General features: G+C 39.4%; 111 protein-coding genes and 1 riboswitch (2 of these 112 running past the window's edge). Of the genes, 77 read left to right on the top strand and 34 right to left on the bottom strand.

Annotated features, from left to right (window positions below; translation table 11 throughout):
* Window positions 1–8: the 3' end of a winged helix-turn-helix transcriptional regulator gene (locus tag BK583_RS11565; RefSeq protein ID WP_038479545.1), read on the top strand. Its footprint begins 328 nt before the window's first position; the window shows 8 of its 336 coding nt (coding positions 329–336); its start codon lies off the left edge, out of view; it ends in the stop codon at window positions 6–8.
* Between the two features lie 269 nt (window positions 9–277).
* Here the strand turns inward: BK583_RS11565 and BK583_RS11560 are convergent, their stop codons facing one another.
* Genes BK583_RS11560 through BK583_RS20720 form a run of 3 tightly spaced genes read right to left on the bottom strand, consistent with a single transcriptional unit; the run spans window position 278 to window position 804 of the window.
* Window positions 278–490: a hypothetical protein gene (locus BK583_RS11560; protein WP_055735778.1), complete on the bottom strand. Its 213-nt coding sequence runs from the start codon at window positions 488–490 to the stop codon at window positions 278–280.
* Window positions 487–639, bottom strand: a complete 153-nt coding sequence (locus BK583_RS20725; RefSeq protein WP_160319279.1) for a hypothetical protein — start codon at window positions 637–639, stop codon at window positions 487–489. The genes BK583_RS11560 and BK583_RS20725 overlap by 4 nt, the downstream gene beginning before the upstream one ends.
* Window positions 640–804, bottom strand: coding sequence for a hypothetical protein (locus tag BK583_RS20720; RefSeq protein WP_169836826.1), 165 nt, complete (start codon window positions 802–804; stop codon window positions 640–642).
* 229 nt (window positions 805–1033) lie between these two features.
* On the opposite strand from BK583_RS20720, the gene BK583_RS11555 reads away from it, so the two are divergent.
* From BK583_RS11555 to BK583_RS11535, 5 genes are all read left to right on the top strand, one after another.
* Window positions 1034–2764, top strand: a complete 1731-nt coding sequence (locus tag BK583_RS11555; protein ID WP_055736434.1) for an ABC transporter substrate-binding protein — start codon at window positions 1034–1036, stop codon at window positions 2762–2764.
* A gap of 63 nt (window positions 2765–2827) precedes the next feature.
* A complete protein-coding gene (locus BK583_RS11550) occupies window positions 2828–3784 on the top strand; it encodes an ABC transporter permease (RefSeq protein WP_038479554.1) in 957 nt (318 codons plus the stop codon).
* Between the two features lie 12 nt (window positions 3785–3796).
* On the top strand, window positions 3797–4726 hold the full coding sequence (gene opp4C / locus BK583_RS11545; RefSeq protein WP_055736435.1) for an oligopeptide ABC transporter permease: 930 nt from the start codon (window positions 3797–3799) through the stop codon (window positions 4724–4726).
* A 14-nt stretch (window positions 4727–4740) separates the two neighbouring features.
* The gene (locus BK583_RS11540) at window positions 4741–5721 is read left to right on the top strand and encodes an ABC transporter ATP-binding protein (RefSeq protein ID WP_055736447.1); all 981 of its coding nucleotides are present in this window, start codon (window positions 4741–4743) and stop codon (window positions 5719–5721) included.
* Window positions 5718–6686, top strand: a complete 969-nt coding sequence (locus BK583_RS11535) for an ABC transporter ATP-binding protein (protein WP_055736436.1) — start codon at window positions 5718–5720, stop codon at window positions 6684–6686. Before BK583_RS11540 ends, BK583_RS11535 begins: the two co-directional genes overlap by 4 nt.
* A gap of 386 nt (window positions 6687–7072) precedes the next feature.
* Here the strand turns inward: BK583_RS11535 and BK583_RS21070 are convergent, their stop codons facing one another.
* The 8 genes from BK583_RS21070 to BK583_RS11500 form a co-directional block, all read right to left on the bottom strand.
* A complete protein-coding gene (locus BK583_RS21070) occupies window positions 7073–7246 on the bottom strand; it encodes a VOC family protein (RefSeq protein ID WP_218970956.1) in 174 nt (57 codons plus the stop codon).
* 84 nt (window positions 7247–7330) lie between these two features.
* A complete protein-coding gene (locus BK583_RS21065) occupies window positions 7331–7483 on the bottom strand; it encodes a VOC family protein (protein ID WP_218970955.1) in 153 nt (50 codons plus the stop codon).
* Between the two features lie 114 nt (window positions 7484–7597).
* A complete protein-coding gene (locus BK583_RS11525) occupies window positions 7598–8374 on the bottom strand; it encodes a PepSY domain-containing protein (RefSeq protein ID WP_055736437.1) in 777 nt (258 codons plus the stop codon).
* 92 nt (window positions 8375–8466) lie between these two features.
* Window positions 8467–9135, bottom strand: a complete 669-nt coding sequence (locus BK583_RS11520) for a PepSY domain-containing protein (protein WP_055736438.1) — start codon at window positions 9133–9135, stop codon at window positions 8467–8469.
* Window positions 9122–10498: a sensor histidine kinase gene (locus tag BK583_RS11515; RefSeq protein WP_055736439.1), complete on the bottom strand. Its 1377-nt coding sequence runs from the start codon at window positions 10496–10498 to the stop codon at window positions 9122–9124. The genes BK583_RS11520 and BK583_RS11515 overlap by 14 nt, the downstream gene beginning before the upstream one ends.
* Entirely contained in the window at window positions 10495–11196 is a 702-nt protein-coding gene (locus tag BK583_RS11510) for a response regulator transcription factor (protein WP_055736440.1), read from the bottom strand. Before BK583_RS11510 ends, BK583_RS11515 begins: the two co-directional genes overlap by 4 nt.
* Before the next feature lie 320 nt (window positions 11197–11516).
* Window positions 11517–11861, bottom strand: coding sequence for a DMT family transporter (locus BK583_RS11505; protein WP_055736441.1), 345 nt, complete (start codon window positions 11859–11861; stop codon window positions 11517–11519).
* A gap of 21 nt (window positions 11862–11882) precedes the next feature.
* Window positions 11883–12200 carry a DMT family transporter gene (locus tag BK583_RS11500; protein ID WP_055736442.1) on the bottom strand — a complete coding sequence of 106 codons (318 nt, stop codon included), beginning with the start codon at window positions 12198–12200 and terminating at the stop codon, window positions 11883–11885.
* An 89-nt stretch (window positions 12201–12289) separates the two neighbouring features.
* Between BK583_RS11500 and BK583_RS11495 the strand changes: the two genes are divergently transcribed.
* On the top strand, window positions 12290–12868 hold the full coding sequence (locus tag BK583_RS11495; RefSeq protein ID WP_055736443.1) for a CGNR zinc finger domain-containing protein: 579 nt from the start codon (window positions 12290–12292) through the stop codon (window positions 12866–12868).
* A gap of 56 nt (window positions 12869–12924) precedes the next feature.
* On the opposite strand, the gene BK583_RS11490 is transcribed toward BK583_RS11495, so the two are convergent.
* Window positions 12925–14772, bottom strand: coding sequence for a serine hydrolase domain-containing protein (locus BK583_RS11490; protein ID WP_055736444.1), 1848 nt, complete (start codon window positions 14770–14772; stop codon window positions 12925–12927).
* A 176-nt stretch (window positions 14773–14948) separates the two neighbouring features.
* Entirely contained in the window at window positions 14949–15569 is a 621-nt protein-coding gene (locus BK583_RS11485) for a DUF4352 domain-containing protein (protein ID WP_055736445.1), read from the bottom strand.
* A 237-nt stretch (window positions 15570–15806) separates the two neighbouring features.
* Between BK583_RS11485 and BK583_RS11480 the strand changes: the two genes are divergently transcribed.
* Entirely contained in the window at window positions 15807–16670 is an 864-nt protein-coding gene (locus tag BK583_RS11480) for an AraC family transcriptional regulator (protein WP_055736446.1), read from the top strand.
* Between the two features lie 671 nt (window positions 16671–17341).
* The gene (locus tag BK583_RS11475; RefSeq protein ID WP_245804418.1) at window positions 17342–19045 is read left to right on the top strand and encodes a toll/interleukin-1 receptor domain-containing protein; all 1704 of its coding nucleotides are present in this window, start codon (window positions 17342–17344) and stop codon (window positions 19043–19045) included.
* Between the two features lie 180 nt (window positions 19046–19225).
* On the opposite strand, the gene BK583_RS11470 is transcribed toward BK583_RS11475, so the two are convergent.
* Window positions 19226–19558, bottom strand: a complete 333-nt coding sequence (locus tag BK583_RS11470; protein ID WP_055735783.1) for a helix-turn-helix domain-containing protein — start codon at window positions 19556–19558, stop codon at window positions 19226–19228.
* A 168-nt stretch (window positions 19559–19726) separates the two neighbouring features.
* Between BK583_RS11470 and BK583_RS11465 the strand changes: the two genes are divergently transcribed.
* From BK583_RS11465 to BK583_RS11420, 10 genes are all read left to right on the top strand, one after another.
* Window positions 19727–19996, top strand: a complete 270-nt coding sequence (locus tag BK583_RS11465; protein ID WP_055735784.1) for a hypothetical protein — start codon at window positions 19727–19729, stop codon at window positions 19994–19996.
* A gap of 742 nt (window positions 19997–20738) precedes the next feature.
* A complete protein-coding gene (locus BK583_RS11460) occupies window positions 20739–21017 on the top strand; it encodes a YwqI/YxiC family protein (protein WP_055735187.1) in 279 nt (92 codons plus the stop codon).
* 3 nt (window positions 21018–21020) lie between these two features.
* Window positions 21021–21890: an LXG domain-containing protein gene (locus tag BK583_RS11455; protein WP_055735188.1), complete on the top strand. Its 870-nt coding sequence runs from the start codon at window positions 21021–21023 to the stop codon at window positions 21888–21890.
* Window positions 21891–22229, top strand: coding sequence for a hypothetical protein (locus tag BK583_RS11450; protein ID WP_055735189.1), 339 nt, complete (start codon window positions 21891–21893; stop codon window positions 22227–22229).
* Window positions 22230–22340: 111 nt separating this feature from the next.
* A complete protein-coding gene (locus tag BK583_RS11445; RefSeq protein WP_055735190.1) occupies window positions 22341–22664 on the top strand; it encodes a hypothetical protein in 324 nt (107 codons plus the stop codon).
* Between the two features lie 143 nt (window positions 22665–22807).
* A complete protein-coding gene (locus tag BK583_RS11440) occupies window positions 22808–23146 on the top strand; it encodes a hypothetical protein (RefSeq protein ID WP_055735191.1) in 339 nt (112 codons plus the stop codon).
* A gap of 303 nt (window positions 23147–23449) precedes the next feature.
* Window positions 23450–23764 carry a hypothetical protein gene (locus BK583_RS11435; protein ID WP_055735192.1) on the top strand — a complete coding sequence of 105 codons (315 nt, stop codon included), beginning with the start codon at window positions 23450–23452 and terminating at the stop codon, window positions 23762–23764.
* A gap of 249 nt (window positions 23765–24013) precedes the next feature.
* Window positions 24014–24466 carry a PH domain-containing protein gene (locus tag BK583_RS11430; RefSeq protein WP_055735193.1) on the top strand — a complete coding sequence of 151 codons (453 nt, stop codon included), beginning with the start codon at window positions 24014–24016 and terminating at the stop codon, window positions 24464–24466.
* A gap of 11 nt (window positions 24467–24477) precedes the next feature.
* Entirely contained in the window at window positions 24478–24861 is a 384-nt protein-coding gene (locus BK583_RS11425) for a YwqH-like family protein (RefSeq protein ID WP_055735194.1), read from the top strand.
* A 187-nt stretch (window positions 24862–25048) separates the two neighbouring features.
* Window positions 25049–26962, top strand: a complete 1914-nt coding sequence (locus BK583_RS11420) for a serine hydrolase domain-containing protein (RefSeq protein ID WP_055735195.1) — start codon at window positions 25049–25051, stop codon at window positions 26960–26962.
* A 293-nt stretch (window positions 26963–27255) separates the two neighbouring features.
* Here BK583_RS11420 and BK583_RS11415 read toward each other — a convergent pair whose 3' ends face one another.
* Window positions 27256–27705 carry a VOC family protein gene (locus tag BK583_RS11415; RefSeq protein WP_038479595.1) on the bottom strand — a complete coding sequence of 150 codons (450 nt, stop codon included), beginning with the start codon at window positions 27703–27705 and terminating at the stop codon, window positions 27256–27258.
* Window positions 27706–27785: 80 nt separating this feature from the next.
* Between BK583_RS11415 and BK583_RS11410 the strand changes: the two genes are divergently transcribed.
* Window positions 27786–28700 (top strand): helix-turn-helix transcriptional regulator, encoded by a 915-nt coding sequence (locus tag BK583_RS11410; protein ID WP_055735196.1) that lies wholly within the window; start codon window positions 27786–27788, stop codon window positions 28698–28700.
* Between the two features lie 190 nt (window positions 28701–28890).
* Here the strand turns inward: BK583_RS11410 and BK583_RS11405 are convergent, their stop codons facing one another.
* The 4 genes from BK583_RS11405 to BK583_RS11390 all read right to left on the bottom strand — a co-directional run bounded on the left by BK583_RS11405 (window position 28891) and on the right by BK583_RS11390 (window position 32261).
* Window positions 28891–29598 (bottom strand): ABC transporter permease, encoded by a 708-nt coding sequence (locus tag BK583_RS11405; protein WP_055735197.1) that lies wholly within the window; start codon window positions 29596–29598, stop codon window positions 28891–28893.
* A 14-nt stretch (window positions 29599–29612) separates the two neighbouring features.
* Window positions 29613–30536, bottom strand: coding sequence for an ABC transporter ATP-binding protein (locus BK583_RS11400; RefSeq protein WP_055735198.1), 924 nt, complete (start codon window positions 30534–30536; stop codon window positions 29613–29615).
* Window positions 30537–30630: 94 nt separating this feature from the next.
* Window positions 30631–31566: a sensor histidine kinase gene (locus tag BK583_RS11395; protein WP_055735199.1), complete on the bottom strand. Its 936-nt coding sequence runs from the start codon at window positions 31564–31566 to the stop codon at window positions 30631–30633.
* Entirely contained in the window at window positions 31563–32261 is a 699-nt protein-coding gene (locus BK583_RS11390) for a response regulator transcription factor (protein WP_055735294.1), read from the bottom strand. Before BK583_RS11390 ends, BK583_RS11395 begins: the two co-directional genes overlap by 4 nt.
* Before the next feature lie 201 nt (window positions 32262–32462).
* Here BK583_RS11390 and BK583_RS11385 point away from each other — a divergent pair, with 201 nt between their 5' ends.
* The 18 genes from BK583_RS11385 (at window position 32463) to BK583_RS11300 (ending at window position 52497) form a co-directional block, all read left to right on the top strand.
* Window positions 32463–33788, top strand: coding sequence for a right-handed parallel beta-helix repeat-containing protein (locus BK583_RS11385; RefSeq protein WP_055735200.1), 1326 nt, complete (start codon window positions 32463–32465; stop codon window positions 33786–33788).
* A gap of 835 nt (window positions 33789–34623) precedes the next feature.
* On the top strand, window positions 34624–36153 hold the full coding sequence (nikA, locus tag BK583_RS11380) for a nickel ABC transporter substrate-binding protein (protein WP_055735201.1): 1530 nt from the start codon (window positions 34624–34626) through the stop codon (window positions 36151–36153).
* Window positions 36150–37079, top strand: coding sequence for a nickel ABC transporter permease (gene nikB, locus BK583_RS11375; protein ID WP_055735202.1), 930 nt, complete (start codon window positions 36150–36152; stop codon window positions 37077–37079). The genes nikA and nikB overlap by 4 nt, the downstream gene beginning before the upstream one ends.
* A gap of 5 nt (window positions 37080–37084) precedes the next feature.
* Entirely contained in the window at window positions 37085–37915 is an 831-nt protein-coding gene (gene nikC / locus BK583_RS11370) for a nickel transporter permease (protein ID WP_055735203.1), read from the top strand.
* A complete protein-coding gene (locus BK583_RS11365; RefSeq protein ID WP_055735204.1) occupies window positions 37912–39393 on the top strand; it encodes an ATP-binding cassette domain-containing protein in 1482 nt (493 codons plus the stop codon). The genes nikC and BK583_RS11365 overlap by 4 nt, the downstream gene beginning before the upstream one ends.
* Before the next feature lie 228 nt (window positions 39394–39621).
* Entirely contained in the window at window positions 39622–40971 is a 1350-nt protein-coding gene (locus BK583_RS11360) for a PepSY-associated TM helix domain-containing protein (protein WP_055735205.1), read from the top strand.
* A gap of 140 nt (window positions 40972–41111) precedes the next feature.
* Window positions 41112–43697, top strand: a complete 2586-nt coding sequence (locus tag BK583_RS11355) for a heavy metal translocating P-type ATPase (RefSeq protein WP_160319263.1) — start codon at window positions 41112–41114, stop codon at window positions 43695–43697.
* On the top strand, window positions 43694–45304 hold the full coding sequence (locus BK583_RS11350) for a hypothetical protein (RefSeq protein ID WP_055735207.1): 1611 nt from the start codon (window positions 43694–43696) through the stop codon (window positions 45302–45304). The genes BK583_RS11355 and BK583_RS11350 overlap by 4 nt, the downstream gene beginning before the upstream one ends.
* A gap of 60 nt (window positions 45305–45364) precedes the next feature.
* Window positions 45365–45625, top strand: a complete 261-nt coding sequence (locus tag BK583_RS11345; RefSeq protein WP_035393524.1) for a hypothetical protein — start codon at window positions 45365–45367, stop codon at window positions 45623–45625.
* A 30-nt stretch (window positions 45626–45655) separates the two neighbouring features.
* Window positions 45656–46255 carry an SCO family protein gene (locus BK583_RS11340; protein ID WP_055735208.1) on the top strand — a complete coding sequence of 200 codons (600 nt, stop codon included), beginning with the start codon at window positions 45656–45658 and terminating at the stop codon, window positions 46253–46255.
* A gap of 359 nt (window positions 46256–46614) precedes the next feature.
* The gene (locus tag BK583_RS11335) at window positions 46615–46953 is read left to right on the top strand and encodes a c-type cytochrome (protein ID WP_055735209.1); all 339 of its coding nucleotides are present in this window, start codon (window positions 46615–46617) and stop codon (window positions 46951–46953) included.
* Window positions 46954–46957: 4 nt separating this feature from the next.
* Entirely contained in the window at window positions 46958–47935 is a 978-nt protein-coding gene (locus BK583_RS11330; protein ID WP_055735210.1) for a YncE family protein, read from the top strand.
* Window positions 47936–47963: 28 nt separating this feature from the next.
* Window positions 47964–48443, top strand: coding sequence for a FixH family protein (locus BK583_RS11325; protein ID WP_055735211.1), 480 nt, complete (start codon window positions 47964–47966; stop codon window positions 48441–48443).
* 31 nt (window positions 48444–48474) lie between these two features.
* Window positions 48475–49152, top strand: coding sequence for a nitrous oxide reductase accessory protein NosL (locus BK583_RS11320; RefSeq protein WP_055735212.1), 678 nt, complete (start codon window positions 48475–48477; stop codon window positions 49150–49152).
* The gene (locus tag BK583_RS11315; RefSeq protein WP_055735213.1) at window positions 49130–50488 is read left to right on the top strand and encodes a right-handed parallel beta-helix repeat-containing protein; all 1359 of its coding nucleotides are present in this window, start codon (window positions 49130–49132) and stop codon (window positions 50486–50488) included. The genes BK583_RS11320 and BK583_RS11315 overlap by 23 nt, the downstream gene beginning before the upstream one ends.
* An 8-nt stretch (window positions 50489–50496) precedes the next feature.
* Window positions 50497–50949 carry a nitrous oxide reductase accessory protein NosL gene (locus tag BK583_RS11310; RefSeq protein ID WP_052007579.1) on the top strand — a complete coding sequence of 151 codons (453 nt, stop codon included), beginning with the start codon at window positions 50497–50499 and terminating at the stop codon, window positions 50947–50949.
* Window positions 50950–51765 carry an ABC transporter permease gene (locus BK583_RS11305; RefSeq protein ID WP_055735214.1) on the top strand — a complete coding sequence of 272 codons (816 nt, stop codon included), beginning with the start codon at window positions 50950–50952 and terminating at the stop codon, window positions 51763–51765.
* On the top strand, window positions 51766–52497 hold the full coding sequence (locus BK583_RS11300) for an ABC transporter ATP-binding protein (RefSeq protein WP_055735215.1): 732 nt from the start codon (window positions 51766–51768) through the stop codon (window positions 52495–52497). It begins immediately after the preceding gene.
* 414 nt (window positions 52498–52911) lie between these two features.
* Here the strand turns inward: BK583_RS11300 and BK583_RS11295 are convergent, their stop codons facing one another.
* Window positions 52912–53181: a hypothetical protein gene (locus BK583_RS11295; protein WP_055735216.1), complete on the bottom strand. Its 270-nt coding sequence runs from the start codon at window positions 53179–53181 to the stop codon at window positions 52912–52914.
* A 37-nt stretch (window positions 53182–53218) separates the two neighbouring features.
* Here BK583_RS11295 and BK583_RS21300 point away from each other — a divergent pair, with 37 nt between their 5' ends.
* Complete coding sequence (locus tag BK583_RS21300; protein WP_269083155.1) at window positions 53219–53350, top strand: hypothetical protein; 132 nt, start codon at window positions 53219–53221, stop codon at window positions 53348–53350.
* Window positions 53351–53613: 263 nt separating this feature from the next.
* Here the strand turns inward: BK583_RS21300 and BK583_RS11290 are convergent, their stop codons facing one another.
* Window positions 53614–55008 (bottom strand): sensor histidine kinase, encoded by a 1395-nt coding sequence (locus BK583_RS11290; RefSeq protein ID WP_055735217.1) that lies wholly within the window; start codon window positions 55006–55008, stop codon window positions 53614–53616.
* The gene (locus BK583_RS11285; protein ID WP_055735218.1) at window positions 54998–55696 is read right to left on the bottom strand and encodes a response regulator transcription factor; all 699 of its coding nucleotides are present in this window, start codon (window positions 55694–55696) and stop codon (window positions 54998–55000) included. The genes BK583_RS11290 and BK583_RS11285 overlap by 11 nt, the downstream gene beginning before the upstream one ends.
* Before the next feature lie 162 nt (window positions 55697–55858).
* Here BK583_RS11285 and BK583_RS11280 point away from each other — a divergent pair, with 162 nt between their 5' ends.
* The 8 genes from BK583_RS11280 to thiC all read left to right on the top strand — a co-directional run bounded on the left by BK583_RS11280 (window position 55859) and on the right by thiC (window position 65479).
* On the top strand, window positions 55859–56626 hold the full coding sequence (locus BK583_RS11280) for an ABC transporter ATP-binding protein (protein WP_038479623.1): 768 nt from the start codon (window positions 55859–55861) through the stop codon (window positions 56624–56626).
* Window positions 56613–58475 (top strand): FtsX-like permease family protein, encoded by a 1863-nt coding sequence (locus BK583_RS11275; RefSeq protein WP_055735219.1) that lies wholly within the window; start codon window positions 56613–56615, stop codon window positions 58473–58475. The genes BK583_RS11280 and BK583_RS11275 overlap by 14 nt, the downstream gene beginning before the upstream one ends.
* A 2-nt stretch (window positions 58476–58477) precedes the next feature.
* Window positions 58478–58846, top strand: coding sequence for a YxeA family protein (locus BK583_RS11270; RefSeq protein WP_055735220.1), 369 nt, complete (start codon window positions 58478–58480; stop codon window positions 58844–58846).
* A 259-nt stretch (window positions 58847–59105) separates the two neighbouring features.
* A complete protein-coding gene (gene gccF / locus BK583_RS11265; protein WP_038479632.1) occupies window positions 59106–59324 on the top strand; it encodes a glycocin F family RiPP peptide in 219 nt (72 codons plus the stop codon).
* Window positions 59325–59449: 125 nt separating this feature from the next.
* Complete coding sequence (locus BK583_RS11260; RefSeq protein ID WP_055735221.1) at window positions 59450–60718, top strand: glycosyltransferase; 1269 nt, start codon at window positions 59450–59452, stop codon at window positions 60716–60718.
* Entirely contained in the window at window positions 60708–62858 is a 2151-nt protein-coding gene (locus BK583_RS11255; RefSeq protein ID WP_055735222.1) for a peptidase domain-containing ABC transporter, read from the top strand. Before BK583_RS11260 ends, BK583_RS11255 begins: the two co-directional genes overlap by 11 nt.
* 5 nt (window positions 62859–62863) lie before the next feature.
* Entirely contained in the window at window positions 62864–63292 is a 429-nt protein-coding gene (locus BK583_RS11250) for a thioredoxin family protein (RefSeq protein WP_038479641.1), read from the top strand.
* 179 nt (window positions 63293–63471) lie between these two features.
* Window positions 63472–63586: riboswitch (TPP riboswitch) on the top strand.
* A 156-nt stretch (window positions 63587–63742) separates the two neighbouring features.
* Window positions 63743–65479: a phosphomethylpyrimidine synthase ThiC gene (gene thiC / locus BK583_RS11245; protein ID WP_139366239.1), complete on the top strand. Its 1737-nt coding sequence runs from the start codon at window positions 63743–63745 to the stop codon at window positions 65477–65479.
* Window positions 65480–65720: 241 nt separating this feature from the next.
* On the opposite strand, the gene BK583_RS11240 is transcribed toward thiC, so the two are convergent.
* Window positions 65721–66809 carry an exosporium glycoprotein BclB-related protein gene (locus BK583_RS11240; RefSeq protein WP_078440152.1) on the bottom strand — a complete coding sequence of 363 codons (1089 nt, stop codon included), beginning with the start codon at window positions 66807–66809 and terminating at the stop codon, window positions 65721–65723.
* A 274-nt stretch (window positions 66810–67083) separates the two neighbouring features.
* Here BK583_RS11240 and BK583_RS11235 point away from each other — a divergent pair, with 274 nt between their 5' ends.
* From BK583_RS11235 to BK583_RS11225, 3 genes are all read left to right on the top strand, one after another.
* Window positions 67084–67320: a hypothetical protein gene (locus tag BK583_RS11235; protein ID WP_139366187.1), complete on the top strand. Its 237-nt coding sequence runs from the start codon at window positions 67084–67086 to the stop codon at window positions 67318–67320.
* Between the two features lie 32 nt (window positions 67321–67352).
* On the top strand, window positions 67353–67763 hold the full coding sequence (locus BK583_RS11230; RefSeq protein WP_055735225.1) for a DUF4181 domain-containing protein: 411 nt from the start codon (window positions 67353–67355) through the stop codon (window positions 67761–67763).
* Between the two features lie 66 nt (window positions 67764–67829).
* Window positions 67830–69335 carry a hypothetical protein gene (locus tag BK583_RS11225; RefSeq protein WP_055735226.1) on the top strand — a complete coding sequence of 502 codons (1506 nt, stop codon included), beginning with the start codon at window positions 67830–67832 and terminating at the stop codon, window positions 69333–69335.
* A gap of 332 nt (window positions 69336–69667) precedes the next feature.
* On the opposite strand, the gene BK583_RS11220 is transcribed toward BK583_RS11225, so the two are convergent.
* Window positions 69668–70336 carry a TetR/AcrR family transcriptional regulator gene (locus BK583_RS11220; protein ID WP_078440151.1) on the bottom strand — a complete coding sequence of 223 codons (669 nt, stop codon included), beginning with the start codon at window positions 70334–70336 and terminating at the stop codon, window positions 69668–69670.
* 189 nt (window positions 70337–70525) lie between these two features.
* Here BK583_RS11220 and BK583_RS11215 point away from each other — a divergent pair, with 189 nt between their 5' ends.
* From BK583_RS11215 to BK583_RS11190, 6 genes are all read left to right on the top strand, one after another.
* Window positions 70526–72031: a BCCT family transporter gene (locus tag BK583_RS11215; RefSeq protein ID WP_055735227.1), complete on the top strand. Its 1506-nt coding sequence runs from the start codon at window positions 70526–70528 to the stop codon at window positions 72029–72031.
* Window positions 72032–72033: 2 nt separating this feature from the next.
* A complete protein-coding gene (locus BK583_RS11210) occupies window positions 72034–74088 on the top strand; it encodes a CocE/NonD family hydrolase (RefSeq protein WP_055735228.1) in 2055 nt (684 codons plus the stop codon).
* Between the two features lie 249 nt (window positions 74089–74337).
* Complete coding sequence (locus tag BK583_RS11205) at window positions 74338–75585, top strand: Zn-dependent hydrolase (protein ID WP_055735229.1); 1248 nt, start codon at window positions 74338–74340, stop codon at window positions 75583–75585.
* A gap of 205 nt (window positions 75586–75790) precedes the next feature.
* Window positions 75791–76816 carry an extracellular solute-binding protein gene (locus tag BK583_RS11200; protein ID WP_078440150.1) on the top strand — a complete coding sequence of 342 codons (1026 nt, stop codon included), beginning with the start codon at window positions 75791–75793 and terminating at the stop codon, window positions 76814–76816.
* 76 nt (window positions 76817–76892) lie between these two features.
* Window positions 76893–77987: an ABC transporter ATP-binding protein gene (locus tag BK583_RS11195; RefSeq protein ID WP_055735230.1), complete on the top strand. Its 1095-nt coding sequence runs from the start codon at window positions 76893–76895 to the stop codon at window positions 77985–77987.
* A 1-nt stretch (window position 77988) separates the two neighbouring features.
* Entirely contained in the window at window positions 77989–79641 is a 1653-nt protein-coding gene (locus BK583_RS11190; RefSeq protein WP_197196523.1) for an ABC transporter permease, read from the top strand.
* A gap of 289 nt (window positions 79642–79930) precedes the next feature.
* Here BK583_RS11190 and BK583_RS11185 read toward each other — a convergent pair whose 3' ends face one another.
* The gene (locus tag BK583_RS11185) at window positions 79931–80902 is read right to left on the bottom strand and encodes a LacI family DNA-binding transcriptional regulator (RefSeq protein WP_055735231.1); all 972 of its coding nucleotides are present in this window, start codon (window positions 80900–80902) and stop codon (window positions 79931–79933) included.
* Window positions 80903–81044: 142 nt separating this feature from the next.
* Here BK583_RS11185 and BK583_RS11180 point away from each other — a divergent pair, with 142 nt between their 5' ends.
* The 8 genes from BK583_RS11180 (at window position 81045) to BK583_RS11145 (ending at window position 91649) form a co-directional block, all read left to right on the top strand.
* Window positions 81045–82049 (top strand): TRAP transporter substrate-binding protein, encoded by a 1005-nt coding sequence (locus BK583_RS11180; RefSeq protein WP_055735232.1) that lies wholly within the window; start codon window positions 81045–81047, stop codon window positions 82047–82049.
* Between the two features lie 5 nt (window positions 82050–82054).
* Window positions 82055–82564, top strand: a complete 510-nt coding sequence (locus BK583_RS11175; RefSeq protein ID WP_055735233.1) for a TRAP transporter small permease — start codon at window positions 82055–82057, stop codon at window positions 82562–82564.
* Between the two features lie 18 nt (window positions 82565–82582).
* A complete protein-coding gene (locus tag BK583_RS11170) occupies window positions 82583–83881 on the top strand; it encodes a TRAP transporter large permease (RefSeq protein WP_055735234.1) in 1299 nt (432 codons plus the stop codon).
* A 25-nt stretch (window positions 83882–83906) separates the two neighbouring features.
* Window positions 83907–86303, top strand: a complete 2397-nt coding sequence (locus BK583_RS11165; RefSeq protein ID WP_055735235.1) for a glycoside hydrolase family 31 protein — start codon at window positions 83907–83909, stop codon at window positions 86301–86303.
* Entirely contained in the window at window positions 86303–87694 is a 1392-nt protein-coding gene (gene uxaC, locus BK583_RS11160; protein ID WP_055735236.1) for a glucuronate isomerase, read from the top strand. Before BK583_RS11165 ends, uxaC begins: the two co-directional genes overlap by 1 nt.
* A gap of 437 nt (window positions 87695–88131) precedes the next feature.
* A complete protein-coding gene (locus BK583_RS11155) occupies window positions 88132–89799 on the top strand; it encodes a sensor histidine kinase (RefSeq protein WP_055735237.1) in 1668 nt (555 codons plus the stop codon).
* 4 nt (window positions 89800–89803) lie between these two features.
* Window positions 89804–90562 carry a response regulator transcription factor gene (locus BK583_RS11150; RefSeq protein ID WP_055735238.1) on the top strand — a complete coding sequence of 253 codons (759 nt, stop codon included), beginning with the start codon at window positions 89804–89806 and terminating at the stop codon, window positions 90560–90562.
* A gap of 82 nt (window positions 90563–90644) precedes the next feature.
* Window positions 90645–91649 (top strand): NADP-dependent oxidoreductase, encoded by a 1005-nt coding sequence (locus tag BK583_RS11145; RefSeq protein ID WP_055735239.1) that lies wholly within the window; start codon window positions 90645–90647, stop codon window positions 91647–91649.
* Between the two features lie 41 nt (window positions 91650–91690).
* Here BK583_RS11145 and BK583_RS11140 read toward each other — a convergent pair whose 3' ends face one another.
* Both BK583_RS11140 and BK583_RS11135 read right to left on the bottom strand, forming a co-directional pair.
* Complete coding sequence (locus tag BK583_RS11140) at window positions 91691–92827, bottom strand: MFS transporter (protein WP_055735240.1); 1137 nt, start codon at window positions 92825–92827, stop codon at window positions 91691–91693.
* A gap of 165 nt (window positions 92828–92992) precedes the next feature.
* Complete coding sequence (locus BK583_RS11135; RefSeq protein WP_055735241.1) at window positions 92993–93562, bottom strand: RDD family protein; 570 nt, start codon at window positions 93560–93562, stop codon at window positions 92993–92995.
* A gap of 149 nt (window positions 93563–93711) precedes the next feature.
* Here BK583_RS11135 and BK583_RS11130 point away from each other — a divergent pair, with 149 nt between their 5' ends.
* The 4 genes from BK583_RS11130 to BK583_RS11115 all read left to right on the top strand — a co-directional run bounded on the left by BK583_RS11130 (window position 93712) and on the right by BK583_RS11115 (window position 97989).
* A complete protein-coding gene (locus BK583_RS11130; protein ID WP_038479695.1) occupies window positions 93712–95265 on the top strand; it encodes an ABC-F family ATP-binding cassette domain-containing protein in 1554 nt (517 codons plus the stop codon).
* Between the two features lie 351 nt (window positions 95266–95616).
* Window positions 95617–96192, top strand: coding sequence for a D-glycero-alpha-D-manno-heptose-1,7-bisphosphate 7-phosphatase (locus BK583_RS11125; RefSeq protein ID WP_367576376.1), 576 nt, complete (start codon window positions 95617–95619; stop codon window positions 96190–96192).
* Window positions 96193–96220: 28 nt separating this feature from the next.
* Complete coding sequence (locus BK583_RS11120) at window positions 96221–97063, top strand: MBL fold metallo-hydrolase (protein ID WP_055735243.1); 843 nt, start codon at window positions 96221–96223, stop codon at window positions 97061–97063.
* An 80-nt stretch (window positions 97064–97143) separates the two neighbouring features.
* Window positions 97144–97989, top strand: coding sequence for a PhzF family phenazine biosynthesis protein (locus BK583_RS11115; RefSeq protein ID WP_078440148.1), 846 nt, complete (start codon window positions 97144–97146; stop codon window positions 97987–97989).
* A gap of 42 nt (window positions 97990–98031) precedes the next feature.
* Here BK583_RS11115 and BK583_RS11110 read toward each other — a convergent pair whose 3' ends face one another.
* Window positions 98032–98772: a carbonic anhydrase gene (locus tag BK583_RS11110; protein ID WP_055735245.1), complete on the bottom strand. Its 741-nt coding sequence runs from the start codon at window positions 98770–98772 to the stop codon at window positions 98032–98034.
* Between the two features lie 329 nt (window positions 98773–99101).
* Between BK583_RS11110 and BK583_RS11105 the strand changes: the two genes are divergently transcribed.
* The gene (locus tag BK583_RS11105) at window positions 99102–99428 is read left to right on the top strand and encodes a hypothetical protein (protein WP_055735246.1); all 327 of its coding nucleotides are present in this window, start codon (window positions 99102–99104) and stop codon (window positions 99426–99428) included.
* Between the two features lie 94 nt (window positions 99429–99522).
* A complete protein-coding gene (locus tag BK583_RS11100; RefSeq protein WP_038479717.1) occupies window positions 99523–100332 on the top strand; it encodes an ABC transporter ATP-binding protein in 810 nt (269 codons plus the stop codon).
* Here the strand turns inward: BK583_RS11100 and BK583_RS11095 are convergent.
* Complete coding sequence (locus BK583_RS11095; protein ID WP_055735247.1) at window positions 100327–100632, bottom strand: hypothetical protein; 306 nt, start codon at window positions 100630–100632, stop codon at window positions 100327–100329. The genes BK583_RS11100 and BK583_RS11095 overlap by 6 nt on opposite strands.
* A 143-nt stretch (window positions 100633–100775) precedes the next feature.
* Between BK583_RS11095 and BK583_RS11090 the strand changes: the two genes are divergently transcribed.
* The 6 genes from BK583_RS11090 to BK583_RS11065 all read left to right on the top strand — a co-directional run bounded on the left by BK583_RS11090 (window position 100776) and on the right by BK583_RS11065 (window position 107573).
* Window positions 100776–101825 (top strand): NAD(P)/FAD-dependent oxidoreductase, encoded by a 1050-nt coding sequence (locus BK583_RS11090; protein ID WP_055735248.1) that lies wholly within the window; start codon window positions 100776–100778, stop codon window positions 101823–101825.
* A gap of 95 nt (window positions 101826–101920) precedes the next feature.
* The gene (locus BK583_RS11085) at window positions 101921–102970 is read left to right on the top strand and encodes an iron-siderophore ABC transporter substrate-binding protein (RefSeq protein ID WP_055735249.1); all 1050 of its coding nucleotides are present in this window, start codon (window positions 101921–101923) and stop codon (window positions 102968–102970) included.
* Window positions 102971–103023: 53 nt separating this feature from the next.
* Window positions 103024–104001, top strand: a complete 978-nt coding sequence (locus tag BK583_RS11080) for a FecCD family ABC transporter permease (RefSeq protein WP_078440315.1) — start codon at window positions 103024–103026, stop codon at window positions 103999–104001.
* Window positions 103998–105044 carry a FecCD family ABC transporter permease gene (locus tag BK583_RS11075; protein WP_236702329.1) on the top strand — a complete coding sequence of 349 codons (1047 nt, stop codon included), beginning with the start codon at window positions 103998–104000 and terminating at the stop codon, window positions 105042–105044. Before BK583_RS11080 ends, BK583_RS11075 begins: the two co-directional genes overlap by 4 nt.
* Complete coding sequence (locus tag BK583_RS11070) at window positions 105044–105847, top strand: ABC transporter ATP-binding protein (RefSeq protein ID WP_055735251.1); 804 nt, start codon at window positions 105044–105046, stop codon at window positions 105845–105847. Before BK583_RS11075 ends, BK583_RS11070 begins: the two co-directional genes overlap by 1 nt.
* Window positions 105848–106196: 349 nt before the next feature.
* Entirely contained in the window at window positions 106197–107573 is a 1377-nt protein-coding gene (locus BK583_RS11065; protein ID WP_055735252.1) for a sodium-dependent transporter, read from the top strand.
* Window positions 107574–107608: 35 nt separating this feature from the next.
* On the opposite strand, the gene BK583_RS11060 is transcribed toward BK583_RS11065, so the two are convergent.
* The 3 genes from BK583_RS11060 to BK583_RS11050 form a co-directional block, all read right to left on the bottom strand.
* Window positions 107609–108541, bottom strand: coding sequence for a DUF2705 family protein (locus BK583_RS11060; RefSeq protein ID WP_055735253.1), 933 nt, complete (start codon window positions 108539–108541; stop codon window positions 107609–107611).
* On the bottom strand, window positions 108538–109455 hold the full coding sequence (locus BK583_RS11055) for an ABC transporter ATP-binding protein (protein ID WP_055735254.1): 918 nt from the start codon (window positions 109453–109455) through the stop codon (window positions 108538–108540). Before BK583_RS11055 ends, BK583_RS11060 begins: the two co-directional genes overlap by 4 nt.
* A gap of 200 nt (window positions 109456–109655) precedes the next feature.
* Window positions 109656–110741: a CdaR family transcriptional regulator gene (locus BK583_RS11050; RefSeq protein ID WP_055735255.1), complete on the bottom strand. Its 1086-nt coding sequence runs from the start codon at window positions 110739–110741 to the stop codon at window positions 109656–109658.
* A 421-nt stretch (window positions 110742–111162) separates the two neighbouring features.
* Here BK583_RS11050 and BK583_RS11045 point away from each other — a divergent pair, with 421 nt between their 5' ends.
* Complete coding sequence (locus BK583_RS11045) at window positions 111163–112458, top strand: hemolysin family protein (RefSeq protein WP_055735256.1); 1296 nt, start codon at window positions 111163–111165, stop codon at window positions 112456–112458.
* Between the two features lie 371 nt (window positions 112459–112829).
* Here the strand turns inward: BK583_RS11045 and BK583_RS11040 are convergent, their stop codons facing one another.
* Both BK583_RS11040 and BK583_RS11035 read right to left on the bottom strand, forming a co-directional pair.
* Entirely contained in the window at window positions 112830–114539 is a 1710-nt protein-coding gene (locus BK583_RS11040; RefSeq protein ID WP_055735257.1) for an adenine deaminase C-terminal domain-containing protein, read from the bottom strand.
* Between the two features lie 17 nt (window positions 114540–114556).
* Window positions 114557–115343, bottom strand: partial view of an ABC transporter ATP-binding protein gene (locus BK583_RS11035; RefSeq protein WP_055735258.1) — the 3' portion only. Its footprint extends 269 nt past the window's final position; 787 of the gene's 1056 nt are visible here — the last part of the coding sequence; the start codon falls outside the window, past its right edge — the gene reads right to left on this strand; the stop codon is at window positions 114557–114559.

The raw sequence follows: 115343 nt of genomic DNA, 5'->3' as shown, positions 1-115343 counted from the left end.
GAAAGTAGCTAGAAGAATTTCGGGAAATTGGTTTACCATTTCAAGAGCGCTTAATCAGAAGAAATTTGCTAGTAAAGTATGTGCGGATACGCTTATCGTGTGCAGAAGGGGTTTACTAAAAGCGCCTTTAGCAGTAAAAACCAACCTTTATGAAAAGGTTGGTTTTTACTATTCATAGAAGCAATCCATTCGGAAGCAGGAACGATCTACTACTCATTCCAATGAAGGCATATGAATAAAAAAAGAGTTTAGAAGAGGTGGGTTGTTCTCTTGCTCATTATTCTTCTGTATTCGTTGGGTACTTACTACGACGAAAAAGAAACGTGCCTAACAATATGTAGATAATGGACATTCCAGCAAAGATAAATACCCCTGATTGTCCGTTTAAACCAATTATAGGAAAAATAAAATAACAAATAAGAGCGAATAGTAAATAAAAAAAGGAAGATATAAAATAAATAAGGTGACTTGGACGTTGTTTCCTCTTCATCGTTCTCTCTCCTCTCCTTCCAATTGATTCATTCTTTTCTCTAATTGTTCCATTCGCTTGTTTTGCCTATTCAACTTTCCTTGAAAGGAAGCTGTATAACTGAACGTGCCGACTGCAATCGAGACTGCAAGTGCAACATAAATGTCCATCTACTTACCACCCTCTATTTGCTTTTTTTCCATCATGCCAGATAGGAAATAGATAAACGCGAGGGCAAAACTTGAAAAGGTAAAAAATAAAGGTTGCTTAGAAAGAACCTTAATAATTCCAGAAACAAGAAAGATAGCCGAAGCTATAAAATGAATTTTTTTCATTTAAACCACCTCATGTTTTTTACGTTTGTCACGTACAAAAGTTTCGAATGGCTATGAATCTCTTTTGTTAAGTTTCATTAAGGATAGCATTTTTATTAATACTACTAAATAAAGAAAAAATCAGATTTATTGTAATCACATGTTGACTTATCGGAATTATATGTTTTAATAAAAAGAGAACTTTTTACATAAAGATATGAAAAATCATGGGAGAAAAAGGGGAGATAAAGTGAAAAAACGATGGACACTTTCTTTATCAGTAGCTGCATTTATTGTGGTGCTTAGTGGTTGCAACACAGAGATGGGGAGTGACGAGCCAGCGAGTCGTGACAGTGAAGAAGAACCTACAGGCATTCAACTTGTAGAAGATACGCAAATTGAAGCGAGTAATCCAGCTGCATCACCTAGGCTTGCAACAAATAGGGGAGAAACCATTGTTGTTGGCCTCCAGGAACCCGGAGGTGTGTTCACGCCATACTTTAATACAAGCGGATATGATGGGAATGTTCAAGCTGTCATGTTCCCACCATTGATTGATATTGATGAAAATGGCGAGCCTTTCGGTCGATTAGCAGAGAATTGGGATGTTTCTGACGACGAGTTGACTTTCAGTTTCACGCTAAGAGAAGGGTTAACGTTTGATGATGGTCGTCCGTTCACAACCGAGGATGTCGCCTTCACCATTACGCTTCTCTATGATCCGAGCTACCCTGGCTCAACTGACATTACAGAAACGAATTTAGTCGGCGGTTTGGATTACAAAGACGGAGATGCCGATGAGATAACGGGTATTACGATTGTGGATGAGCGTACAATCGAATTCGAGCTTGAAGAACCAAATGCACGGGCGCTAACCATGCTTGGCGGTCAAGTTCTAAGCAAAGCTTATTACGGTGAAGAATATGAAAAAGGGAATCTTGATTACATAAGCGATTTCCATCTACGACCTGTTGGAGCAGGCCCATTTAAGTTCGAAACGTATAACCCAGGTGAAGAAATTCGTTTTAGTTCAAACGAACATTACTATAAGGGAGAACCGGAGGCAGATGCGTTTATTTATCGAACGACAGAAGGGGATTCGCAGCAGTTTTTCCAAACAGGAGAGCTTGATTATGGAACATTTTCAGCAGATCAAGACAATTTTGACATGCTTCAATCGTTAGAGTTTGCTGATATTAATTTGTATACATCTTCTAACTACAGCTACATCGCCTTCAACCATGAATCTGACATTTTCAAAGATGCAAACGTCCGCAAAGCGTTTAACTACGGCTTCGATCGGCAAACATATGTGGATATTCGTTTCCAAGGGTTTGCTCAAGTTGCAAATGTTCCAGTATCACCTGTTTCTTGGGCTCATACAGATGAAATTGAAGGTTTTCCTTATGACCCTGAAGAAGCGGAACGCTTACTTGAAGAAGCTGGATGGGTCGAAGGTTCAGACGGGATTCGTGAGCGTGATGGAGAAAAACTACGTATTTACTTCTTTACAACAGAAGCAAGTGGCGCTAGCGACGTTCTCGTAACGAGACTTCAAGAGGATTACAAGCGCATCGGTATTGACTTGCAAATTGAACAAATGGATTTTAATGCTTTGCTTGCTCGTGTGGATAATGGAGATCATGATCTCGTTAGTTTCTCCACCACCATGCAGCCAGACCCTCATATTGGTATTCAAGCATTCCATTCTGCTCATACAGGAAATACATTCCGTGGCTATGAGAATGAAGAAGTGGATGCGCTCATTGACGCTGCAGTTGCTGAAAGTGATTTAGATAGAAGGGCAGAATCATACCATGATTTATATGAGGCACTTGAAGAAGATCCACCTATGATCTTACTAAATTATAATAAGGTTTTATCAGCTACAAATGCACGAGTACAAGGCTTTGAGCCAAACGGCTTCCGGGGAATTTCACTTAGTCTCGAAAACTTACAGGTTGTTGATGTTGCTGAATGATTAGGTAAGGAGGACGGATTGTCTGTCCTCCTTTTTTATTGAAAATAAAGGGGGTACCTCATCTTGCGTCATTACGTAATCAAACGCTTGCTTTATTTAATCCCAACATTAATTGGAGCATCCATCTTAATTTTTTTCCTTTACTCACTTGTTCCTGGGAACTTTATTGACGCTGACCCAAATTTAACAGCTGAACGAAAAGCAGAATTATCTGCCTTATATGGCTTCGATCAACCAACATTCATCCGCTATTTTATTTGGATGGGGAACCTCTTTCAAGGTGATTTAGGCTATTCGCTTCAATTTCAACGTCCTGTATCAGAGGTTCTTGGAAATTACATATGGAGTTCATTCATTGTTGCCGTTGCTTCCCTTTTCTTAACTTGGGGCATAGCGGTTGTTATCGGTGTGGTATCAGCTACAAAACAATATTCCTTTTTTGATGGATTTGTTACTTTCCTCGTATTTGCGGCAATGGCAACCCCATCCTTTTTTCTTGGCTTAATTGTTATTAAACTATTTGCGGTGGATCTCGGTTGGCTACCGGCTGGTGGAATGACAAGTTCAGGAATGAATTACTCTGGATGGGCACGAATAAAGGATATTTTGGAGCATATGATTTTGCCTGTTCTTGTTTTAACCATGCTAGGTATTGGTGGACTTACTAGGTATTTTCGAACAAATATGCTTGAAGTCATCAAGCAGGATTTTGTGCGAACTGCAAGGGCAAAGGGCTTAAAGGAAAAAGTAGTTATTTACAAACATGCATTGCGCAACGCGCTATTGCCAGCGATTACGTTGTTTGCGTTTGAATTACCGGCGCTCTTTAGTGGAGCAATTATCATTGAGCAAATTTTTAACTGGCCAGGGATTGGCGCCATTTACATGCAAGCATTTTCAGTTCGAGATTATCCGTTATTAATGGGCTTCACAATGTTTATTGCTCTCTTGACCGTTATTAGCAATTTACTAGCTGACTTGCTGTATGGTGTAGCTGATCCACGTGTTCGGGTGAAATAAGGGGGGAGAAGATTGGATAATCGTCCAAATGTACGCTCATCACACGTGCTTGACTTTGAAAAAGGACAAAAATCTTCTCTTTGGAGAGAAGTTGGGCGTCGCTTTATTAAAAATAAAATAGCAATGGTCGGACTCCTTTTTCTTTTGTTTATCTTTTTGTTTAGTTTTGTTGGACCACTTTTTTCACCTTATATGACAAGTGGAACGAATTCTCAGATGATTCATCAAGCGCCTAGCGCAGCGCATTGGCTTGGTACGGATCATTTGGGTCGTGATGTGTTGACCCGTTTAATGCTTGCTGGTCGCATCTCTCTAACTGTCGGAATAGGAGCGATGTTATTAGCTGTATCAATAGGTGGGATACTTGGTATTTTAGCTGGTTATTACAAAGGCATAATAGATCAGCTCGTTATGAGGCTTGCGGATATTCTAATGACCTTACCTAGCATTCCACTGCTCTTTATTATGGCAGCGGTTATGTCTGAGTGGAGAGTGCCTGCGGAACAACGCCTTTACGTCGTTATGATTATGCTAAGTCTTGTAAACTGGCCTGGACTAGCCCGGCTTGTGCGCAGCCAAGTGTTAAGTTTGCGTGAGCGCGAATTTATGCAAGCAACAGAAGCGCTAGGACTTAGGGATCGACGTAAAGTGCTAAACCATTTACTTCCAAATGTGGTTCCACTATTAATTGTAACCGCCACTTTAAGTGTTGGAGGAGCGATCCTAAGCGAGTCTGTTTTAAGTTTCTTTGGGCTAGGCGTCGTTCCACCAACTGCATCATGGGGGAATATGATCAATACGGCGAATAGTTTAATTGATTTTACCAATCGTCCTTGGCTCTGGATTCCACCTGGTGTTGCCATATTTGCTACTGTCATATCTGTTAATTTACTTGGAGACGGGCTTCGTGATGCGATTGATCCGAACATGAAAGGACGTTGATTCCGGTGGGAAAAGTGAAACCGCTATTAGAAATAGAAGATGTGCGTACTCATTTTCATACTGAAAAAGGACTTGTAAAAGCTGTTGATGGGGTAAGCTTTACAGTCCATCAAGGGGAAACCGTTTGTATCGTAGGGGAATCTGGGTGCGGGAAAAGTGTAACTGCTTTGTCTATTATGGACCTTATCTCAGGAGCAGGAAGCGTTTCTGGTTCCATGAAATTGGCTGGTACAGAATTACGGACATTGTCCAAAGGAGATATGAGACGTATACGAGGAAACGAAATGGCAATGATCTTCCAAGAACCAATGTCTTCCTTAAACCCTGTTCTCTCAATTGGAGAACAACTGGTGGAAACCATTCTTAACCATACGACGTTATCGAAGAAAGAAGCTAAGGCTAAAGCACTTGATCTTATTGAACTCGTAGGAATTGGGCGTGGGGAACATATTCTAAAATCGTATCCGCATCAAATGAGCGGTGGCATGTTACAGCGAATCATGATTGCTATTGCGCTATCGTGTAATCCAAAAATGTTGATTGCCGATGAACCAACAACAGCGCTTGATGTTACTATACAAGCTCAAATCTTAGATTTGCTGCAAACTTTAAAAGAAGAACAACAGATGTCTATGTTGTTAATAACTCACGACCTTGGTGTTGTTGCAGAAGTAGCTGACTATGTCGTTGTGATGTATGCAGGAAAAATAATTGAAAAAGGCAAAGTAGAGGATATTTTCGAGAGCCCTAAGCATCCATATACAAGAGGTTTGCTTCAAGCTAAGCCAATTCTTGGATCACGTAGACACAAACTTTATACAATACCTGGTCAAGTACCCCAGCTTTTAGATTTGCCTGAATCCTGTTATTTTGCTGACCGATGTGAACATTGTATGGATATTTGCACAAGTAAAGCACCCACTTTAACAGAGGAAGGGCAGAAGCAACATGAAGTTGCCTGCTGGCTTTATAGAGAAAAGGAGGTGGTGCAATGAGTGAGCCATTCTTAGAAGTAAATAGTCTCGAAAAAGTTTACAGTACGAAGGCATCTTTCTTTAATCGTAAACCTGAGAGGGTAGTCGCTGTTGATCAAGTGAGCTTCACTATTAATCATGGTGAAGCATTCGGTCTTGTAGGGGAATCTGGAAGCGGTAAAAGTACCATTGGGAAATCATTACTTCGTCTTCATGATATTACGTCAGGCTCCGTTACGTATAAAGGGCAAACTATTCATGAGCTATCTAAAAAAGAGATGCGTCGCTTGCGTCCGAAATTGCAGTTTGTTTTTCAAGATCCTTTTAGTTCCTTGAATCCACGTTTACGTGTTGGAGAGGCGCTCGCGGAGCCGCTACTCGATCACGGCTTAGCTACAAAAGCGAATGTCAGAGAAAAAGTGCTGAATGTAATGGAACTGTGTGGATTACCTACATACCATATCGACAAATATCCGCATGAATTTAGCGGTGGTCAACGACAACGCATTGGTATTGCACGTGCTGTTATTATGAACCCAGAATTTATTGTAGCAGACGAGCCAGTATCTGCTTTAGACGTATCAATTCAAGCACAAATCATCAACCTATTCCAAGAATTGCAAGTACAAAAAAACATGGCTTATTTGTTTATATCGCACGATTTAAGTGTAGTAGAACATTTATGTACCCGTGTCGGCGTTCTTTACCTTGGAACAATGATGGAAATGGGAAGTAGAGATCAACTTTATCAAAATCCTCTTCATCCCTACACAAAAGCACTTCTTGCCGCTGTTCCTATACCTGATCCAAAGCGCAAACGTCAGCGTGCTCTCTTAAAGGGGGATGTCCCAAATCCAGCAAATCCACCAACTGGATGTAAATTCCATACACGCTGCCCAATTGCCACAGCTGCATGTGCAGAGAAAGTACCCTCATTTCGAGAGGTTGAACCAGGTCATTTCGTAGCGTGTCATCTTGTTTCGTAGAGAGGTTCATCATCAAAGAATAACGAGGCTGGGACAAAAGTAGATAGACAGATCAAAATGACGAACATTCCTGAAAATAGGAACGTTCGTCGTTTGTTTTATATGAAAATTAGCGGAAGGAGAATCAGAAGACTCCTGGGGGATCAGCACGTGTCTGAAGACTCTGGAGTGGTGGTTTTCCACGGAGGAGGCTGAGGCCGTGTCCCCGGAAAGCGAAGGATTCTCCTGTAGCGGTGCTACTCAGCATATTTTAGACTATTCGTCTTTTCAAACACTACTTTTAGTTATGTCCTAGCCTCGTTCTATTTTGTGAATCTGTATCAACGTCACTAATAAATTGGGAACGTTTCGAACAAAAGCCTTTTCACCATCATTAAAGCCATTCGTTAGGATGATTGAGTAGGTGCCATCCACATTGGTTCTAGGGTGTTGCCATCTAGATCCGCTACTTCAAGGCCAAACATGTGCTCCTCTGGGATACCATGATCAATGCGATAATAATGACCACCGTTTTCTTTTGCTTTTTTAGCAAATTGTTTTATGGCATCTGGGCTTTCCATTTCGAATGCAATTAACGCAGCGCTTGTTTTCTGTGTGTCTGCAATTGTTTTACCTTGAAGAAACTGTTTATAGAAATTGTGTGTTCACAGCATAATCGAAAAATGATCGTCCCATAACATAGCACTTGCGTGTTCATTCGAAAACATTTCATTTTTCTTAAAGCCCAACTGCTCATAGAAATGTGTTGATTTTTCTAAATCACGAACAGGAAAGTTTACGAAAACCTTTGTTGTCATCACAGCACCTCTTTACAAGTTATACTAATAGTGTAACCTTCTTTTGTGCTCGTAACCAGATAGATGTAGTAAAAAGCTACCGCTATCTACAAGATAGGACAGTAGCTTAAACTGTTAGTCATCACGTTCTTGTTTTAAGATTTTACCAGTCTCTGCATGAAGGTCAATGTCATACTCAACGTGATCAACCATGACTTCAAGCTCATAAAGAGGGATACCATTCTCATACTCACGTTCACTTTCCAAGATTGTTACCGGTTCACCTAGCTCCGACTCGATAAAAGGAAGGAGTTCATCTAATGAAAGGAAAGACGTTGCTCCGTCCTCAGATGTGCCATTTAGGAGCTCATCATCCATTTTAACAACATCGCCTGTTTCCGCATCGATTACTAAGTCGGCATCGTCTTCATAAAGAGCGAATTCAATTTTATAAACAAGGCGTCCGTTTTCTTGTTCTAATTCAATTTCTTTTACATCTGTTAAGCCACTTTCATCAATTGCAATCGTTTCAGCATCTTTTTGCGTTAGAGCGGGCTCGGCTTGATTTTCTGTCAGAAGCAAATCACCATCAATCTCGATGAGGTCACCAGTATGAACATTGAACGTAAATTCATACGTTTCTTGAGGCGTGCGTACATCGACTTCATACACATCGACCCCATCTTCAATATCTTGCTTCGCTTTAACCATATTGCCTCCAACGTACTCTTCCGCTACCTTAACAGCTTGTTCTAATGTTAGAGAGGAAGCAGTCGTTCCGGCAACTGTGGTTGATTGCGCATTGACTTCTTTCACAGTAGACTCTTCTTTAGCATTTGCAAAACTCCAAGTTGCCCCTCCAGCTACTAGTAAAGCGCATGTCCCGGTAATCATAACGGTTTGTTTTTTCATCTTTCTGACCTCCAGTTGTTTTTGATAGCTTTACTATAGCCTCTACAAATGAAGGAACCGTGAAAGGAAAATGAGAGTTTGATGAGAAATGATTAATCCCAAATAACCGAAATAATCTCACCAGTATACGCATCAATAATGACGAGGGCATCGTCATCACGCCCTGTATCTTCCAATTCTACTTCATAGACAAGTCGATTGTTACGGGTTTCCTGTTCTACATCTTCAACTGTTCCTGGTATCTCAGAAAGAGCAATTTCGATTGCCTGATCCGGAGAGAGGATGGCTTGTTCTTCTTCAAGGCTAGTACGGATGATGTGACCTGTAAAAGCATCCACCTCGACCTCTCCAGTCCGACCATCTACGCTATAGTCCACATAATAACGGTTATCCTGTAAGTTCATATTGGATATTTCAATCCCTTGTTCTGGATAAGCCTCTAACAAAATTGCCTCGATCTCTTTTTCACTTAACGGAGTCTCCCGTTGGTTTAACAAGCGCAACGATTGAATAGAGCCTGATGTCGCATCTAGTGTTAGCTCATATTCCCCTGACCCTTTTAAAAAAGTGAGCTGGTAGACGTGTTCATCACCTTTATACGTAATGGATTCTATTTCGTTTGGATCAAATCGTTCCATGACAATGGCTGAGATTTCCGCATCACTTAAGGTCTCTTGCTGGAGCCAGCGGTACATAAACATACCTGTGACAACCAACAGGCAGCAAGCGACGAGAAGAAGCCATTTCCTAATACGTGTCATCGTCATACTCCTTTCTCACTAATGGCAGCGTCACGTAAAATGTAGAGCCATGGTTTTCGATACTTTCCAGTCGAAGCAATCCATCATGTTCTTCTACAATCTTTTTCGCAATAGATAGACCTAAACCGCTACCACCTGTTTCTCGAGAGCGTGCTTGATCAACGCGATAAAACCGTTTGAAGATTGCTGCTTGCTCTTCTTGACTGATGCCAATTCCCTGATCCTTAACGGAAATCATGCATTCCTCTTCTTTTAGTCTTTCTACAGTGACAGTGAGGGCATCATCTGAATACTTAATCCCGTTATCAAGTAATAGGAAAAAAAGTTGTTTCAATAAATGTTCGGAGCCTAGAACGTGAAGGGTCTGGCCTGTATCAGCAAACGTAATTGGCCTCCCAGAAGCGATGCTCATTCTTTCACATGTTTCTTTTACAAGCTGATTGATGTGAAGAAGTGTTCTCTCATGTGCAGGTGTTTCGCCTTTCGCAAGAAGAAGCATTTGTTCTGTTAAAGCTTTCATTCTTGTTGATTCAGACAAAATTGCATCAACGGCTTCATCAATCATAGAAGGATCGTGTTTTCCCCAGCGCTCTAACAGTTTGGCATAACTTTCCACAACCGTGAGTGGTGTCTTAAGTTCATGGGAGGCATCTGACACAAATTGCTGCTGCTGATCGGCATGTTGTTGAAGTAAATCAATCATATGGTTAAAAGAATGGCTTAAGTCAGCCAGTTCATCTTGTTTCGTTGGAACATCTGCTACTTTTCTTAATGTACCTTGTTGTCGAATCTCATTCATCGTTCCAGCTAAAGAGCGAATCGGTTTTAAAATAAATCGTCCTAGAGCTTGACTCGCTAAAAAAGTTGGAATGAAAACGACGAGGGAGGCAACCAGTAAGATCATCCCAAGTAATGGTAGTGTCTCCTCTAAATAATCAAGCTGCTGGGTAAGTTGCAAGGAAACCACTTGACCATTTGACCAGATAAGTGGAGTAGATGCGGTTGCGTATTGATCGTCATCAACCCTTAATACGTCTGCTGTTTCTTGAGGAGAAAAGGATGTAGGAAGATCAAGCAAATCGTCATTTTTTGTTACGGTTATAAGAGAAGCGCCGTTTGCATCAACAAGCCGTAGCATCCCGTTTTCAGGGGCATACGTATGGATAAATTGATTACGAGCCTCGGGGCTTGAGTTTGCTTGGTCAATACCAGTTGAAATCGATACAGCTTGATTTGCCAGCCGATCCAACTCACTCGATGTCAAGTTTTCTTTAAACAGTGCATAAACAGAAAGGTTTACTATAAGAAGCAAAATCGTCACAAGTCCAGTTGAAAAGAACGTAATACGCCTTGATAATGTCATGAGCTCGACTCCTTTAACATATAGCCCGCTCCGCGAACAGTATGAATAAAGGCTGAGCCAAACGGCTTTTCTATCTTATTGCGTAAATACCGAATGTACACATCAACAATATTTGTTTCGCCATAAAAATCATAGCCCCAGACGCGCTCCAGTAATTGCTCCCGTGATAACACCTGATGTTGATGTTCAAGCAAACAGCAAAGGAGCGTGTATTCGCGATTGGTGAGGGATACCTCATTTCCTTTAACGTGGACTTCATGGGATGCAGTATCAACACGAAGAGAGCCAGCTGTTAATAAAGAAGAAGATGAAGGTTTTGCAGCGAGATGAGCATGCCGCAAAGACACCCGAATGCGTGCTAGTAACTCTTCTATTTCAAAAGGTTTAGTCATGTAATCATTCGCGCCAAGGTCAAGACCGGTCACTTTATCAACGGTGGCATCTCTAGCTGTTAGCATAATAATTGGTGTTGAATCATCTCGACTCCGAACCCGTCGTACTAATTCGATTCCACTTAAGCCAGGAAGCATGACATCCAGTAGTAACAAATCAAACGACTGGGACTGGAGTGCTTCCCATGCATCAAAACCATTATGAAAAACAGTTGTCGTATAACCTTCATGAGTTAATTCTAATTGGAGCACGCGAGCAATCCGGTGCTCATCTTCAACAACAAGTATATGGCTTTTCCTTTCCATAGAATCGTTCCTTTCACCAAGATGTATTCATGAACGTAGCGTACACAAAAAAAGGAAGCGTGACAAGTTAAAATCAGATGAGAGAAGGGAGCGGGTGCTTAACAAAATGAAGATTTGAAAAAGGTAGTGAGAGGTAGAAAATACTGAAAATAATAAAGGAAAGAGATGATACCAACATCGTTTCCTTGCTCACTAATCGGCAATGAATAGAGAGCGGAAATACACGGTACAAACGGTTCAACAAAGATTTTCAATTTTATTAAAGAAGAAGCGTAAAGTTTGAGATCGATTTGAAGAAAGGTACATGGAAGTAAAAAAAATTAGTTTTCATTCTGGACAGGTTTTTTCTTTCTTAATTGAAGTAGAACAATCCCTATTATGATGAGAGTCGCGCCTGAAATTTTCGTGAAAGAGAGTGATTCATTAAAAAGAATTACACCAACTATAACAGACATCGCAGCACCCACCCCGCCCCAAATAGCGTAAGAGATAGATAAAGGTAGTTTCTTAACAGCAAAGGCTAGGAAACTAAATCCTAGAAAATAAGAGGCAAGGCAGCCAATGGTAAAAGAGACCTCTGTAAAGCCATTTGTATACTGAAGCAGGATTTGTCCACATAATCCGAAAAAAATCGCTAATGCCAAATACAAATAATGTTTCTGCAAAATTCATGCACCTCAATCTTTTTAAGAACTACTATTTAATAAAATAATTCCGGAAAGTAGAATCGTTAACGCTACAATAGATTGTTTATTAATTCGCTCATTTAGAAAAAAAAGGGAAAATAAAACGGTTGACGCTATACCTAAGCCTGACCATGTCGCAAAAACAATACTCATAGGTAAATAAATAAGGGATCTTGCTAGAAAAAAGAACGCTAAACCGTATCCAAGAAAAGTTAATATGCTCGGTACAATAAATTTTAGGCCGTTAGAATGTTTTAACTGAATTGAGGCATAAACCTCAATGACAATGGCAAGAAAGAGAAAAAAGTAACCGAGCACATTATAACCCCCTAAATTGTTTTTGACAGTTATATATTAACCCTTTAAACTACATTTAGCAAGCTGAAATGATGAGGAGAGCTGAAACAATGAACGAAACGAAACCTTTTCAATTAAGCAAAAGTACTGGGAATGTTGGGTTAGATTTTATCAATTCAGCAAACTTTCACCGCACTGAAAATCATCAAGAGTGGTTTAATAGTGAGATGGATGTTTTGAAGTGGGCCAATTACACCGGGATTATTGTAGAGGAAGACTCCGGCTCTGCTATGAATTTAGCTGAAATAATTGAGTTAAGAGAAGTAATGTATCGACTAGCGATTCATGCTATAAAGCGAACAATAGCGACTGCGGATGATAGTCGCACATTCAATGAATGGATCAAACATGCCCAAAAGCATACGGAAGTTACACAGAATGAGGCTGGAGTATTTGAAAAGAAGTTAATAGGAGCAGGGGGATTAACAAAAATTGCTTATATCGTCGTCCTAGCATTTGGAGACTTGATCATGTCAAAAACAATTCAGAAAGTAAAGCAATGTCAAAGTAGCCGTTGTGAGTGGCTTTTTATTGATCAAACAAAGAATCAAAGTAAACAATGGTGTTCGATGAAGGCATGTGGCAATAGAGAGAAAGCGAAACGATTTTACCATTCAACGAAAAAGTAAAGGTCACACGTTGCTGAGTGAATTAAATAGTAAAAAAAGATGGGGCTCACACCCCATCAACCGAGCATTCTCCAATAGATAAGCGAGCTAGCAAATAGTACAAACATAACAAGAGACAGTATTCTTAAAAACAGTAGCCCTTTGCTCATCTGCTCTCGTCGTATGCGTTTCATACAGAAGAAAAAGAATAGGAAAGCGAGAAGCAGTAACACATAATTGAGTCCGATTTGAACATAAAACTCACTGAAACGTCTTGCTGTGTCTGCAAGCATACGAAATGCCATGATGCCAACATTTACCACAAGAGCAAACGACAGTAGCTGCAAGCCAATAAACGGTTTCGTGCTTTTTTTGTTTGAACGGCGTATCTTTCGTAGGAGAAAGACAATCGGAATCGTTAGTACAGCCCCAATCATATAAAGACAAGAAACAACCAACAAAATAAGAAGGGCTTGATTCATCCAAGAGTTAGGGAAATAATCACCTGCTGAGCTTGATACTTTGACGAGTTCGCCGTCTTCCATTTGGGCATAAAGATAAGGCATGGTTAGAAACAGTGGGGCACCTTCATCCAATGCGTACACATAAGGTTGCACTTGCTGGTAAATGGCGGATTCACCTCCAAAGGAGACGACAATCGACTCATTGTCATGTGGTTCAATTGACATCATTAGGAGTGAATAATAAAGACGAATAAAAGAGGAATCCATCTTTCTTGACTGTTGGAAGGAACCGCTTACTTCGCTCGTGTCTGGCAAGGAACTAGTTGTTTTAGTCGTATCTAAGCCGACTAGAGTTGTCATGAGCTCCTGTGTGAAGTGCAATTCCCCACCTTGGTTCGTCAACACAATGACCCCAAATCGATCATCAGGAACAAGCTGAAAATGACTAGAGAACGCTGCCGTATTGCCGCCGTGACCGACCGTCCTTTGTGAACCTGGGAATTCCCAAAAACCATGAGCCAATCCAGGGAAATTGTCTGTAGGTGCATATGTTTGTGTGAACAGCTCCTCTAACGTCGATTCAGACTGAAACAGTGGTGATTCGCCATCTTCCGGCATAAGGGCGAGAGCAAACTGCGCTAAATCAAGGGCAGTTCCATTTAAGCCACCAGCAGGGTAAATCGACACATAAAAGGGGTTCCCCTCAATAAACTCACCTACACCGGCTGGCAAATATCCGTTTACTTTATTCGTTTCAACCGTGCTTGTCGGATCATTTGGAACAAATGCAGCCTCTACTGGCTCATCGTACGTAGAAAAGATCTGTTCCTCAACATACTCATAAAACGGTTGCCCCGTCACCTGTTCAACAATGTACCCAGCTAGCGCATTCGAGTAATTGGAATAGGCAACCACTTCACCTGGTGGATAGATCTGCTTAGGCTCACCCCGTCTCAAGCCTTCTTCCAACGATTCAACATAGGCCTTATCACTGTAACCAAGATCAAAGACATAATCCTCAAAACCCGCCTGATGGTTGATTAAATGCATGATTGTAATCGGCTCATCATAATGTAGTCTTGTTAAAAAACCTTCGGGAAGATACGTCTGAACATCCTCATTTAAATCAAGTTTTCCTTCCTCAACAAGCTGCATCACAGCCACATAAACAAACAACTTGCTAATAGATCCCCATTCAAAAACAGACGTTTCAGCATCAATAGGCACGTTGTTTTCAACATCCCCTTGACCGTAGCCTTTAGCTAACACAATCTCCCCATCTTTAATAATGACAATACTCGCTCCCACAGTTGATTGGCCAATATGCTCAGAAGCAAATTGATCAACAACGTCTTCAACCTCTTCTAAAGGTATACCTGAGGGTGTGGAGGCGGCCATTGCGAGAAAAGGATTTACCAACAGAACACAGATAAAAACAATGAAAAAAATAAATGATTTCATAAAGTCTCCTTAAGGTTTCGTCGTTTACTTGTTGTAATACGTTTGAAAAAGGGGAAAGGTTCAGAATAAATTTGCTATCCTTTTTTTATCGGAGAAGAGAGGGTAACCATTGAGCTAGAAAAACGTAGACAAACAAAGAAGGTTCCTCATATGCAGAGAAACCTTCTGTGCGAAACTTAATTTTCTAATTCATCACGGGTAAATGTAAACATCGCATCGTTGATGGCGCTAATACCGGTTAAACCAGGCTTCACGCGGAGATGATTTTCTTCATCGATATAACCTTGATAAACCGCCGTCCCAGTCATTTCATCTCCTGGAGCAATCTCTCCCTCGACCCCATCGTATTCATCGTACCACTCAGAATCATCTGGCATGCCCGACCCTTCGAGAAAATCGGTGTACTCAAACGTTCGCGATGTTTCCAAAGCGTCAATCGGCTCATCACCAACGTTCTTAATCGTAATTGATGCAATAATATAGGCGTCTAACTCCGGCATTTCGCCATCAATCTCCTCGACCATCTCAACACTATTAAGCGTAAATTCAAAAGAAGCAACGTTGCTTTCCATGATGGCTGTATCCCCAACAACAAGGTCTAGTTGATCTTCGCCTTCTTCAGCCGGAGTATCGGTATCGTCTGTCTCATTCTCACTGTCTTCATCTGTACCTGCATCATCCGTTGTAGATGATTCTTCAGCTGGAGCGCTTGAAGCGCCGTCGTCAGAATCGGAGCATGCACCTAAAATAAAGGGAATAGCAACCATTGTAGCTATCAAACTAGTTGTACGTTTCATATGTATATTCTCCTCTTATTTACTTGTTCTCTCTTCACATAACCTTTTTTTCATTTCTTAAACATTTGTTAAAAATTGCTGATGGGATTGTATAATAAATCCATATTAAACGAAACGCTGAGATTTGAATAGAGAAGATTAAGTTGTTTTTTAGATACAATATCGGTTACAACCGCGCATAAATGGACCAGATTCAGTTAAGAAATCCCTTTAAGATAAAGCTAAGGAGTTGAAGGTATGGCAATGATTGATGTATTACAAGAAACGATTGACTATATGGAGACGCATTTGCTTGAACCAATCACAATCAGCGAGATCGCAAAACAAGCCAATGTGTCCCCGTATCATTTTCAACGGTTGTTTGCCGTGTTAACGGATATGTCTGTGGGTGACTACTTACGCAAACGGCGCTTAACATTGGCAGCACAAGAATTGGTCAGCTCAGATCTGAAAATCATTGATGTTTCGTACAAATACCAGTACGAAACGCCAGAAGCATTTTCAAAATCCTTCCGTAAGCAACACGGGGTTACACCCAGTGCCATTCGGAAAGGGCTTGGCAAGGTAAATGCGTACAATCGGCTTGTCGTGCACGTACAAATGAAGGGAGCAAATCCAATGCGCTATCGAGTAGTAAAACGAGATGAATTTCAAATAATTGGAACAAGGGGGACATTTTCACTTAAGAACGATGAGAATACGAAAGACATACCGAAGATGTGGGATCGAGCTGCACAAGATGGCACCATTTCAACGTTAGCTGGGTTAAACAATGGAGAAATTAAAGGTTTGTTGGGGGTATGTGTAGACAACCAAGTGAATACAAGTCTAGAAAAGGTTGAGTATTGGATTGCGGCTGAATCATCTGCGAGTGAGTCAGAAGAATTCGAGAAGCTTGTTTTACCAGCATCGACGTGGGGGGTATTTGAAGTACACGGTCCAGCTCCAAGCGCAATTTCAAAAGTATGGAAAGAGATCTTCACAGAATGGTTTCCGTCAAATCCCTACGAGCACGCGGGCACTCCTGAGCTTGAAGTCTATGTAAACGAAGATGTGATGAAAGAAGATTCATATGCGGAGATTTGGATTCCGTTGAGGTGAAGAAGGGGAGCGGTGGTAGATTAGGGTATAATGGAAGTTCTGTTTTAATGGACTCGTTAATGGGGAAGCAATTTAGAGAATAGTATTAGAATTAGCTGTTGCTTGAGGTCTTTTATAGCCCTCAATGTGAACAGCTTTCTTGTGTATGGGCTGGTTTTTGAACATAATTTACAGACGATCCTTGGTTTCTTACTCCCAATCAATTTTATAGCTTCAACCTTGAAATAAAAACGTTTAATAATAAAATATCAAATTATCAGGTAGGTAATCTTCTAACTAAGAATAATTATATATTTTAAATAATAGTACTGGGAGATTTAATACTTATAAATTTAATTCAATTAGATTTAAAACAATGACGATTGCTGTTAAATCTTTAAATATAGGCCGTGTTGCAATATTTACAACAACAAAAGGAAGTAACAGTATTTAAGACCTTGCTATTGAATTAGAAAACTGGTTTGATATAGTTCAGCCTCATTATACTACTGATATTACAATGGGTTTATTGATATGGTCAAGTTTATAAAAAGGATTCAGCTAAAAAGAGCGCTTAATAAAGTTTTCTACATATTGAGTTAAGCAGGAAGGGAGAATAATTCCTTCTTTTTTCTTTTGTAAATATTGTATAATAGTATATTATGTCCTGTTTTGAGAGGAGTCTAGTTAAGTTGGAACTCAATGAAATCCAATCCATTTCAAGAGAATTAGAAGCAGATAGTAAGAACTTAGAAAGTGTAATAAATAGAATATCAAGAATTGCACATTCAAGGTTTGATATCAAAGAATTGCTGTTCTGTAAGTTGAACAAAATAAAATTAGTTGAAAAAAACATAAAAATTGTTCAGGTAGAGGTAAGGCAAATAGCTTTAAAAAAAGGTATATCTAAAGAATTGTATTTAAAAATTTTTAATGAAATATATTCTTTTGTTCTGAACACTAGAAAAGTTATTACGCTTGATGACCAGCATGAATTAGATGACAGGAATGTGATGATCTTGGCTGTTAGTCAAATTGTTGTAGAGTTAAAACATTATGAAGAGGTTTTAAAAAATAACACAATTCCTGATGGATTAGCGAGTCTTGATTTATATCAGGCTAATCAAAATAAACAGCGTTTAGATCATATTTTACAAAGAAATATATTAAATAAAAGAACAATTTTAAATGAGATTAAGGATTATCTACTTGATTATCTAATATCTATAGAAAATGAACACTTGCAAAAAAAGGAGCTAGAAACTATGGATGTAAGAGAACGACTTGAGGAATTGATTGCAGAAGGTTATTCAATTAGTCAGAATGATTATACTCCACTTTCTCATGATCTAACTGGAGACTATATCTCTAGCGATAATTATGTAGCTTGGTTACATAAGTGTAAAATCTTTATTAAGAAAAATGTCAGTGATATTGATATATATAATGAATTTAATGATGTTGCCAAAAATGCAAATGGGAATGGTCAATTTTATTTTGATCAAGTAATTGGTTTGTTGGTGGCACTTAAAACTTATGATTTTAAAGAGGAAACACAGTTAGAAAAAATAAGATCTAACAATAAAATTGATAAAATTTTTATTAGTCATTCTGTTAAAGATGTTGAATATGTGAAGTCTTTAGTACAGCTATTAAATGATATAGGGATTAAGAAAAGTGAGAATTACATATTTTGTAGCTCACTGAGTGGCTATGGTATTCCTTATGGTGAGAGTATTTTTGAATTCTTAAAAGAAGAATTAAATAAAAGCAACATTATGGTTCTTTTTGTGCTTTCACATAATTATTATCAGAGCCCGCCGTGTTTGAATGAAATGGGAGCAGCTTGGATTACATCAAAGAGTTACAATTCTATACTCACTCCTAATTTTGATTTTAGACACATTAGTGGAGCAATTGATTCCAGTAAGATAAGCTTTCATATGCATGATGAGAATGGTTTAAATACATTTAAAGATAAGATAGTAAAGCTCTTTGAATTAGAAGAAATTGACTATAAAATTTGGGGAGAGGATAGAAAGAGATTTATTGAAACAATAAAAGGAATTTCATATATAGAAGCAACTAACCTTAACACTCAGGTGCAAGTAGAAAAGGTAAAAAAATTAAATGATGAAGAGTTAGAACTACAACTAAGATTCATTAATGTTACTGACAAAGATATAGAATTTAAATTCATTGACTTTGAATTGGTTGATAGTTTTGGAAATGAAATACAGCTCTTAGCAGAAGATAAATATCTAGAGAATTACACATTATATAGAAAAGAAAATAAAGTGGTTAAGTGGGTATTTCAGTATGATTATAAGTCAAATTACAACCCTAGAAGAGATAATGGTAATTTATCAAAAGTAAGTTTTGAAATCTATAGCTGAAAAATAATTTTTTGAAAATACCAATAATTTATGAGGAGTAGGAGGTTTTACTTTTGGAACAGAATAATGAGCAGGAGCAACCATATTCAATGATTAATGAGATAATCTCTAAAAGTAAGAAAATTAAAGATTGCTAGAGTAAACAACAGAGAATGTCTCTCTGTTGTTTTACATTATTAACTATTTCTTTCCCTTCAACCGCCGAAACAGCTCTAGCTGTTCCTCAAGATATCTAATCTCATCATCAGTCAAATCTTGAAATTTATTTTGTTTAAGATCAACCAATTCATCTCCTTCAATATAACCGGCTTTTTGCATCAATAGCTCTGGAGGAAGTTTTAAAGCTTTACTTATTTTATTTAAGACATTCGCAGATGGAATGTCTTTTTTGCCGTTTTCTAATTGTGAAAGGTACGAATGTGAGACACCTGAATATAATTCAAGTTGTCTAATTGTCATCTGCTTTTCTTTTCTGAGTTTTCTTATATATAGTCCAAATTCTTTTGCTCTCATATGGAATCACCTACAGATAATTATATTGATCAAGATTACTAAAGTACAAAATTTTTGAACAAAAACGGTTTCTAAAGTGATATTTATTTGTTAATATGGTTATTAAAGTGAACAAAAATTGATTGTTTATTACTAAAGTAACCAAATTCACTCGAAAGGAGCCTCTTTATGCCACAAGTCCCTTACGGCGTTAGGTCATGTTTGTACACGGGGATCAGTCACAACATTGCATTCTTAACGAAACAAGCGGAAACCATTCTTCAATCAGGACAAGGTACATGGAAAAGTTACGATACGAAGCTGCATCATGAGGTGAAAGAGGCAATCGGCTGGTATCAGCAGCATGCGGTCAAAGAGTTGTTTCACGTAGAGGAAGACTTAAGAGCGTTTGAGCAACTGCTTACGAAAGTCTATCAAAAGAAAGAGTCAGCTCCATAAACCATAGTACCCATTCACAACATGCAGGTTAAACCTCCGGCATGTTATTTCTTTTTACATTCGTTAGAAAAACACGAGAGTTATGATAGAGAAAAGATAGGATGAATCCGTGTACTCATGGGTGAAAGAATCTCAAAGGGGTGAACGAATGCAGAAGTTACTTACACTAATGATCGATCATGTTTTTTCGTGATTCCTCAATAAGATATGTGGAAAGAAGTGTATCGACACATGGAGGCATTATTGAAGTCTGTTTCGATTGTGCAAAATGAGGCGATTTTTCTCAAAAAGGTAAGGCTTTGCCAATAGAGAGTATAAAAATCTGTTTACCCTAAAGTGACTTATATGGAAGTAGTCTTTGTTTTAAAGTTATTCTCCCGGACATCTATGCAAATTGTGTAGTGTACGTATTTTATTTATCCTTTATTTTCCTTTCTTTAAATGAAATGTTATTAGATATAAGAGCGGAAGTGTTTAGGTCTTACAAGATGGAGTTTATTAAAAAAAATGACATTTAGATTAGGAAAAAAGACCTTTATTTTTATTTAGTATTTTTTGGGAAAGGAGGAATGTACTGTTTTATTGTTTTCTCATTTACGTTAAAATTGATTAGTAGTGGAGAAATCTCTCAAATGGTATAAATCATTAATTACTTGGCTATATCGTGGTTTTGTATAATTAAAAATTGGGAAAATACATAATTGAATTAATAGAGATTGTAAGAATAGGAGGTAAGGGGTAAGTGAGTGAGGAAATTCGGTTAAATCCGCAGATTGTACTGGGCCAAATTAGCAATCTTCGAAATCATATCAATGAAGTAACTCTGAGCAATTCTACGTATTCAAATGAAAAAACCATTTTAGATTCAATTGAACAAGCAAAAGACAACATGGAGAAAATACAGCAGTTGATTGCCGATTATCAAGCACTAGTGCTTGATAATGCTGATCATATTGAAAAAATGATTAACGATTTTGTGGCCGCGGAAGAAGAAGTAGCAAATGCAATAAAAGGGGGTTAGGACATGGGTAAAAAAGCGCTGGATGCCGAAAGAACCATTGAAATGCTTCAGTCAATGGCTAAGGAGACGTCTGATCAAAATGGTCAATTTTCTGGCTATGCGGGTTGGCTTACCAGTCAACATATGCATTCTGGGAGGTTGAGTTCAGGCAGAACGGCGACGGCTATAGCGAATTTTTGGAAAGAAACCCACCGTCCATTTCTTAACTTACTAAGAGATGTCATGCAAGATTTTTCGGAAAAACTAAACCAACTGCAAAACGATATTTCGGATACGTTTACGAGTGAAGCGGTGGTAAAAGAATCGTTTATGATGGATCAACTTTATGATGAATTGGATCAATTGAAGACAGTTGCACGCCAACATGGCGAAGCACTTTGGGATATAAAAAGTGAATATAGCGATGTCCTCTCAATGCCTTCGTTTGATTACTCAAGAATTGAACAAAGTTTATCTAACTCACAGAATATAATTAACGAAACCACTTCCCAGTTATATGACACAGATTCAAAAATGAAAACTCCTATGGATTATGTTGCCGAAGATATCGAATTGATGCGGACGTATGTTGATCAAATTCGTACAATGATCACAAGCGGAACGCTGTCGATTGAGAATTTCTCAAGGAGCCAAATTAGGGATGAAGAGACATATAAGGACGTGAAGAGTGCTTGGAGACAAAGAGATGTGCATAATGCAATTGGATTTATGGATTCTTTTGTAGGAAAGCCATTTGGAGTGTTTCAAGATGCTTTTTCTGCAGGGACAGAATTCTTACCAGGTTTGGCAATGGGCGTTGGCTATTATGCTAATCATGGCGCAGTATTGTTTAATGGGAGTGCAAAGCTTAAATCTGCTTATGGAGCGAATTAAATGATTGTTTATGCTGGCGTTATGTTTTTATTATCAATTAGTCTTGCTTTTCAATATATAACAGCACTTGTTTTTCTTGTCCTTGGAAGAAACAATCCATATGCACGGTTTGTGGAGAAATTTTATGAGCACCATCCGAAAGACTGGTACGATAAGTTTATGAATGTTTTCTACATAATGAACTATGGGGTTGCTCATCGTGCTTATGAAAAAGTCATGACCAAACATGGTGGTATTAAAGGGAAATTGCGCTATTTGGGGTTAATTTTTATCGCGACAGTTGTTTTAGCTATTGTTGCAAATATTATTAATGTGATTGAAATTAGGCTCACAAGTTAGAAAAACTAAGATTGGCAATTTAAAAGTTAAACAGCAAGGTTTTTTATAGTTTTTGCTAAATAATGAAAAGTTGGGTAAAAGTACAAAAAAGTTAAAATCAAAGTGGGTAAAATGGAGACAATTGGTTTAATTATCTTTACTATTGTTGGTCTTTCTATCGGATTGCAGTTTATAACAGGTATGTTGTTTTTTTTATTTGGCATTTCTTCACCTATAGGTAGTTACCTATCGAACTACTATGTGAAAAAGCCTAAAGATTTTTTTGACTGGTTCACAAATGTTTTTTATATAGCTGCTCATAGTTTTGCCCATCTTTCGTTTTTAAAGTTGATTGAGAAACATGGTGGATTTAAGGGAAGGCTCATTTATCTCGGTCAATGGATTGTCATTTTCGTTCTTGTTGTTATAGCAGTCAACATTCCTTATATGTTTTAAAAACAATTGCTTTTTGACAATGTGTGGCAGTGAAACCATTGCCGTGTCATTAAGATAATTTCACAGAAAATGATACTAAATTGATTGGGCTGATAGCGCCAGGTGCTGGTTAAGTTGAAAATTAGAACTATGGAGCGAATTGAATGATTGTTTATATGGGTATTATTTATTTAGTAGGTTTGTGTTTAGCGTACCAATACATAACAGCATTTGTTTTTCTTGTGTTTGGAAAAAACAATCCATATGCACGATTTGTGGAGAACTTCTATGAGCACCATCCGAAAGACTGGTACGATAAGTTTATGAATTTTTTCTACATAATGAACTATGGGGTTGCACATTGTGTTTATGAGAAAGTCATGACCAAACATGGTGGTATTAAAGGGAAACTTCGCTATGCGGGATTGGTTTTTATGGCGACAATTGTATTAATTATTATCGGTAATATCATTAATGCTATTGAAACTAGTCTTACTAGTTAAATAAAAGGAAAAAAGCTTTAAAATAAGGTATCACACTAACATCTACAAGATAAGGAGAATACTAGATAAAACCATTTATATGTAGTACAACTGAAGAATAAATTTTACTTTTTACAATATGTGGATATGAAACAATAGCTGAGTTATTTGGATAGATAGTATTTAGGAGAAGTCAGAATAGAACTGGGGAATGTCATTTAAAGTGGCGCGCATCAGCTTATGCAGCTTAAAGGCGTTTATGAGAAAACTTTAAAAGTTGGTTGGTTTAGATAATTAAATATTTGAGATGGAGCTGTTGAAACTTTGATAGATGTTTTTGCGTTTATAATAGGTCTTGCTATAGCTTTTCAATTGATTACGGCGATGCTGCTTTTTATTCTAGGAAAGAATACGCCTTTTGTCTTCTTAGTTAATAAACTGTATGAAGAAGAACCGAAGGGTATATATGATCGGTTCATGAATGGTTTTTACTATATGTTTTTTGGAATTGCAGTTGTTTTATTTCGACGTTCGACTGAAAAACATGGAGGAATAAAGGGGCGTTTTATTTTTCTTTTAGAGTGGATTGGAATAACAGTAATGCTATTCATTCTTGTCAACATTCCCCATATGTTTTAACGCAACCATTTAAACGATAAGAATATGAATAGATGAAACCATTTATGCGTTGCACGACGGAAGAGTGGATTGTACTTTTAACCATGTGTTGGTGAAAAGTCGGACTTTCACAGCGCTAAGAGAGATGTCTACTCAAATGATGACGGTATCATTCAAAAAACTTCTTTAAACAAATGGAAAGATGTTAGTGGGAAATTGCTTAATCGTGTGCTGAAACAACCTTTGAAATAAAGGAGGGAAAACGTCTACATGAGTGTATATAAAACAACAAGAGATAAAAAAGTAATAACGGGCTACAGTAGTTTAGTGGTAGGACTAACTGCCATTATGGCGATCTTTGTAATAATGGATAATTCCATCGGACGCCTGTTGTTTTTTGGTTTTTTATTTATTGTAGGCATGATTTATTTTGTATCGGGCATGGTGTTTATTTCCTATGAGTTCAAAGAAGAAGGGTTGGTTGCCCAAGCAGGCTTTATTGGCAGGGTTTTTCCCTATGAAAGCATGACAGCCATTGAGCCAATGGGCAGCCCTTTCTCGGGTAATGAGCGAATTCTTGGCTCTTCCCATGGGTTTACGATTAAACATACAGGTCCAAAAGGGGAAGTGAAGATCTCTCCTGAGCGTATGGAAGAATTTAAACGTGAATTAGTGAAACGGGCACCTCAGTTGGATGACCGTATGGAAGCAAAGGTAAGATAGGAGGGAGTATGGTGTCGGTTGAAATCATGCGAAGTCGAGTTCAATCAACAGAAAATTTTATTGAAACAGCCAATGATAAAATTAATCGTTTACGAGCATGCCGAGCTCGTTTAATGGGTCAAGAAATCACAATGGCGCATGTGAAGCACACATTTAAAGAACCAGCACTAACAAAAGATACGTGGTACGGTAAACATGCAAATGAATTTGATGCTGAACGAGAGGCTGAAGTTGTCAATTCGTATAATGATCTTTTAAACGAAGTAGGCGAAACAATAGAAAAAGCAACTAGAGAGATTCAGTCAACGCAAGAGGTGATTAACCATCAGCATAGCCTCTTAAGTGACTACAGAATTGGACTCGAACGAGCGATCGAGCGCGAAAAAGAAAGGTAGAAAATTTACGGTTGTTCACAAAAAAGCTAGAGTACCATTCACACCATGCAGGTAAACCGTCCTGCATGGTTTTTTCTTATTTAGACTCCTTTTTTATTCGTTAGAAAAACGTGAGATTTGCGATAGAGAAAAGAAAGGTTACATCCGTATACTCATGAGTGAAAGAATTGCAAAGGAGCGAATGTAAATGAAGAAACTACTTTTACTGGTGATTGTATGGGTCATGGTTTCCCTCTATCCTTCTATAGGATATGCGGAAAGTCTATCGACACCTTCTGGTATACCGACAGCTGACATTGAAGAAACCGTTGATGCCATTATGGAGGGTTATATTGAAGAAGACGTACCAGGAGCCTCTGTTTCGATTGTGCAAAACGGAGAGATTGTTTTTCAAAAAGGGTATGGGTTAGCCAATAGAGAGAAGGAACAACCGGTTCATCCTGAAACTACTTATATGGAAGCAGGTTCGGTTTCTAAATTATTTACGTGGACTGCGATCATGCAATTGGTGGAAGAGGGGCAACTCACTCTTGATACGGATGTTCGACCGTATTTAAAGGGAGGGGAGTTAGCGCTCACCTATGATGAACCGATCACAGTGGCTCATTTGATGACCCATACAGCGGGATTTGAAGAACGAGTAGAAGATTTGACGGTTTACGATCCTGACCATCTGTTTGAATTGGAGGACTACTTAGCTCCTGATAGACAGCCGAAGCAACTGTATCCGCCTGGAGATGTGGTGGCTTACTCCAATTTTAGTACAAATCTTGCAGGTTATGTGGTAGAGGAATTGACAGGTATGGCTTTTGCTGATTATGTGGAGCAATTGATTTTAACGCCTTTAGAAATGGAGCACTCCACATTTGATGTGCGCTATGATCGTATTCCTGGTTTAATGGACGAGAAGGCAGTTGGATACACGAAGAAAGGTACGGAATGGGTCGCTAAACCAACTGCTTATATCAACGATAATCCGGCTGGTGGTTTGACGACAACGACAAATGACCTTGCTTATTTTATGCTGGCACACTTAAATAGAGAGCAATCTGGCTCGTACGTATTGTTTAACGAACCACAAACATTGGATACGATGCACCAGACATTATACACGCCTCATCCTGATATGGCAGGAAATGCCCACGGGTTTTGGGAGCGTCAAGCAGGAGATTATCGTGTCTTAGAGCATGGTGGCAATACAGATGCGTTTAGCGCACTTCTTTCCATCGTACCTGATGAACAGTTTGGCATTGCCGTTATGACAAATATGGATGGTGAGATGGCAGGAGCGAGAAGAGAACTAACGGATGTTTTAATTGGCAAGTCGACAGAAACGCCAGAAGCGACAGATGGTATGAATCATAGTGAAGCAGTAGAGGGTCGCTACCGGTCTGCACGCTCTGTTGAAACAGGGCCAATGAAAATCATGCCTTTTCTCTCTGATGGTGACTCTGTTATTTCTGCTAATCAAGAGGGTGGGATCACGTTATCCATTGCTGCTCTCGGTGTAGAACTAGACTATGTGGAAACGGCTCCATATTTGTTTGAAAAAGTGACAGAAGAATCGTCTTTACTTGATAATGCAGGCATGAATACGGATCACTTATTCTTTAAAACGAACGATGCCGGTGAGGTGGAGCAATTATCGTATGGCGTCATTGCAGATGAATTACCGATATCGTGGTTAGCGTCACCTTATGTCGCTTATGGAATAACAGGAGGCGCTGCACTGTTTTCACTTGTTGGTCTTGTATGGGGAATAGTTGGCTTTATACGAAAAAGGAGGCACCAAACCCATATGACTTCTATGCATAGAGGGGCAATAGCGTGGTCTTTCGTTGGCGTTCTGACTCTTGGTCTTTTTGGCGCCATTGTTGTTCAATTGGCAAGCAATCCGTTTCAGCCTTGGTCTAATTTCACCTTCTACGTGATCGGATTTTGGCTCCTTCTATTCGCATTTCTAGGCGTGCTTTATCTAATTGTTAAAGGGTGGCGTAAGCAAAAAGGCTTCTACTTAATAAAGGCTTTCATTGTGCTACTAGGCTGTTTATTGGCAAGTTTGTTTTACTTGTTATTCTTTCTTAACTTTCTCTATCTCTAAAGGATCAAGAGGCTTGGACAAAAGTAGATAGACAGACCAAAACGACGAACATTCCTGAAAATAGGAACGTTCGTCGTTTGTTTATATGAAAATGAGCAGAAGGAGAATCCGAAGACTCCTGGGGGATCAGCACGTGTCTGAAGACTCTGAAGTGGCGGTTTTCCACGAAAGAGGCTGAGGCCGTGTCCCCGGAAAGCGAAGGATTCTTCTGTAGCGGTGCTACTCAGCATAGTTTAGACTATTCGTCTTTTCAAATACTTCTTTTCGTTAGTCTCAGCCTCTTTTTAATGACGTTAAACGAGTCGATTCAAAAAGCTACTTGCATCGCTATTGAATTTCCACATAATACCGAACTTGTCTATCAGCATGCCGAAACTGGATGACCAAGGAACAGAAGAAATGGGCATCAGTATCTTCCCACCTTTAGAAAGTTCCTCAAAATAACGTTTATTTGTTTCCACGTCTCCATTAATCAAGCTTATGATCACGTTCGTTCCTTTTGTTACGTCGCCTATGACGCTTTGCATAGAAGGAAGTACGTCTGAGATCATCAGGATGTTTTCGGAAAACGTAATCTGAGATTCCATGATCATATCCTGTTCTTCACCACTAAGTGGAGCAGAAGGGTCTTGCGGGATAGAACCAAAGTTCACCTTCTTAACGGTTCCTTGTAATGCATGTTGATAAAAATCGAGTGCCTCTTGTGCTTGCCCACTAAATTGTAAATATGCGATTGCGTTCATTTTGTCTAACCTCCTCATTGGTCTATTCGTAGTATACTAGACAGTAGGTGACAACTGTCTGTCGTATATAGGAGGGTGTTATGCAAAAAGTTGAAAGACTTCTTTCCATCATTATGATACTGCTAAAAAAAGAGGTGGTGTCTGCATCAGAATTTAGTCAACTCTTTCAAGTGACAAAACGTACAATTCAAAGGGATGTGGAAGCGTTAAGCTATGCAAACATACCCATTTATGCAAAGCATGGCCCAAGTGGAGGGTATGCGTTAATGGAAGAATATAAATTTGATAAGCGGTTGGTGAATCAGAAAGACATTGAACATATCCTTGTGGCGTTAGATGGGTTTGAACAGCTGACAACAAACAGCGATATCCAGTTGACGATCCAGAAAATAAAGGGGATGAGCCCTACAAATCTAGCTTCAAAGATGGATGTAACGTTTTATCAATCGATTGGTAGAAGCGAAACAAATGAAGAGCTGTCTTATTGGATGAAGGCGATTGAGCACCATTGGTTACTGGCGTTTGATTATGTAGATCAACAAGGGCGAATTAGCCATAGGCTCGTTGAACCATATAAGGTTCAACTGAGGGAGATGCACTGGTATGTCGTGGGCTTTTGCCTAGAGCGTAACGATTTTCGAACATTTAAGTTGACGCGAATAACAGATATAGAAAAAAGAGGATTTTTCACACCGAGAGAACAGAAAATGACGCAACAACAAAGGACGACACAAGAACCTGTTAAACCTTCTATGAAGAGTGTGAAGATCGAGCTGGATATTCGTGTTCGAGATCAATTCATCGAACGGTTTGGGCGAGAAGCTGTAGTAAAGAAGACAGAAAGGACGTGCAGTGCAATCATCCCACTTCCTGAAAGTCCATATGCATTTCAATTTCTTGCAGGCTTTGGGAACAAGATAAAGATTATAGCTCCTAGCCATTATCGTAGTCACTACACGTCTTTTTTAAAAGAAGCGTTAGCATTGTATGAATGATGTCAGTTTATTTGTAATCAAGAAGCCGTCCATTGTCATGCCATTGGCCATATAGCTTGTTTTCTTTTGTGTTCATTAAAAATTTGCTTTTTAGTTCCAGCATTTATCAACCTCATCTTTTTGTCTGATGTATCATCTTTCTTCCCTTTACGTTGTGAAAAGCTATGGACCTATTGCCCATAGCTTTCTGTCATACAGGTTTATTCAATTCTAAACGATTAATCGTTTGTATAGATACCCATGCGATGATCAGTCCAATAACGGCTAGTGCTAATGGAATGTAAAAGATGTTAATTAAAGAGAATTGGGGCCCTAAAGAAGAACTCGTTACGATCACGATTAAAACCGCTGAAAGAATGGTAGCAGGCGTTGAGAACTGACGCAATCCAAAGTAAAGGGGAACGAGAGACGTACCAGCTGCTGCTACGTTAAAACCAATTAAACGGAGTAATTCTTGTGAAAGTTGTTCCTGAGTAACGTGTAAGTTGGCAGAAAAGCCAATGAACGCGTTAAGCCCAGTAAAGCTAGCTACAATAAACAGCGTTGATAGCGTCATCGTTAGCAAGGTTATACTAAAGATAAGAATTAGTTTGGCAGTTACTAGTTTCTTTCGACTAATTGGATAGGAAAATAAAATCAGACTGGTTCCATGTTTAAATTCATCAATGACGATCTTTGAGATGAGAACGGCACCAAAGATAATAAATGTCCCTCTTATTAACACGCCGGTAAACATAAAAAATTCATCACTTGTTTGGAAAATAATATCATTTTCAAGTTTTTCAATAACAGTGAAGAAGTAGAGCATGGCAAGAATACTTGCATTTGCAATGAGCGTTCCTTTTACATACCAACTGATTTTATGTTTTTTCAATTCAAGCTTCATTAAACGATACATTAACATATCCTCCTTTATTGGTCATTTTTACGTAAACCGATTTTTTTAATAAAATACTCTTCTAATGTCGTTTGCTTTGTTTGGATAGAATGAATCTCGATGTCTTCTAGAATTAACGCTTTTGAAATGCTGGCATGAGACACCTCTGTTGAAAAAATGCGAATCCTTTGGTTTTCTATGATTTTAAAGTTTGTTATGTTTAATTGATCATGTAAGAGAACCGCTGCTTTTTTTGGATCGTTTGTAACGAGTTCAATGTACTCTGTATTTTGTTCTTTCAGCGTTTCCATTGATGTTTCTTCTATTAATGTCCCGTCTTTAATCATACCAATCGTGTCCGCAATTTGTTCGATTTCACCAATGATATGACTGGAAATAAAAAGGGTCATGCCATATTCTTTGTTCAGTTTTTTTAACAATCTTCTCATAGATTGTATCCCCTCAGGGTCAAGTCCATTAATGGGTTCATCAAGGATGACCAATTCCGGCTTTGTGAGGATGGCTCTTGCGACACATAAGCGCTGTCTCATACCTAGTGAAAATTGATGAGGCCATTTATGAGCCTCCCTAGAAAGGTCGACCCACTCTAGTACGTCAGAAATCGTCTGTTTGTTATGGTAGCCCATGTAAGCGCAATGTAGCTCTAGGTTTTCCCGAGCAGTTAATTTCTCATAAAAGATTGGGTATTCAATCATGCTGCCAATTCGTTGTAAGTAACGAAATGAATCTTCTCTTACTGGGGAACCAAATAGCTCAATCTCGCCACTGGTTGGTTTAATCGCGTTAATAAGCATCTTCATGATTGTTGATTTGCCTGCCCCATTAGGACCAAGAAAGCCGTAAATTTCCCCTTTTTTAATCGACAACGACACATCCGATACAACGGTATGTCCATCGTATCGTTTCGTAAGACCTTTCGTTTGAACAATATAGTCCATGTTATTCCTCCTTTAGTTCCTATACTCTTACTGTAACGATTGACTGTTTCTTTTCTCTATCGTAAACCTCACAAAAATCTCAAGAAAAAAAAGACTAGCCATGTACACGTTTTAATTTGCAAATAAAGGACGTTTTCTCATGAGGGATGGACGTTACCGAAATGGTTCCTTGCATTTGTTCGATCAACTTCTTGGTAATGGTTAAGCCTAATCCACTTCCTTGAAAATCTTTATTTCTGGATTCCTCCAATGTATACATTCGTTCAAAAATCGACTGTTGATCGGATTCACGAATGCCGACCCCTTGATCATATACGGCAATCGTAACGATGGTCTCATCTGCGTATATGTGTAATCCAATAACGTTACCATCTGACCCGTAGCGAAGTGCATTTGACACTAAATTAGCTAAAACTCGATGTAACGCTTCCTCATTGCCTAGAGCAAAAATGGGTGAATCAGGTATGTCAATTTGAACGTCTAATCCTTTCGTTTCGATTAATTCGTAAAACATAAGAATCGACTGTTTGCAGATTTCTGTTAAATTAATGGTACCTAATGGTACATGCTTGTCTCCTGCTTCAAGTTTCGCTAAATCAAAAAAAGAATCGATCAACGTAGTCATTTCATCTGTTTTTTCGTGAATGTGAGAAAGAATACGCTGACGCTCTTGACTAGGCATGTCTATTTTTGCATTGAGCATTTCTGCATAACCTGAAATCACCGTTAAAGGGGTTTTCAAATCATGAGAAATATTGGAGAGCATACGCTTCATCGATTGTTCTGTTCGAATAAATTGGCGAGCATGCTCCCGGTTTTGGTCATTGAGTTTATTGATTGAAACGAGTAGGTCTGCCATTTGCTTATGGTCTGTTCCGATTAGTACAGGACCACTTGCTTGACCATTTACAATATCGGTTAGCTGCTTTTTTATGGAACGCAGCTGTTTTTGAAAGGTACGCTTAGTTTGGATCTGGACGAGGCATCCACATAAAAGAACGATGCTAAAGATGGATAGAAAGACAGTCATTTAACATCACCTAATTTATAGCCAATACCCCAAACCGTTTTAATATACATTGGTTTAGCGGGGTCATCTTCAATTTTTTCACGCAGTCGGCTTATATGAACGTTAATAACATGATCGTCTCCATAATAGTGATCCTCCCAAACGGAATAATAGATTTGTTCTTTTGTCATGACTTTTTTAGGGTTCTCAACGAACAGCTTTAAGAGTTTCCATTCTTTTGAGGTGAGATGGATCACTTGATCTTTTTTCTTGACGATAAACGAATGAAGATCCATTTCAATTTCGTGTATTCGTATAATTGCTGGAACGTCGGGTAGGGTAGCATTTTTATACTGGGTCGTTCGGCGAATGGCTGCTTTCACTCTTGCTAGTAGTTCAATCATGGAAAAAGGCTTAGTGATGTAATCATCCGCACCAAAACCTAGACCGACTGCTTTGTCGGACTCGCTGTCTTTTGCAGATAGAATAATAACAGGGACGTAACTCGTTTTCCTAAGCGTAAGTAGGAAATCCATGCCATTTAATTCAGGTAACATTAAGTCAAGTAAGACTAAATCATATGTGTCATCAGCAAATCGTTGAATGGCTTCTTGCCCAGTAAAAGCAGGCACAACTGTAAAGCCTTCGTTTGTAAAATAGGTTTGAACCATCTCACTAATGGCCACATCATCTTCTACAAGTAGTAATCTATTCATTCTGGCACCGTCTTTCTCGTTATAAAATAAAGCTCTTCTCATTAAACCACATCTTAGCAACTATTATCGTATAGCACGCGATCTTCACAATCAACTTCTTAGAATGAGAGACATTCATAAAAAAAGAATCATGAGCCTTTTCACAGCGTGGTATAATGCAAAGATCATTATTTAGATAGTAGCAGAGAGGGACGAAATGAATTGAAGTCACAAGCCTTTATTAAAGGAGCTATTCTTATAGCAGGGATGTTTTTAGCAAGTTGTCAGAATCAATCTGATGAGCGTATTCTTTATGTTGCACCAGATGGTGATGATCGAAACCCTGGTACAATGGATCAGCCATTTGTGAGCCTACAGATGGCAGCTGAGAAAGCGACAGCTGGTACAACGGTTTTCGTTCGAGAGGGGACCTATGTGGAACCTCTTCTCATCCAGCATAGCGGAACGGAACAAGAGCCAATACGTTTTGAAGCGTATCAAGGAGAAGACGTTTTTCTAAGTGGTAAGGGAATGGAAGACGATTTAGACGATGTGGCTTTAATTGAAATAGATGGTCATAGCTATATTACAGTTGATGGATTTACAATCGGAGACGTCACGACAAATCATGTTGACAAAACGGTAGTAGGTATATTCATTACCGGTGCGAGTCAGCATATTGAGATCGTGAACAATACAATCCGAGGGGTCTCAACAACCGCTGTTGGAGGAAACGCTCATGGTATTGCCGTTTACGGAAATGAAGCGATTACAGCTATTCATATTAACCATAATACGCTAACAGACCTAAAGTTAGGGTTAAGCGAGGCATTAGTTGTGAACGGGGATGTCAGTCAATTTACTATTACCAATAACCATGTTTATGAAACAGATAACATTGGAATTGACGTTATTGGCTATGAAGGCATCGCCATTGACCAATCGAAAGATTATGCGCGTCAGGGTGTTATTCAAGGGAATGTGGTTCATCATAATTCGAGCTATGAGAATCCAAGCTATGACAAGGATTATAGTGCTGGCGGAATTTATGTTGATGGCGGAAGTGACGTATTGATCCAAGGGAACACGGTTTATCAGAACGATATTGGAATAGAAGCGACGTCTGAACATAAAGGCAAGTATGCTAATCGTATTGACATCTTGAATAACGAGGTATTTAACAATCGCTATACTGGTATTGCTATAGGCGGGTATGATTCTGAACGTGGAGGGACTAGGAATACAGTTATTGCCGGAAATATCGTGTCACATAACGATAGAGTCGGTTTAGAGGGAGCGCAACTATTAGTGCAATATTATACGTTCGCAAATCGAATTGAACAAAATCATTTTAGTGCCAGTGATACAGGTCTTTTTATTAGTAGCGAATACGATGAAAATGATGGGATGTTCTTTAGTGAAAATGAATATGTCGTACAAGAAGGAGTGCAGGCTAGGTGGTTGTGGGGAAATAAGGATGCGCACTCATTGAAGGATTTCCAACGGCTGACTGGCAGTGAGCACGCTGCGGTTTTTCGTTCCTTTTAACGGTAAGATTTGGAAGGGGAAGGAATAAATAAAAAGGCTGGGACAAAAGGATCTTAGTCGATGAAAAAGCCGAACTATTATCTGAAATGCCCTAAAGGCATGCAGTTATAGTTCGGCTTTATGTTTTAAGATAAGTTAATATACCCATCTTTATTCGGCAATAAATAGGCTTAAGCTAGTTATGCCCCAACTTCTTTATCTTTGAATAATCTTAATTCGAACTATTTAACATTTATTCACAACTTAAGTTTATAAATTACATTTCAATAATAATCTATTTTAAGTGAAGGTGAAGTCGGCAAGTTAAAAAGAAATAGCTTCATTAAATGTGCTATCTAAAAGACAAAACATGCCTTTTGAGGCACATATTCTTGAATGTGTATAAACATAATGATTAATATAAAAATAAAGTCTTATGCATCAATTTTGAGTGAGTAGCCAAATGATTAACACTCTAGCAATATACTATCGTCTATTTCAGTAAACAATTTAATTCAGTACCAACTACTTTTAACATTAATAGCTCTCTTAAGATTAGAGGAGAGCAGTTAAACAAAATAAAAAGGATTTTTTTATTTATTCTGTCGGCAAATTCAAACTATCGTGACTGTTAATTAATATTTTTAATAGTATTTTTGTTAAGGAAAAAACTAGCGCCAGAAAAAGTAAAGTGAGAAAAACATTAGTATTTTCAAGAATCTTAAACTTTTTTCATGCGTTGTAACAATTTCATTATTCGTCGAATCGTCACTTTTAAAGCAAATGATTTCATTTTGTTTTCACATCTTAGTGCTAAGATAACGCAGAAGTGACATGAATGATGGAGGTCAATAAAATGGTAAAAGCATCACGAGTTACGTACGTTGTTGCATGTTCTGCTCTTTTATTATTCACAGCTTGTTCGTCTGATACGAATACGACGAATCAAACTGAACTAAAGGAAGCTACATTTTTATTTAATTTCCCTAGTCAGACAATCGATCCTAGCCTTGATTACACCCCCCTTCGGGCAGGTGTAACAGAAACGTTGGTTAAGCTTAATGACGATGATTTATCCATTGAGCCTTGGCTTGCGGAAGATTGGCAGAGCGAAGATGGTCAACATTGGACTTTTACGATAAGGAGTGAGGTTCTTTTCCATAATGGAGAGCCATTAACAGCAGAATCAGTCAAACAATCGTTAGAACGAGCGATGGAACAAAACCCGGGTGTAATGGAGGTTCTTAATATTGATTATATGGAGGCAAGCGACCAAACTTTGACAATTGTTACAAATGAACCGTTTCCTCAATTTCCTTCTGAACTTGTTCATCCGAATGCGTCAATTTTAGAGGTGGGCGCTAGTGAGCCCGAACAACGTCCTGTTGGTACCGGCCCGTTTATGGTCGATTCCTTTGTTGCGAACAGTGCGTTAGATGTCAAGCGTTTTGATGAGTATTGGGACGGGGCGGCTCGCTTGGATCAGGCTCGTTTTACATTTAACGAGGATGAAAGTGCACGACTCTCTGCGTTAAAATCAGGCGGAGCTGACATTGTTTATCGCCCCCCTGTAGATAGTCTGACCGATTTAGAGGCAGATCCACTCTATAAAACGGAATCAGTTGTTGGTCTTAGAACACATGAACTAATATTTAATACTCGAAATGAATGGTTTGAAGATGAATCGATTCGGAAAGCGTTTGATGCTCTGGTTGACCGTGAAGAACTGATGAACGAGATCATGTCTGGACAAGCCGTATTAGCCAATGGTCCGTTTCTTCCAGATTTTGAGTTTACACCAGAATATGATCAGAAGGACACTGGTAAAGAAACGGCGTTAGCCTGGTTTGAGGAAGCTGGTTTTGAGACAGAAAACGAGGTGGTTACGAAAGAGGGAGAACCGCTTCATTTTACTCTTGTCACGTACACATCACGAGCGGAATTCCCTATTCTAGCACAAGCACTTCAATCAAAAGCAAAAGAAATCGGAATTACGATTTCGATAGAAGTGGTTGACAATTATGAGGAGTATCTTTTGCAAGAAGAAAGCTGGGATATTGGCATGTACAGCCCGTTAATTGCTCCTCGAGGCGATGCGAGTTATTTTCTTAATGTTTCATTCAAGCCTGATGGAGCGCTTAATTTTAGCAAGGTCGATCATCCAGAGCTAACAAGCATCATTGATGAACTGGACAAAACAATCGATGAGAGCGAACGGAATCAATTAATTGAAGACGCTTTGTTGCTGATCGATCAGGAAACCTATTATTCCTATTTGGTCCATCCGAACATTGTGGTTGCGATGAATGATCGTGTGGAAAATTGGAATACAAGCAGAAGCGAATACTATATGCTGACCAATGAACTGGATGTTGATGGAGATTGATTCATGTAGGTCGGCGTTTACTCGAGTTCATTCTCTTTCTCTTGCTCTTATCGTTTATCAGTTTTGTCCTAATGAAGCTTGCACCAGGAGATGCTGTTCGAGATGTATTAGGTGTAGAAGATGTGGCAGTAAATCAAGACGTTATTGACGCTCAACGTGAGGAAATGGGCTTCAATCGCCCTTTGTTGACTCAGTATAGGGAATGGTTATTTGCAGCTATTCAGCTGGACTTTGGACAGTCGTTCATGACACGCCGACCTGTCACAGAAGAGATCATCACAAGGGTGCCGGCAACGCTTTTGCTAACTGGAACGTCTGTACTCGTTATGGTCTCTATTTCGATTCCAATAGGTATCCTGTCATCGTTTAAATCATTAAGCGTAATCAATCAGTTCGGACGCATCTTCGCCGTGGTAGGGACGTCAATTCCTGGTTTTTGGCTAGGTATCTTGTTAATTGAGCTATTCTCTGTTCGCTTAGGCTGGTTGCCCTCAATGGGAACCGGCTCGATCCGCCACTTAATCTTGCCATCACTCGCACTCGGTTTGACGATGGCAGCTGTTTATGTGCGGATGATTCGTTCGAGTATGACGATAAGCATGGAAAAAGAGTTTGTACGGGGAGCAAGAGCAAGGGGGCTTTCATCGTGGCGCGTCACGCTTAACCACGGTTTTCGCCATGCATTGTCTCCTCTACTTGGGTATTTTAGCGTAACATTAGGCAGTCTTCTAGGCGGAACCGTAGTCATTGAGGTGCTTTTTTCATATCCAGGTCTTGGAAAGTTCGCTATAGATGCCATCCACAATCGAGATTATCCAGTTATTCAGGGATATATGGTTGCTGTTGCATTACTGATCACACTTTTTAATGTACTAAATGATGCTTTACAAGTTTGGTTACAGCCAGAATCGCGGAGAAGAGGGTAGCGTGAATGAAACGACATCTAATTGATTGGTTAGGACTTCCTGGGCTTACTTTATTAGTGATTGTTTGCTTCTTTCCGTTTGCATCATTGGTTGCTCCGTATGATCCCTTTCATGTAACAATGTCAATGAAGCTTGAGCCAATCTCTATTGATCATTGGCTAGGAACAGATGGACTTGGCAGAGATGTTTTCTCTAGACTGTTAGTTGGTGGACAGCTAACGATTGGCGCAAGTTTGTTTGTCTTGTTGGGAACCGTGGTGATTGGCTTACCAATTGGGTTGCTGGCAGGTTATTTTGGCGGTTGGTTAGATCGTTTCTTTATGAGAATAGCGAATGCTTTGCTTGCTTTCCCTGATTTTTTGCTTGCGATCGTTTTAACAGGTTTACTTGGTCCTCACTTAGTGAATCTGATGATCTCCATTATTGCGGTAAAATGGATTGCCTACGCTCGAATTGTTCGAAATTCGGTGCAGGAAGAACGGGTTAAAGAATATGTGAATTATGCTAAAATCAGTGGCGCTCGCTCCTCGCGAATCATCCGTAGACACTTATTGCCCCACGGCTTAAGACAGATCATGGCTTTATTTCCACTGGATATTGGCAAAATTATTTTAATGATTGCCTCCCTGTCTTACATTGGTTTAGGTGTTCAACCTCCTGGGGCAGAGTGGGGAACGATGTTAAATGAAGGGAAGATGTATTTTAATCAAGCGCCGCGTTTGATGTTCCTTCCAGGTTTAGCCATTATGACAGTTGTTATCTTGGCTACGTTGACAGGAGATCGTATACAGGAACGCCTTGGGAATCGTAAGGGGAAAAGGAGAAGGTTTACATGAGTAGCACCATAAGTGTTCAAGATCTTTGCATTCAGACTGATGATCAACAACGGCTTGTCGAGGGAGTGAATTGGGAGATACCAGAAGGCAACTGTCTTGTGTTGGTCGGAGAAAGCGGCAGTGGAAAGACGCTAACGGGTCTAGCTCTAGCCGAACTTCTTCCTACTGGTGTTTACACGACAAGGGGAGCGGTTACGTTTAACGGTTCAGGTTTGAAAAGAAAAGAAAGGCAGAACATGAGAGGACAAGCCATTTCCTATGTCTTCCAAAACTATGCAGCTACGTTTAGTCCCCAAATGACGTTAGGAAGACAACTTCATGAAACACTTACAAGCCACTTGTCTATGAGCCGCACAGAACAACAAGAAGTCATAGCTAAAGCGCTTGAAGATGTTGGTCTCTCCTACGAGCACATACAAGGGCGCTATAGTTTTGAGTGTAGTGGAGGACAGTTGCAGCGCGTCTCCATCGCGGCAGCTTTAATGCTTTCGCCTGCTGTTATTGTAGCGGATGAACCGACAACGGCACTTGATTCATACCATTCAAAACAAGTGTTAGAGTTGCTCCTGCAGGCTAAAGAACAAAGAAACTGCATGATTCTTTTGATTACCCACGACTTCTCTATCGCTAGGAAATACGGTGATTTAATCGCTGTTATGCAAGCTGGAACAATTGTGGAATTCGGGAATAAACAAAATGTACTAGAACAACCTGTTCATTCCTACACAAAACAATTGGTAGAAGCTGAAAGATTGCTTTACAATGAGCCTGATCCTAAACAGGATGAACTGATTGATGAAGCAGAAACGATTCTGACGGTGAAACATCTTGAAAAAAAGTACGATGAAGCCGTGCCTGTTCTAAAAGACATCTCATTTTCGATAAAAAAAGGCGAAGCGGTAGGTTTAATCGGCTTAAGTGGTTCGGGAAAAAGTACGCTTGCCCGTTGTTTATTACAGTTGGATTCGTTTGATGCTGAACAAATGACTCTATTCAGCCAGCAACAGAACAGCCGATCAAAAAACAGAGGCAAGATCCAAGCTGTTTTTCAGCAGCCTGGTTTGTCGCTTAATCCATTGTGGTCAATCATCGATTCTCTTATGGAGCCATTAGATAATAAAAAGAGAAGTTATTCGACGAAAAAACAGTACCGAAAAAGCCGATTGCAACAGGCAAAATCGCTAATGGAGCAAGTTGGTTTAGCCTCTGAATTGTTAGATCGTTACCCAGGCGAATTAAGTGGTGGGCAAAAGCAGCGTGTCTGTATTGCTAGAGCCATTAGCACAAACCCCGATCTACTTATCTTAGATGAGCCAACCTCAAGTCTCGATATGATTGTGCAAGCACAAATCATCCAGCTTTTAAAGGACCTTCAACAAGACCATCCATTTAGTTCCTTAATTATCTCGCATAATGAACGCGCGCTTGTTCAATTGGCTGATCGATTTTTGTACTTGGAGGATGGCGTACTTGTTTAGAAAGAGTGTATTTTCCCAGCTCTTAATGGGGATTTAACATAAAACTTTTAATTGAAAGGTACACAATCAGTCCAATTTGAATAAAAAGCCTTTTATTTTTCTTGTTAAGCAACACCTATCGAGAAAATAAAAGGTTTTTTTGATCCTATTCGTTTATTTCATCACTACTACACATCTCTATTTTATACTAGAAAAAGATTGACGATTCTATTAAAAGAAAGAGTGAATGTGGTGAGCACAAATCAAAAGAAAAAACGCCAGTCCGCTTTTTATCAAACGGTTTGGCGCTGGCATTTTTATGCCGGTGTTATTTTTGCCCCATTTTTATTTATTTTGGCATTCAGTGGAGGCGTATACTTATTTAAACCGCAAATTGAGGGGTATCTTTACAGTGAGTACACAGAAATCGAACAGGTTGAGGATCAACGACTTTATTACACGAATCAAGCAGATTCCGTTAGAGAAGCGTACCCTGATTCATCTATAACTTCCGTAATCGTGCATGATGAACAGAAAGCAACGGAATTTCTCATCCAAGAAAATGGCGTGGGTTCTTCCGTTTTTGTTAATCCGTTTACCGCTGAAGTAACGGGTATCGTTAATAATGACGCTAAGCTAACAGAGATTTTCAAACGTATACATAGTGAGTTGTGGATCGCTGGAACAGTCGGAAACCGTATAGTGGAGTTAGCTGCTTGTTGGGCAGTTATTTTAATCGTAACGGGTTTATACATCTGGTGGCCAAGAAATAAAAAGGCAATCTGGGGAACAATTTTGCCACGCTTAAAAAAGAAAGGACGAATGTTTTGGCGAGAGTTACATGCTGTTCCAGCTTTTTGGCTATCAGCTGCTATTCTTCTATTAATTGTAACGGGCTTACCTTGGTCTGGGGTGCTGGGACCTCAGATTCAAAGTGTGGCAACGTCTCCTCCTTATGCGTATAGTTTTGGAGAAAAGCCTGAATCGGTTACGGTCACAGAAGATGTTGTTGACGAAGTGCCTTGGGCGAATGAGAACTTACCTGTTCCTTTCTCTATACAGTCTAGCTACCTACCATTGTCAATGGATGATAGCATTCACTTGTTTGAACAGCATGCGATTAAGAAGCCTTTCTCCGTTTCGATGCCACAAGGGGAGACGGGTGTATATACGGCTTCACATATGGATGTGCCTAAGGATTTGGCAACCCTTCATATGGATCAATATAGCGGAGCCATCCTCAGTGATGTCCGGTATGATGACTTTGGGTTCGGGGCAAAGCTAGTTGAATCTGGAATTGCACTTCATGAAGGACGACTTTTCGGTTGGGTTAACCAAGCACTAGGTTTAATAACGTGTTTGGGCCTAATGGGCTTAATAGGAACATCTTTTGTGATGTGGCGGAAGCGAGCTCCGAAAGGGACCTTTGCGGCTCCTCGTAAAGCAACAGATCCGAAAACAACGTGGGTCGTTTTTGGTATCATGGCTCTATTTGGGATACTTATGCCGTTAGTTGGTCTATCGCTTCTTGTTCTTCTCTTTATCGATTTCGTTATTCGACCACTCTTTTTTAAGAAAGAGGATCAGTTTACAATGTAACTGATTTAATCCCCCTGAATCCAGATTCAGGGGGATTAAATCTGTCTAATTCTCGAACAGATCAAAGACTTCATCTAAACTTCACAATTTCATACTATTGTTTAAATTAGATAGATATGTATACAGTCAGGGGAGTCAGTATGAAAAAAAGTCAAATGAATATTACAGGTATGACGTGCTCCGCCTGTAGTACGCGAATTGAAAAAGTCTTAGGCAAAACGGAAGGCGTGCAAGACGTTTCCGTTAATCTTGCTTTAAATACAGCTTCCGTTTCTTATGACCCTGAGTTAATGACGATCCAACAACTTGAATCAAAAATTGAATCAATTGGTTTCGGTGTTGCGTATACGACAGCCACCTTTAATGTATCTGGGATGACATGCAGTGCCTGTTCTAGTCGGATTGAAAGAGTACTTGGGAAGCAAGCAGCGGTAAAACAGGTATCTGTTAACCTAGCAACGGAGCAAGCAAGCATTACGTACAACGATACGATTCTTTCTTCAGACGATTTAAAAGAAAAAGTGAAACGAATTGGCTTTGAGCTAACGGAGAGCTTAGAGGAAAAAGGTGAAGAACATCGTTCGCTTAAACGTAACGTATGGCTAGGTGTATTGCTTTCATTTCCTTTATTTTGGGCAATGGCTGACCATTTCTCCTTTACATCATTCATTTGGGTTCCTGAATTGTTTATGAATCCTTGGTTCCAAATGTTGCTGGCTACACCGGTACAGTTTGTCATTGGTGCGCGTTTTTATAAGAGTGGGTATTTAGCCTTAAAAAATCAAAGTATGAATATGGATGTTCTCGTCGCTCTTGGAACATCGGCCGCTTATTTTTATAGTGTTTATTTAACGTTTCAGTCTTTGTCGACCTATGACGGCCATGTTCGTTTAATTGATATCGAAATTATTCTTGCGATGTTAATAATGGTAGGATTCTTTGCTGTTTATAGCACGCTACCAAAAAAGCAATTAAAAGTTGATTTACTCATATTAGTTCCTATACTCATGCTATACGCAAGTGGATATTATTTTGCCACGCAACGGCTAAACGTCCATGAGGGTATTATGCCTGATCTTTATTTTGAAACAAGCGCTGTGCTCATTACGTTAATTTTAGTCGGCAAACTGTTAGAGGATAAAGCAAAAAATCGGTCGACAAAAGCGATTACATCTCTTATTCAAGGTCAGGCAAAAATAGCCAGAAGGCAGAACGGGACAACTGAAGAAGAAATAGCCGTTGAGCAAATTAAACAAGGCGACTTATTAATTGTAAAAGCAGGAGAAAAAGTTCCGGTTGATGGCGTTGTTGTTAATGGTAGCACATCAATTGATGAATCTTTTATTACGGGAGAAAGCTTACCGGCAGATAAAGCTGTTGGCTCAAAGGTTTACGGCTCAACGCTCAATCAAATGGGTTTCATCTTAGTTGAAGCGACAACAGCAGGCAACCAGACGGTGTTAGATGACATCGTGCGCATCGTGAAAGAGGCACAGCAATCAAAAGCACCGATTCAACGATTTGCAGACAAGATATCAGGTATTTTTGTGCCGATTGTCGTTGCTTTTTCAATTCTTACATTCATTGTTTGGTACTTTTTTATTCAACCGGGTTTAACGGCCTCGGCATTTGAGGCAGCTATTGCTGTACTTGTTATTTCCTGTCCATGTGCTCTTGGACTTGCCACTCCAACATCAATCATGGCTGGTTCTGGTCGTGCTGCCGAAACAGGAATTCTATTCAAAGGCGGAGAACATCTGGAACTTGCCAACAAGGTGACGACTGTAGTGTTTGATAAAACAGGAACGATTACAGAAGGAAAGCCAAAGATTCAAGAAGTGATTTCTGTTACTCCAGATGAGCGTTGGTTAACATATGTTTATGAGCTTGAAAAGAAATCCAATCACCCGCTAGCTCAAGCGGTTGTGGACGGACTTCAGAAACCGGACGAATCATACGTACTGGATATGGTTGAAGAACTCCCAGGTCGGGGAATGAAAGGCGTTATGAACCATAAGGAAATTCTGGTTGGGAACCGTTCCCTTCTTGAAAAGCACGGTGTCTCGCTTGCTTCAATTGAAAAACAAGTGAAACAACGTGAATCGTTGGGAGAAACGGTGCTTTTCGTTGCAGTTGAATCTATCATTACGGGGGTTATTACATTAGCGGACAAGCTCAAAAGAGATTCAAAAGCTGGCATTAAACAATTACAAAACCAAGGTTTAGACATCATTATGCTAACGGGAGATAATCAAGAAACTGCCCGTTCAATTGCAGCTCAAGTTGGGATTACGACGTTCATTGCGGGTATACTGCCAGCGGAAAAACAAGCATATGTAAGAGCTTTACAAGGTAAAGGTGCTGTTGTTGCAATGGTTGGAGATGGCATTAACGATGCACCGGCGCTTGTCGCTGCTGATGTAGGGATTGCCATGGGGCAAGGTGCTGATGTTGCGGTTGAATCAGCCGATATTGCCCTGTTAGGTGGAAGTTTAACAAAAGTAGCTGGTGCATTACACATCAGTCATTTGACAATGAATAATATTAAACAAAATTTGTTCTGGGCGCTTGTCTACAATTCAATCGGCATACCCATTGCTGCAGCAGGATTGTTAGCTCCATGGCTTGCAGGTACAGCGATGGCTTTTAGCTCCGTATCGGTTGTCCTTAACGCATTACGGCTGCAAAAGAAGGTCGTTGTTAAGAAAGAAGGTGTACACCAATGATGACGCAATTAACGGTCGTTTGCTTGACCATCATTAGTATCTGGTTCATTGGTGGTTCAGCAGCAAGCTTTCTAGGCGTGTCAAACGTTAAGCGCTCGCCTTATCACAAATGGGCTGTCGTCAGCCTACCCGTTTTGGCGATGTTGCCGCTTATCCAAGGAATCGTGACGTTTTATCAAACATATAATCAAGGGGTAGTTAATTCCATCATGGCTATTTTATTTACACAAGCAGAGGGTCGAGTGTTTATGCTACTGCTGCTTTTATCAGGCTTGTTTGTTCTTCTTTTAATTAGGACAGATGGGTCTGAGAAGCGAGATGCCATTCTTTTTTTCTATGCTGGTCTATTGCTGATTTTTATGATTCAACTGCTTCAACCTGGTTTAGAATATGGCAGTTGGTTAGGGTACACCCTTTATGTCGTAAGAGCGATCAGTTTATCTCTTCTAACAGGACTGTTTTTGCATATAGGGTTTAAGCAAAGAGATGACTTAGCTTCTGAAAGTCAATCGAAACAAAAGTGGTTTGTAGGGAGTACGGTTGTACTTCTTCTTATCACTATATTGTCAGAGGGTGGACTAATCCTTTTGTTCGCTTCAGACTATCTAGCGAGCATTATGACGTATTATGGTCATTTTCTTTTTCTGACAAACTTGCTTTATCTACCGCTTATGTTTCTCATGTTAAAACATGTGATTGATTGGATACGAGGGAAGACGCATCAAGGCTGGACGTTCTCTTCTTTTAAAGCGCAAGGCTTAGTCGGTGGTGCCATTTTAGTGATTCAATCAATAATGGCTGTTTACTTACCACCACAAGATGTCCTGCGAACGCTTGAAACAGAAACACTACATCCCATCACTTCTTGGGCAGTGAACGAAAGTTTAGCAAGTTATCAAATCATTGGTATTACAGAAGGGCCTATTCGATTTGTGATTATCTATATAGCACTTCTTTTATTCCTTGCCACAATTGTTGTAACGATTTTTTCAAGAAAGGCACTGTTTACAGTATCGTTATCGATGCTTGTTGCTTTGACGCTCTACAGCGGAACACTCTTGTCAGTTGAAGCTGGGGATATTCTTGTTGATGATACGGTGTTTCCAACAATGGAAGAAGCGGTGCAAGCCAGTTACGAAGAGGGTTCTTCTATTATGCTTCTGCTTGAACAAGAAGAAGACAATGCAGTCTATTTAGTTTATGGAATTGACGAGAGGGATCTCGGAATTGAGAAACTAGACATCGTTACGGATGGCTATAAACGTGTACCGCTCAGTGGTGTCGTCATTGATAACGCCTTAAAGGGGCAACAAGAACAAGCGATGGAAACACGAAAGATGGACAGTGGAATTTGGTTAAGTGAGAACGATGATTTTGCCTATGTTTCATTTGGTTTTGTTGAACGAACAGCAGATGTTGACGCAGTTCAAATTCATTACGATGAAAAGTACGTAACAACGAATGTGAATGAAAACAATGTCTTTTTCCATATTGAAACAACCAATGCCAATTGGCCAGAACGTCATTTTATGTATTTGTTAAATGATCAGAATGAACGATTAGCTGATTATCAGTACCAGTCAATGACAGGAGGATTTCATCATTAACGGTTAAAGAAGAGGGAAACGTTGAGTTTACCCTCTTTTCTTTAAAAAAGGAGGGGAAAGATGAAACGAAAGCAGCTTGGGAAAAAAGTAATGCTAGGAAAAGGTTTATTCTTCCTAGTGATATGGCTCATTTCAATTTATTCAACTTCCACTTTTAAATTTATCCTTTTTGTCGGAGTTGTTTCGATTGTATGGTTAATAATGATGTTTTTCTGGCTCAATACGCATTTTTCAAGGATGGTTTGTGAAAAGATGAACATAGATGGGAAATGGTGTCTATTTCTTGAACATAGAAAAAGTTCACAGCGATTTGACAAATGAATAGTAAGCTAGATAGTAAAGGAGGTAGCTATGAAGAAAAGAATAGGTACAGCAATCGCGTTCGGTGCTCTTTGTTTATCAGGCTGTAGCTGGATTTACGAATTGTCACCAGGTTCATTACCAGAGGGCGTGAGCGAAGGGAATTCAACCGTTCCGTCTTTTTCCTATACGGATCAGTTTGGCCAAGCGTTTGGTACGGAAGAGTTGCAAGGGACTTACTGGCTCGCAGATATGATTTTTACAAATTGCCCATCTGTCTGTCCCATCATGACACCAAACATGCGTAATTTACAAGACTTTGCATTCGAAGAGAATTTAGCTCTGTCATTCGTTTCATTTACGGTTGATCCAGAGAATGATGATGAAGCAAGGTTGCTTTCTTACAGTGAAAACGTTGCTGCTGATAATGAAAACTGGCGCTTTTTAACAGGCTATTCTCAGGGAGAGATCGCTACTCTCTCGGAAGAAGCATTTTTATCACCGGTGGAAGAGTCTCAAGATGGACTTGACATTGTGCATAGTACACGCTTTTTTTTAGTTGATCCTGCTGGAGATGTGGTGCGCATGTACAATGGACTTGCTTTAGACCAATCATCGATTAAAGAGGATCTTAAAACGATTCTTCCGTAAAATGATACAACCATAGGAGGATGCCGATTGAATGTTCAAATTGATTTAGAAAGGTGAAAGCAGTTTTGGGCTATCCCCACGGCAATGATTTGTCGAAATGCATGAAGAGAAGAAAGTTTGCAAGCCAGCGAACAACATATGTTGGATGATTGCTTATAGAAGTGGGAGCATGCGCATCGAATCGAGTGGTACTTAAGAAAAGTCGGAACAAGAACAAGCGATGTATAAAGAATTAGATGATGGTTTCACTTGCAAAATAAAAAAATCTACCATGCTGTAAGAAATAATGGAAAAGTTCATCAGCATTTAACATTTAACGCGTACAATCTCATTATATAGCTTGAAGAAAGGAGAAAAAAATGAAGCGATTTCTTTTAATAAGTTCACTTCTTTTGCTCGTAAGCGCTTGCTCTAATGGAGATCAAGCAGAAGAGCAGGAGACTCGCGAAACGGAAAATGAGAACATAGTAATTAATGATTATAATTCAGTTGCAGCGGAGGAGTCGTATCAGCAAAGCTGTATCCACTGTCACGGTGATCAACTTCAAGGTCTTAGTGGTCCAGCTCTAGTTGACAATGGTTTGTCTCCTGAATCAATAAAAGATATTTTAGAAAATGGTCGGGGAACAATGCCGGCGCAAACAGCTTTGTCTGAAGATGAAATGGATAATCTATCAAACTGGTTAGCTGACCAATAACAAGATGGCTAAATCAAAAAAAGCTCTCCTAGTCATTTTTATTGCTTTGGGTGTCCTTTCAGGTTGTGGGTATGCAACGGTGTCGGTACCGACGACAGAAGATCCCTTTGCTGTCGTTAGTCACGCGAAAGAACCTGTCCTCTCTTTTATTGATTTAGAAACCTATGAAGTCATTGGTAGCGAAAAATTGAATCAGTCGTTTACGTATATGGCCAAGCTTGACGAGAGCACTATTCTTGGTACGAACCAGCTAGAAGAAGAGTTGTATCTATTTGATTTAGAGGCGCACACAATTCGACCGTTTTCTGAAATTGGTCAAGGCTTGACAAAAATCGTTGTGAGTGAGCAACAAAAGCGCGTGTTTGTATCCGATACACATCAAAACGCTGTTCAAGTAGTTGATGGTAAGACAGGAACAATTACTAAGTCTATTGCAATTGGTGCCTATCCTTCTGATTTATTGATTGATGAAGAAGGGCAACGAGTGTTTGTACTTAGTACCCAATCGAATGAAGTAGCGATTATTGACCTGATTAATTTAACGATCCTTTCCCGTTTTCCTGTTGAAGAAAATGCCACAGGATTACTATTTGATGGGCAACATCTATGGCTTGGTGGTCATGGCAAGGTAGGTGAATTGAATCGAGAGGTTAGTGTGTATGATCCTGAATTAGGTAAACAAATCAAGCAAGTAAAAGCTGGTCTCATGCCAATTGCGATTGAAGCGGATGAAAGAAACGAACATCTTTTTTTCCTTTCTCATGGAGACCATACACTAAAAAAGTACAGTCTTGAGAGCGAAGAAGTGATTGCAACGATCGAAGTTGGACAAAACCCCAATTATATGATGATGCAGGATGACAAACTTTTTATTACGAACCTCGACAGTGATTCTGTTTCGGTTGTGGATGCTTCTACTATGAAGGTAGAAAAAGAGATCGAAGTGTCCAAAGGACCATATGCCATTCTGTCTCAACTTTAAATAAACGTAAAAATAGGAGGTATTGATAGTGAAACAATTTGCACCGCTGCTGGTGCCCTTTAGTGCTCTAGCTCTTTTAGTTGGATGTGGGGATGAATCAGGCGAGGAGCAACACGCTGGCAATTTGCTTGAAATTGTACAAGCAGACATTCAAGCACCGGAAACGGTCGAGGTTGGCGAAGAAATGGATTTAAGCGTTTTACTAACGCAAGGAAGTGAAACCGTTGAAGACGCTTTCGAAGTCGTATTCGAGATTTGGAAAGACGGTGAGCGCAATGATGGTGTCCTGCTGGAGGCTGAACACGAGGCAGAAGGCGCTTATGACGTCGTCTATACATTTGAGGAGGACGCAATCTATCTAGTCCAAACTCATGTTAGCGCGAGAGATATGCATGTGATGCCGAAAAAAATGGTTGTTTCAGGCGAAGTAGCTGAAGAAGACATTCAAGCGTTCTTAGATTCAGATGGATCGTCAAATGATGTAGAAGAAAGCCAGCATCATCACTAATAAACGAAACGTACATATGGAGGGACAACAATTGAAAAAAACGTATGTTGCACTTTATTCGACTTTATTTATCTCTGCCTCGCTCTTGCAGGCCTGTCAATCATCAGAACCGAACGACACGTCCTCTAATCAAGTGCCGGAGGAAGAACAACAGTCGGAAAACCACGAGCATGATGAGGAAGAGCAGGACAATCTTGAAGCAGCGGTTCCAACAGAACCAACGACTAAAGACATTTGTATCTATTGTGAGATGGGAATTCCACACGGAGATGATCCAAAAGCATTGTTTACCGCACAAGCTATTACAGCAGACGGCGAACGATTGTTCTTTGACGATTCAGGCTGCCTAGAGAATGCCGAAGCGGAAGCATCTGAGCCGTTTTCAGAAGCATGGGTTAAAGATTTTACAACAAATGAGTGGATTCAAAAAAGCGAATCAACCGTCGTTTATGATGAGAATTTAGAAACACAAATGAGTTACCATTATGCCTTTTTTCAGTCCGAAGACGAGGCGACTTCATATGTAGAGGACAGCGATGGAGAATTAAGTAGCTGGGATCAGATAAAAGAAGATGCCGAAGCCCGGGCAAGTGGTGGTCACGGTGGTATGATGCACCATGGCGAAGGTGAAGAAGGCGATCATGGTCATGGTGAAGGGCACGGCGACGAAGGAGACGACCATGAGGATGAGGAAAGCCACAGTCATTAAAAACCTCCTCGTTGTGCTTACACTAATACTTGTTTTTCTCGTAAAATCCCCAAATGTCTATGGTGCTACAGACATTAATGAAAAAATAAAAAATGCGAGCCCTTATGAAACGATTCATGTTGAAGCTGGCATTTACAAAGTGCCAATCGAGGTGAATAAACCGTTAACGCTTATTGCTGAAGAGGGGACGCTCATTCAAGGAAACCAAGATGAGAGTCTACTTCGAATTACTGGGGATGAGGTAAGTGTATCTGGATTCCATTTTGATCAACAACTTGAAACCAATAGTCACATGCGCTCGAATGAGCCTGAGCCTGTCATTCAAATTGAAGACGCGGCTAATTTCACCTTTGTTGACAACCACGTTCACTTCATTGGGTCTGGTATCCGTGGTAACAGCAGTCCGTCAATGACGATTACCGGTAACGAGTTCAAAGGGAAAGGTTTGGAACAACGAGCTCATGGTCTTGGCGCAGTTGAACTATATGCTTCAGATGATGTCTTTCTAGCAGATAATCACGTTACAAATGCTGTAGATGGGTTTTATTTAGATTCATTGTCTGGTGCAGTTATTGAAGACAATGTTGTTACAAACTCCCGTTATGCGACACATCTGATGTTTAGTTCAAATGTATATGGGACAAGAAATCAATTCGAACAGAATGTAAATGGTTTGATGATTATGGACACGGAAAATGCTCATTTTGAAGAAAATGTATTTAATCATCAGTATGATTGGAATGGCTTTGGTGTAATGATTTACAATTCCAAAGGGATTACAATTAAAAAGAATGAAATTTCCCGTAACAATGTTGGAGTTTACATTGAAGATACGATTGACACATCCATTCAAAAAAATCTAATAACGGGGAATCAGATGGCTTTAACGTGGTCTAAAGAAAATAAAGGACTCGTATTCTCCGAGAATAGCGTCATTAGCAATATTCTATCAACTTATGGGAATCAGTCTGTCTCTATCTCATTGGACAATGGAGCGGTGGGGAATTATTGGGACGAGCAGTTGTTTAGGCCAACGAATGACAATATAATAAGCAGCGTTCCATTTGAAGCAAGATCCTTCTATGACCGTTTGTTAGAAGGAAATAGGGAAAATCAATTTCTGTTTGAAAGCCCAGGTATTTCACTATGGACTGCTGCAGAAAAATGGTTGCCAGCTGAACGAGGAACCATTCTCGATCGATTTCCACTTAGTGAGGCCACTAATGCTGTCCTAGCAACAAAAGAAGAGAGAGGAACGGAACCACTTCCTTACCTCATTGCCGCTATGTTCCTACTCTCCATTCCTTTAACATTACTAATTCTTGTCCGAAAGTAGGGAAAGAAATGAAAAAAAGAATGATCGCCACTGTTTTATTAGGGCTTGCTTTATCAGCATGCAACCACGTTTCAACGGATGCTCATGATATTCACGATGTTGATACATGCATCATCTGCAACATGGGTATTCATAACGTGCAAGCAGCTACTCAAATCGTGATGGAAGATGGAACCGCAGAAAAATTTGATGATATCGGTTGTCTTGTTCAATTTATGATTGAAAATCCTGACTTAGCTCCTACTTTTCATACAGCCTATGCAAACGGCTACGACACACAAGAATGGTTTGATATGACAGAAGGGGCGTTTGTTTATCATAAAGATATCGTTACACCAATGGGCAATGGAGTCATCAGTTTCTCAACAGTAGAAGCAGCCGAATCTTACGTGGAAACGTATGAACCAGGTGAAATCTTGCTTTACGGCGAATTGGAAGCACACGATTGGAACAGTTTCTAAATGAAGTGGATTCAATTTATCCGTTTCGATTTAATTCAGTATGCGAGAAATCGATTGCTCATTGGGTTTAGTTTGTTAATGGGTCTTATCGCCAGTAGTTATCTCATAACAGGTACAGATTTTGAGGGATACTATGACGGGTTTAATCGAGCAGTAATTCATTTATTAAATGTCAATCTGTACTTGCTCCCCTTACTTGTGTTATTGCTAGGCTCGATTCATAATGCCAATGAAAAGGAAAGCGGGTGGATGTCTCTTGTACTAACCTATCCGATCTCACCGCTCGTGCTTTTGTTGGCTAGGGTCTCTTCATTAAGCCTTGTACTTATTGCGGTTTTGAGCCTTGGTTATGGACTAGCCTCTCTCATTGCAGCTTTATTTGCAGCTACGTTACCTATCAAAGATTTTCTTATTCTTTATGGGCTTTCAGTTTCTTTAATTGTCTTGCTTACACCGCTCGCTACATGTATTGGTATTTTATCAAAAACGCGTTTTCAAGCGATTTCGATAGCGCTTGCGAGTTGGGCGTTCCTTGTTTTGCTTTACGATTTTTTGATTTTATTTCTAATACGCTCCATCCCTCCTCATGTATTTGAATGGGGTTTAACCTTAGTCGTCGCTTTAAATCCAATCCAGCTCGTACGGGTTCTAGTTATTATGATAATGGATGGAGGCGTTGTATTTGGACCCTCGCTTTATCAGTTTACAGCTTTTGTCCAATCTGTGTCAGGAATTATTCTTATTATTGGATGTGCGGTTGTTTGGATAAGTCTCCCAGTGCTAATTGGTTTATTTCACTTACGGAGGAGAACATAAATGAATGAACAACTTGTATTACAAGCAAACTCACTTGCATTAAAGAATCGCTTACATCCAATTAATGTCTCATTTAAGCGCGGGACAGTGAATGCTATTTGTGGTGGTAATGGTGCAGGCAAAACATCTCTATTAAGCTTACTGACGGGGATGATTTCACCTAGCGAAGGGACACTTTTGTTTAACGGGAAAGAAGTAAAAAGCATACTTGCTCTATACCAAAAAAGTATTTCTTATATGCCTGATCATCTTGCATTTCCTGATACGCTAACAGCTTGTGAAACGTTGTCTTTTCTTGGTGAACTTTCAGCTAATCAATCAGGAGAAATAGTAGAGATGTTGGAAAAAGTAGGCTTGGAGAACGAATTAAAAACGCCGATTAAACATTATTCAAAAGGAATGCAGCAACGCTTAAACCTTGCCCAATGCCTTTTACGTCAATCTTCCTTAATCTTCATGGATGAACCGACCAACGGTTTAGACCCTTATTGGGTTGTGAGAATGAAGGGTATGGTAGAAGAACTTAAAGCTCAAGGAAAAACAATTATCCTATCAACTCATACGCTCTCCTTTGTTGAAGACCTAGCTGACTCGGTTATTTTTTTACAGAAAGGTTCCCTGCTAATTCAGTCAAGTTTAAATGAATTACGATCTGAAATGAAGGGAAGGTCTTTAGAACAATTTGTCTATGAAACGATCGCAGAAAAGGAGCTAAGTTGTAAAGTTGTTTAAAAATTAGTGTAAAAAAGGAGAAGTTATATATTTATAAACTTAATAATCTTAAAGCATGGTTTCATTGCGTCCATTTCAAAGACTTTAAAGCCGATAATGAAGAAAGTGTCTTAGTGACTTCCCCTTTTTCTAGTATGATCTATCGACCAGACAGGTAGCGAGCTGCTTTTAAATCATGTGTAATAAACACCATTGTAATTAATTAAAAAAATAGATATTGTTAGCCAAGTATTTGTAAAAAAATAAGTGCATCACTTCTCTGTGAACATGAGGAAATACACCGCCGTTAGGGCGGCGGTGTCGCCTAATCTCAAACATGAGGTTTAAAAAAGATCTTCTTCATAATTTTTCAAGTGAGGGAGATCTTTTTTTGGAGTTAGAAGCTAGTTATGTCCCAGCATCTTTTACGTGTCATCATTCGTTATGACGATGCCCATCATCTAAGTGTTTGGTTTCTCGTTTTTCTTTTTTTATGAAAAAATAAGCCCAATATAGAGATCCAATAAAGCCGGGTAAGGCTGCTACAAAAAAGGCTCCTACATACGAAATAGATTCGAATAGTTGATCATGTAAAATCCATCGAGCTAAATAGAGCAGTCCAACTCCAGCAATACCAGTTAGAACGGAGCCGCCTATAGCAAATAGAATGAATACGATGGTTATGTGTCCTTTGCTTGTTTTCATGTACAATCTCTTCCTTTGCGTCAATATTCTAGGATGTATGATTGTTAAACTACATTTACCTAGTAAGCACATAGAACCGAATCAGGAATGGAACGACGACTGGATGCTGTCTACTCACATTGTTCGTTATGCGTTCCGACGGTATCCATCCATAACCGTTATGAGATAAAATAAAACTAAATAATTATTGGTAATCGTTCGTTTATTTAGCGAGTACATACCTGTTGAATAGGGTTGATGTTTATACGCCGTTTTTCAGGGAATTATAAACCTATTCCATTCAATAGGAGTGATCAATATGTTGGTTAGGAGAATCCTTGCTTCGGCTATAACAACGGTGGCAATAGCAGGTGTGAATCGGATCGTGCGCCGAGTCATTTTAAAGAAATAAAAAGATCCGGCCTTGTAATTAACAAGGCCGGATCTTTTTTTCTAGTCAAACGAAATTTTGATGCTCGTTCCTTTTCCTATTTGACTTGTTAATTCAACCGTTGCTCCGTGTGCCTCCATAATATCTCGTGCGATTGCCATACCCAAACCCGTTCCGTTAATGGTGGTTGTATTACTACCCCGGTAATACCGATCAAAAATCTGGTGCACATCGCCTTGTATGCCTTCACCGTTATCTTCAATGAAAATAAATGTAGAAGTGACAGTGACATGAACTGAAACCCCTTCCTTATTGTGAATCAAAGCATTGTACAGAAAGTTAAGTAGCCCCCGTTTTAGAAGGTGTTGATCGACCTGACGTGTGAGTTGAGGTGCTTTTCCTGTAAACGTAATGGATGCTTCTTTATAAGCTGGTTCATTTAATACATCAATGACTAGCTCACGAACAAACGGCTCCATTCGTGTTTCTTTTAGCTGTAAAGGCATTTGTTGACTACGTAAACGCATCGTCAAGTTAAAATCTTCAATTAACTGTTGAATGTAACTTGATTGACGTTCAATAACTTCCGCGTAGTCGATCCGTTCCTCCTGAGAGACATCATCGCCTTTTAACAATTCCCCGTACCCGTAAATAGAGGCAAGAGGCGTTTTTAAATCATGCGATACATTGCTAATCCATTCATTACGGAGCTTTTCAAGCTTATGTTGTTCTGCTTCATGTTTTTTTAGCGTATCTGAAACATCATTTAAATTTGAGAAAACCGAATGGTAGATTCCAGGTTTTTTAAAGTGTTGCTGTTTAAAATTTCGATTCTTCAGTTGAGAAATTCGTTCAATAATGGCTTGAATAGGCTTTGTTAATTTAGCACTAAACAAAAGGCCAATACCACAAGCAATCGCCGTATCAATAAGAATAATGGTAAGCAAAGCCTCTGATAAAAAAGAGACAACGGTTTCTGAATTTACCGTAAACACATAGCGGTGATCATCGGAATAAGGAATGCCTACAATATAACTAAACGATTCGAAAGCACCAATAAAGTACGTATTAAATTCATCATCCATATACTTGTACTTATGAACAAGATCCATTGGTGTGTACTTGTTAGAAGCAGTATCAGGTGCTAAAAAGGAATCAACAACGACGCCGTTTTCATCGAGTAGTTGAAACCAAGCTCCGTAGTTTTGTAACGCTTCTTGACCTTCTTGGGATAAAATGGGTTCTCCATCATCAAGCGCTAAATAGTGACTAAAATGTCGTGTGAACCTTTCCGCCGAGTTCTGTTCCCCTTCACCTACATTGTTCGTATGTTGATTGATTAATAAAAAGACCAATATGAGTGTATTAACGATCAGTACAATAAAAACAATGATTAAAATTGAAACCAAATAGCTACCGGTTAATTTCCATCTTGTTTTTGTTAACTTAGTTCCCATGTAAACGGTAGCCTAACCCTTTCACAGTCGTAATCCACTGCGGGTCGGAGGGCTGCTCCTCAATTTTTTCTCGTAAGCGTCTAATGTGAACCATTAACGTATTGTCTGCGCCATAGAATTCTTCTCCCCATACACGTCTAAACAACGTCTCTTTACTAAGAATTTGATTAGGATTTTGTAGAAAGCAAGCCATTAAACCTACTTCCTTGGCGGTTAACTCTAGAAGGTGACCGTCTTTTTTTACTTCGGTTTCATGCTCATTCATTGAAAAGGGTCCGACTGTGAGCTCGTTTGGCTGCTCGAATTCATTCGCGTACGTGCCAGCACGTCGGAGCTGAGCTTTTACACGGTACGCTACTTCTTTTGGACTGAAAGGTTTGGTGATGTAATCATCGCCACCGATAGCCAGCCCAAGAATTTTATCAAGTTCGTCTGATTTTGCAGATAGGAATAAGATTGGTATACGAGAAACGGTGCGAATACTTTTGCATAAATCGTAACCTTCGCCATCAGGTAACATGATATCTAAGATAGCCAAATCCGGTTTAAATTGTTGGAAACGATTCCAGCCTTCATTTATACTTCCTGCTGTTTCGATTTGTGTGAGCCCTTCTTTATTCAAGCTTGTTTTGATTAACTGACATAAATCCTGTTCATCATCCACAATTAAAATACGAGGTTGTCCCATCTTCATCATCCTTTCACTTTCAAAAAAAAGAGGAAAGTTTCCTTTATCATACCAGTGTCTGTCCATTCTTACATGAATTTAAGGTTTTTGTAAGGTTCATGTGATTCTGACTTAAGAGCAGGAAGGTAAAGTGTTAACTAGAAGAAAGAGGTGCTTAGAGAGATGGATTCTTTACTCGTTGTAAACCAAATTGAAAAAACATACGGAAAAGGCGAAACGCGTGTCCAAGCTTTAAATCAGATTTCATTTACGATTGATCATGGAGAATTTATAGGTGTAATGGGGCCGTCAGGTTCTGGGAAATCGACGTTGTTGAACGTGCTTGCCACAATCGATTCACCTACTTCAGGCGATATTTGTCTTGAAGAAGAAAATCTAGCAAAGATGAACGAGGAAAGGCTTGCTGATTTTCGGCGAACACACCTAGGTTTTATTTTTCAGGATTATTTTTTGCTTGACTCATTAACAGCTAAGGAGAATATTCTTTTACCTTTAGCAGTAGCAAAAGAGAACGCTAAAGAAATGAATCAAAAAGTAGACGCCATTGCAACAACATTTGGCATTGACTCTTTACTTAATCAGTTTCCTTATCAATTGTCTGGTGGACAGAAGCAGCGAGTGGCGACGTGTAGAGCGATGATTACAAATCCGAAGATCATCTTTGCTGACGAACCTACAGGTGCACTTGATTCGAAAGCTGCATCCGATTTACTTGAAAGCATGAGTAGGCTAAATGAAACCCACGAAACGACAATTATGATGGTGACACATGATGCGTTTGCTGCTAGCTTTTGCCGTCGAATTCTATTTATAAATGATGGTCAAGTACAGAAAGAATTGATTCGTAGAAATGAATCAAGAAAGGCATTCTTTCAAACAATTCTTGATGAACTCGCACGTTTAGGTGGTGATGGAGATGACGCTTGCTGATATCGCACGAAAGAATATGAAACGGAATGTAAAAAGCTACAGCTTATATATTGGATCGTCCATTTTTTCCATCATTGTATACTTCACTTTTGTTACGTTGCGATACAACGACGAGATTCTTGCAGCATCCGAACAGTCAAGGCAATTAAGTAGCCTTATTACGGCATCTGCTTTCATTTTAATGGTTTTCGTCGCCATTTTTATTCTGTATTCAAATTCGTTTTTTATTAAGAAACGAAAGAAAGAAATGGCTCTTTACGCTTTAGTAGGGATCCGTAAGAAAACGATTGGATGGATGCTGTTTTTAGAAAATATGACAATTGGTATTCTTTCACTTGTTATTGGGGTCGGATTAGGGTTTGTTTTATCTCAATTTTTTCTTTCTCTACTAATGGCGTTAATGGGACTGGATTTCACAATGAGCTTTTCGTTTTCTTTTGAAGCGGTTCTTCATACCGTATTGGTGTTTTTCGTCTTATTTTTAGTGACATCCTTTCAGGGATATCGTGTAATTTATCGGTTTGCACTAATTGATTTGTTTCATGCTGAAAAAAAGGGAGAGGCGCTTCCACGTGCTCGGCTACTATCGTCGATTATGGGGATTCTCCTCCTTACAACTGGATACTGGATGGCGTTGCAAGATCTTGCCACATCTATTGTTTGGAGACAATTTGGGATTGCAACGCCTCTCGTTATAATTGGGCTGACGGTATTAGGCTCGTATCTGCTTTTTCGAAGCGTGCTCGTCTACTTGCTCCATGTCATCAAAAGACAAATCCGTTGGACATGGAGTGGGTTGAATTTACTGACCGTATCGCAATTGCTTTATCGAATCAAAGGAAACGCGCTTACATTAACCATTATTGCCACATTGAGTGCCACAATCCTTACAGCAGGTGGTGCGGTCTTTAGCACGTATTACAATGTTGAAAAGGATGTTGAAAGGTATTCACCTTTTACCTTTATGTGGGAAGGTCCCACACAAGAAATGGATCGGGAACAAGTTGAGTATGAAACGTCTTTTGACAGTAAATCGGCACGGGTTATGCTGGGAGACCGGGAGATGGAATATGCCGTTATAAGCGAGTCGACTTTTCTAACCCTTGCACACCAACTTGAATGGGGAGTAATAGAAGAACTAGCAGATGACCAAATGATCATCGTTGATGCGTTTTATGATGAACGGTGGTCTGCTAATGTAGAAACAGTGCAGCTGCAGGAGAATGACTACGACGTGACAAGCATGTATGCAGATGCTCTTTTCAATATTCGAACAATGGGTGGAACTGCACTTGTTCTGTCAGACGCACAATACGATGCTTTAGAAGCAGAGGAAAAAAGCTATCAAGCGATTCAAGTAGACGATTATCAGAATAAGGTAGAGCTATCTCAGGAATTAGCCTCTTCTTCTGAAATAAATCAATTCTCAAGCGCAGTTCAAGATTATAGAGACTCAATGGAATCATCTGGATTTATGATGTTTGTTGGTAGTTTTTTGGGCTTAGTCTTTTTAGCCGCTATGGGAAGCATTATCTACTTCAAGCTCATGACAGAGGTAGAAGAAGATAAGAAAGCATTCACCATCCTTCACAAAGTAGGTGTATCTAAAAGAGATATGAAGCGAAGCATTCGGCATCAGGTTGGAATGGTGTTTGTTGCTCCTCTTCTTTTAGGATTGCTCCATGGGAGTATTGCTTTAACAGCCTTTTCGCAGCTGCTTGATCTTCAGTTGTTTGTACCGGTTCTTTTATGGATGCTTGCCTATACGCTCATTTATATTGGTTATTATGTTGTAACCGTGCAAAGTGTAAAGAAAACCATTTTTACAAATGTTAAAGGAGGAACATGAAAATGAAGAAAGTCATTGGTGTTGTGCTTGTTATCGTCCTGCTGTTTACTGGAGCGGTTGTTGCATTGGCGACAATGGATTTAAACCGTCTTGGAAAAGAGAATATGTATGTTCAAATAAGTGATTATGTGGAAGTAGAGGAGGCCCGTCTTGACTCTGGCGAAGTCGTATCCCGGTATTGGTACGAACTTCCTGCTATCGATGAAGCAGGTAAGCACACAATCGTACAGTTCTCAGCTACGAGAGAGTTACGAAAAGAAGCGTACCTGATGCTTTATGTGAAAAACGACGACGAAGTAACATCTTATGACGAAGTAAAGTGGGAAGACATTCCTGCTGAGGCACAAGACAAATTGTTACAGGTGCCATAAAGTTTGATTCTCGAAGAAAAGAAGCGGTAAAGAGTCCAGGGTGCAAAGATGCACCCTGTTTTTGTTATATGTATCTAATTAAATAGGGATGCCACTCATCACCTTTAAGAAAGAAGAAAAATAGCGTTTCATTCCCAGTATGACGGGGAAGAAGTTTAACGAAGTGCTCACTTCCGCTTTTATTATAATTTTTAGTAAACAATGGTAAACCAATATATGAGAAGATTCAATCTTATCATTATTGAAGGAGGAAGAATATATGTCAAAATTAAAAGTTGCTTTAACAGATGAAGAAATTGATTCGTATACGAGCGAAGGAAAAGGTCCATTTGATGTAGGTGGTGCGGCTTGGTGCACCTACTATATTGCACTTTGTTCTACTGGAAGAGACAGTGGCACGTGTGGTTGGATTTTTGAACAATGTGGTGTTGGCGGAGGCGGTGGAGGAGGAGGTTGTGGTACTTGCGTATGTAGATAGAGTCACCAAACCTGAATCATCCCATTAAATATATTGGTTTACCATTGTTCCTGAAAATTATAAAGAAGTTGTATGGTTCTACTCTCAAAATGATAGGTGCATAAAAAAAGAACAGGAGCTTAACGATGAAGTATGATAATGACGCAAAAGAAAAATTTTTTACTAATTTGAAGTTATACTCCTCGAACATTACTGAAAAAATTGAGTCTTTAAGATCGTATTCAATCGAACCTTTACAATTAAAACAATTTAGTCTATCCGTAATTGTTATATGTAAAGATGAAGAGAGATGTATCGAGAGATGTTTAGACGCAATTAATCGTAATATTGGGGTTAACGATGAAGTTTTAATTATTGATACTGGGTCGACGGATCATACGCTGAACATCTTGAATAAGTATCGTGCGCAGTCGAATTTTTTTATCTTTGAAAAGGAATGGAACAATGATTTTGCTGAAATAAGAAACTTCGGAATACATAAAGCTTCAAAAGATTGGATCGTCTTTATTGACGCTGATGAAACAGTTGAAAATGGCTCATTTGCTAATTTGAAGTCCCATCTTTCTATTATAGATTTATTAAATGTAGAGGCGGTTTGTTGTCCTGCCATTGTAAATACTGGTGGCCATGTGGTTCAAACGGTTAGAAGAATCATACCAAATAGTCAGTCCATTTTTTATTTCGGCGCTGTTCATGAAGAGCCTCGACCTGATGATCATTCTGAGTTATTCTATTTAGCTTTTGAAGACATTGTTTTCCATCACGATGGGTATGTGGAGGCCGTCTCTACTAGTAAAGAAAAACAAAAACGGAATATGGCTTTACTTTATCCTATGATTGATAAAGAACCAATGAGTCCTAGATGGCATTACTTGCTTTGTAGAGACGGAAAAGGTGCTTTAAATGAAGATTTTTATAGAGACACGCTCTTAAAGGTAATAACATTATGCGGCGATGACGAATTAAACAAAGAATATAAAGTAAGAGCAGTAAGCGACCTAATTGAATTTTACTTAGGTGCTGGTGATATTGATCAGGCAGCTAATAACTTAGAAATGTTAAAAGAATTAGCACCCCATATGACTGACACTTTATATTGGGATATCTTAGTACAAGTCATTATTTTTGAATACAATTACCACCAGTTTATACAGCGCATTATAGACTATAAAAAGACTCATAAAGAACTAGATTATGGAAGTCTAAATTCAAATGGATTTCATCTTGATCATCTTCTGTCTAGACTCTTCTTTAATATTAGAGAATATGGAAGTAGTTTTGCGATCTTAAAAAAACTTGAAAACGCTCAGTATGGAGAGTATAAAGCACAGTATGAGGAACTACACAAAACTTTAAAAAATTTTTTACAAGCTGGAGAGGGAAATGAAAAGTAAATACTTCACAAAACAATTAGAAGAAAATGATTGTGGCCCTGCCTCAGTGTCTATGTTACTAAAGTACATGTGGGGAACAGAGATTACACTGGCACAATTAAAGATTTTACTATTCACAAACAAAAATGGGACGACTTTTTTAGGTATGAAAAAAGGACTTGAAAAAATAGGAGTCGAATCAAATGTCTTTAAATGTGTATCTTCTATAGAAGCGCTAAATGAATTGGATTATCCATGCATTACACAGATTAGTGGGGGAGGACAAGAGAATCACTTTGTTACTTTATTTAAGTTAACAAAAAAACATGTTTATATAGGCAACCCATTAAAAAATCAAATAGAGAAAGTTAAGATAGATACATTTCTTTCTATGTGGATTCCTTTTGTTCTTGAAATTCATAAGGTAACAGACAATAAGAAGATGATGGCATATTCATCAATGGAATCAAGGAAAAACAATAGTATTTTTAAGAGCTTACATAAAATAAAAAAGCTTATTATCTTGTCATGGGTTTTATCCATCATTGTCTATTCCCTAACAGTGTACTTGGCAGGAATGTTCTCGTCTTATTTTGACGTTATTATACCAAATGCGGCTGTTGGTCTCATTGTTAGTGTTACAGTCATCTATCTTTTAGCTGTAGTCATACAATTCATTATTGGTTATTTCAATTCTATTCTTAGTATTAAATCAAACAATGCTGTAGATAAAGATTTGGTAGAGAATCTAGTATCAAACTATTTTGCACAGAGCTATACGTTTACTGAAAAGTTTGTAAGCGGAGAGTTGATAACAAGGTTTACGAATATTAGTGATATAAGAACTCGATACTTGTTCTTTTTGCAAACGTTGCCTTTAGATGCTTTAGCGATCATTATTACGTTTGTCATATTATTTAGGATTAACTTTTATTTGTCCTTGTTGGCATTTATACCGATTATCATCTTCTTTTTACTGTTATTTTTGTCGAAAAATCGATATGAAAATTTAAGCTATGATTTATTTGAACAACAAGAATACCTTAATACTGAACTGATAGAATCAGTGGATAATATCGAGAGTATCAAAAATTATAACATTGCGAAACGCATGAAAGAGAAAATGATTAAGAGGTTAGACGAACTGTATGCGATAAGAGAAAAGTTTATGTCTTTTGATCAATTTCAAAACTTAACTAAGGATTCTATCATAAAGCTTTTTAATATTTGTTTTTTTGCATTTGGTTCTTACCTAGTTATCAATGATAATTTAGCATCAGGTATGTTATTAATGTTTAACTCTTTGGTATCTAACGTTTTTAATCCGTTTGTTAACTTAACGACTATACAAGCCACTTTACACCAGGGAAGAGTAGCTACTTTAAGGTATGAGGATATAGTCAATTCTGTGGTAGAGAGCTCAGAAAATGATACGAAACTAGAAAACAAAATTGACACAATTAGGATTCGAGATTTATCTTATTCGTTTAATCCAAGTAGCCATGTTTTACATAATATCAGCTTCGAAATCAAACAAGGTGAAAAGATTGCACTAGTAGGAAGCAGTGGTTCAGGAAAATCGACGTTAGCTAAATTGCTTGCAGGTTATTACAAACCTGAAAAAGGTGAAATTTTAGTTAATCATTTGAATATTAATGAGATCAGCCAAGAGTCTCTTCTAAAGAAAATTTTATATATCCCTCAGGATATTCAGATATTTAATGACACCATATTGAACAACATCTTGCTCTATAGAGATATCGATTTTGAAGATGTTCAAAAGGTATCAAAATTGGTCGGTTTTGATGAAATCGTTGAAATGATGCCCGATGGTTATGATACAGTGATTGGCTCAAAGGGCGTTGAGTTATCTATGGGTCAACAGCAAATGTTAAATATAACGCGATATATCCTCTCGCCACCTGACGTTTTAATATTAGATGAAATAACAAATGGGCTAGATGTTGTAAGAAGAAATAAAATCAAACAAATTTTGATAAACTCTACAATAACGGTCATTTTTATAACTCATGATTTAGATTTGGCAACTTCGTGCGATAAAATTTATTCGTTAAACGAGGAAGGAATGAACGTAATAACGTCTAAATCAGACGAAAATTTGGCGCAAACGATTATGAATTCTCTTGAAAAGGGTAGGTGATTAAAGTGAAAAAAATAACGGTCATTTTGGCTGCAATCTTAACAATGGTATTTATTGGTTTCGTCTCTGTAAGTAATTTAGTAGCAACTGAAGCTTCGTTATATAAAACAGTAACCTCAGATCTACTAAAAGAAAAGCAAGAGAATCAAGATAGCTTTATAGCATATTTCTATCAGAAGAACTGTGCACCATGCCAACAAGTAAGACCAATTATTAATGATTATATTGAGGAAACACAAAATGAAGTATTAGCAGTTGATATAAATGAGGATGAAAATAAGAATCTCCTAATAGAGGGTTTTGATATTAATAGTACGCCAATAGTCATTTTTGTTGATTCAGGAAAAGAGCAAGAAAGATTTTCGTCTGTTTTTGGAGAGGAAGAGTTTAAAGAGAGAGCAAGTAAAGTTTATAGCAATGACGGGGTTAACTAAAGACTATTTCTCAATTAAGTGATCGTTGAACATGAAAGTATTGAATAAGGAATGAAAGCCAGTAGGATGTTAGGCTAAAATTCTATTGGCTATGAAAAAGTCCCTTTGCTGTAAAAGGTTTACGGATAATTGATTGACATTTCCATTTATTGCAACTACAATGATAACTGAATTCAATAATGACTAACTAGGGGAGTCCAATGAGTTGGGCTGAGAGGGAAGCGCGATGAAGCTTCTTGACTCTTTGGACCTGATCTGGATCATGCCAGCGTAGGGAAGTTAACGGTTACGCTCTTTACGTACCGTCTTCTATTTATGTATGTGATGCTAGGTTCAAAATGGAACCTAGCTTTTTGGCGTGGACAAAGGTCCGATCTTTGAATTCCATATTTGGAAAAAGGAGAGAGCGACGTGACGACATCAGAAGTAAATGAGAAACGAGTAAGCTTTATGTCCAGTTTTGAGGGAAGCGAAAAAGTGTATGTGCAAGGCTCACGACCAGATTTACGTGTACCGATGAGGGAGGTTCAACTTGAGCCTACCATTGGGATAGATGGCAAAGAAGAGTCTAATGATGCCATACGCCTTTATGATACGAGTGGGCCTTATACCGATAAGACTTATAACGTAAACTTAAAAATGGGCTTACCTCGAATCCGAGAAGAATGGATTAAGGAAAGAGGCGACACAGAGCACTATATGGGGAGAGCGGTTCAACCAAGTGACAATGGATTTCAGAACAGAGATGCTACCGATAAGATGGCGCCAAAAAGTGAACATAAGACACGAAAGTCAAAACCAGGTCATTTTGTAACACAGCTTCACTATGCGAGAAATGGAATCATTACGCCTGAAATGGAATTTGTCGCAATAAGAGAAGGTGTGGAATCAGAATTTGTGAGAGATGAGATGGCGAAAGGACGTGCCATCATCCCTGCAAACATTAACCATCCAGAATCAGAGCCAATGATTATCGGTCGGAATTTTCATGTGAAAATCAATGCGAATATCGGTAATTCGGCAGTGTCGTCATCGGTTGAAGCCGAAGTCGAAAAAATGACTTGGGCCACTCGCTGGGGAGCTGACACGATTATGGATCTATCGACTGGAAAGCATATTCATACCACTCGAGAATGGATCATTCGAAACTCCCCTGTTCCAGTAGGCACTGTTCCAATTTACCAAGCACTTGAAAAAGTAAACGGTATTGCTCAAGATTTAACATGGGCTGTTTTTCGAGATACGCTCATTGAGCAAGCAGAACAAGGTGTTGATTATGTCACCATTCATGCAGGTGTTTTACTGCGCTATATCCCGTTAACCATCACTCGAACAACAGGTATTGTTTCACGAGGTGGTTCCATTATGGCCCAGTGGTGTTTACACCATCATAAAGAGAGTTTTTTGTACACCCATTTTGATGAGATTTGCGATATTCTAAAAGCTTATGACATAAGTCTCTCACTCGGTGACGGTTTACGTCCTGGTTCCATTGCCGATGCGAATGACGAAGCTCAATTTGCAGAACTTGAAACGTTAGGGGAATTGACAAAACGTGCGTGGAAATATGATGTGCAGGTAATGGTGGAAGGACCTGGTCATGTGCCTATGCATTTAATAAAGGAAAATATGGACAAGCAGCTCGCCCTTTGTGAAGAAGCTCCTTTTTACACACTAGGTCCTCTAACAACGGATATTGCCCCTGGGTATGATCACATTACGTCTGCAATTGGAGCAGCGCTAATTGGATGGTACGGAACGGCAATGCTTTGCTATGTAACGCCAAAAGAACATCTTGGGCTACCCAATCGTGAGGATGTCCGAGAAGGGGTGATCACCTATAAAATTGCGGCTCATGCTGCAGATTTAGCGAAAGGTCATAAAGGTGCTCAGAAACGAGATGATGCATTATCGAAAGCACGCTTTGAATTTAGGTGGCGTGATCAATTTCATCTTTCCCTCGATCCGGAGCGAGCGGTGGAGTATCATGATGAAACGTTGCCAGCAGAAAGTGCAAAATCAGCTCATTTTTGCTCAATGTGTGGCCCGAAATTTTGTAGCATGAGAATTTCTCACGACATTCGTAAACACGCTACTGAAAGAGACTTACGTACGAAAGCAGAAATCGATGAAGGATTAAAAGCAAAAGCAGAGGAATTTAAACAGGCTGGAGGAAGTCTTTATTAATAAAGTAAAGGATGAGCTCGTTAAAAAGAGAATGTGCCGGGTGGAACGAGAGTTGAGTCAAGTACAACAACGATTAAGTGAACTACAGAATGAAAAACAGCTTCTGCAATCGGAATGCGACCACAAATTTTCTGGAAACACTCATTTTATTCGCTGTCACATATGCGGGAGAGTAGAAGTACTTTATTATTAATTAACCAAAATAGAAAGCGATTCGCATGAGCGAACCGCTTTTTTATCTTTACGTGATTGATAAACCTGCGCTTGTGTTACCAGTTAAGACCGTAATAAACGTAATATCTGGAGATGCTAATTGTAAGACGAGTAATAGTAAGTCTCCAGCAAGTACAGGTTCAGCTAAGCCGGTTACGGTTCCAGTGAACGTGTCACCAATTGTGATTAGACCAGTTACAGCAGGTGTTAAAGTTACTGTAGCAGTTGTTGGCAAGAATGGTGTTGATCCAAGAATAGCACCCGTTGCTTTGTAAACAGTTGCGGTTATGGCACCTGTTCCAATAGGTAAGGTTACACCTACTGTTGAGGTAAAGGACACAGATAATGAATCAATTGTGCCAGCTCGCGGTGCTCTAAAAGAGAATTCTCCTACATCTGCAACTGTGAAAGCACCAAGTGTGACGCCAGTAGAACTGCTTCCGAAGCCAACCAAGTTGACCGTCCCTACTAAGCCACCAGCAATTGTTGAAATAACAGATGGTACAATCCCTGATGCGAATGGTATGACGGCAGTAGAACCAGCGGCTCCAGTAGCGCCAGTCGGTCCGGTAGCGCCAGTAAGTCCAATTCCAGTAGCCCCAGTAGGCCCAGTCACGCCAGTAAGCCCAATTCCGGTAGCCCCAGTCGGTCCAGTCACGCCAGTAAGACCAGGATCTCCAGTAGCCCCAGTAGGCCCAGTCACGCCAGTAAGCCCAATTCCGGTAGCCCCAGTCGGTCCAGTAGCGCCAGTAAGCCCAGGATCTCCAGTGGCACCGGTAGGTCCAGTCACGCCAGTAAGCCCAATTCCGGTAGCCCCAGTCGGTCCAGTAGCGCCAGTAAGCCCAGGATCTCCAGTGGCGCCGGTCGGTCCAGTAAGCCCGATTCCAGTAGCCCCAGTCGGTCCAGTAGCGCCAGTAAGTCCAGGGTCTCCAGTGGCGCCGGTCGGTCCAGTCGGTCCAGTAGGCCCCGTAATACCAGAGCCGCCACCACCTGGTCCAGTCGGTCCAGTCGGTCCAGTCGGTCCAGTAGGTCCAGTGACACCATTTACCTGAGGTCTGTTAAATTTTTGTACAGTTGAACAAGAACAGTGAAAACGATGGCAGTGATTGCAAGACATTTTCAATCCACCTCCTTCTTTAAGATAACCTCCACGCATAAATGGCTTTTTAACGTGTATTGAATAGTGAGTTAAAAATGGAGGTGTACTATCCTATGAAACAGAAAAGTGTTTTGATTGTGCTTTTGTTGTATTTTATCATTCGAACTCAAAGCCCCATTAACGCTTTAAACTATGGGGTCATCCAGTTTTATCAGTTTTATTGTTGAATAATGAAACAACGAGAACATTGAGGACGTAAATACGGATAGAAGAAAATAATAAGAGGAAAGAGTTGAGCGTGATGTTGTGGATAATGGCACAAGACAAAGAGAGAATCAGTCAGGTTATTGAGGTTTCGATTTCTGGAAAGAAAATTATGGGTGTTGGTAGTGCTGGGTTAAATGAGTGGGGCAATTTATTAGGGAAATACGATTCTAAAGAACGGGCGATGGAAGTGCTTGAAGACATTCATCGTACAATCGCTACTAATAGTCAATTCGCTATAACGTATAAAATGCCAACAGATTAAGAGTGTTCTGAAATGAAAGGAGGGCTAGTTTAATGAATACAGAGTCTGTTTTCGGAATGGAGTTTCTTATTATTAGCCTAGCTGTAGTGGTGCTGTTACTGTGGTTCTTTCAGATTGTCATGAGAAAGTGGTTTCAAGTGGAAAAGAAACCATTTTTCTCATATAACCATGTGAACCGAAAGCATGCAAAATGGGATTATGGTATTCGAATCTCTTTTATGGTCGTACTAATTGTTAATTTGCTGCTGACTCTCAACATGCAAAACTGGTTAATTGAGCCTTGGTATCTACTTATTATTTTTTTAATTCTGTTAGCTTCGGTACGTGCTATTTTTGAAAAGAAGTATGCAGAGAATAAAAACGAATACAAATTAACAGTAAGCCAACTTCTTTTTTCCGTTTTTCTAATAGGAATATTTATTTTTATTATGATAAATTTTTAGAATAATCGTTCGCCTTCTCTTTCTAGATTATGAAGTCCATATATGAAAAGGAAGGGGAAGAAAATAATGATCCATTTAACAAGTGCGCTTCAGATTGAACAGCAGATCATTGATATTGGTGACGGAGGGGAATATGAGAGCATTACAGAAGCGATTGGAGCACTCATTACTTCTGGTGCAACTCGCAGTAATTCAAGTGTTACTCTTAATCTTTTAAAGGGTTTTGTGTTAAAAGAACAGATTCATATCGAAAATTTAAATCTCGATTGGGTGACGATTCTTAGTGAGGATTCAATTGTGCCAATTCAAGCATCAGCGATTTCAGAAACATTAATTGAATCAAGGAGACCTGCCTTTTTGGGACGAAACCAAGCTACATTGCCAACGATTGGGGTTCTGTTTGAATATGACACGCAGACTGCTCGGTGTGATGGCATTACTGTAGCTTTCGGATCGAAAGTCCGATTACTTCCAGGAGCTGGTGTGAATTATGCTGATCGAGGGCTCGGTGCTTATTACCATTCAGAGGCATTCTGCTATATGGAAGGCTTAACAGAGGGTGGCGGGGGAATCGGAGCGGGCGATGTAACAGGTGTATCCTTTCGATATTGCTCCAATCGTGCTTTTATGGCGTCTTTTGGTTCGAAAATTAATTGTGCTCGCTCTATCCTTGATTATTGTAGTGGCGACAATGCTGTTTATGCCATATGGGGATCTTTTTGCGACATCTATCAATCAAATGTGAGTCATGCAACGAATACTGCTGTTCATAGTAGAGATGGCTCGAAAGTGAATGCGCGTGAGACAAATGTATCACATTCCAATAGAGGCTTCCACGCCCTTCACAATGGCACTATAAATGCACGTTATGCCGCTAATAAGTGGGCAGGTGATGGCGCAAAGAACTGTAGAGGCTATGGTGTCATGGCAACATACAATTCACATATTGATGCTGCTGATTTACCTGTAGATGGTTCCCATAGAGGCTTCCACGCTTCTACTGGATCGACCATTAACGCTAGTACATCATCTGCAAAAAATTGTACAATTGGCTATCATGCTACAGGGGCAAGTACCATCAATGCTCAAGAAAGTGATGCAAGTGGAGCGAGTTGGGAAGGTTTTTTTGCGGAAAAAGGAAGTATAATCAACGCTGATCGCTCTCTTGCGAATGATTGTCGAGAAGGTTTTAGTGCCCGTTTTAATTCAATAATCAATGCAGACACTTCTAGTGCCCAGCGCGCGAGAAATAATGGATTCTTTGCTAACGAAACGTCTACCATTCAAGCAAGAAACAGTGTAGCCAATCAAGCGATGATAAATGGATTCCTTGCAACAAGATCTTCAACCATAAATGCTCGTGGTTCTAATGCGCGATCATGTAACGGAAATGGATTCAGAGCAGAGGAAGGATCCAGTCTAAATGCAAATTCAGGAGATGCTACAGGTAGTGGCAATGAAGGTTTGGATGTTTTTCGGGGATCCTTTATTTCGGCTCAAAATTCGATCGGTAGCCTTCGATTACCAGAAAGATTAAATCAGCTTACACGAGAAGGGGCCATCTTTCGTTAACGTATACATTGAGTTAAAGAAAGAGGCTGGGACAAAAGTAGATAGACAGATCAAAATGACGAACATTCCTGAAAATAGGAACGTTCGTCGTTTGTTTTCTATGAAAATGAGCAGAAGGAGAATCCGAACTCTGGAGTGGCGGTTTTCCACGGAGGAGGCGGGTTCCCGGAAAGCGAAGGATTCTCCTGCAGCGGTGCTACTCAGCATAGTTTAGACTATTCGTCTTTTCAAATACTACTTTTCGTTATGTCCCAGCTTCTTTCTTTGTAACTATTGCTTATATGTCCTTTAGGTCTATAAAAAAAGAACGAAAGAGTTTTGATCAAACATGATTACGTAATTGTCTCAAAGAGATGAGCGTGGTAAACAATATTTCGAATGGAAATCATTGTTTCTTGTTTCGCTTCATTCGATGTTAAGGATGTTTGACGATTTAAAATGCTAGTCAGCATACCTTGCCAAATAAGAGTGGTCATCGTGCTGATTGTTTTCACTTTTGAGTGAGGAATCTCACCTTTATCGGCCGCTGCCTTTAATAGAGATTCACCTCGAATGGCAACATTTCGTTCATATAAAGCTGGTTTTAAGCTATTGGGAAACTCGACAATATCGTCTTCGTAAAGGTCATAATACTGTTTAAACAAATCTTTAGGCTCTTCCCTAATATTCATTAAAAAGATGGTATGAAAGAGTCGGGGATTTTGATAAGAGAATTCACAAAAACATTCCCAACCGTTTAGATATTGTTCAATGATCGACTTGTTATCGTCTATTGTATTAATGAAAGCCGATGTGTAAGGTTTTAAGAATCGCATGGATGCAAAAAAGGTTAAGTGGCTTAACTCAGAAAAATAATTATAAATCGTCGCGCTATTGTATCCTGCTTTGTCGGCGATTTTTCGAATGGTAATGTGATCGTAGCCTTCTTCTTCAATAATAGCAGCGGTTGCTTCAATAAAGTATGCCCACATTCGGCGCCGTTTTACGTCTTTTTTATCCACATCAAAAACTCCTTATTAACTTAATCTATCTTTATTCTAAGCGATAGTGCTCTCATTTGTCAGTTGACCTTGTTTTAAGTAAACTATATAATCATGATTATTAATTAATCGTGATTATTTTATAATCGCATTTGTTATTTTGCAAGAACGTTTCTCTGTGAGTCGAAATTTTATGAAGAGGGTGTTCAAATGAATCGAGCTAAGATTGATCCTTTAATTTTTTGGTCTTCTGTTGTTGTTATTATTGGTGCTTCCTTGCTTCTCGTATTAAATCAAGCTGTTGCTGAGCCATTTTTAAACGATGTGATGAGTGGCATAACCACTCGAATGGATTGGGTATTTCAATTCGTTACGTTTGGCTTGTTTATCGTATTAGGTTGGCTTGCGTTTGGACCATACGGACGTGTCCGTTTAGGAGAAGGAAAGCCAGAATTTTCAACTTTTAGCTGGGGCGCAATGCTTTTCTGTGCTGGAATGGGAACAAGTATTATGTTCTGGTCTGTTCTAGAGCCGCTCTATTATTACACTGGTCCTCCTTTTGGTCTTTCACCTGAAAGCACAGATGCAGCTGATTGGGCGGTTACATATGGTTTGTTTCATTGGGGATTATCTGCTTGGGCGCTATACGCTCTTCCTACTGTAGCGATTGCGTATTCTTTCTATGTTTCTAAACGACCATCACTTAAAATTAGCACAGCATTGGAAGGTGTACTTGGAAAACATTCGTATGGTTTACTTGGTAAGCTTATCGATATTCTTGTGATCTGGAGTCTTGTAGGAGGACTAGGCACATCACTTGGCTTAGGGGTTCCAATGGTCTCGGCTGTCATTGGTGATTTAATCGGAGTGGAGCAATCTCTTGGACTAAGTATCATCATTATCCTATTTTGGACAATCATCTTCAGTGCCAGTTCGTATTTGGGTCTTTATAAAGGTATTCGTAAATTAAGTGACATTAACGTATATTTAGCTTTGGCCCTTGCCGTTTTTGTATTGATTACGGGACCAACCTTATTTATTTTATCCAACTTCACAAATAGCCTTGGATTAATGCTACAAAACTTTATATATATGAGCTTTTATACAGATCCAAATGCAAATAGTGGTTTCCCGCAAACATGGACCGTGTTTTATTGGGCGTGGTTCGCCGCGACTGCCCCATTTATTGGCTTGTTTGTTGCTCGTATTTCCCGGGGACGCTCTATACGTCAATTGATCTTATCGATATTATTATGGGGAACCGTTGGAAGCTGGCTCTATTTTGCTGTATTTGGTGGCTACGCCATTCATCTTGAAACCAACCAAACTCTCTCGCTAACAGAAATTCTAGCAACCGAGGGAGAACAAGCGGTAATCGTTGAACTACTTCGTTCTCTACCAATTAGCACGATCGTCATGGCATTCTTTGTCATTCTTGCGTTTATCTTTTTAGCAACGTCTCTTGATTCAGCAAGCTATGTGCTAGCATCGATCGCGACGAAAGAGTTGAAAGACGAACAAGAACCGGCAAGATGGCATCGTGTCATTTGGGGTTTTATTCTTTCAATACTTGCGATTTCACTCATTAGTGTTGGTGCGCTACGGGTTGTGCAAACATCGGCAGTCATTGTAGCGGTTCCTGTTGTTGTGTTATATGGCTTATTTACCGTTTCGCTTATTCGGTCATTAAAAAAAGATTTTCCTAGAGGAGGCTAACGATGGTTTTTAACGTTCGAGATTCTAAGCTTCATATGAAAGAAGACTATCCTTATGAAATTGAAGTGATCGAACATATTTGGATACCAATGTCTGACGGAACAAAGCTAGCCGCGAAAGTTTGGTTACCGAAAGGGGCTAATAAAAAGCCAGTTCCGGCTATACTTGAGTATTTACCATATCGAAAAAATGACTTTACTGCACTTCGCGATTCCATCCGTCACCCGTACTTTGCTGGTCATGGCTATGCTAGTATTCGCGTAGACATTCGCGGTACAGGAGATTCAGAGGGCATTCTCTATGATGAATATTTGCCGGAAGAACAGAAAGATGCGTTAGACATTTTACACTGGTTAGAAAAACAAGATTGGTGTACAGGTGACGTGGGAATGATCGGTAAATCATGGGGAGGGTTTAATGGCTTACAAGTAGCAAAGCATCAGCCAAAGCAGCTAAAAGCTGTGATTACGCTATGCTCAACGGATGATCGGTACGCTGATGATGTCCACTATATGGGGGGGAATATTTTAGCATCAGATATGCTGTGGTGGTCATCCACAATGTTTGCGTACAATGCGCGCCCGCAAGATCCTACCGTTGTTGGCGAGTCGTGGTTTGAGAATTGGCTGGAACGTTTAAAGAAAACACCGCCATATGTAGAAGCGTGGCTCACACACCAACATCGAAATGATTACTGGAAACAAGGGTCTGTTAATGAAGATTATGAAGCGATGACGGTTCCAGTATTCGCAGTTGGTGGCTGGGCTGACGGCTATACGAATGCAATTTTTAGAATGCTAGAACATTTCTCGGGTCCGAAAAAAGGGTTAATTGGGCCGTGGGTACATGAATACCCTGAAGTCGCAATTCCTGGACCAGCAATTGGCTTTCTTCAAGAGTGCGTGCGCTGGTGGGACCACTGGTTAAAAGGTGTCGATACAGGCATAATGGAGGAACCAATGCTAACCGCTTGGCAACAAGAAAGCGTCAAGCCTGCCGTTCATTATGAAGAACGTCCAGGTAAGTGGATTTTTGAGAACACTTGGAAAGATGTAGAAAGACAGCAGCAAACCTTTTCATTAACAAGGGATGGTGCATTGACATCTGAAAGAGCAGAGACGGCGATTGTTTCATTAGTAAGCGTTCAACAGCACGGCTTATACAGTGGCGTTTGGTGTCCGTTCGGGCAAGAAGGGGATATGCCGTCCGATCAGAGAATGGAAAAAGGCTTAAGTACAACGTTTACGACAGAACCATTGGATGATGCCCTCCATTTACTCGGTTTGCCGAAAGTGAACATTCGCTTCAAAAGTAACCAAGGAGATGCCCTCATTGCCGCAAGACTATGTGATGTTGCCCCTGATGGCGCGGAGACAATGATAAGCTTTGGCATGTTGAATTTGAACCATTTAAACGGTCATGAATTCCCTGAAGCACTAGAGCCGGGAGAAGAGTACACGGCAACTATTCAGCTCAATGCAGTTGGCATTCGTATCCCGGAAGGTCATCGCTTACAGTTAGCCCTATCGCCAACGTACTGGCCCCATGCATGGCCATCGAAAGAGGAAGCAACAATTGAGCTTGTGACTGGTACAGATACAACGCTCCACTTGCCGGTTCGCGATGATGGCGCACATGCACAAGACGGAGAATGGCCGTTTGAAAAGCCAGAAGCGGCGCCAGTTATGGGAAGAGAAATTTTAAGAAAAGAATCCCGTTATCGTCACATCAACTATGATCTTCTAAACGAACGTTGGGTGCTAGACGACTTCTCGGATGAAGGAAAACGGAAGCTACCTGATAATGGGATAGAGTATGGCAGTACAAACCGTAACGTCTATACGATACGTGAAGGCGATCCCCTTTCTGCTCAAGCTCACTGTACATGGGAACTCACCCTTGGACGAGACGACTGGCAGACAGAAGTTCATACAGATAGTAAAATGACCGCAGACAAAACAAATTTCTATTTAGAAAACACTTTAAAAGCCTACTTGCGCGACGAGTTAGTCTTCGAGAAAAAGTGGGAGAAGACGATTCCGCGCGATTTTCAATAAGAGTGTGCAAAACCCTTCCTGTAAAGATTGCAGGAGGGGTTACTTTACCTATTCACTAATAAAATAGAAAGGAAAGAATGTGTTGCATTTAAAAGCTCGAAATTCAGCAATTTTGTCTGTCTTTTCAATTAATTTTTTACTTTTGATTGAATTCTATGCTAGGATAAATGTAGCTTCTCTCGTAGAGGCTTTTTCTTTTTTAATCAATGAAATGGCTACCGTAGAAATGAACAAAAATGAGGGACAACGATGAATCAAGCTATCGATCATTTAGAAACAATTAATCGATTTACGTCAACAGCTAATGAAAAAGAGGGAATTACAAGACTAGCTTATAGCCTAGAGGAAAAAGAGGCAAAGCAATGGTTAATAAATTCTTGTGAGCAATTAGGTTTAATCGTGCGAGAAGATGCAGCTGGGAACATGATTGCGAGACGAGAGGGAAAAGTCGCAAACCTTCCAGCAGTAGCGTTCGGCTCTCATATTGATACAGTTTATCAAGCAGGGAGATATGATGGCGCATTAGGTGTCATCGCTGGTTTAGATGTTTTAAGACAATTAAATGAAGAGGGGGTTGAAACCGACCATCCTCTTGAACTAATAGCGTTCACATGTGAGGAATCAGCGCGATTTGGTGTGTCTACTGTAGGAAGTAAAGCAATGGCTCAACAGGTCGATAAAGCGGCGTTATGTTCATTAGTGGATAAAGACGGAACGACCTTTACAGATGCACTTGCCAAGGTCGATCTGTCAGTGGATGCTATTGAGTGTGCTGAAAGACAGCCAGAGGCATTGAAAGCATTTGTTGAACTACATATTGAGCAAGCAAAGCAACTGGAGCGACAAGGAAAAAATATAGGAGTTGTAACGGGTATTGCTGCACCTCATCGACTTTTTCTTGTTGTGAAAGGGGAAACCTCACATTCTGGCACGACGGCTATGGAAGACCGTCATGATGCTCTACTCGCTGCTGCTGAGTTAAGTTTAGAATTAGAACATCAATCGATTATGGAAAAAGATTGGAATACGTTTGCGACAGTAGGTACGCTTCATGTCGTTAATGGTGCCATGAATACTGTACCTGGAAGAGTGGAAATGAAAATTGATATTCGCAGTCAATATGTTCATTCACGAAATCGAATCATTACAAAGTTAAAACAGAAAATTAGTGCTGTCCAGAAACAAAGAGGTGTTGTCATTGACATTGAGCATGAAGAAAAAACACAACCTGTACAAATGAATGCGCGTATTCGCAGTCTTATTACGGCGATTTGTGACGAAAAGGGTCTTTCTCATTTGTCGCTACCTAGTGGAGCAGGTCATGATTCAATGAATATGGCAAGGCGTTGGCCAACGGCAATGATTTTTGTTCCTTCTGTAGATGGAGTGAGTCATCATCCGTCTGAATATACAAAAGAAGAGGATTGTTTAGTTGGGATAGAAGTGCTAAAAGAGACAGTTGTAAAACTAGCAAATAAAGATGTTTTCCTAAGTTAGTGGAATGGTAGTATAGAAACGCTTTCTTTAACTAGCACGTTATTGATGGACCGCAAATCTTAAATGAATTTGCGGTTTTTTAGCATAGTAAGGATTCGATTCACGAAACGAGCTTTTAAATAATGGATATATTTTAGTGATTTTAGGATTTCGGCGGTACTCTCCTTGCGATAGGATAGAGCTAGAAATAAGAGGAGGGGTTATTGTGAAAGCGCTTAAATTAGTTGGTTTTTCTCTTTGCGCCGTAGTGGCTTTAACAGCTTGTGGTGAATCCGGCTCAGGTTCAGGTGAAGGGGAACTCGTTATTTATACAACAAGAAGTGAAAACTTAAATGAAGCGGTTATTCCGAAATTTGAGGAAGAGACGGGTATTAAAGTACAAACTATCTCTGCAGGAACAGGAGAAGTGGTGACTCGAGTAGAGTCAGAACGTAATAATCCACAAGGGGACATATTATGGGCAGCTGATGTCACCATGCTTCATGACAAAACGGATTTATTTGAAGAATATGTATCTCCTGAAGATGAGTTTATGATGGAAGGATTCAAAAATACAACAGGCTTTTTCTCGCCAGCGTTTTCCGATCCCACTGTTTTTATTGTGAACACGGACTTAGTTGGTGATGTTGAAATTGATAGTTTCCAAGATTTACTTAACCCGGCATTGAAGGGGCGGATTGCGTTTGGCGATCCTGTTAACTCAAGTTCTGCTTTCCAATCATTAGTCGCGATGCTGTATGCAGCAGGTGACGGGGATCCTTTAGCTGATGAGGCTTGGACATTTGTGGAAGCGTTTCTTGAAAATCTAGACGGAAAAGTACAAGGAAGTTCAGGACAAGTGCATAGAGGGGTAGCAGACGGAGAATATACAGTTGGGTTGACATGGGAAGATCCGGTCATCCACTATATTCAGAGTGGTGCGCCAGTTGAAGTTGTGTTCCCATCTGAAGGCGTTGTGTATCCAGGTCAATCGGTTCAGATTATAAAGGGAACTGATAATTTAGAAGGTGCAAAGAAATTCATCGACTATGTTTTGTCTGAAGAAGTGCAAAGTCGTACAGGCATGGAGTTAACGGTTCGTCCTTTGCGTGAGGGTATTGAGGTCGCAGACTACATGACGCCTCAAGATGAGATTCATCTATTTGAAGAATACGATGAAGATTTTATTATCGAGCACACAGATGACATTACGGCACGTTATGTAGATGTGCTTGAACAATCGATGAATTAAAAAATAGGATATGCAGGGTGCGCGTTAGGCTCTGCATCTCTCTTTTTACTAGAGAAGATTAAGGGGGAACCATTTCATGAGTGTTGCCATTCATATAGAAAACGTTGTTAAAAAGTATGAGAACCAAACAGTTATTGATGGACTGTCATTAGAAATTAAAAAAGGAGAACTCTTTACTCTCCTCGGCCCGTCTGGTTGTGGAAAAACCACATTACTGCGCATGATTATTGGCTTTAACTCAATAGAAGGTGGCGCAATAAAGCTTGACGATGAAGTCATTAATAACATCCCAGTAAATAAACGAAAGATGGGAATGGTTTTTCAAAATTACGCTATTTTTCCTCATATGACTGTTGCAGAAAACATTGCATTCGGGTTAAAAGCACAAAATCAAGATAAATCATCTATGAAAAGCAGAATTGAAGAAATGATGAAAGTGGTCCGAATTGAAGAGCATCAGGCAAAAAAACCGGATAAGCTTTCTGGTGGACAGCAACAACGAGTTGCACTAGCTCGCGCGTTAGTCATTAACCCGAAGGTATTATTAATGGATGAGCCTTTATCAAACCTAGATGCAAAATTAAGGGTAGAGATGCGAAATGCGATTAAAGACATTCAGCAAGAAGTCGGCATAACAACAGTTTATGTAACCCACGATCAAGAAGAGGCGTTAGCGATTTCTGATCGTATTGCTGTAATGAATAAAGGTGTTATTCAACAAATCGATAAGCCTGAAACCATTTATTTGCGCCCGCGCACCCTTTTCGTAGCTCAATTTATAGGTACGTCAAACGTAATAAAAGCAACTGTTGAAAAAGTCGGGGATGATAGCTATCTTGTGTTTAATGAACAGTATAAAGAAAAGCTTACGACGTTAAGTGATGCTGCAAAAAATGGACAGGAGGTATTGGTTTCCGTTCGTCCGCAAGAATTTGTTGTAACATCTGATGTGAATACAATCGCTGGTACAGTCAATAAAACGATGTTCTTAGGAATTAACACACATTATTTTGTCACACTAACAACAGGAGAGACGGTAGAAGTTGTACAGAATATTGAAGATCATGCCATTATTCCAGAAGGAACAACGGTGCAAGTAAAGGTAAAACCAGCACTTATTAACGTGTTTGATTCTTTAACAGAAGAGACGCTCATTAAGGCAGGTGGGTGAAGTGCTTCGTAAATATGCAAATGGATGGAATCTGATTACGCTTTTTATTCTCCTCTTTTTCGCATTGTTCATTTTATTTCCGGTGGTCCTTGTTTTAAATAAAAGTGTGTACAATGCAGAAACCGGTTTTACGTTACAACACTTCGCCCATTTCTTTGATCGTAAATTTTACTGGGTGACTCTATGGAACAGTATTAAAGTAACCATTGTGGCAACAGTACTTGCTGTTTTAATTGGGCTACCACTTGCCTATATTCTAAGAAGAGTAAAAATCTTTGGTAGTAAAGCCATCCAAATTTTAATTATTGTTTCGTACATCTCTCCACCATTTATTGGTGCCTACGCGTGGATTCAATTGCTAGGTCGTGGTGGCGTTATTACAAAGTTTGTAAATGATACGTTTGGTTTGAATTATGATGGCATTTACGGGTTTGCAGGAATTGTCCTTGTGTTAACGTTGCAGTCCTTCCCGTTAATTTTTATTTACATTTCAGGTGCGTTGAAAAATGTGGATAATTCGTTAATTGAAGCTGCGGAAAGTCTTGGTTATTCTGGATTTCAACGAATGTTGAAAATTGTCGTACCACTCATTACACCAACTCTTTTAGCAAGTGCGCTTCTTGTTTTCATGCGGGTTATTGCTGACTTTGGTACACCAATGTTAATTGGTGAAGGGTACCGGACCATACCTGTGTTAATTTACACGCAGTTTATGAGTGAAGTTGGTGGGGATGCTGGTTTCGCAGCAGCCATTGCAACCATTTTTATTATCGTCACCATTGCTCTTTTCCTTGTGCAGCGCATCATCTCACGACAATACTCGTATTCCATGTCAGCGCTAAAGCCAATGGAGGTTAAGAAATCGTTTGGGATAAAGAACGTGTTAAGTCATAGCGTTGTGTATGTAATTGCACTTTTATCGATCTTGCCGCAGCTTGTTGTTATTTATACGTCCTTTTTAGAAACAACTGGTGGCCAAGTGTACACAGGTCGTTTTTCACTTCAAAATTACGAGACCATTTTATTTAACCGTGATTTATCAATGATTTTAAATACGTATAAGCTAGGATTTTTTGCGATTATTGTAATCGTTATTATTGGAATCTTTATTTCCTACCTAACGGTTCGAAAACGTAATCGTATTACGTCTACTCTTGATACCATTTCTATGCTTCCATTTGTTATTCCAGGATCAGTGCTCGGTATTGCGCTTGTATTTGCTTTTAATAATGCACCCTTTTTCTGGACTGGAACAGCCTTTATTATGGTTTTGGCTTTTGTTATTCGTCGAATGCCTTATACGATACGCTCAAGCACCGCCATTATTAGTCAGATTAGTCCGAGTATGGAAGAGGCAGCCATTAGTCTCGGTGCATCAGAAAAGCGGACATTCTTTAAAGTGGTTGTGCCGATGATGATGCCTGGCGTATTAGCCGGAGCGATTATGAGTTGGATCACCATTTTAGGTGAATTAAGTGCATCTATTATTCTCTACTCTAGTAATACCCAAACCCTTGCTGTATCTATCTATTCTGAAGTTATTAGAGGGAATTTTGGTAATGCATCAGCTTACTCAGCAATATTAACCGTCACATCTATTTTATCTCTTCTATTATTCTTTAAATTAACAGGTAAAAAAGAGATGAATTTATAATGAAAGAGGCTGGGACATAACGAAAAGTAGTAGTTGAAAAGACGAATAGTCTAAACTATGCTGAGTAGCACCGCTACAGGAGAATCCTTCGCTTTCCGGGGGCACGGCCTCAGCCTCCTCCGTGGAAAACCGCCACTCCAGAGTCTTCAGACACGTGCTGATCCCCCAGGAATCTTCGGATTCTCCTTCCGCTAATGTTCATATAAAACAAACGACGAACATTCCTGAAAATAGGAATGTTCGTCATTTTGGTCTGTCTATCTACTTTTGTCCCAGCCTCTTTTGTTTTTTATTGTTTACGTAAACGGGATGATGTTCGCACAACAAGCTCTGGTACAAGCTCTTGAACAAGTCCATCTTCTCCTGCGATTAACCGTAATAATTCTTGTACAAGGGTTTCAGCAAGTGTTTCAACCGGTACACCGACTGCACTAAGAGGAACATCTCCTTCTGCTTGTTGAGGAATATTGTCATAAGAGATTATAGCGACATCGTTTGGAATAGATAAACCAGCCTGTCGAATGGCTCGAACCGTACCGACTGCAATATCGTAGCTTGAGCAAATGAGTGAGTCGGGTAACGAACTCTTAGTGAGGAAAGCTGCTATAGCAGTAGAACCATCTATGCTGTTAAGTCCTTTCGTATCTACTAGAACAGGCTCCAACTCACGCTTTTTTAAGGCATCTAAATAGCCAGCCTGTTTAGCTAGCTGACGTCGACCAATACCGTCAACCATGCCGACATAACCGATTGAAGCGTGTCCAGATTGAACAAGTGATGATACCGCTAATTCCATCGCGTATTCGTGCTGTACACCAACGGTTGGAAATTGGTTAATTCCAGGCACGCCGTAGGACAAAAGGGGGATATCAAGTTGAGCAGGTAATTGATTTTGAGGAATATCTTCTTCAAATAAAAGAATGGCATCACTACGCATACGTGAGAAGAGAGCAATCGCCTCGATTGGATCACTAATGGATAATAAGATGTTTTTGCCTTCAGCAGCCATCATTTTGTTAACGTGTCGAGCAAGCTCTGTTAAAGCTACACGGTTTATTTCTGGCCAGACGAGCCCGACTGTGTTCGTTCGCTTCGTAACGAGATGTTTAGCAGCAAAATTTGGTGTGTAGCCAAGCTGCTTCGCTTTGTTTAAAATCGCTGTTTTCGTCTCAGGTTTAACGAGCGGGCTATCATTTAGCGCTTTTGACACCGTAGAATAGCTTACATTGGCTGCTCGAGCGATGTCTTTAATCGTAACCATGGTTCATTTAACTCCTTTATATAAGCTCATTTCTTATTATTTTACGTAGTTTCATAAAAAATAACAACGTTTTCATTGATTTTGGACGCGCTTTCATTTATATTATGAAATAACAACGTTGTTATTACGAAGGGAGAAACGAATGATGCGTCGTTTATCAATTGGAATTGTAAGCGCATTAACTTGCTTTCTTGCTGCCTGTTCAACACCAGCAGCGTTATCAAGTGACGTTACTGTTATGCGTTTACCTCACAATATGAATGAAAGTCATCCTATCCATCAATCTTTGGTTTATTTTGCTGAATTAGCGGAAGAAAAAAGTGACGGCACGTTACGGTTTGATATTTTTCCAAATGGCCAATTAGGATCTGAGAGGGAAGCCATTGAGTTGACTCAAACTGGTGCTGTAGATGCAACCAAAGTGAGCGCGACTGCTCTAGAGAGCTTTTCGCCATTTTATGCGCTATTTAGTATTCCTTACTTGTTTGCCGATCAAGATCACTATTATGAGGTAATGGAAAGCGCTATTGCGACGGATATCTATGATTCTACTTCCGACAGTGGTTTTTTTGGACTGACCTATTATGATGCAGGTACACGAAATATGTATACAATCGATCAACCTGTACGAAAACCAGAAGACTTAGCCGGGTTGAAAATTCGAGTACAACCTAGTGAAACCGCCATTCAAATGACACGTCTTATGGGTGGGGCTCCAACGCCAATGGCTTTTGGTGAAGTATACACAGCCTTACAGCAAGGTGTAATTGATGGGACTGAAAACAATGAAACCGCTTTAATTGCAAACAATCACGGTGAAGTTGCAAAGGATTATTCTTATACAGAGCATGCGATCGTACCTGACTTACTCATATTCAGTAAGTTGCGGTGGGATAGCTTCTCCGAAGAGGAACGTGCCATTATTCGAGAAGCTGCAAATGAGTCTAGTCAATTTCATAAAGAGCTTTGGGCAGAAGAAATTCAGCGCTCTGTTGAAGCAGCAGAAGAATTAGGTGTAACCTTCCATGAAGACGTGAATAAAGAAGCCTTTCGTGACCTTGTGGAACCAATGCATGAAGCCGTTCGCTCAAACGAAATGATGGCACCTTACTACGAACGTATTCGAGAGATGAAAAAGGAGGAGTGACTGAATTGATTGAAAAGGTAAACAACACAATAGGGAAAATCATCGTCTTTGTCTCAACGAGTATGTTTGGTGTAATGGTTTTAGTAGCCGTATGGCAAGTAGTTAGTCGATACGCTTTAAATGCGCCAAGCACGTTTTCAGAAGAATTTCTGCGCTACTCCTTAATCTGGGTGACGATGATTGGCGGAGCATATGCTTTTCATTTGAAAAAACATATTGCTATTGAAATGGTTGTCAATCGTCTACATGCTCGTTCACAAAGAGTTGTTCGCTTCTTGGCACAACTGTTTTTACTAGCGTTTGCGCTAGTTGTCATGGTGTATGGAGGCATCCAGCTCGTTTCGTTAACGATGACACAGCAAACCGTTTCCTTAGGTATTCCAATGGGGTACATTTATTTATCCCTTCCTATATCAGGTGTTCTCATTACATGGTTTTCGTTAACCGAACTGTTTACTAGAAAAAACGGAGCCCCACAAGAACAAAACGAAACGATTCAATTGAAAAACGATTAACTAGAGAAGGAGATTCAAATGGCCTTACTTGCAGGAATTAGCCTCGTTGTAGTGTTTTTACTTTTGCTTGTAATTGGTGTGCCGATCGCAATAAGTGTTGCAGGTGCATCGATTGTAACAATGCTACTTATTGCCCCTTTTGATGCGGCGGTCTTCACTTCTGCTCAGAAGATGGTAACAGGTATTGATAGCTTTACATTATTAGCTGTACCTTTTTTCTTATTAACTGGCATCATTATGAACCAAGGAGGCATTGCGCTGCGATTGGTTAATGTTGCTCGTCTTCTAACTGGTAAATTACCAGGATCATTAGCTCATACAAATATTGTTGGAAATATGTTATTCGGTTCCATTGCAGGCTCTTCTGTTGCATCTGCAGCGGCTATTGGTAAAGTGATGCATCCGCTTCAAGAGCAAGAGGGCTACGACCGTAAGTTCTCAGCTGCTGTCAATATTGCATCAGCACCAACAGGGTTAATTATTCCACCAACAGGATTATTTATCATTTACTCACTCGTCAGTGGTGGAACGTCTGTAGCAGCTTTGTTTTTAGCAGGTTACATACCAGGTATTTTATGGGGACTTGCTACAATGGTTGTGGCGTACATTCTCGCCAAGCGTAAAGGTTATACGGCGAAACAGAATCAGGCTGGTATTCGTCCATTAAAAGTCATTTGGGAAGCGGTACCAAGCTTATTCCTTGTCATTATCATTATTGGAGGCATAATTGGAGGATTTTTTACAGCAACGGAAGCATCAGCTATTGCCATAATTTACGCGTTGCTCTTATCGTTTGCTTATCGAAGTTTATCAGTTAAACAACTGCCAGGTATCTTTAAGGAAGCAGTTGAATTAACAGTCGTGATCATGTTCTTAATTGGGACGTCTGCTATGCTTTCTCTTGTCATGGCATTTACAGGTATTCCTAGTGCTATTAGTACTGGCATTTTATCATTAACAGATAACCCTATTTTAATTTTGTTACTGATTAATCTCATTCTTTTACTTATTGGCATCGTTATGGATGTCACACCTGCTATTTTAATCTTTACGCCTATTTTCCTACCAATTGTCATGGAATTTGGAATGGACCCGGTTCATTTTGGTGTTATTTTAATTGTCAATCTTTGTATCGGTAATATTACGCCACCTGGGGGAAGTGCTTTATTCGTAGGAAGCACAGTTGGTAAGGTGAAAATTGAAGAAGTTGTGCGACCGCTTGTCCCGTTCTACATTGGGATTATTATTGTGTTAATGATTGTAACAATGATTCCTGCGCTGAGCACATGGTTGCCAACACTCGCTGGTTTAATGTAATACGATCGAAAAAGGAGAGAAACCTATGAATATTCAAGCAACGTATCGATTTGAGCTGAAAGAAAAAGAAGGCTCTTTACTATCTTTTTATAGTACGGCAGCAAAAATGAAAGCATATGTATGTGTACTTGAACAAAGCATGTTTCGTGTTCTATTTGAGAAAGAAGAGGGATTAGAGGTACCACAAACGTGGAGCATCGCGCCAGGTTGCGATGACGTACCAGTAGAAGGTCGCCAGCGTCTGAGTACAGAAGGATTTACGTGTCCTCCATTTACAACGAAAGAGTACGATGGTCACATTGAAATCGCTACAAATGAGTTAAAAGCAGTAATTTATAAAGAAGGATTTCGCCTGATCTGGTTTCAGAAACAGCAAGGTGAGTGGGTTGAATTTGCCAGTGACCGCATGACACAAGCATACAATTTCAATGGTGAGCTAGGGAAATCGCTTAAACATTATTTAAAAAGAGACATTAGCGAACACTATTATGGTTTAGGGGAACGAACAGGGGAATTAAATCGTCACCATGGTCGTTTCCGAAATCTGACAATTGATGCAATGGGATATGACGCTCAATATTCAGATCCGCTATACAAGCATATTCCATTTTATATTACGCACAATCCTAAAACGAGTTATTCCTATGGCTTGTTTTATGATAATCTTGCACCAGGCTATATCGATCTAGGGAAAGAATTAGATAATTACCATAGCTTGTATCGTTATTTTGAAGCAGAAGCAGGAGACTTGGATTATTATATGATCGGTGGTCCAACAGTAAGAGACGTTGTGCAAACATATACGTGGCTCACAGGAAATACAATGATGCCACCAAAGTGGAGCATTGGATATTCTGGATCAACGATGAGCTATACAGATGCATCTAACGCTCAAGAACAGCTTTATCAATTTATTGATGATTGTGAAGAACACGATATCCTCTGTGATTCTTTTCAACTGTCTTCTGGCTACACCTCTATCGGTGACAAGCGATATGTCTTTCATTGGAACAAAGACAAATTCCCGGACGCCAAAAAATTAGCGGCAGATTTTCGTGAAAAAGGCTTGCGACTTGCAGCGAATATTAAGCCTGCTTTTCTAGCAGGTCATCCTGCATACGAAGAGCTGGAAGAGAACAATTATTTTATTACTGATACGCAAGGGGAAACCGAGTTAGCTCAGTTTTGGGATGGCGGTGGCGCCTATCTTGATTTTACGAACAAGCTAGCATTTAACTGGTGGAAGACACAAGTGACGAAACAATTGCTTGAATACGGTATTTCGTCCACCTGGAATGATAACAATGAATATGAAATTTGGAATGAACAAGCACAAGTGAATGGATTTGATCAGCCACTACCTTTTCAGACCATTCGCGGGTTATTTCCACTATTAATGATGAAAGCGTCATTTGAGGCACAAGAGTCCTTTGCAAAAGAAGAGCGACCATTTCTTATTTCACGTTCTGGAGGACCAGGGATGCAGCGTTACGTCCAGACTTGGACAGGTGATAATCGAACAGAATGGAAAACGATTCGTTTTAATACGAAAACCGGCCTAGGACTTAGTTTGTCAGGTGTTTATAATTATGGTCATGATGTTGGTGGGTTTGCAGGTCCGAAGCCAGATCAAGAGCTCTTTATCCGTTGGGTACAAAATGGGATCTTTCATCCACGTTTCACCATTCATTCTTGGAACGAGGATCAAACTGTAAATGAACCATGGATGTATCCAGAGGCGACACCAGCCATTCGCGCACTCATTCAGCTTCGTTCCATGTTAACACCGTATTGGTATACGGCATTTTACAAAGCGAGTACGGACCATGAACCTATTATGAAACCAACATTTTTCGATTTTGAAGAAGATTCCCGTACTTGGGAAGAGAATGATGAGTTTCTCGCTGGTCCAGCATTTCTAGTTGCATCTGTTGTAGAGCCTGGAGTAAATGAAAGGCGTGTGTACGCACCAAAAACGAAAGGAGGTTGGTTTGATTTTTATCGAGGAACGGCTGTTGCTGGAGGAACAGAGGTGACTTTACCTGCACCGGATCACGAGACGCCTTTACTTGTAAAAGCGGGCTCGATCATACCGATTAATCAAGCCGAGCGAACGTTTAAAAGGAAAGACGAGGATGAACGTGGATTTCTATTATTTCCAGAAGAAGGTGCTCATCACCACAGTTCGTATACGCTGTATGAAGACGATGGTCTAGCACGTAATTGGAAAGAAAAACATGCACTTGTTCATTTAGACATGATTACTACGGCGGATACCATTTCCATCAATGTAACGGTCGATCACCATGGGTATGTCCTACCTTATAAAGAGGCCATCTTCACCATTGCAACAAGGGATAAACGAACACTTATCGTAAATGGCAACACCATTGAATCTGGTCAAAGAGGAGTGATTTGCTAATGTTTATACACGAAAACTTTATGCTTCAAAACGAGTATGCAAAAACGCTGTATCACGAATATGCGAAGACAATGCCGATTTATGACTTTCATAGTCACTTAGACCCAGAGTCAATTGCGAATGATAAAGCCTATGAAACGATTACCGAGTTGTGGCTAGGAGATGATCATTATAAATGGCGTGCGATGAGAGCATGTGGTATAGAAGAAAGGCTCGTTACTGGTTCTGCATCAGACAAAGAGAAATTCTTCGCATGGGCAAGAACGGTTCCTCAACTTCTTGGGAACCCTCTCTATCACTGGACCCATATGGAATTAACTCATACATTTGGCATTTCCACGTTATTATCAGAAGAAACAGCGGAAAGTATATGGGAAGAAACCAATCGACAGCTACAAGAAAAGAAAGTCACAGTCCGATCCTTGCTTAAGCAAGCCAATGTCCATACACTTTGTACAACGGATCAAATTAATGATTCATTAGAACAGCATGTTCGAATTGCTCAAGATGAAACCATTGAAACGCAAGTGTTGCCAACGTTTCGTGCAGATGCTGCGTTGCAAGTAGATGGAAACAGTTTCCGTGAATTCCTTAATCAATTAGAAAATGTTACAGGGATTGACATCAACAATCTATCATCGTACCTTCAAGCTCTAACAAATCGGATTGATTACTTTCATGAACGTGGCTGTCGAGCAAGTGACCACGGAATAGGTCAATTTCGATTTGAAAAAGCAACTGTTCAACAGGGAGAAGAGATATTTAATCAATTGCTTCAACAGAAGCGTTTGAACGAACACGAAATAATACGTATTCAGTCTATTATTCTCGAACATTTAGGAAAAGCATACGCAGATAAGGGTTGGGTGATGCAGCTTCACATTGGTCCTCTGCGCAATAACAATCGTGCGGCATTTAATACAATTGGTCCAGATAGTGGGTTTGATTCCATTCGAGATGACTCGTATGCGGTATCATTAAATCGTTTTTTAAACGAACTTGAACAATCTGACAAACTACCAAAGACAATTTGTTTCAACCTTGATTGGACGAAAAATGAAATGATCGCAAGTACACTTGGAAACTTTCAGAAAGAAGGTTTGCCAGGAAAAATGCAGCTTGGATCAGGCTGGTGGTATAATGATACAAAAGAAGGCATGCGCCGCCAAATGATAAGTTTAGCATCCGTTGGGGTTTTACATCACTTTGTTGGAATGTTAACGGATTCAAGAAGTTTTCTATCTTTTGCTCGTCATGATTACTTTAGACGCATTCTATGTCAATTAATTAGTGAATGGATAGAAGATGGAGAGATTCCAGCTGAAATGCCACAAGCAGGAAAACTGATACAAGCGATTTCCTTTAAAAACGCAGAACGGTACTTTGAATAATGAGCAGAAGAGACTGGGACATAACGAAAAGTAGTAGTTGAAAAGACGAATAGTCTAAACTATGCTGAGTCGCACCGCTACAGGAGAATCCTTCGCTTTCCGGGGACACGGCCACAGCCTCCTCCGTGGAAAACCGCCATTCCAGAGTCTTCGGATTCTCCTTCTGCTCATTTTCATATAAAACAAGCGACGAACGTTCCTATTTTCAGGAATGTTCGTCATTTTGGTCTGTCTATCTACTTTTGTCCCAGCCTTTTTTATATATTAATAAAGAATTATCTGAAAATAAATTCGTTTTTCAAAAAAGCAAACTTATTCAAATAGGGCAATTATGCTATATGATGGAATGAGAACGCTTACTTTTTAGCGAAAGTGTAAATGTAGATGTTTCCAAGAAAAGCTTAATTGAAGAAAATGTTCAAAGGAGGTGAATTAATTTGAGACCAAAGAAAATGAAAGACGAGATAAAGAGATCTTTTTTCACCTATGCCATCGTTGTGGTTACTGTTATCTTTTTTGTTTATTTACTATTACTATCAATTGTGTTTCGCCTGACAATTATTGAGCCTAATGAAGCGAACCATGAACATGTCTTAAAAGACATAGAAACAGGTTTCGCAGCCTACTATAGTGGAATGGACGATCTTATTAGCGCTTCCACTATCCATTCTTTTTTAGAAACAGGAGAACAAGCAGGTGATGCCTATAAGATCTTGTATGATTTTCGCAATCATCAGTCGTTTCATGCAGATTTTTTGTTGTTAGATGGTGATGAAGAGGTAGTTGCTACAAGTTTTTATAGTGGGTCTGATGTGGAAGCAAGAAGCAGTGTTGCTTTAAATGCTCTTACCTATAAATTAGAAGGGGCTGGTGTCGTTGGGACGCGGTTAACGAGCCCATTACGAGATGTTCACCATCGCTCCTCCTATGTTTTCTCAGCCGCAATACAGGGAGAGGAAGGCCTACTTGGCTATTTGTTTTATTTTCTCGATTCACCCTCGTTTCCTGATCAGCATTATGTGTACGTAACGGATTTGTTTGATAATGTGATTTTTTCTACTTACTCGTATGGATTGACTACGCTAGGAAAACTTGATTTAGATTTAAAAGGGAACTGGATTACGTATGAGGGAGAGATGTTTTACAAAACGCAAACGACTCTTTCTAAGCAAGGAATTCAGGTTATTACTGCTACACCAATGTCTATTTATCGCTTACTCGTTTTATATGGTGTGCTCACAATGCTAATTAGTAGTATAGCCATTCTACTCGTTGTTTGGTTTGTGGCTCCAAAAATTGTCGCAAAGTCACTACAACCATTTGATGGGCTAGTAGCATTAATGGCATCTAAAAAGAAGTATAGCCATTTTGATCATGAGCCGAACTATGAAGAAGTAGAAATTATTTATGAAGAATACCGAAGTCGTGTATCTGAGGTTGAGCGATTGTTAGATGAAAATCAAATCATTATGGAAAAGAAGCGTATAAGTGAATTAAAGCATCTTGAAGCAAAATTTAATCCTCATTTTCTTTTTAACGTACTTGAAATGATTAAGTATGAACTAATGGAGGATCCGCAAAGTGCTTCTGACATGATTGTGAAAACAGCAACATTGATGCGCTATAATGCGAATTTTGGTCAAACATTAGTGCCACTTGAAGAAGATATACGCTATCTAAATGATTATTTTTCATTACAGAAAATGAGATACGGAAAAAGACTTCACTATGAGATCATTGTAAATCCACTATCTATACTAGAAGAAGCGTTTATTCCAAAATTACTCATTCAACCATTAATTGAAAACGCAATCAAACATAATATTCATAAAACCCATTCTTTATTTATTCAAGTAGTGATCAAAACAGACGGAAACGAGCTAACGATTGAGATTCGTGATAACGGAAGGGGTCTTGATGAAAAAAAAGTGGCGGAAATTAAAGCCATTTATCTTGGGGAAAAAGAAGCTTCAGAACAAACTGGTCTTCATACTGTACATCAGCTCATTCAGCTTTTATATGGCGAGGATTATGGTTTAATGATGCGTTCACATGTTGAAGATGGAACGATTATGACACTTACATTGCCACTACAAAAGGGGTGAAACCATGTTGAAAGTCATTATTGTAGAGGATGAACCAATTATTTTAAAAGGACTACTTTACCGAATTGATTGGCTTAAAACGAACTGTATTGTTATTGGAACGGCAGAAAGCGGTATTGAGGGTTGTCAGCTTATTCTCGATAAAAAGCCAGATATTGTGATTACAGATATTCGAATGCCCTTTAAAGATGGTTTGGAAATGTTGCAAGAAACAAAAGATACCTGTCAATATGAAGCCATCATCCTTTCAGGTTATGGAGAATTTCAATACGCACAACAAGCTATTCGGCTAGGTGTGCATAATTACTTATTAAAACCAGTTGATTTAAAAGATTTTGAAGCAACACTTCAAGAGTTAGCAACAAGTGTGCAAGAAAAAAGATCGACAAGTCAATCGAATAGTTATCGTCATGTTCTTGATTTAAAAGTAGAATGGACAGAAGGTTCTAGCTATGCTGCAGATGCTATTCGATACATTGAAAAGCATTATGATCAAAAAATAAGCTTAGCGATGGCTAGTAAAGCAATTGGCCTTTCCACTGTAAGCGTGAACACAAAGTTAAAAGAGCGAACAGGCTATAGTTTTAATGAATTGTTAACTCGTTATCGGTTAACAAAAGCCATTCAAAAACTACAGCACGAAAATAGTCTTGTCTATGAAGTAGCTGAACAAACGGGATTTAGTGATTACAAGTATTTCAGTTCTGTCTTTAAAAAATATATTGGCACCTCACCAAAGCAATTCCTCCAAAAGGGTATGTGATAAACGATTATGCTCAATCTGTTTAAATGAAAGACCTACGTGGAATAAACCAGTAGATGGATATAAAGGAGGAAAAAACAAGATGAAGCAACAACAGATTCAACTGCGTAAACGCCCTGACGGATGGCCTAATGAAGATACCTTTTCTTATGAAGAGGTGGACGTTCAAGAGCCTTCAACTGATGAAGTGACGTTGAAAACCCGCTATCTTTCGGTAGATCCATATATGCGAGGAAGAATGAACGATACAAAATCGTACGTAGAACCGTTTCAAATAGGAAAACCTTTGAACGGTGGGATTGTGGCTGAAGTTACGAAAACCAAATCAGAAAAGTTGAAAGTTGGCGACATTGTATCGGGAGCACTAAATTGGCAGGAGTATAATACGGTTTCTGCAGAGACTGTTCGTAAACTTGATTTACATGGAGCACCGATGTCAACAGCACTTGGGGTGTTAGGAATGCCGGGACTCACAGCGTACTTTGGTATGTATCATATCGGGGAACCAAAAGAAGGTGAAACTGTTGTTGTATCAGGCGCGGCTGGAGCCGTTGGTTCGGTTGCAGGCCAATTAGCTAAACGAAAAGGCGCATATGTTGTTGGCATTGTCGGTTCAAAGGAAAAAGCAGACTACATTCGTTCGATCGGTTTCGATGAGGCGATTAATTACAAAGAGAAGCATGTAGCGCAAGCATTAGAACGTGTATGTCCTAATGGCATTGATGTTTATTTTGAAAATGTTGGTGGCGATATTTCGGATCAAGTTTGGCCTCTTCTGAACCCGTTTGCTAGAGTTCCTGTTTGTGGTGCCATTTCCTCGTATAATCTAGAACAAGGAGAAGAAGATATAGGCAGGCGAGTTCAAGGATACCTTGTAAAAGCTCGTGTGAAAATGCAAGGCTTTCTCGTTGGAGATTTTCAAACTCATTACAAGGAAGCGTACGCCGATTTAGCACGTTTTTTACAAAACGAAGAAATACAATTCGAAGAAACGATTCATGAAGGGTTTGATAAAGTACCAGAAGCTTTTCTAGGATTATTTAAAGGGAAGAATATAGGCAAGCAGCTTGTAAAAGTAGGCGAATAAAAAGGAGCGTTCATACCAAAGGGTGTGAACGCTCTTACCTGTTATTTTATTTTTACAGCGATAATCGCAACAATCAAACCAATTACAGCAAAAAAACCGCCTACAGGGGCATTAAAATCGACTGTGTATACATCAATTGTCAATCCACCTACAACGGAGCCAATCGCCATACCTACATGGGTAGCAGAGTTGTTAATACTTTGTTGGATGTCAGACGTTTTTGGTGCAGAAGCCACGAGATGTCCTTGTATAGCTGGTGTAATTGTCCAGCTTAAAAAGTTCCACAGCATTAAAAGCGGAATGAGTAGTAGCCCGTTGGTTGAAACAAGGGGTACGATAAAGAGAACAAAGGCAAAAAAGGCTAACGCGACAACCATCGTTTGCCGATTGCCAAATCGGTCCGATGCATAGCCCCCAAACCAACTTCCACAAATAGCCGCTATACCAAATAACAAATAAAGAAAGCTTAGGGCATTTCCTGATACATGTAACGTTGACTGTAAGAATGGCGTTAAAAACGCATACAGTGTTAAATGGCCAATAAAAAACAGAATGGAAACAGAATGTACCAATAAAATAGTCGGTTTCCGTAGGGCGCGTAATTGTGTTGAGAGAGGTACATACGGCTTTGGTTTAATAGGATTTAATGTGAACTGGATCAATACCATTAAGATGAAGGTTACAGCTACAATAAAGACAAACGGAGCACGCCAACCCCATTCGTTTCCAAGAAATAGGCCTAATGGTACACCTAAAACTAATGAGGCACTCACACCCATCAATACCGTGCCAATAGCTCTAGAGCGATAAGCTTCTAAACTAATTTGCGATGCAATGGTTAAACATAATGAAACAAGGAGAGCCGCGCCTGACGCCGATAAAATACGTGATATAAGAAGTACGAGTAAACTATTGCTTACGACTGCAATACCATTTGAAAACAAAAATAACACGAGAACAATCATTATTAATTTTTTTCGTTCCATTTTTGCTGTAAGGGATAGCAAAACCGGACCAGCAATTGCAAAGCTAAGAGAAAAAGCAGAAATTAATAAGCCGGCTTGACCTAGTGAAATATTTAAATCAGCTGCAATGAAAGGTAAGATACCCCCAATAATTAATTCAACTAGACCAACAATAAAGGTAAGCGTGGTTAATAGGTAAATTCTTTTGTCCAAAACGGTTCCTCCCCAAATAAAAACAGGACCTCCTGTGAAACGGGAGGCCCTGCATTAAAGCATACATGTGCTAATTCGCTAACATAACGCCCATAGTTATGTCGCCTGAATACGTAAGTACTCATAAGTTAGCATGGCTTTAAGGAAGTGTCAATAAATCAATGTTTATTCTTCTTTGTTTATCTTTTCTGTTTCTGCTGGAGACTGCTTTGTAACATAGGTGCCCGCAATAAGATCATGTATGGAGCGTCGTGACTTCGATAAGCCAACCATAAATGCACTAACAATTAATAAAATGACAGATGAAAAAAGGCCAAGGGTTAGGATGGTGAAATCGAATCCAGATAAAATGAATTCCTCATTCAAATCAATGTCTTGTAAGAATGTTAGCCAGATTCGTGTATCAACAGTAAAAGAAAGGATGGTAACGGTAATAAGTGTAGGTAACACATAGATAAGGCCACCGATAATAGTACGTTTAATCATTGTCCAAATGCCTACGTCTGTACCGTCCATGTGAATGATGCGAATCTTGAACACCCGTTTACCGACTGTATAACCATACCAAAAAACTGGCAGTAGTAGTGCGTACAAAAACTGTGCTAATTCTGTAATACCATCTTGCCAAGCTGCTAGTAAGAATAATCCTAGAAAAAATGCCAATCCATTAAATAAAAGACCATCAAGTAAAATGGCCCCAAATCGTATCCAAAATCCTGCAGGTTTTGTTTCCATAAGATTCCTCCTTTTCCTTTTAGAATATACCATATATTCTCTATTAGGAGATAGCGTACATGAGTGTAAGCTTACACTGTAGAGATAGTTGTGGTACAATTGTTTATTGGAAAAGTAGATAACGCTTACGCATAAAGGATTGATAATAGATGAGTGTTTTAACAGTGAAGAATTTAAGCCATGGTTTCGGTGATCGTGCCATTTTTCAAGATGTTTCGTTTCGGTTATTAAAAGGCGAACACATTGGATTAATCGGTGCAAACGGTGAGGGGAAATCTACGTTTATGAATATTATTACCGGCAAGCTTATGCCGGATGAAGGAAAAGTAGAATGGTCAAAGAAAGTACGAGTTGGCTATTTAGATCAGCATACTGTTCTTGAACGTGGCATGACGATGCGGGATGTGTTAAAAGGTGCGTTTCAGTACTTGTATGACATGGAAACTGAAATGAATCAAATGTATGAGAAAATGGGAGACGTTACACCAGAAGAGTTGGAAAAGCTATTAGACGAGGTTGGTGTCATTCAAGACACGTTAACAAACAATGATTTCTATACCATTGACGCGAAAGTAGAAGAGGTTGCTCGTGGTTTAGGGCTAGATGATGTCGGTTTAGAAAAAGATGTAGAAGATTTAAGTGGTGGACAGCGAACGAAAGTATTACTAGCAAAACTTTTACTTGAAAAACCAGACATTCTTTTACTTGATGAGCCGACGAACTATTTAGACGAACAACATATTGAATGGCTAAGACGATACCTACAAGAATATGAGAATGCGTTTATTCTCATTTCCCATGATATTCCATTCTTGAACAGTGTTATTAATTTAATTTATCATATGGAAAATCAAGAGCTGAATCGTTATGTTGGTGATTATGATCACTTTTTAGAAGTGCATGAAATGAAAAAGCAACAGCTTGAAGCAGCTTATAAACGCCAGCAACAAGAAATGTCTCAGTTGAAAGATTTTGTAGCCCGGAATAAAGCCCGCGTTTCCACACGAAACATGGCTATGTCTAGGCAGAAGAAATTGGATAAAATGGACGTTATTGAACTTGCAAAAGAAAAACCAAAGCCAGAATTTCATTTCAAAGAAGCCCGTTCAACAAGTAAGCTTATTTTTGAGACAAAAGAGCTTGTCATTGGATATGATGAGCCACTATCTAGACCCCTTGATTTACGGATGGAACGTGGGCAAAAAATTGCTTTAGTTGGAGCGAACGGCATCGGCAAAACGACCCTTTTAAAAAGTTTACTTGGCATTCAAAAGCCTATTTCTGGTACAGTCGAACGGGGCGATTATCAAGAGGTTGGTTATTTTGAACAAGAAGCGAAAGCAACGAATAATACATGCATTGAAGAAATTTGGCAAGAGTTCCCTTCTCTCGGACAAGGAGAAGTTCGTTCCGCTCTTGCAAAATGTGGTCTTACTACTAAACACATTGAGAGTAAAATGATCGTCTTAAGTGGAGGAGAAAAAGCAAAAGTACGCTTATGTAAACTGATCAACCGAGAGTCGAATATTTTAGTCCTGGATGAGCCAACGAATCATTTAGATGTAGATGCAAAAGAAGAACTAAAACGCGCATTAAAAGCATATAAAGGTAGCATTATATTGATTTCCCACGAACCAGAATTTTATCAAGATATTGTTACAGAAACATGGAATTGTGAGAGCTGGACGACAAAAGTTGTTTAAGGCATGAAAGAGGCTGGGACCTAACGAAAAGTAGTAGTTGAAAAGACGAATAGTCTAAAAGATGCTGAGTAGCATCGCTACAGGAGAATCCTTCGCTTTCCGGGGACACGGCCTCAGCCTCCTCCGTGGAAAACCGCCACTCCAGAGTCTTCAGACACGTGCTGATCCCCCAGGAGTCTTCGAATTCTCCTTCCGTTCATTTTCATATAAAACAAACGACGAACGTTCCTATTTTCAGGAATGTTCGTCGTTTTGGTCTGTCTACCTACTTTTGTCCCAGCCTTTTTTCTATTTGTTAGAGGAAAAGAGTGTATATATAAATAAAAACACATAATTTAGACTCAAAAACAAATGCTAGGACAAGAAAAGTACGAAGCGGAGGATAACATGGAGCAAGCTGTGTTCTTAGACCGAGATGGTGTCATTAATGAAGTTAAAACGAGCAGAGTAACGTTTGTCAATAAACCAACTGACTTTTACTTACTTGATGGTGTTGGAGAAGCCATTCGATCTTTTAATCAATCAGGTTTCGTTGTGTTCGTCGTGACAAATCAAGGTGGTGTGGGTCTTGGCTATATGACAGAAAAGACACTGCGAACGATTCATGAAAAAATGGTTAATCTTTTAGCTCAACATGATGCAACCGTCAACGAAATTGCGTATTGTATTCATCGACCAAATGAAGGGTGTCATTGCCGTAAGCCTGGATCGCTTATGATAAAGCAATTAAGTGATAGGTACGGAGTAGATCCAACAGCAAGTATTATGGTAGGCGATCGAGAACCTGACATTAAAGCAGGTAAAAAAGCAGGCTGTAAAACGGTTTTAGTAGGGAATCGAACGAAGAATGAGAACTACGGTGCAGATGCTGTTTTTCAGAGTCTGGCTGATGCCGTCCCCTGGATCTTAAAGAAGAAAAGCCTGTAAAACACATGTATTCTTAAGGAGGATGAACATGAAGAATAAGATGTCCTATGGTGATGACTACAAATCACTCCCGTTAACAACAATTGGAAATGGTGTGACGATCCAAGTATGTGAAGATGTTTATCAATACACGAATCAATTTGTGAATATTATCTTTGTTGGTCATCCAAACACAGCTGATTACGTAGTCATTGATGCAGGTGTTCCAGGTGGTGCGAACGAGATTATATCAGCGGCTAACTCATTATATGGGTCAAAAAAACCAAAAGCCATTCTATTAACCCATGGGCATTTTGATCATGTTGGTTCCATTATTGAACTAATTGACCATTGGAAAGTAGATGTGTATGCGCATCCTTTAGAATTGCCATACCTGACTGGAGAAGAACGTTATCCAGAACCAGATCCAAGCGTTGAAGGTGGTCTTTTAGCAAAGATTTCTGCTTTATTCCCTAATGACCCTATTCAAATAAATGAACACGTCTTCCCCTTACCAGAGAATGGAGACGTTCCTTTTTTAAAATCGTTTCAGTGGATTCATACGCCAGGTCATACGCCAGGGCACGTTTCCTTTTTTCGTCATGACGATGGCTGTTTAGTGGTAGGGGATGCGTTTACTACAGTTCGACAAGATCAATTATATGAAACGATTGTTCAAAAACAAGAAGTTAATGGACCGCCTCGCTATTTTACAACTGATTGGAATGAAGCAGAACAATCGATTATAAGTTTACAGAAGCTTGAACCGCTAGTAGTTGTTACTGGTCATGGAGTGCCTGTTTCTGGTGAAGAGCTAACGTCAGGGCTGACTGCATTACGAGCAAATTTTAATGAAGTATATAAACCAGATTACGGAAGATATGTTGAATAAGTAGCAATCAAGTCTCATAGCATTTTTACTTTCAATTTAAGCATTCTTGCCTTATCCTTTTTTTAAGGGAGTGAATGGTTATGAAAGTTGATTTTCAACAAGTTGATGTATTTACAACTAAGCCGTTTAAAGGAAATCCTGTAGCCGTCATACATAATGGAGACGGGCTTTCGACCGAGATTATGCAGGCTATCGCAAATTGGACAAATCTTTCTGAAACCACTTTTGTCTGTAAAGCAGATCATCCACTGGCAGATTATAAACTGCGTATCTTTACCCCTCATAGTGAACTTCCTTTCGCTGGTCACCCAACAATTGGTTCTGTAGCAGCCGTTATGGAGCGGGGGTTAAAGCCAAAACAGGAAGGGCGTATTATTCAAGAATGTCAAAGAGGTCTTGTTACAATTATACAAGAGGATGATAGGTTTTTCTTCGAATTACCTGAACAAAAAGTAGAGCATGTTGATGAAGAAATCGTCGAACACATAGCAGAAGCTATTGGAGTTAGCAATGAATACATTGAAGATCGTTTGATTATAGATGTAGGCCCTGTCTGGTTAACACTAAAAATAAATAGAGACGTTAATATTAAACGTCTTAGACCAGTTATGAATCAATTAATGAAGGCTATACCTTCAGGAATAACAGGTGTAACCATTTTTGGAGACAGTTGTAATGTAGACTCACTGTTTGAAGTTCGATCATTTGCTCCAGGCGAAGGCGTACCGGAAGATCCTGTTTGCGGTAGTGGAAATGGAGCAGTAGCTACTATAGTGCGTAAGATGGCATTGCCTGTAACGGAATTTTCAACCAGCCAAGGTAGTTGTGTAGGTCGTGATGGGAAAGTTGACATTCGCTATCGAGACGGTCACATTTTAATAGGTGGCAGGACTGTCACCTGTATAGAAGGGAAGTTAACAGTATAAACATTGTAAATAAAAAAGCTGGCATAGTAGCCAGCTTTTTTATCAATGATAGTGGTATCCAACATCTCGGTTACCTAAGTCTTGAACAGGGCGGTAGTTAGATGGATAGATCGATTGAAAGCGATCAAGTTGCTCTCTTGAGACTTGTATCGGTTCATCCAATACTGTCCATTTTACCCCTTCATCACATGGAGGCGTTGTTAAAGAACCTTCGTATTGAAAGGAATCTAATTCGCCAGGGATGAAATCGTTAGGATCGAGCACAACGGTTTCCGTAGCTGTACCTTCCTCAGTCGGCATTAAGTCCCACACTTGATCCAATGCTTCATGATGGTCTCCTTCTTCCATTAGCACCCCTAAAACCGCTAAATTATCATGTTTGTCTACATGAACGAGATGTAATTCCATTTCGTAATGCTCATCTTCGAGTGTATGCTCACTCGGTGTGTGAAAATGAAATTGAGCAAGTGTATACGGTACACCAGCTAGGCGTAGGGTGCTTGCCGTCGATCCGTTTACGTCTGCTTGAATAGTGTGGCCATTGTTTTGAACAGAAAATGTGGTTGGTTGATATGTATTGATAAGTGGCCATTTTGCAGAGGACAGGTTGCTATACGATAATGCAATGGGTGATTGTTGCTCACCAATTGAACACATCGCATAAGATTCATCGAGCTCTCCCCAATGTTCTGGTCCTGTCTCCCCTTCATAAGACCAAGAAGCTTGTAAGGCTTGAACGGGACCTTGATACGTTAGCGTGCTGGCTTGAACAGATGAGGGCAAAAGCGTTGTAGCAGCAATACTAGAAAGAGATAAAGAGATTAATAGATTTTTAATTGGAAACGCCTCCTTTTTTGACTTACGCTAAAATTATCCCTTATAAAAACAAATTAATCTACATGGTTTTCCATTTTCCCAACATGAAAATTGTGTTTTTTGTCAAAAAAAATAGAAGCTTTATCGAGTTTTAAGGCTTCTCTAGAATACTTAGGTTCTTTTTTAAATGCATAAGGATATAGAGAATCCTCTAATTTTTCGTTTCAGTCTTTTTTAAGTGCTTCCTGGGATTCTACCTTCATATACTAAAGTTGATACTGAAAAGGGTGATCCGAATGGACAATCAAGAGGAACAAGAGAAACTTAGACTATCAGAGGATTGTTTTTACTTGGAAACGCTTCTTGGCGTCATTTCGTCGACATTGTTTTTTTTAGGTGTAAAATTAGGAAGAGACATTTCAAGGATCAATCAATCAACAGCGCCATTGTCCGAAGAGGATATGGAAGAACTGATTATTTTTTCCGGCGCATCATCAACAGTAGGGGGGCTTCGTCAATATCAGGATATAGAAGATCTACTCGTTTCATTACAAAAAGATTTACATCATGTTGAAAGAGAGATGAACGAAATGAAGCAAAAGATGAATGACTATTACCGTTGAACAAACATTAGAAAATAATTAGATTGAATCGTGCAAAAATTTCGTGGAAGTGGTACGATAAGAGGATCCTTTTGAAGCGAATGGAGCGTGCGAAATGACTCACATTGTTACGTGCCGAAATGTCACATTTAAAAGAGATGGACAGCAGGTACTAAACGATATCAATTGGACCATTAACCAAGGAGAGCATTGGTGTATTCTTGGGTTAAATGGATCTGGCAAAACATCTCTATTGAATTTAATCAACGGCTATGCTTTTCCGACAACAGGAACGATCGCTGTCTTAGGAAATGAATTTGGCAAGACGAACTTACCTAATCTACGAAAAAGGATTGGTTATGTCAGTAGTTCGCTAGACCGTTTCTTACATATAATGCAAAATGAAACAACAGAAGAAATAGTAGCAAGTGGCAAGTACGCCTCATTTGGCTTATATGAACACTTATCTGACCTTGAATGGGAACGTGTTGATGATATTCTTGAAACACTTCGATTGCAACATCTGAAAGGTAAATTTTTTTCTGTTTTATCCCAAGGCGAAAAAAGGCGGGTCTTAATTGGACGAGCATTAATGAATAACCCTGACATTCTTATATTAGATGAACCCTGTACAGGCTTAGATGTATTGACTCGCGAAGAACTCATTAGCGTAATGAATGAAATTAGCGCCAGAGGTAGTCACATCATTTACGTTACGCACCATATTGAAGAAATATCGGACGTCATTACCAATGTATTAATGATTCGTGATGGAGAAGTTGTTGAATCTGGTCGGAAAGACGACGTACTCACGAATGAATCATTGTCTGCTACCTTTAAATTACCAGTAAGTGTAAGGTGGATTCACGGTCGCCCATGGCTCAACATTTCTACGCAAACGAATGAAAACCTCTCAAATCTATGAGAGGTTTTTGGTTGTTTTTCGACGATGATACTGGAGAGTGCAACCGTAAACAATGCAAGACACGAGAATAAGGATCCAAATAAGGTCACGATAAGTATCAAAAGACAGACTAAAAAAACGATGGCTCATTTCAAGGAGAAGCCATCCTATTGGCAATAAAGGGAACGCATAGAAACTTGCTTTTCGGTAGTAGCCAGTTTCGGTTTCTTTCTTTGCTTTAGTTGATTGAGAGAATTGATGCTCCTTGTATCCATAATAAAAAAATGGAAGCAGAAGGAGTGTTCCTATTAGTACAATCATGTCTGTACTCCTTACAATTTTTACCGTTTATCAAAAGGGTATCACGTCAACGGAGGAAAGTAAAAAAGAAAATGGGGAAAGATGATTAAATGTATTGATAATGAGAATCTTTATCAGTATTATGAGAAGAGAGGAGTGATTCCATGCAAAATGAATTAGATCTTTATGATATCACCATTGTTGGTGGAGGACCTGCAGGCCTTTTTGCTGCTTTTTATAGCGGTATGCGCTCAATGAAAACAAAATTAATCGAAGCAAGCCCTTATTTAGGAGGGAAATTAAATAGCTATCCAGATAAGATGATATGGGATGTTGGGGGACAACCGCCAATTAAAGCAAAGCAACTCGCTTGGCAGCTTATAGAGCAAGCAATGACGTTTGATCCAACTATTGTCTTAAATCAACAGATTCAAGATATTAAACGTACAAGAGAAGGATACTATATCATCCAGTCCAGAACAGGTGAGTGTCACCTTACACGTACCATCGTTCTTTCGATCGGATATGGTACAAAAAGTGCAATAAAATTATTGGTTAAAGATGCAGATAAATATGAGAATTCAAACCTTCATTATACTGTAACAGACTTAAAACAATATAAAGGGAAGCGTGTATTAATTTCTGGTGGTGGAGACTCTGCTGTTGATTTTGCGAACGCTTTATACGGTATCGCCCATGATGTAATGGTTGTTCATCGTCGAAATGAATTTAAAGGACATGAGCGAAGTGTAGAAACGTTATTGACGAATCGTATTCGGGTTAAAATGCCGTTTGCTGTTAAAAGACTTGAAGGTGATCAAGCGAGGATTAATGCTGTAGAGATTGATCAAGTAGATGAAAAAGGTGTCTTTTTGAATAGATGTGAGCATGTGAAAGTGGATGCAGTCATTGTCAATCATGGTATGAAAGCAGATATTGGAGGAATTCGAAACTGGGGTCTAAAAACAGATGACAGACATATTCTCGTCAACGATAAACTGGAAACTGGAAAAGAGGGAATCTATGCTGCTGGTGACAGCGCAATGTTTGGCAACAAAATTCATCTTTTGGCAGGTGCATTTACCGATGCGGCTACAGCAGTCAATCATGCAAAGACTTATATAAAACCAGAGTCAGCCATGGACATTTTCATTTCTTCTCATAATCCTGTTTTTGATGAAAAAAATGAATTAATCGAACAGGCTGCAAAATAAAATTGACTTTCGCAAGAAGGTACACTAATATAATTGATATCGATTATCATTTTCAATTATAAAGAGATGTACATAGGAAGAGGAGAACGAATTATATGATTAAGCTTAACCATTCATCTAAACTTTTTTTATTTTCTACAGCAATGATTGCTGCACTAGCAGGTTGTTCAGATAGCTCTAATGACACGTCTTCAGAAGATACAGGTGCTACTGTTGATAGCAGTACGGAAGAACAAATTGTCATTGAACATGCATTTGGAGAGACGACTCTCGACTCAGTACCTGAACGTATTGCCACCGTGCAATGGGGTAACCAAGATGTAGCTTTAGCATTAGGTGTTGTGCCCGTTGGATTCTCTGCTGCCAATTTCGGTGTACAAGATGATAGCGGTTTACTACCATGGACAGCAGAAAAGCTTGAAGAACTAGGTGAAGAAGACCCAAATGTTTATCAAGACACAGATGGGCTAGACTTTGAGGCTATTGCTGATTCACAACCAGATGTGATACTCGCTGCTTACTCAGGTATCACAGAGGAAGATTACAATCTTTTAAGTGAAATCGCACCAGTTGTTGCGTATCCAACTTCTCCTTGGACAACGTCTTGGCGCGATCATGTGTTGATGAATGCAGAAGGCATGGGTTTGAAAGAACAAGGCGAGCAACTGATTGAAGATACAGAACAGCTCATTGATGAAAAATTAGCTGAATACCCAGAAATTGAAGGGAAGACCGTCGCTTGGGTAAACTTCTCTGCAACGGATACGTCTAATTTACATTTATATACACCTGTAGATACACGGGTTGCATTCTTAACAGAAGAATTAAATATGGAATTTCCTCAAGAAATTAAAGATGAGCTACCGAACGAAGAAGACTTTTCATTAAGTTTAAGTGCTGAGAATGCAGATATCCTTAATAATGTTGATGTGATTCTTGGTTATGGAGACGATGAATTATTTGAAGCGTTACAAAAGGATGCTCGTCTTGGTCAAATTCCTGCTATTGAAAGAGGATCAGTGGCATTTATTAATGGTGGCTCTGAATTAGGAGCAGCTGGTACACCGAATCCACTGTCGATTGCTTATACTATTGATGAGTATTTAGAGTTAATTGGAGATGCGCTGAATCAGGCAGAGGAGTAAATCTGGTGAAGGTCGATGTGAAACGCCATCGCTATTCACCTAAGCACGCAACAATGGTTATCGGCTTTTTATTAGCGATGCTACTTGTTAGCGTGCTTTCCTCTGTTGCTTTTGGCTCCCGTGTCATTACATGGAATGAATTACTTTCTGGCTTATTTGACTCTGAATACGACTCTTATAGCGCAAGTGTCGTACGAGAACGAATTCCGCGGACAATTTTTAGTTTACTTTGTGGAGCCGCTCTCGGCGTATCAGGTGCACTTATGCAGGCTGTGACACGAAATCCAATTGCTGACCCTAGCATTTTAGGTGTTAATACGGGGGCAGCCCTATTTGTTGTAGCAGGGTTAGCCTTTTTTAATATCAGTACAACAAATCAATATATATTGTTTGCCATTGTAGGAGCAATGCTCACAGCCGTATTTGTTTATGGAATTGGTTCCATGGGACGGGCAGGAGCCACGCCTCTAAAACTTGTATTGGCAGGAGTGGCTACAAGTGCCGCACTTTCGTCTATCGTAAGTGCCATTATGCTGAATCGCACTTATGTGATGGATCAATTTCGTTTTTGGCAGGTGGGGAGTGTCGGATCGGGAAGCTGGGAATCGATTTCTACATTCTTACCTTTTCTTGTTATCGGACTTCTCATAGGAATCTTCTCCGCGTCTGCATTAAATGCGCTAGCGCTAGGTGATGAAGTTGCAACCGGTCAAGGCGTTCGTACAGGATTACTGCGTATAACGGCTGCATTTGCTGGTGTTATTTTATGTGGAGCTACTACAGCTTTAGCTGGCCCAATTGGGTTCATCGGGTTGTTGTCTGCACATCTTATTCGTCTATTACTTGGCGCTGATTTACGCTATATTATTCCGTTATCTGCCATTGCAGGCGCGGTTATTCTAACCATTTCCGACGTAGCAGGACGTTTAATTGGTAGCCCTGGTGAGCTTGAAGCCGGTGTCATTACTGCTTTTATAGGTGCACCTATTTTAATTCTATTTGCGATGCGCATGAAAGTACGTTCATTATGATGAATTATACACATAACAACCAATCAATGAAAAACATACAATTAGGTCGTAAGAAGAGACAATGGCGCTGGTGGTCGGTTACTATCACTTTATTTATTTCTAGTATTCTACTTTGCGGTGCTATGCTAATGCTAGGAAATACGATCTACCCTGCAAAGGACGTTTTGCGCGCTTTGTTAGGAGAACAACTCGGGAGTATAAACTTTGCCGTTAATACAATTCGATTTCCTCGAATGCTTGCTGGTTTATTTGCTGGTTTTGCTTTCGGTATTGCCGGAAACACTTTTCAAACGATGTTACGGAATCCTTTAGCCAATCCAGATGTACTTGGGATTACCGCAGGTTCTAGTGCCGCTGCATTATTTTGTATTCTAGTACTACAAACGAGTAATAGCATCGTTTCGATTGTAGCGATTCTTGCTGGTCTCGCAACCGTTGTGTTAATTTATGGTTTATCAAAAGGAAGAACGTTTTCAGTCGGACGCCTTATTCTTGTTGGAATTGGCGTACAAGCAATGCTAAGTGCGGTCATTTCCTATTTATTAATGAGAGGGGCGCAAGAAGATCTGCCTTCCGCAATGCGTTGGTTAAGTGGGAGTTTAAATGGTGCACAATTAGACGCTGTCTATCCACTCATGTTAACTGTTATCATCTGTTCACCCATTGTTATGTTCTTAAGTAAGCACTTGAGCATTTTGGAATTAGGAGAGCAGTCTGCCACATCCCTCGGACTAAATACTGATCGTACCCGCATGCTGCTTATTTTTGCATCCGTATGCATGATTGCGCTCGCTACAGCAACGACAGGACCGATTGCATTTGTAGCATTCTTGGCTGGTCCAATTGCGAAACGCTTAGTTGGTTCTGGTCTTTCAACCGTTCTACCTGCAGGGCTTGTAGGGGTAAACTTAGTTTTAGCTGCTGACTTAGTTGGCCAATTTGCGTTTGAAATTCGCTTTCCCGTTGGAGTGATTACGGGTATGCTGGGAGCACCATTCCTGCTTTATTTACTTATACGTATGAACCGGAAGGGAAGTTTATAATGAAAGGAACTCACCAGTTTGAAACAAAAGACATTGTAGCAGGCTATGATGGGACAACCATTTTAAATGATGTCAGTTTAGTGGTACCAAACAACAAAATAAACGTTATTATTGGAGCGAACGCTTGCGGCAAATCGACCCTATTAAAAACGATGGCACGTTTATTAAAGCCGGATAAAGGTTCCATTACCCTTGATGGCAAAAAAATTCATGACATTCCCCCTAAAAAGTTGGCAAAAGTACTCGGTCTTTTACCGCAATCACCTATTGTTCCAGAGGGAATTACAGTAGCCGATCTTGTTGGTCGAGGAAGATTCCCTCATCAATCTATCTTTAAAGGCTGGTCAAAAAAAGACTATGAAGCGGTCACGGAAGCAATGGATATGATGAAGATTACAGAGCTCGCTAATCGTAATATCGATGAATTGTCTGGTGGACAAAGGCAACGTGTCTGGATTGCAATGGCGTTAACGCAACAAACCGACATTTTGTTTCTTGACGAGCCGACTACATTTTTGGATATTACGTACCAAGTGGAAATTCTTGATTTGTTAACAGACTTGAACCGTAAGCATGGAACGACGATTGTCATGGTTTTACATGATATTAATCTTACTGCTCGTTATGCAGATTATATCTTTGCCTTAAAAGAAGGCCGTCTTATTGCAGAGGGTTTACCAGGGGAAGTCATTACGAGTGAACTCATTCAAAAAATCTTTGAATTAAATTGCGATGTAATTGTAGATCCTGTTTCACATACGCCTCTTGTTGTGCCGAAAGGTCGTTACCATATAAATGTCTAAACGAACCATGCTGTTGTCAGCATGGTTTCTTGCTATGTATGACTATTAAATTCACATCACAATTTCTATAACCAACCCTAGTCATACCATTTCAAAATAGAAAAAAGTAAAAGAACATCAGAAGTGAAATTGTTCTTGCTGAAAAGACATGTTTTTGTTACGATTAGAAAATGTTTTTAAATAAATAGGATCTTCATTGGAAAAACTGAAAGAATTGGAAGACACACTACCGAATCAATTGTCAGAACAAGCTGACAGAAAAATAAATGTTTGTTTCAAGTGGACACATTTGTTTTGCTATCTAGTGGTGTTTTTACAAGGATCTAGAAAAAAGGAGCAAGTTTACAACATGTCAACAAGGCAACAACAATGGTCCTCGAAGTTAGGCTTTTTATACGCAACTGCCGGAAGTGCAATTGGGCTCGGTGCAATATGGAAGTTTCCTTATATTGCAGGAACAAGTGGCGGAGGCGCTTTTTTCGTGCTTTTTTTAGTGTTCACTCTTTTAATCGGTGTGCCTTTGCTAATTGGTGAATACGTGCTGGGAAGACATTCTCAGGCGGATGCTGTTACGACGTTTAAAAAACTTGCACCTACATCAACCTTTCGTTTTACTGGATGGCTAGGTGTGGTGACTTGTTTCCTCATTTTGTCTTTTTACAGCGTTATTGGTGGATGGTCGATTCTTTATTTAGGATCATCTCTTTCTGGACAATTGCATTCGTTAGATGCGGACGGATACGCCCAACGTTTTGGTGAATTAATAGCAAGTCCATACCTAGCGATAGGTGCGCAAGCGATTTTTCTTGCTCTAGCTGCTGGTATTGTTTCAAAGGGTGTGCAAAAAGGGATTGAAAAAGCGAGTAAGTGGATGATACCGATTTTATTTATTCTCTTGCTTATTTTAGCTGGTTACTCATTAACGTTAGAGGGGGCACAAGAAGGGTTAAGGTTTTTGTTTTCACCGGATTGGACTACTGTATCAAATGACGTTGTTCTGTTTGCATTAGGACAGTCTTTCTTTGCTTTATCTCTTGGTGTGTCCATCATGATTACGTTAAGTTCCTATGCATCAAAGCAACAAGACCTACCTTTGTCCGCAATGACCCTTGGAGGTATGAATATACTTGTTGCGATGCTCGCTGGTGTGATGATCTTTCCAGGCGTGTTTACGTTTCAATTGGAACCTACTGAAGGACCAACCCTTATTTTCGCAGCAGTACCAACCATCTTCTCACAAATACCGTATGGGCAAGTGCTTGTCGTGTTATTTTTTATTTTATTTTTCTTCGCCGCTTTAAGTACAGCCTTTTCGCTGTTGGAAATAGTCATTGCGGCATTTATAAAAAAAGAGGCAAGTAAAAGGCGTCAAGTTAGCTGGATCGTTGCTTTGCTCGTCCTAATAATGGGGATTCCTTCCACCTTGTCGTTTGGCTTAATGAGCGAGTTTTATCTTTTCGGAATGCCGTTTTTTGATCTTATTGATTACACTGTGTCCAATATTCTTATGCCAATTGGCGCACTGTTCATTAGCGTATTTTTATTAGTGAAAGTACCGAAATCGGTCTTGAAGAAAGAATTCCGACAAGGTAGTATGTTTGGACGGAAACTCTTTGTTGTTTGGTATAGTATGATGGTTTTGGTAGTACCAGTTGCCATTACAGTTGTGTTAATAGATCAATTGTTTGGTCTGAATGTACTATCTATTTTAGGTGTTATATTTTAAAGAAAAAAATTCAGCTGTATTAGCTGAATTTTTTTTTAGGAAGGTTTAATTTCACGTTTATGAAAGACGAATAAAGCAATACCGATAAAGAGTAACCAATAACAAAACAGTACAATAGAAGAGAAGAGAGGACTAATTAAGTCAGATAGCGGCATGCCATCGGTTACGTATTGACTTAAATCATTGACAAAAGGCAAGAAGATTGCCCAATCGTAAAAATCTAACAAAATAATGTTTGCCAATAGACCTAAAAATTGACCGGCAATGCTAATAGCGATGGCCATAATATCGCTCGAAAACATAGCTGAAATAGCAAAAGCCAACGTGGCAAGTAAAATGGTCATCGGCATGTTAGAAAGAAATACGAAAATAGATTGAAGCCAATATGCTCGCTCCCGCACTTCTCCATCCACCACATAGAGATGAACGATCTGCTCATCAAAGCCGAAAAACAACGCGCCTATGATAAAAGAAGAAATCCATAGAACAGCAAGAAAGGTAAACGCGTAAATGAGAACTGCTACATATTTTGATAATAGTACTTTTATACGGGACGGTGGACGCACAAGCAATAGTTTGATGGTGCCTTGTTTAAATTCTGAAGAAACAATGGTTGCGGCAATGGCAATAATAAATAAACTAACAAGCATGATAACGCCATTGTTATCCATAATGAACATCCATACATTATCAGAAACAGCGTAAGTTGGAGGAACATCCTGTTCAAGACGATAGTTTGCAAGTAATAGCTGTTCTTCAGCAAAAGGCTCTTCTTCTTTAAACTCTTCATAATAAGTGATATCCGATTGAACGGATTCCCGCCAGTCTGAATCGAAATGAAGATAGGTAGCGGCATTATGCATCAGAATAGCAGTTAGTAAGGTAAGAGCTATAATAAAGATCAGCATAATCCACGTACTTATGCGTGCATTTTGCTTCATAAGTTCATTTTGAATTAGTCCAATCATAGGTTCACACCTTCTTTATTTGTTAAATGAAGAAAGCGATCTTCTAGGCTTTTTTTCGACTGAATTACTTCTTTTACATCAACAGTACTACTTAACTGTCGAATGAATAGAGAAATTTGATGATTATCGAGTAAAAGGCAGACCTTGTTTTCTTTAATGACTGCTTGAGGGTCGAAGTTTCTAGCTATGGCTAACGCAGAATTGAGTTGATCTTCTTGAACGAGCACGTCATAAGCAAATTGTTTTTCTTCTTCAGTACTAACAAGAATTTCTTCATGAACCATTTTTCCTTCTTGTATAATCGCAAAGCGATCGCACATTAACTCCATTTCACTCATTAAATGGCTGGAAACGAGAACAGCTAAGCCTTCTTCTTTTGCTAACTTACGCAAGTAGGTGCGTATTAAGCGAATCCCTTCTGGATCAAGACCATTCGTAGGTTCGTCTAGAATGAGTAATTTAGGGCGATGTATAAGTGCTTGTGCGATACCTAAGCGTTGTTTCATTCCTAGCGAGAATGTTTTTACTTTTTTATCAATAACGTTAGTTAACCCAACAAGTTCAAGCAATTCATTGATGCGATCATAGTCAATGGCCCCGTTCATTCTGGCAAAGTGGATCATGTTTTTTCGAGCAGTTAAATGATTGTACATCTCTGGATTTTCAATAATAACACCTACATGTTTTATGGCTTCACTATAAGAGGATCGGATACTATAACCAGATATAAATAAATCACCTTGGGTTAAATCGGATAGACCTACCATCATTCGAATCGTTGTTGTTTTGCCAGCCCCGTTAGGCCCTAAAAAGCCAAATACTTCTCCAGCGTTAACGGAAAAGCTAACATCTTGAACAAGTTGTTTGCCCCGAATCGTCTTGCTTACACCTTGAAGTTCAAGTATTGAGTTCACTATCTTACCTGCCTTTCGACTTCATTCAGAGGAACATATATATTTATGTTCATTGTACTATGAACAAATTTGTAAAACTGTATTTAGTGAATTATTTTAGAAAAACTTTAGAAATATAGATGTGCTCTAATGGAACACCTTATTGGGGATAAATGGAAAAAAGTGCCTATCCCGTACTTCCTAAGATGTCTCTAAACGTTCTACTTCAGTTCTTTAATCCATAGTGCTACTTGTAAAATAAGCGAATCGTTAAATGTTTTTGGATTGTAGCCAGTTTTATCAACGATGGCATTTAAGCGATATAAAAGTGTATTTCGATGTAAAAAAAGTGCATCTGCTGTTTTTTGAATGTTTAAATCGTTTTCAAAAAACGTTTTAAGCGTTATTGTATGAGTGTCGTTTAAGTCATGAAGAACGCGATTGGAGAAGCGTTTTCGTAAATCACTGTTCATTTGATGAAGTAATGCTTTGACTTCGAATTGACTAAAAGAAATAAGGGCATTTTCTTTATCCGTCATAGTCAAGGCTAACTCACAGTCCAAATAGGCTTGGTGGAATTGGTTTAATTCCTTGAATGGTAAACTATATGAAAGTGTAAACGTGGTGCGTTGCTTTTGCAAGAATGATTGAAGTGTTTTCATTTGTTTAACCGCATCCTGTTCTTCCATATGGGACACGACGATAAATAAATGATTCAGGCTACTAAATCCGGCAATTGCATGATGGTAACCAAAAAATTGTTCAATCTTATCAATTAATTCTTGTTTTTGAATGGTCAGCTGGTGAAGCTGGATGGTGACTGCCATAAAAGGTGGCAATAGGTTGATTTCGAGCATTTCTAATCCTTTGTGAATGGTTTTATAAGTAGGATTGGGGAGTAATAACTGCTCAATCACCATCTCTTTTGTGCGTTGTTTCCATTCAAGTTGAGAGGTGATAAAGGCTTGCTGGATCATAAGCTCAGTGGTCATTTTAACAAGTTCACCAACTGATTCTAGCTCATCTGGGTCACCAGTTATTCCAATAACACCAATTATGTCTTTATTAAATAGGATCGGTAGATTTATACCAGGTATTGACCCTTCCCACCGGCTTGCTTGCGTAGGGTAGATGGTTAAACTGTTGCCTGTCGTTAATACTTCAACAGCGCCGCCATGTACAGTATGTAGTCGAGAAGCATCTCGTGAAGCGATAATGAAACCGTCTTTATCCATGATATTAATGTTTCTATCTAAGCGTATTGACGTTTCTTGAACAATCGCATTTGCTATTTCTTTTGTTAACATTAGTCTGTCTCCATTTCCCATTAGTCGTTCCTTACAAAAAAATGGTGAAATCTTGCTATTTATTTGTATGGTACAGCTATAGAGTAAAGGGGTCAAGCTACACGTAGTTCGTTCGAAGTGAAGTAGTTCTCATTTATTAAGCAATAAAAGAAGAGCTTACGCTTCTGCATGGATAATCGAGAGCATCTTCCTCAATCTTCGAATCCAAAAAAATAGAGGATGAGTTAATTACTCACAGCCGAGACTTACTTACACAAATGCAAGAGCTTTAGAATAGACTAGTTCGATTAAAACTTAGAAATACGGCTACACTAAAAGGGACATACATGTAGAACAACTTAATTTAACGGAGTCAAGAAGTGTTCGTTAAGCATTGCAACATTCGTTTTTAGGAGGTGAGCTCTCGTCTAGAGGGGCTTTCTTGGATATATCTACAGTCATTAACCTTTTAGGTGTAGCGCTATTAATCATTCTTACAGCTTTTTTTGTAGCATCAGAATTTGCGATTGTAAAAGTAAGAAGTACTCAGTTAGAGCCTCATATTGAAGGTGGAAGTAAGCGTGCTCTTGCCGCAAAGAAAGTTACGAGTAATTTAGATGAATATTTATCTGCCTGTCAATTAGGGATAACCATTACAGCTCTTGGAATCGGACGCTTAGCAGAACCAACCTTCGAAAGGATGCTTCATCCGATTATCGGAGAATTGTCGACGAATGAAGCGTTCGTTACAACGTTATCAATCTTTGTTTCCTTTGCATTTGCTACATTTCTTCACGTTGTAATTGGTGAGCTAGCGCCAAAAACCATTGCTATTCAAAAAGCTGAGCAAGTGACACTTTTTATCGGCCAACCACTCGTTTGGTTTTATCGATTGCTATATCCATTTATTTGGGTACTGAACGGGTCAGCTCGATTACTTATCAAAGTATTAGGATTTAAGCCGATGGGTGAACATGAAGTACATCACTCAGAAGAAGAGCTTCGCCTCATTCTTTCAGATAGTTTAAAAAGTGGTGAGATTAATCAATCGGAATTTAACTATGTCAGTAAGGTGTTCGAGTTTGATGAACGAATAGCAAAAGAAATTATGGTACCACGCACAGAAATGGTGACGATCTCTCTTGATTATACCGATGAAGACATTCTGTCGTTAATAAAAAACCATAGCTTCACACGATATCCAGTTATAAGCGAAGACAAGGATTCAATTGTAGGTGTACTGAACGTGCGTGATTTTCTATCGTCTCTTCTTTCAAAAGAAGAAAAAAATCAGCTTGGAGAGATTGTTTATCCGGTTATTACGGTATTTGAAACGGTGCGTATCCGCGATATCTTAATTGAAATGCAACAAAAACATATTCATATGGCTATTTTATTCGATGAATATGGTGGTACAGCAGGTCTAGTGACCCTCGAAGACATTCTTGAAGAGATTGTTGGTGACATTCGGGATGAATATGATGTAGATGAGCCAAACGTCATTGAAGAAATAGAACCAAACCATTACCGAATTCAAGGTCAAACGCCAATCCACGATGTGAACCAAGAGCTTGCACTCGATTTAGAGTCAAATGACGCAGAAACAATCGCAGGCTGGTTGTATGAACAACAGTACGATTTAGCAGAAGGAGACGAAATTCCCTACAACGGCTATACATTTATTATTCGGCATTTGAATGGCAATCAGCTTCACGAGGTGGATATTTTAAAGACATAGCACTGGCAGATCGTATAAAATAATGCGACGCTATCCACGTAGTATATGAACAGAGCAAGTAGAGTGCGCTAGAAATAGAATGCGATATTATTTTTAGCGGTGAATTCGATTGGATACCAAACGAAGGGACGGAAGGGTATAGACGTTAAAAAGTTTCCTTAGTGCAATAGTTTTGTTTACAGGAAATATTAAGTCGTGTATACTGAATGTATTCTCCCTTCAAGAGATAAACTGACAAAACAAGCCGCTGACACCAGAAGTGTTGACGGCTTGTTTTATTTTATGATGTAGATAAGCAATCACAAAAATAAACGTTCATGTAAACAACATGAACGTTTATAATTTCACTTACCATATTAAATGATGAAAAATCAAACAAATAACGAAACAACTTTTCCTTTGTTCACATCAATTAAACCAAAGTCCGTTATTTTTAGCGCTGGACTAACAGGAAGAGAGAGGGTGGACACCGACATGATTGGATTGTAATGTTTATAACCTAAAGCCTTCATAGCTTCTACAAGTTGTTTTACATTTCGTCCAACTTCTTCAAGAGGGGCTTCAGACAAAATGCCACCAACTGGAAGGGGGAGAAACGCTTTTACATCATTATTATGGGTAACGCAAAAGCCACCTTGTGCTTCAATAACCATGTTAGCTGCTTTCACCATATCTGCTACGTTTGTTCCAATGACAAGTAAGTTATGGTTATCATGAGAATAGGTTGTCGCAATGGCACCTTCTTGAATAATATCACCAGCGATAAGACCATGAGCCCGATTACCTGTTTTTTTGTGGCGTTCAAATGTTGCAATCAGACGACAATCTGATCTTTCCCACTCAAGCATACCGTCTTGAACAGAAAGTGGGACATGAGTTTCTTTGGTGAATGTGGAGCCATCCTTTACATTCATAACTCGAACTAGTTGTTCTCCTGACGTGTTTTCCGCTTTAATGATAAAATCTTCAGCAGTTAAATGAGGCAAATGAACACTCTTATAGAAATGTGCTGGGAATTGATCAGGACGGACTTTTTGATTTTCTTTTAAGAGAGCATCAAACACACAAACACCATTTTTATAGACAGCTGAGAAGGAAAAGTAGCTGTTTTCGTCAATGATGGCAAAGTCAGCGATTTTTCCAACCGCAATGGCGCCACGATCAATCATATTCATTCGCTTTGCTGGCGTGGCAGTACAAGCATATATCACATCTTCATAGCGCATACCTGCTTTTACTGCTTTTTCCGCTAGGATATTTAGATGGCCTTTTTCAAACAAGACATCTGTCATAATATCATCGGTAACAAAACAAAAATGTTCACTTATATCGTGAGTCTTTACATAGTCAAGCACGTCATCGGTCATGGATTTTTCTTGTATTTGAACGAACATACCAGCTTCTATTCGTGCTTGCATTCCATCAACCGTTTGATGAGTATGGTCGGAGCCAATGCCTGAAAGTAAAATTTGATCAAGATCAAGACCGGTCAATTTCGGAACGTGGCCTTCAATTGGCAAGGATGGATAGTGTTTACGAAAGTGGTTTAGCACTTGGTTTGTTTTTGAATCTTGGTCATGAAGGACATCGACAAAATTCATTATTTCACCGAGGCACTGAATTTGCTCTGTAGCCATTAATTCATCCATTTCTTTAATGCCAATTTCTCCGCCTGTTGTTTCGAGTGATGTAGCAGGAACAGAGCTTGGAATGGCATATAACATATCGACTGTGCAATAATCACTCGCTTGGATCATTGCTCGGACACCTTCGATACCGAAAACATTCGCCATTTCATGAGGTTCGGGAACGATTGTTGTTACACCGTTTTGTAGTAAAGCGTATGAAAAGGTTTCTGGTGTAACCATAGAACTTTCAATATGAAGATGAATATCAATTAATCCGGGTATAATAGATCTTTTCTTTGCATCGATTATCGTTTTGGCAGTAACCTTCTTTAGCTCATCTTTTGAACCAATAGCAACGAACCGTCCTCCATCAATCGCAAAATCAACTTCACGAAATTGCTTCGTATAAGTATTGTAAACCTTGGCATTCGTGACAATGGTTTCAATGTGCATATTCTTTCACCGCTTCCTTATTCAACTACGACAATTTTGTTTTCTGGAAAATAGAGTGTAACGTTTCTTCCAATCTCAAGTGGCTGTCCAATTTCGGCATTCACTGTAAATGTGCCGAGTGCTGTCTCAACAGTACATTGGTAACTTCTTCCTAAAAACGTACAAACCTTAATACTACCAGGGACATAGTTGACTTGCTCAGGTGGAGCCGGTTCAAGCAGTAATTCAAGGTCATCTGGACGTATTGCACCTGTCATACCAGCTTCGCTATGTTCATGTTTTGTTACATGAAATGAATGACTCCCAGCAGTTAAGAGAAGCTTGCTACCTAGATCTGAACGATTAGAAAAGTGAATGAAATTCTTAAAACCAATAAATTCAGCAACAAACTGGGTTTTGGGAAAACGATAAATATGAGCTGGTGTATGCAATTGTTCAATAACGCCGTTGTTCATAATGGCAACTTGATCGGATATCGAAAAACATTCTTCTTGATCATGAGACACGTAAACGGTTGTGATTCCTAATTCTTGTTGTATTCGTCTAATTTCAACACGCATGCTTTCTCGTAAATTCGCATCTAAATTACTGAGTGGTTCATCAAATAATAACAAATCAGGCTCAATAACGAGGGCGCGAGCGATTGCAACACGTTGTCTTTGACCACCAGATAATTCTTTAGGAAAACGGTATTCAAAACCGATTAAGTTAACAACTTCAAGAACTTGTTTCACACGCTTTTCGATCTCTTGTTTTGATTGTTTGCGTAATTTTAACCCAAAGGCGATGTTATCAAAAACGGAT

The organism is Shouchella oshimensis (genome assembly GCF_002019765.1).
Taxonomy (GTDB): domain Bacteria; phylum Bacillota; class Bacilli; order Bacillales; family Bacillaceae_D; genus Shouchella; species Shouchella oshimensis.
Note: the sequence above shows the minus strand (reverse complement) of the source record. Positions and strands in the feature narration are given on the sequence as shown.

Bases quoted from the DNA above. Each gene is read 5' to 3' on its own strand.
- BK583_RS11185 (WP_055735231.1), bottom strand. From the start codon at position 80,902: ATGGTTACGATTAAAGACATCGCTCGAGCAGCCAATGTAAGCTATTCT.
- nikA (WP_055735201.1), top strand. From the start codon at position 34,624: ATGGTAAAAGCATCACGAGTTACGTACGTTGTTGCATGTTCTGCTCTT.
- BK583_RS11205 (WP_055735229.1), top strand. From the start codon at position 74,338: ATGAATCAAGCTATCGATCATTTAGAAACAATTAATCGATTTACGTCA.
- BK583_RS11295 (WP_055735216.1), bottom strand. From the start codon at position 53,181: ATGAAAACAAGCAAAGGACACATAACCATCGTATTCATTCTATTTGCT.
- BK583_RS11305 (WP_055735214.1), top strand. From the start codon at position 50,950: ATGAAGTGGATTCAATTTATCCGTTTCGATTTAATTCAGTATGCGAGA.
- BK583_RS11075 (WP_236702329.1), top strand. From the start codon at position 103,998: ATGATGAATTATACACATAACAACCAATCAATGAAAAACATACAATTA.
- BK583_RS11260 (WP_055735221.1), top strand. From the start codon at position 59,450: ATGAAGTATGATAATGACGCAAAAGAAAAATTTTTTACTAATTTGAAG.
- BK583_RS11410 (WP_055735196.1), top strand. From the start codon at position 27,786: ATGCAAAAAGTTGAAAGACTTCTTTCCATCATTATGATACTGCTAAAA.
- BK583_RS11090 (WP_055735248.1), top strand. From the start codon at position 100,776: ATGCAAAATGAATTAGATCTTTATGATATCACCATTGTTGGTGGAGGA.
- BK583_RS11395 (WP_055735199.1), bottom strand. From the start codon at position 31,566: ATGACTGTCTTTCTATCCATCTTTAGCATCGTTCTTTTATGTGGATGC.
- BK583_RS11125 (WP_367576376.1), top strand. From the start codon at position 95,617: ATGCTAGGACAAGAAAAGTACGAAGCGGAGGATAACATGGAGCAAGCT.
- BK583_RS11330 (WP_055735210.1), top strand. From the start codon at position 46,958: ATGGCTAAATCAAAAAAAGCTCTCCTAGTCATTTTTATTGCTTTGGGT.
- BK583_RS11440 (WP_055735191.1), top strand. From the start codon at position 22,808: ATGATTGTTTATATGGGTATTATTTATTTAGTAGGTTTGTGTTTAGCG.
- nikC (WP_055735203.1), top strand. From the start codon at position 37,085: ATGAAACGACATCTAATTGATTGGTTAGGACTTCCTGGGCTTACTTTA.
- BK583_RS11240 (WP_078440152.1), bottom strand. From the start codon at position 66,809: ATGTCTTGCAATCACTGCCATCGTTTTCACTGTTCTTGTTCAACTGTA.
- thiC (WP_139366239.1), top strand. From the start codon at position 63,743: ATGTCCAGTTTTGAGGGAAGCGAAAAAGTGTATGTGCAAGGCTCACGA.
- BK583_RS11100 (WP_038479717.1), top strand. From the start codon at position 99,523: ATGACTCACATTGTTACGTGCCGAAATGTCACATTTAAAAGAGATGGA.
- BK583_RS11145 (WP_055735239.1), top strand. From the start codon at position 90,645: ATGAAGCAACAACAGATTCAACTGCGTAAACGCCCTGACGGATGGCCT.
- BK583_RS11495 (WP_055736443.1), top strand. From the start codon at position 12,290: ATGAACGAAACGAAACCTTTTCAATTAAGCAAAAGTACTGGGAATGTT.
- BK583_RS11490 (WP_055736444.1), bottom strand. From the start codon at position 14,772: ATGAAATCATTTATTTTTTTCATTGTTTTTATCTGTGTTCTGTTGGTA.
- BK583_RS11510 (WP_055736440.1), bottom strand. From the start codon at position 11,196: ATGGAAAGGAAAAGCCATATACTTGTTGTTGAAGATGAGCACCGGATT.
- BK583_RS21065 (WP_218970955.1), bottom strand. From the start codon at position 7,483: ATGACAACAAAGGTTTTCGTAAACTTTCCTGTTCGTGATTTAGAAAAA.
- BK583_RS11180 (WP_055735232.1), top strand. From the start codon at position 81,045: ATGATGCGTCGTTTATCAATTGGAATTGTAAGCGCATTAACTTGCTTT.
- BK583_RS11215 (WP_055735227.1), top strand. From the start codon at position 70,526: ATGAATCGAGCTAAGATTGATCCTTTAATTTTTTGGTCTTCTGTTGTT.
- BK583_RS11485 (WP_055736445.1), bottom strand. From the start codon at position 15,569: ATGAAACGTACAACTAGTTTGATAGCTACAATGGTTGCTATTCCCTTT.
- BK583_RS11445 (WP_055735190.1), top strand. From the start codon at position 22,341: ATGGAGACAATTGGTTTAATTATCTTTACTATTGTTGGTCTTTCTATC.
- BK583_RS11065 (WP_055735252.1), top strand. From the start codon at position 106,197: ATGTCAACAAGGCAACAACAATGGTCCTCGAAGTTAGGCTTTTTATAC.
- BK583_RS11115 (WP_078440148.1), top strand. From the start codon at position 97,144: ATGAAAGTTGATTTTCAACAAGTTGATGTATTTACAACTAAGCCGTTT.
- BK583_RS11520 (WP_055736438.1), bottom strand. From the start codon at position 9,135: ATGACACGTATTAGGAAATGGCTTCTTCTCGTCGCTTGCTGCCTGTTG.
- BK583_RS11210 (WP_055735228.1), top strand. From the start codon at position 72,034: ATGGTTTTTAACGTTCGAGATTCTAAGCTTCATATGAAAGAAGACTAT.
- gccF (WP_038479632.1), top strand. From the start codon at position 59,106: ATGTCAAAATTAAAAGTTGCTTTAACAGATGAAGAAATTGATTCGTAT.
- BK583_RS11340 (WP_055735208.1), top strand. From the start codon at position 45,656: ATGAAGAAAAGAATAGGTACAGCAATCGCGTTCGGTGCTCTTTGTTTA.
- BK583_RS11285 (WP_055735218.1), bottom strand. From the start codon at position 55,696: ATGGGACAACCTCGTATTTTAATTGTGGATGATGAACAGGATTTATGT.
- BK583_RS11420 (WP_055735195.1), top strand. From the start codon at position 25,049: ATGAAGAAACTACTTTTACTGGTGATTGTATGGGTCATGGTTTCCCTC.
- BK583_RS11300 (WP_055735215.1), top strand. From the start codon at position 51,766: ATGAATGAACAACTTGTATTACAAGCAAACTCACTTGCATTAAAGAAT.
- BK583_RS11350 (WP_055735207.1), top strand. From the start codon at position 43,694: ATGATGACGCAATTAACGGTCGTTTGCTTGACCATCATTAGTATCTGG.
- BK583_RS21070 (WP_218970956.1), bottom strand. From the start codon at position 7,246: ATGGAAAGCCCAGATGCCATAAAACAATTTGCTAAAAAAGCAAAAGAA.
- BK583_RS11130 (WP_038479695.1), top strand. From the start codon at position 93,712: ATGAGTGTTTTAACAGTGAAGAATTTAAGCCATGGTTTCGGTGATCGT.
- BK583_RS11040 (WP_055735257.1), bottom strand. From the start codon at position 114,539: ATGCACATTGAAACCATTGTCACGAATGCCAAGGTTTACAATACTTAT.
- BK583_RS11165 (WP_055735235.1), top strand. From the start codon at position 83,907: ATGAATATTCAAGCAACGTATCGATTTGAGCTGAAAGAAAAAGAAGGC.
- BK583_RS11355 (WP_160319263.1), top strand. From the start codon at position 41,112: ATGAAAAAAAGTCAAATGAATATTACAGGTATGACGTGCTCCGCCTGT.
- BK583_RS11225 (WP_055735226.1), top strand. From the start codon at position 67,830: ATGATCCATTTAACAAGTGCGCTTCAGATTGAACAGCAGATCATTGAT.
- BK583_RS11105 (WP_055735246.1), top strand. From the start codon at position 99,102: ATGGACAATCAAGAGGAACAAGAGAAACTTAGACTATCAGAGGATTGT.
- BK583_RS11345 (WP_035393524.1), top strand. From the start codon at position 45,365: ATGAAACGAAAGCAGCTTGGGAAAAAAGTAATGCTAGGAAAAGGTTTA.
- BK583_RS11335 (WP_055735209.1), top strand. From the start codon at position 46,615: ATGAAGCGATTTCTTTTAATAAGTTCACTTCTTTTGCTCGTAAGCGCT.
- BK583_RS11535 (WP_055736436.1), top strand. From the start codon at position 5,718: ATGAGTGAGCCATTCTTAGAAGTAAATAGTCTCGAAAAAGTTTACAGT.
- BK583_RS11195 (WP_055735230.1), top strand. From the start codon at position 76,893: ATGAGTGTTGCCATTCATATAGAAAACGTTGTTAAAAAGTATGAGAAC.
- BK583_RS11280 (WP_038479623.1), top strand. From the start codon at position 55,859: ATGGATTCTTTACTCGTTGTAAACCAAATTGAAAAAACATACGGAAAA.
- BK583_RS11310 (WP_052007579.1), top strand. From the start codon at position 50,497: ATGAAAAAAAGAATGATCGCCACTGTTTTATTAGGGCTTGCTTTATCA.
- BK583_RS11070 (WP_055735251.1), top strand. From the start codon at position 105,044: ATGAAAGGAACTCACCAGTTTGAAACAAAAGACATTGTAGCAGGCTAT.
- BK583_RS11060 (WP_055735253.1), bottom strand. From the start codon at position 108,541: ATGATTGGACTAATTCAAAATGAACTTATGAAGCAAAATGCACGCATA.
- BK583_RS20720 (WP_169836826.1), bottom strand. From the start codon at position 804: ATGAAAAAAATTCATTTTATAGCTTCGGCTATCTTTCTTGTTTCTGGA.
- BK583_RS11135 (WP_055735241.1), bottom strand. From the start codon at position 93,562: ATGGAAACAAAACCTGCAGGATTTTGGATACGATTTGGGGCCATTTTA.
- BK583_RS11120 (WP_055735243.1), top strand. From the start codon at position 96,221: ATGAAGAATAAGATGTCCTATGGTGATGACTACAAATCACTCCCGTTA.
- BK583_RS11400 (WP_055735198.1), bottom strand. From the start codon at position 30,536: ATGGACTATATTGTTCAAACGAAAGGTCTTACGAAACGATACGATGGA.
- BK583_RS11430 (WP_055735193.1), top strand. From the start codon at position 24,014: ATGAGTGTATATAAAACAACAAGAGATAAAAAAGTAATAACGGGCTAC.
- BK583_RS11085 (WP_055735249.1), top strand. From the start codon at position 101,921: ATGATTAAGCTTAACCATTCATCTAAACTTTTTTTATTTTCTACAGCA.
- BK583_RS11560 (WP_055735778.1), bottom strand. From the start codon at position 490: ATGAAGAGGAAACAACGTCCAAGTCACCTTATTTATTTTATATCTTCC.
- BK583_RS11290 (WP_055735217.1), bottom strand. From the start codon at position 55,008: ATGGGAACTAAGTTAACAAAAACAAGATGGAAATTAACCGGTAGCTAT.
- BK583_RS11095 (WP_055735247.1), bottom strand. From the start codon at position 100,632: ATGATTGTACTAATAGGAACACTCCTTCTGCTTCCATTTTTTTATTAT.
- BK583_RS11450 (WP_055735189.1), top strand. From the start codon at position 21,891: ATGATTGTTTATGCTGGCGTTATGTTTTTATTATCAATTAGTCTTGCT.
- BK583_RS11415 (WP_038479595.1), bottom strand. From the start codon at position 27,705: ATGAACGCAATCGCATATTTACAATTTAGTGGGCAAGCACAAGAGGCA.
- BK583_RS11455 (WP_055735188.1), top strand. From the start codon at position 21,021: ATGGGTAAAAAAGCGCTGGATGCCGAAAGAACCATTGAAATGCTTCAG.
- BK583_RS11525 (WP_055736437.1), bottom strand. From the start codon at position 8,374: ATGAAAAAACAAACCGTTATGATTACCGGGACATGCGCTTTACTAGTA.
- uxaC (WP_055735236.1), top strand. From the start codon at position 86,303: ATGTTTATACACGAAAACTTTATGCTTCAAAACGAGTATGCAAAAACG.
- BK583_RS11080 (WP_078440315.1), top strand. From the start codon at position 103,024: ATGGTTATCGGCTTTTTATTAGCGATGCTACTTGTTAGCGTGCTTTCC.
- BK583_RS11470 (WP_055735783.1), bottom strand. From the start codon at position 19,558: ATGAGAGCAAAAGAATTTGGACTATATATAAGAAAACTCAGAAAAGAA.
- BK583_RS11230 (WP_055735225.1), top strand. From the start codon at position 67,353: ATGAATACAGAGTCTGTTTTCGGAATGGAGTTTCTTATTATTAGCCTA.
- BK583_RS11315 (WP_055735213.1), top strand. From the start codon at position 49,130: ATGAGGAAAGCCACAGTCATTAAAAACCTCCTCGTTGTGCTTACACTA.
- BK583_RS11405 (WP_055735197.1), bottom strand. From the start codon at position 29,598: ATGTATCGTTTAATGAAGCTTGAATTGAAAAAACATAAAATCAGTTGG.
- BK583_RS11255 (WP_055735222.1), top strand. From the start codon at position 60,708: ATGAAAAGTAAATACTTCACAAAACAATTAGAAGAAAATGATTGTGGC.
- BK583_RS11275 (WP_055735219.1), top strand. From the start codon at position 56,613: ATGACGCTTGCTGATATCGCACGAAAGAATATGAAACGGAATGTAAAA.
- BK583_RS11390 (WP_055735294.1), bottom strand. From the start codon at position 32,261: ATGAATAGATTACTACTTGTAGAAGATGATGTGGCCATTAGTGAGATG.
- BK583_RS11050 (WP_055735255.1), bottom strand. From the start codon at position 110,741: ATGTTAACAAAAGAAATAGCAAATGCGATTGTTCAAGAAACGTCAATA.
- BK583_RS20725 (WP_160319279.1), bottom strand. From the start codon at position 639: ATGGACATTTATGTTGCACTTGCAGTCTCGATTGCAGTCGGCACGTTC.
- BK583_RS11480 (WP_055736446.1), top strand. From the start codon at position 15,807: ATGGCAATGATTGATGTATTACAAGAAACGATTGACTATATGGAGACG.
- BK583_RS11465 (WP_055735784.1), top strand. From the start codon at position 19,727: ATGCCACAAGTCCCTTACGGCGTTAGGTCATGTTTGTACACGGGGATC.
- BK583_RS11270 (WP_055735220.1), top strand. From the start codon at position 58,478: ATGAAGAAAGTCATTGGTGTTGTGCTTGTTATCGTCCTGCTGTTTACT.
- BK583_RS21300 (WP_269083155.1), top strand. From the start codon at position 53,219: ATGATTGTTAAACTACATTTACCTAGTAAGCACATAGAACCGAATCAG.
- BK583_RS11150 (WP_055735238.1), top strand. From the start codon at position 89,804: ATGTTGAAAGTCATTATTGTAGAGGATGAACCAATTATTTTAAAAGGA.
- BK583_RS11515 (WP_055736439.1), bottom strand. From the start codon at position 10,498: ATGACATTATCAAGGCGTATTACGTTCTTTTCAACTGGACTTGTGACG.
- BK583_RS11365 (WP_055735204.1), top strand. From the start codon at position 37,912: ATGAGTAGCACCATAAGTGTTCAAGATCTTTGCATTCAGACTGATGAT.
- BK583_RS11170 (WP_055735234.1), top strand. From the start codon at position 82,583: ATGGCCTTACTTGCAGGAATTAGCCTCGTTGTAGTGTTTTTACTTTTG.